Origin of the sequence: Sphingopyxis sp. 113P3 (assembly GCF_001278035.1) — a bacterium.
GTDB lineage: Bacteria > Pseudomonadota > Alphaproteobacteria > Sphingomonadales > Sphingomonadaceae > Sphingopyxis.
On sequence record NZ_CP009452.1, the window covers coordinates 1,116,019 to 1,228,664 of the forward strand.

General features: G+C 64.5%; 109 protein-coding genes and 4 pseudogenes (2 of these 113 only partly in view). 62 read left to right on the top strand and 51 right to left on the bottom strand.

What is annotated here, in order from left to right:
* From LH20_RS05330 to LH20_RS05480, 32 genes and pseudogenes are all read right to left on the bottom strand, one after another.
* Nucleotides 1-975, bottom strand: the beginning of a protein-coding gene (locus LH20_RS05330; protein WP_053556109.1) for a conjugal transfer protein TraG. Its footprint begins 1,017 nt before the window's first position; only the first 975 of its 1,992 coding nucleotides appear in the window; it begins with the start codon at nt 973-975; its stop codon lies off the left edge, out of view.
* A gap of 178 nt (nt 976-1,153) precedes the next feature.
* Nucleotides 1,154-3,190: a relaxase/mobilization nuclease domain-containing protein gene (locus LH20_RS05335; protein ID WP_053553329.1), complete on the bottom strand. Its 2,037-nt coding sequence runs from the start codon at nt 3,188-3,190 to the stop codon at nt 1,154-1,156.
* Between the two features lie 292 nt (nt 3,191-3,482).
* A complete protein-coding gene (locus LH20_RS05340; RefSeq protein ID WP_053553330.1) occupies nt 3,483-4,199 on the bottom strand; it encodes a lytic transglycosylase domain-containing protein in 717 nt (238 codons plus the stop codon).
* Nucleotides 4,200-4,203: 4 nt separating this feature from the next.
* Nucleotides 4,204-4,539 (bottom strand): DUF736 domain-containing protein, encoded by a 336-nt coding sequence (locus LH20_RS05345; protein ID WP_053553331.1) that lies wholly within the window; start codon nt 4,537-4,539, stop codon nt 4,204-4,206.
* A gap of 66 nt (nt 4,540-4,605) precedes the next feature.
* Nucleotides 4,606-5,151, bottom strand: a complete 546-nt coding sequence (locus LH20_RS05350; protein WP_053553332.1) for a S26 family signal peptidase — start codon at nt 5,149-5,151, stop codon at nt 4,606-4,608.
* Nucleotides 5,148-5,669 carry a DUF2840 domain-containing protein gene (locus tag LH20_RS05355; protein ID WP_053553333.1) on the bottom strand — a complete coding sequence of 174 codons (522 nt, stop codon included), beginning with the start codon at nt 5,667-5,669 and terminating at the stop codon, nt 5,148-5,150. The genes LH20_RS05350 and LH20_RS05355 overlap by 4 nt, the downstream gene beginning before the upstream one ends.
* Nucleotides 5,666-5,920, bottom strand: coding sequence for a hypothetical protein (locus LH20_RS05360; RefSeq protein ID WP_053553334.1), 255 nt, complete (start codon nt 5,918-5,920; stop codon nt 5,666-5,668). The genes LH20_RS05355 and LH20_RS05360 overlap by 4 nt, the downstream gene beginning before the upstream one ends.
* Nucleotides 5,917-6,570 (bottom strand): ParA family partition ATPase, encoded by a 654-nt coding sequence (gene parA, locus LH20_RS05365; RefSeq protein ID WP_053553335.1) that lies wholly within the window; start codon nt 6,568-6,570, stop codon nt 5,917-5,919. Before parA ends, LH20_RS05360 begins: the two co-directional genes overlap by 4 nt.
* A 305-nt stretch (nt 6,571-6,875) precedes the next feature.
* Nucleotides 6,876-7,697, bottom strand: a pseudogene (locus LH20_RS05370) (replication initiator protein A); the annotation flags it as partial.
* 18 nt (nt 7,698-7,715) lie between these two features.
* On the bottom strand, nt 7,716-7,997 hold the full coding sequence (locus tag LH20_RS05375; protein WP_053553337.1) for a helix-turn-helix transcriptional regulator: 282 nt from the start codon (nt 7,995-7,997) through the stop codon (nt 7,716-7,718).
* 139 nt (nt 7,998-8,136) lie between these two features.
* Nucleotides 8,137-8,712 (bottom strand): DUF2285 domain-containing protein, encoded by a 576-nt coding sequence (locus LH20_RS05380; protein ID WP_235527124.1) that lies wholly within the window; start codon nt 8,710-8,712, stop codon nt 8,137-8,139.
* Nucleotides 8,687-8,911, bottom strand: coding sequence for a transcriptional regulator domain-containing protein (locus LH20_RS05385; protein ID WP_053553338.1), 225 nt, complete (start codon nt 8,909-8,911; stop codon nt 8,687-8,689). Before LH20_RS05385 ends, LH20_RS05380 begins: the two co-directional genes overlap by 26 nt.
* A gap of 114 nt (nt 8,912-9,025) precedes the next feature.
* The gene (locus LH20_RS05390) at nt 9,026-9,313 is read right to left on the bottom strand and encodes a DNA -binding domain-containing protein (RefSeq protein ID WP_442800450.1); all 288 of its coding nucleotides are present in this window, start codon (nt 9,311-9,313) and stop codon (nt 9,026-9,028) included.
* A gap of 61 nt (nt 9,314-9,374) precedes the next feature.
* Entirely contained in the window at nt 9,375-9,629 is a 255-nt protein-coding gene (locus LH20_RS05395) for an XRE family transcriptional regulator (RefSeq protein WP_053553339.1), read from the bottom strand.
* 183 nt (nt 9,630-9,812) lie between these two features.
* Nucleotides 9,813-10,133 carry a DUF736 domain-containing protein gene (locus LH20_RS05400; RefSeq protein WP_053553340.1) on the bottom strand — a complete coding sequence of 107 codons (321 nt, stop codon included), beginning with the start codon at nt 10,131-10,133 and terminating at the stop codon, nt 9,813-9,815.
* A 573-nt stretch (nt 10,134-10,706) separates the two neighbouring features.
* On the bottom strand, nt 10,707-11,147 hold the full coding sequence (locus tag LH20_RS05405; RefSeq protein WP_053553341.1) for a hypothetical protein: 441 nt from the start codon (nt 11,145-11,147) through the stop codon (nt 10,707-10,709).
* A 142-nt stretch (nt 11,148-11,289) separates the two neighbouring features.
* The gene (locus LH20_RS23710; RefSeq protein WP_165608585.1) at nt 11,290-11,457 is read right to left on the bottom strand and encodes a hypothetical protein; all 168 of its coding nucleotides are present in this window, start codon (nt 11,455-11,457) and stop codon (nt 11,290-11,292) included.
* Nucleotides 11,458-11,691: 234 nt separating this feature from the next.
* On the bottom strand, nt 11,692-12,618 hold the full coding sequence (locus LH20_RS05410) for a DUF2493 domain-containing protein (protein ID WP_053556112.1): 927 nt from the start codon (nt 12,616-12,618) through the stop codon (nt 11,692-11,694).
* 297 nt (nt 12,619-12,915) lie between these two features.
* Entirely contained in the window at nt 12,916-13,956 is a 1,041-nt protein-coding gene (locus LH20_RS05415; RefSeq protein ID WP_053553342.1) for a DUF7146 domain-containing protein, read from the bottom strand.
* Entirely contained in the window at nt 13,956-18,302 is a 4,347-nt protein-coding gene (locus tag LH20_RS05420; protein WP_053553343.1) for a strawberry notch family protein, read from the bottom strand. Before LH20_RS05420 ends, LH20_RS05415 begins: the two co-directional genes overlap by 1 nt.
* Before the next feature lie 153 nt (nt 18,303-18,455).
* On the bottom strand, nt 18,456-18,752 hold the full coding sequence (locus LH20_RS05425; protein WP_053553344.1) for a hypothetical protein: 297 nt from the start codon (nt 18,750-18,752) through the stop codon (nt 18,456-18,458).
* Nucleotides 18,749-19,012 carry a DUF6117 family protein gene (locus tag LH20_RS05430; protein ID WP_053553345.1) on the bottom strand — a complete coding sequence of 88 codons (264 nt, stop codon included), beginning with the start codon at nt 19,010-19,012 and terminating at the stop codon, nt 18,749-18,751. The genes LH20_RS05425 and LH20_RS05430 overlap by 4 nt, the downstream gene beginning before the upstream one ends.
* Nucleotides 19,009-19,425 carry a hypothetical protein gene (locus LH20_RS05435; protein ID WP_053553346.1) on the bottom strand — a complete coding sequence of 139 codons (417 nt, stop codon included), beginning with the start codon at nt 19,423-19,425 and terminating at the stop codon, nt 19,009-19,011. Before LH20_RS05435 ends, LH20_RS05430 begins: the two co-directional genes overlap by 4 nt.
* Nucleotides 19,426-19,491: 66 nt before the next feature.
* Nucleotides 19,492-19,713, bottom strand: coding sequence for a hypothetical protein (locus LH20_RS05440; protein WP_053553347.1), 222 nt, complete (start codon nt 19,711-19,713; stop codon nt 19,492-19,494).
* Nucleotides 19,714-19,772: 59 nt separating this feature from the next.
* A complete protein-coding gene (locus LH20_RS05445; RefSeq protein ID WP_053553348.1) occupies nt 19,773-21,911 on the bottom strand; it encodes a ParB/RepB/Spo0J family partition protein in 2,139 nt (712 codons plus the stop codon).
* 160 nt (nt 21,912-22,071) lie between these two features.
* Nucleotides 22,072-23,019, bottom strand: coding sequence for a hypothetical protein (locus tag LH20_RS05450; protein ID WP_053553349.1), 948 nt, complete (start codon nt 23,017-23,019; stop codon nt 22,072-22,074).
* Nucleotides 23,019-23,237, bottom strand: a pseudogene (locus LH20_RS05455) (zincin-like metallopeptidase domain-containing protein); the annotation flags it as partial. The pseudogene LH20_RS05455 and the gene LH20_RS05450, both read right to left, overlap by 1 nt.
* 375 nt (nt 23,238-23,612) lie before the next feature.
* Nucleotides 23,613-24,476, bottom strand: a complete 864-nt coding sequence (locus LH20_RS05460) for an ArdC family protein (protein WP_030538909.1) — start codon at nt 24,474-24,476, stop codon at nt 23,613-23,615.
* Nucleotides 24,477-24,645: 169 nt separating this feature from the next.
* Entirely contained in the window at nt 24,646-26,808 is a 2,163-nt protein-coding gene (locus tag LH20_RS05465; RefSeq protein ID WP_053553351.1) for an integrase, read from the bottom strand.
* The gene (locus LH20_RS05470) at nt 26,805-28,592 is read right to left on the bottom strand and encodes a hypothetical protein (protein WP_053553352.1); all 1,788 of its coding nucleotides are present in this window, start codon (nt 28,590-28,592) and stop codon (nt 26,805-26,807) included. Before LH20_RS05470 ends, LH20_RS05465 begins: the two co-directional genes overlap by 4 nt.
* Nucleotides 28,589-29,938: a tyrosine-type recombinase/integrase gene (locus LH20_RS05475; protein WP_053553353.1), complete on the bottom strand. Its 1,350-nt coding sequence runs from the start codon at nt 29,936-29,938 to the stop codon at nt 28,589-28,591. The genes LH20_RS05470 and LH20_RS05475 overlap by 4 nt, the downstream gene beginning before the upstream one ends.
* A gap of 157 nt (nt 29,939-30,095) precedes the next feature.
* Complete coding sequence (locus LH20_RS05480; protein ID WP_083455315.1) at nt 30,096-30,872, bottom strand: ArdC family protein; 777 nt, start codon at nt 30,870-30,872, stop codon at nt 30,096-30,098.
* 219 nt (nt 30,873-31,091) lie between these two features.
* Here LH20_RS05480 and LH20_RS05485 point away from each other — a divergent pair, with 219 nt between their 5' ends.
* The 5 genes from LH20_RS05485 to LH20_RS05505 are packed head-to-tail and all read left to right on the top strand — an operon-like array spanning nt 31,092 to nt 36,965.
* Nucleotides 31,092-31,685: a DUF6088 family protein gene (locus LH20_RS05485; protein ID WP_041575670.1), complete on the top strand. Its 594-nt coding sequence runs from the start codon at nt 31,092-31,094 to the stop codon at nt 31,683-31,685.
* A complete protein-coding gene (locus tag LH20_RS05490; protein ID WP_053553354.1) occupies nt 31,678-32,694 on the top strand; it encodes a nucleotidyl transferase AbiEii/AbiGii toxin family protein in 1,017 nt (338 codons plus the stop codon). Before LH20_RS05485 ends, LH20_RS05490 begins: the two co-directional genes overlap by 8 nt.
* Nucleotides 32,652-34,040 (top strand): SIR2 family protein, encoded by a 1,389-nt coding sequence (locus LH20_RS05495; RefSeq protein ID WP_235527125.1) that lies wholly within the window; start codon nt 32,652-32,654, stop codon nt 34,038-34,040. Before LH20_RS05490 ends, LH20_RS05495 begins: the two co-directional genes overlap by 43 nt.
* Nucleotides 34,037-36,085, top strand: a complete 2,049-nt coding sequence (locus LH20_RS05500; RefSeq protein ID WP_053553356.1) for an ATP-binding protein — start codon at nt 34,037-34,039, stop codon at nt 36,083-36,085. The genes LH20_RS05495 and LH20_RS05500 overlap by 4 nt, the downstream gene beginning before the upstream one ends.
* Nucleotides 36,072-36,965, top strand: coding sequence for a 3'-5' exonuclease (locus LH20_RS05505; RefSeq protein WP_053553357.1), 894 nt, complete (start codon nt 36,072-36,074; stop codon nt 36,963-36,965). The genes LH20_RS05500 and LH20_RS05505 overlap by 14 nt, the downstream gene beginning before the upstream one ends.
* An 18-nt stretch (nt 36,966-36,983) precedes the next feature.
* Here the strand turns inward: LH20_RS05505 and LH20_RS05510 are convergent, their stop codons facing one another.
* The 6 genes from LH20_RS05510 to LH20_RS05535 all read right to left on the bottom strand — a co-directional run bounded on the left by LH20_RS05510 (nt 36,984) and on the right by LH20_RS05535 (nt 40,703).
* Nucleotides 36,984-37,421 carry a thermonuclease family protein gene (locus LH20_RS05510; protein ID WP_053553358.1) on the bottom strand — a complete coding sequence of 146 codons (438 nt, stop codon included), beginning with the start codon at nt 37,419-37,421 and terminating at the stop codon, nt 36,984-36,986.
* A gap of 40 nt (nt 37,422-37,461) precedes the next feature.
* Nucleotides 37,462-38,703, bottom strand: coding sequence for a tyrosine-type recombinase/integrase (locus tag LH20_RS05515; protein WP_053553359.1), 1,242 nt, complete (start codon nt 38,701-38,703; stop codon nt 37,462-37,464).
* 188 nt (nt 38,704-38,891) lie between these two features.
* A complete protein-coding gene (locus LH20_RS23465) occupies nt 38,892-39,329 on the bottom strand; it encodes a JAB domain-containing protein (RefSeq protein ID WP_053553360.1) in 438 nt (145 codons plus the stop codon).
* Nucleotides 39,275-39,763, bottom strand: a complete 489-nt coding sequence (locus LH20_RS23470; RefSeq protein ID WP_158501106.1) for a hypothetical protein — start codon at nt 39,761-39,763, stop codon at nt 39,275-39,277. Before LH20_RS23470 ends, LH20_RS23465 begins: the two co-directional genes overlap by 55 nt.
* Before the next feature lie 32 nt (nt 39,764-39,795).
* Nucleotides 39,796-40,125 (bottom strand): hypothetical protein, encoded by a 330-nt coding sequence (locus tag LH20_RS05530; RefSeq protein WP_235527126.1) that lies wholly within the window; start codon nt 40,123-40,125, stop codon nt 39,796-39,798.
* A 59-nt stretch (nt 40,126-40,184) separates the two neighbouring features.
* Nucleotides 40,185-40,703, bottom strand: a complete 519-nt coding sequence (locus LH20_RS05535) for a helix-turn-helix domain-containing protein (protein ID WP_053553362.1) — start codon at nt 40,701-40,703, stop codon at nt 40,185-40,187.
* Between the two features lie 416 nt (nt 40,704-41,119).
* Between LH20_RS05535 and trbB the strand changes: the two genes are divergently transcribed.
* From trbB to LH20_RS05620, 16 genes are all read left to right on the top strand, one after another.
* On the top strand, nt 41,120-42,106 hold the full coding sequence (gene trbB / locus LH20_RS05540; protein ID WP_053553363.1) for a P-type conjugative transfer ATPase TrbB: 987 nt from the start codon (nt 41,120-41,122) through the stop codon (nt 42,104-42,106).
* Complete coding sequence (locus tag LH20_RS05545) at nt 42,103-42,450, top strand: TrbC/VirB2 family protein (RefSeq protein ID WP_235527127.1); 348 nt, start codon at nt 42,103-42,105, stop codon at nt 42,448-42,450. The genes trbB and LH20_RS05545 overlap by 4 nt, the downstream gene beginning before the upstream one ends.
* The gene (locus LH20_RS05550; RefSeq protein WP_053553364.1) at nt 42,450-42,719 is read left to right on the top strand and encodes a VirB3 family type IV secretion system protein; all 270 of its coding nucleotides are present in this window, start codon (nt 42,450-42,452) and stop codon (nt 42,717-42,719) included. Before LH20_RS05545 ends, LH20_RS05550 begins: the two co-directional genes overlap by 1 nt.
* Nucleotides 42,716-45,163: a conjugal transfer protein TrbE gene (gene trbE, locus LH20_RS05555; RefSeq protein WP_053553365.1), complete on the top strand. Its 2,448-nt coding sequence runs from the start codon at nt 42,716-42,718 to the stop codon at nt 45,161-45,163. The genes LH20_RS05550 and trbE overlap by 4 nt, the downstream gene beginning before the upstream one ends.
* An 8-nt stretch (nt 45,164-45,171) precedes the next feature.
* On the top strand, nt 45,172-45,870 hold the full coding sequence (trbJ, locus tag LH20_RS05560) for a P-type conjugative transfer protein TrbJ (RefSeq protein ID WP_083455560.1): 699 nt from the start codon (nt 45,172-45,174) through the stop codon (nt 45,868-45,870).
* Nucleotides 45,871-46,053: 183 nt separating this feature from the next.
* Nucleotides 46,054-47,340 (top strand): P-type conjugative transfer protein TrbL, encoded by a 1,287-nt coding sequence (trbL, locus tag LH20_RS05570; protein ID WP_053553368.1) that lies wholly within the window; start codon nt 46,054-46,056, stop codon nt 47,338-47,340.
* Nucleotides 47,341-47,343: 3 nt separating this feature from the next.
* The gene (gene trbF / locus LH20_RS05575) at nt 47,344-48,027 is read left to right on the top strand and encodes a conjugal transfer protein TrbF (RefSeq protein WP_053553369.1); all 684 of its coding nucleotides are present in this window, start codon (nt 47,344-47,346) and stop codon (nt 48,025-48,027) included.
* Entirely contained in the window at nt 48,024-48,863 is an 840-nt protein-coding gene (gene trbG / locus LH20_RS05580) for a P-type conjugative transfer protein TrbG (RefSeq protein WP_235527128.1), read from the top strand. The genes trbF and trbG overlap by 4 nt, the downstream gene beginning before the upstream one ends.
* A gap of 107 nt (nt 48,864-48,970) precedes the next feature.
* Nucleotides 48,971-50,065: a TrbI/VirB10 family protein gene (locus tag LH20_RS05585; RefSeq protein ID WP_083455317.1), complete on the top strand. Its 1,095-nt coding sequence runs from the start codon at nt 48,971-48,973 to the stop codon at nt 50,063-50,065.
* Nucleotides 50,066-50,420: 355 nt separating this feature from the next.
* Nucleotides 50,421-51,557, top strand: a complete 1,137-nt coding sequence (locus tag LH20_RS05590; protein WP_053553370.1) for an ISAs1 family transposase — start codon at nt 50,421-50,423, stop codon at nt 51,555-51,557.
* 90 nt (nt 51,558-51,647) lie between these two features.
* Nucleotides 51,648-52,781: a PAS domain S-box protein gene (locus LH20_RS05595; RefSeq protein ID WP_235527129.1), complete on the top strand. Its 1,134-nt coding sequence runs from the start codon at nt 51,648-51,650 to the stop codon at nt 52,779-52,781.
* Between the two features lie 171 nt (nt 52,782-52,952).
* Nucleotides 52,953-54,257 carry an IS701 family transposase gene (locus LH20_RS05600; RefSeq protein WP_053552719.1) on the top strand — a complete coding sequence of 435 codons (1,305 nt, stop codon included), beginning with the start codon at nt 52,953-52,955 and terminating at the stop codon, nt 54,255-54,257.
* A gap of 130 nt (nt 54,258-54,387) precedes the next feature.
* Complete coding sequence (locus LH20_RS05605; RefSeq protein ID WP_053553371.1) at nt 54,388-55,269, top strand: hypothetical protein; 882 nt, start codon at nt 54,388-54,390, stop codon at nt 55,267-55,269.
* 368 nt (nt 55,270-55,637) lie between these two features.
* Complete coding sequence (locus tag LH20_RS05610) at nt 55,638-57,905, top strand: TonB-dependent receptor (protein ID WP_053553372.1); 2,268 nt, start codon at nt 55,638-55,640, stop codon at nt 57,903-57,905.
* An 80-nt stretch (nt 57,906-57,985) separates the two neighbouring features.
* Nucleotides 57,986-59,686 carry a sulfatase-like hydrolase/transferase gene (locus tag LH20_RS05615; protein WP_053553373.1) on the top strand — a complete coding sequence of 567 codons (1,701 nt, stop codon included), beginning with the start codon at nt 57,986-57,988 and terminating at the stop codon, nt 59,684-59,686.
* Between the two features lie 156 nt (nt 59,687-59,842).
* The gene (locus tag LH20_RS05620; protein WP_053553374.1) at nt 59,843-60,442 is read left to right on the top strand and encodes an alpha-ketoglutarate-dependent dioxygenase AlkB; all 600 of its coding nucleotides are present in this window, start codon (nt 59,843-59,845) and stop codon (nt 60,440-60,442) included.
* A gap of 337 nt (nt 60,443-60,779) precedes the next feature.
* On the opposite strand, the gene LH20_RS05625 is transcribed toward LH20_RS05620, so the two are convergent.
* Entirely contained in the window at nt 60,780-61,235 is a 456-nt protein-coding gene (locus LH20_RS05625; RefSeq protein WP_053553375.1) for a PA2169 family four-helix-bundle protein, read from the bottom strand.
* Between LH20_RS05625 and LH20_RS23260 the strand changes: the two genes are divergently transcribed.
* From LH20_RS23260 to LH20_RS05650, 6 genes and pseudogenes are all read left to right on the top strand, one after another.
* Nucleotides 61,236-61,895 (top strand): hypothetical protein, encoded by a 660-nt coding sequence (locus tag LH20_RS23260; RefSeq protein WP_144423529.1) that lies wholly within the window; start codon nt 61,236-61,238, stop codon nt 61,893-61,895. It begins immediately after the preceding gene.
* Nucleotides 61,864-63,564, top strand: coding sequence for a hypothetical protein (locus LH20_RS05635; RefSeq protein WP_235527130.1), 1,701 nt, complete (start codon nt 61,864-61,866; stop codon nt 63,562-63,564). Before LH20_RS23260 ends, LH20_RS05635 begins: the two co-directional genes overlap by 32 nt.
* On the top strand, nt 63,513-64,100 hold the full coding sequence (locus tag LH20_RS23920; RefSeq protein WP_235527131.1) for a hypothetical protein: 588 nt from the start codon (nt 63,513-63,515) through the stop codon (nt 64,098-64,100). The genes LH20_RS05635 and LH20_RS23920 overlap by 52 nt, the downstream gene beginning before the upstream one ends.
* A gap of 124 nt (nt 64,101-64,224) precedes the next feature.
* Complete coding sequence (locus tag LH20_RS05640) at nt 64,225-64,476, top strand: hypothetical protein (protein ID WP_053553377.1); 252 nt, start codon at nt 64,225-64,227, stop codon at nt 64,474-64,476.
* Between the two features lie 137 nt (nt 64,477-64,613).
* Nucleotides 64,614-65,247: pseudogene (locus LH20_RS05645) on the top strand (DUF72 domain-containing protein).
* Nucleotides 65,244-65,630, top strand: a complete 387-nt coding sequence (locus tag LH20_RS05650) for a GFA family protein (RefSeq protein WP_053553378.1) — start codon at nt 65,244-65,246, stop codon at nt 65,628-65,630. The pseudogene LH20_RS05645 and the gene LH20_RS05650 overlap by 4 nt, the downstream one beginning before the upstream one ends.
* A gap of 173 nt (nt 65,631-65,803) precedes the next feature.
* Here LH20_RS05650 and LH20_RS05655 read toward each other — a convergent pair whose 3' ends face one another.
* The gene (locus LH20_RS05655) at nt 65,804-66,427 is read right to left on the bottom strand and encodes a helix-turn-helix domain-containing protein (RefSeq protein WP_053556117.1); all 624 of its coding nucleotides are present in this window, start codon (nt 66,425-66,427) and stop codon (nt 65,804-65,806) included.
* 143 nt (nt 66,428-66,570) lie between these two features.
* Between LH20_RS05655 and LH20_RS05660 the strand changes: the two genes are divergently transcribed.
* From LH20_RS05660 to LH20_RS05690, 7 genes are all read left to right on the top strand, one after another.
* Entirely contained in the window at nt 66,571-68,547 is a 1,977-nt protein-coding gene (locus tag LH20_RS05660; RefSeq protein ID WP_053553379.1) for a serine hydrolase domain-containing protein, read from the top strand.
* On the top strand, nt 68,547-69,551 hold the full coding sequence (locus LH20_RS05665) for a dipeptide epimerase (RefSeq protein WP_053553380.1): 1,005 nt from the start codon (nt 68,547-68,549) through the stop codon (nt 69,549-69,551). Before LH20_RS05660 ends, LH20_RS05665 begins: the two co-directional genes overlap by 1 nt.
* A 225-nt stretch (nt 69,552-69,776) precedes the next feature.
* Nucleotides 69,777-71,978: a TonB-dependent receptor gene (locus tag LH20_RS05670; protein WP_053553381.1), complete on the top strand. Its 2,202-nt coding sequence runs from the start codon at nt 69,777-69,779 to the stop codon at nt 71,976-71,978.
* A gap of 23 nt (nt 71,979-72,001) precedes the next feature.
* Complete coding sequence (locus LH20_RS05675) at nt 72,002-73,057, top strand: DUF1611 domain-containing protein (protein WP_053553382.1); 1,056 nt, start codon at nt 72,002-72,004, stop codon at nt 73,055-73,057.
* Nucleotides 73,054-74,187: a YkvI family membrane protein gene (locus LH20_RS05680; RefSeq protein ID WP_442800451.1), complete on the top strand. Its 1,134-nt coding sequence runs from the start codon at nt 73,054-73,056 to the stop codon at nt 74,185-74,187. Before LH20_RS05675 ends, LH20_RS05680 begins: the two co-directional genes overlap by 4 nt.
* Nucleotides 74,184-75,761, top strand: coding sequence for a serine hydrolase (locus LH20_RS05685; RefSeq protein ID WP_053553383.1), 1,578 nt, complete (start codon nt 74,184-74,186; stop codon nt 75,759-75,761). The genes LH20_RS05680 and LH20_RS05685 overlap by 4 nt, the downstream gene beginning before the upstream one ends.
* Nucleotides 75,758-76,939, top strand: coding sequence for a dipeptidase (locus LH20_RS05690; RefSeq protein ID WP_053553384.1), 1,182 nt, complete (start codon nt 75,758-75,760; stop codon nt 76,937-76,939). The genes LH20_RS05685 and LH20_RS05690 overlap by 4 nt, the downstream gene beginning before the upstream one ends.
* A 31-nt stretch (nt 76,940-76,970) precedes the next feature.
* Here LH20_RS05690 and LH20_RS05695 read toward each other — a convergent pair whose 3' ends face one another.
* Complete coding sequence (locus tag LH20_RS05695; protein ID WP_053553385.1) at nt 76,971-78,044, bottom strand: AraC family transcriptional regulator; 1,074 nt, start codon at nt 78,042-78,044, stop codon at nt 76,971-76,973.
* 148 nt (nt 78,045-78,192) lie between these two features.
* Here LH20_RS05695 and LH20_RS05700 point away from each other — a divergent pair, with 148 nt between their 5' ends.
* The 4 genes from LH20_RS05700 (at nt 78,193) to LH20_RS05715 (ending at nt 85,966) form a co-directional block, all read left to right on the top strand.
* Nucleotides 78,193-80,841 carry a TonB-dependent receptor plug domain-containing protein gene (locus LH20_RS05700; RefSeq protein ID WP_053553386.1) on the top strand — a complete coding sequence of 883 codons (2,649 nt, stop codon included), beginning with the start codon at nt 78,193-78,195 and terminating at the stop codon, nt 80,839-80,841.
* An 84-nt stretch (nt 80,842-80,925) separates the two neighbouring features.
* Entirely contained in the window at nt 80,926-82,992 is a 2,067-nt protein-coding gene (locus LH20_RS05705; protein WP_053553387.1) for an acetoacetate--CoA ligase, read from the top strand.
* Nucleotides 82,989-84,335: a spinster family MFS transporter gene (locus LH20_RS05710; protein WP_235527132.1), complete on the top strand. Its 1,347-nt coding sequence runs from the start codon at nt 82,989-82,991 to the stop codon at nt 84,333-84,335. Before LH20_RS05705 ends, LH20_RS05710 begins: the two co-directional genes overlap by 4 nt.
* Nucleotides 84,332-85,966, top strand: coding sequence for a tannase/feruloyl esterase family alpha/beta hydrolase (locus LH20_RS05715; RefSeq protein WP_053553389.1), 1,635 nt, complete (start codon nt 84,332-84,334; stop codon nt 85,964-85,966). The genes LH20_RS05710 and LH20_RS05715 overlap by 4 nt, the downstream gene beginning before the upstream one ends.
* 331 nt (nt 85,967-86,297) lie before the next feature.
* Here LH20_RS05715 and LH20_RS05720 read toward each other — a convergent pair whose 3' ends face one another.
* From LH20_RS05720 to LH20_RS05740, 6 genes are all read right to left on the bottom strand, one after another.
* A complete protein-coding gene (locus LH20_RS05720; protein WP_083455319.1) occupies nt 86,298-86,876 on the bottom strand; it encodes an RES family NAD+ phosphorylase in 579 nt (192 codons plus the stop codon).
* Entirely contained in the window at nt 86,873-87,577 is a 705-nt protein-coding gene (locus LH20_RS05725) for an antitoxin Xre/MbcA/ParS-like domain-containing protein (RefSeq protein ID WP_053553390.1), read from the bottom strand. The genes LH20_RS05720 and LH20_RS05725 overlap by 4 nt, the downstream gene beginning before the upstream one ends.
* Before the next feature lie 75 nt (nt 87,578-87,652).
* Nucleotides 87,653-87,829 (bottom strand): hypothetical protein, encoded by a 177-nt coding sequence (locus LH20_RS23925; RefSeq protein ID WP_235527133.1) that lies wholly within the window; start codon nt 87,827-87,829, stop codon nt 87,653-87,655.
* A gap of 109 nt (nt 87,830-87,938) precedes the next feature.
* The gene (locus tag LH20_RS05730) at nt 87,939-88,265 is read right to left on the bottom strand and encodes a helix-turn-helix domain-containing protein (RefSeq protein WP_053553391.1); all 327 of its coding nucleotides are present in this window, start codon (nt 88,263-88,265) and stop codon (nt 87,939-87,941) included.
* 223 nt (nt 88,266-88,488) lie between these two features.
* Nucleotides 88,489-88,815, bottom strand: coding sequence for a type II toxin-antitoxin system RelE/ParE family toxin (locus tag LH20_RS05735; RefSeq protein WP_053553392.1), 327 nt, complete (start codon nt 88,813-88,815; stop codon nt 88,489-88,491).
* Nucleotides 88,812-89,042 (bottom strand): ribbon-helix-helix domain-containing protein, encoded by a 231-nt coding sequence (locus tag LH20_RS05740; protein ID WP_442800452.1) that lies wholly within the window; start codon nt 89,040-89,042, stop codon nt 88,812-88,814. Before LH20_RS05740 ends, LH20_RS05735 begins: the two co-directional genes overlap by 4 nt.
* Nucleotides 89,043-89,168: 126 nt before the next feature.
* On the opposite strand from LH20_RS05740, the gene LH20_RS05745 reads away from it, so the two are divergent.
* A complete protein-coding gene (locus LH20_RS05745) occupies nt 89,169-89,801 on the top strand; it encodes a tyrosine-type recombinase/integrase (RefSeq protein WP_053553394.1) in 633 nt (210 codons plus the stop codon).
* An 827-nt stretch (nt 89,802-90,628) separates the two neighbouring features.
* Here LH20_RS05745 and LH20_RS05750 read toward each other — a convergent pair.
* Complete coding sequence (locus LH20_RS05750) at nt 90,629-93,355, bottom strand: protein kinase domain-containing protein (protein ID WP_053553395.1); 2,727 nt, start codon at nt 93,353-93,355, stop codon at nt 90,629-90,631.
* Between the two features lie 107 nt (nt 93,356-93,462).
* On the opposite strand from LH20_RS05750, the gene LH20_RS05755 reads away from it, so the two are divergent.
* The 4 genes from LH20_RS05755 (at nt 93,463) to LH20_RS05770 (ending at nt 97,927) form a co-directional block, all read left to right on the top strand.
* Nucleotides 93,463-94,245 (top strand): hypothetical protein, encoded by a 783-nt coding sequence (locus LH20_RS05755; protein WP_053553396.1) that lies wholly within the window; start codon nt 93,463-93,465, stop codon nt 94,243-94,245.
* A gap of 137 nt (nt 94,246-94,382) precedes the next feature.
* Nucleotides 94,383-95,084: a hypothetical protein gene (locus LH20_RS23930; RefSeq protein ID WP_235527134.1), complete on the top strand. Its 702-nt coding sequence runs from the start codon at nt 94,383-94,385 to the stop codon at nt 95,082-95,084.
* 102 nt (nt 95,085-95,186) lie between these two features.
* Nucleotides 95,187-96,038, top strand: coding sequence for a winged helix-turn-helix domain-containing protein (locus tag LH20_RS05765; protein WP_083455320.1), 852 nt, complete (start codon nt 95,187-95,189; stop codon nt 96,036-96,038).
* 50 nt (nt 96,039-96,088) lie between these two features.
* Nucleotides 96,089-97,927: a tetratricopeptide repeat protein gene (locus LH20_RS05770; protein ID WP_053553399.1), complete on the top strand. Its 1,839-nt coding sequence runs from the start codon at nt 96,089-96,091 to the stop codon at nt 97,925-97,927.
* 27 nt (nt 97,928-97,954) lie between these two features.
* Here LH20_RS05770 and LH20_RS05775 read toward each other — a convergent pair whose 3' ends face one another.
* Nucleotides 97,955-98,134: a hypothetical protein gene (locus LH20_RS05775; RefSeq protein ID WP_053553400.1), complete on the bottom strand. Its 180-nt coding sequence runs from the start codon at nt 98,132-98,134 to the stop codon at nt 97,955-97,957.
* Nucleotides 98,135-98,461: 327 nt separating this feature from the next.
* On the opposite strand from LH20_RS05775, the gene LH20_RS05780 reads away from it, so the two are divergent.
* The 17 genes and pseudogenes from LH20_RS05780 to LH20_RS22795 form a co-directional block, all read left to right on the top strand.
* Nucleotides 98,462-98,758: a hypothetical protein gene (locus LH20_RS05780; RefSeq protein ID WP_053553401.1), complete on the top strand. Its 297-nt coding sequence runs from the start codon at nt 98,462-98,464 to the stop codon at nt 98,756-98,758.
* A 15-nt stretch (nt 98,759-98,773) separates the two neighbouring features.
* Nucleotides 98,774-99,070, top strand: coding sequence for a hypothetical protein (locus LH20_RS05785; protein ID WP_053553402.1), 297 nt, complete (start codon nt 98,774-98,776; stop codon nt 99,068-99,070).
* 32 nt (nt 99,071-99,102) lie between these two features.
* Entirely contained in the window at nt 99,103-99,495 is a 393-nt protein-coding gene (locus tag LH20_RS05790) for a hypothetical protein (protein ID WP_235527135.1), read from the top strand.
* Between the two features lie 11 nt (nt 99,496-99,506).
* Nucleotides 99,507-99,923 (top strand): hypothetical protein, encoded by a 417-nt coding sequence (locus LH20_RS05795; RefSeq protein WP_158501108.1) that lies wholly within the window; start codon nt 99,507-99,509, stop codon nt 99,921-99,923.
* 27 nt (nt 99,924-99,950) lie between these two features.
* Nucleotides 99,951-101,168 carry a hypothetical protein gene (locus tag LH20_RS05800; RefSeq protein WP_053553405.1) on the top strand — a complete coding sequence of 406 codons (1,218 nt, stop codon included), beginning with the start codon at nt 99,951-99,953 and terminating at the stop codon, nt 101,166-101,168.
* 22 nt (nt 101,169-101,190) lie between these two features.
* Nucleotides 101,191-102,261 (top strand): hypothetical protein, encoded by a 1,071-nt coding sequence (locus tag LH20_RS05805; RefSeq protein WP_053553406.1) that lies wholly within the window; start codon nt 101,191-101,193, stop codon nt 102,259-102,261.
* On the top strand, nt 102,242-104,014 hold the full coding sequence (locus LH20_RS05810; RefSeq protein ID WP_053553407.1) for a hypothetical protein: 1,773 nt from the start codon (nt 102,242-102,244) through the stop codon (nt 104,012-104,014). The genes LH20_RS05805 and LH20_RS05810 overlap by 20 nt, the downstream gene beginning before the upstream one ends.
* Nucleotides 104,015-104,023: 9 nt before the next feature.
* Nucleotides 104,024-104,734, top strand: a complete 711-nt coding sequence (locus LH20_RS05815; protein WP_053553408.1) for a hypothetical protein — start codon at nt 104,024-104,026, stop codon at nt 104,732-104,734.
* Nucleotides 104,731-105,540 (top strand): hypothetical protein, encoded by an 810-nt coding sequence (locus LH20_RS05820; RefSeq protein ID WP_053553409.1) that lies wholly within the window; start codon nt 104,731-104,733, stop codon nt 105,538-105,540. The genes LH20_RS05815 and LH20_RS05820 overlap by 4 nt, the downstream gene beginning before the upstream one ends.
* Entirely contained in the window at nt 105,537-106,211 is a 675-nt protein-coding gene (locus tag LH20_RS05825; protein WP_144423532.1) for a hypothetical protein, read from the top strand. The genes LH20_RS05820 and LH20_RS05825 overlap by 4 nt, the downstream gene beginning before the upstream one ends.
* Nucleotides 106,212-106,293: 82 nt before the next feature.
* Entirely contained in the window at nt 106,294-106,941 is a 648-nt protein-coding gene (locus LH20_RS05830; RefSeq protein ID WP_144423533.1) for a hypothetical protein, read from the top strand.
* Nucleotides 106,938-107,309, top strand: coding sequence for a hypothetical protein (locus tag LH20_RS05835; RefSeq protein ID WP_053553412.1), 372 nt, complete (start codon nt 106,938-106,940; stop codon nt 107,307-107,309). Before LH20_RS05830 ends, LH20_RS05835 begins: the two co-directional genes overlap by 4 nt.
* Nucleotides 107,303-108,094, top strand: coding sequence for a DUF5984 family protein (locus tag LH20_RS05840; RefSeq protein ID WP_053553413.1), 792 nt, complete (start codon nt 107,303-107,305; stop codon nt 108,092-108,094). The genes LH20_RS05835 and LH20_RS05840 overlap by 7 nt, the downstream gene beginning before the upstream one ends.
* A gap of 1,039 nt (nt 108,095-109,133) precedes the next feature.
* Complete coding sequence (locus LH20_RS05845; protein ID WP_053553414.1) at nt 109,134-109,406, top strand: hypothetical protein; 273 nt, start codon at nt 109,134-109,136, stop codon at nt 109,404-109,406.
* Entirely contained in the window at nt 109,403-109,813 is a 411-nt protein-coding gene (locus LH20_RS05850; protein ID WP_053553415.1) for a type II toxin-antitoxin system VapC family toxin, read from the top strand. The genes LH20_RS05845 and LH20_RS05850 overlap by 4 nt, the downstream gene beginning before the upstream one ends.
* A 20-nt stretch (nt 109,814-109,833) precedes the next feature.
* Nucleotides 109,834-110,502 carry a secretin and TonB N-terminal domain-containing protein gene (locus tag LH20_RS05855; protein ID WP_053553416.1) on the top strand — a complete coding sequence of 223 codons (669 nt, stop codon included), beginning with the start codon at nt 109,834-109,836 and terminating at the stop codon, nt 110,500-110,502.
* A 361-nt stretch (nt 110,503-110,863) separates the two neighbouring features.
* Nucleotides 110,864-111,061, top strand: a pseudogene (locus tag LH20_RS22795) (type II toxin-antitoxin system YhaV family toxin); the annotation flags it as partial.
* A gap of 38 nt (nt 111,062-111,099) precedes the next feature.
* Here LH20_RS22795 and LH20_RS05860 read toward each other — a convergent pair.
* The gene (locus tag LH20_RS05860) at nt 111,100-111,456 is read right to left on the bottom strand and encodes a DUF2958 domain-containing protein (protein ID WP_235527136.1); all 357 of its coding nucleotides are present in this window, start codon (nt 111,454-111,456) and stop codon (nt 111,100-111,102) included.
* Nucleotides 111,457-111,929: 473 nt separating this feature from the next.
* Here LH20_RS05860 and LH20_RS05865 point away from each other — a divergent pair, with 473 nt between their 5' ends.
* The gene (locus LH20_RS05865) at nt 111,930-112,157 is read left to right on the top strand and encodes a hypothetical protein (protein ID WP_053553417.1); all 228 of its coding nucleotides are present in this window, start codon (nt 111,930-111,932) and stop codon (nt 112,155-112,157) included.
* Nucleotides 112,158-112,175: 18 nt separating this feature from the next.
* Nucleotides 112,176-112,559 carry a recombinase family protein gene (locus LH20_RS05870; RefSeq protein ID WP_053553418.1) on the top strand — a complete coding sequence of 128 codons (384 nt, stop codon included), beginning with the start codon at nt 112,176-112,178 and terminating at the stop codon, nt 112,557-112,559.
* Here the strand turns inward: LH20_RS05870 and LH20_RS05875 are convergent.
* On the bottom strand, nt 112,531-112,646 hold the end of the coding sequence (locus LH20_RS05875) for a recombinase family protein (protein WP_053553419.1). The gene runs 1,522 nt beyond the window's last position; the window shows 116 of its 1,638 coding nt (coding positions 1,523-1,638); the start codon falls outside the window, past its right edge — the gene reads right to left on this strand; its stop codon occupies nt 112,531-112,533. The two genes, LH20_RS05870 and LH20_RS05875, sit on opposite strands and share 29 nt — an antisense overlap.

The following is a 112,646-nucleotide window of genomic DNA, read 5'->3' on the forward strand; positions in this document are numbered from 1 at the left end:
GGAGAGCACGCCCGAGCGTTCGTTGTCGCTCTTGTTCAGCAGTTCGCGGGCCGACGAGGCAATCACGGGATGGACGCCGGCTTCGCCCAGGTGCGGCGTGTTCATCATGGCGCGCAGCGTCGCCTCGACGGGGCGTTTGGGGTCGGAGAGGAAGTTGGCGACGCCGGCGAGGGTCTTGTCGGCTTCCGCGTAGAGGACATGCAGGATCGCGCCGACGAGGAGCGAGTGGCTGGTCTTTTCCCAATGATTGCGCTTCTCGAGCGCGCCTTCGGGGTCGACGAGAATATCGGCGATGTTCTGGACGTCGCGGACTTCCTTGTCGCCGCGCCGCACCTCGAGCAGGGGGTTGTAGGCCGACGAGGCCGGGTCGGTCGGATCGAACAACAACACGCGGCCATGGCGGGAGCGGAAGCCGGCGGTCAGGCCCCAATTCTCGCCCTTGATGTCGTGGATGATCGTGCTGCCGGGCCAGGTCAGCAAGGTCGGCACGACGAGACCTACACCCTTGCCCGATCGGGTCGGCGCGAAGCACAAGACATGCTCCGGGCCGTCGTGCCGGAGATAGTCACGCTCGTAGCGGCCGAGGACCACGCCGTCGGCGCCGAGCAATCCGGCAGCCCTGATCTCGCCGGGCGCGGCCCAGCGCGCCGAGCCATAGGTGATGACGTTCTTGGCCTCCCGCGCGCGGATCACCGAGAGGGTGATGGCGACGATGATCGAGATGAAACCGCCCGAGACCGCGACAGTGGCGCCTTCGAGGAAGACTTGGGGCGCATAGGCGTCGTAGCAATACCACCACCAGAAGAAGAGCGGCGGGTAATATACCGGCCAGCCCGCGACCGCGAACCAGGGCTGGCCGAGCTGCGCCTGAAAGCCCAGACGCCACGCCGTCCACTCCGTCGCACACCAGATGGCGGTGAGCACGATCGACAGAACCAGGGCGACTTGTCCCCAGAGGATGCGGCTTCCAGACATAAGGCTCCGATCGGCAAACGAGATGGAGCCGATCAGAGAATATCCGCTTTGCCGAGACGCAACATAAAAACCCGCGCGTCGAGCTTTCGGATGCCATGGCTGACAAAACGGAGGGGCACGTCGCGTCGAGCCGGTCGTCATCTGGCCGACGCGCAGCATCGTCACCGCAAAGCTGGCGTCACATCGCCAACCCTCTTTGCCGGCCTACCTGCCATGAGACCGAACCGCCTTGCACGACGCCGATGACTTCGCGGCCGAGCTGGCGGTCGATGACCGGCCGCCAGGGCACCAGGGTGAACTCGTGGGACTTCTCGACGATGGCGAATTTGCCGCTCGCCAGCTGCGTGGTGCCGGTGAAGGCGCCGGTGACGGTCTCGCCATCGGTCGCCATGCGGAACGGCAGCGCCTTCCTCGTCGCCAGCTCTTCTCCGGCGCGGGCGACGTCCCGGTCGCGCAGGGCGGCGATCAGGTTGCGCCGGTAAGCGATGCGGCCGTCCGGCTGGCGGGCGGCGTCGCCGTGGTCGAGATGATGATCGCGGCGTCGCTCCATGGCCTCGCGCACCTGGTCGCCGAAGCCCGCGGGCGACAGGTCGGCGGCGCGCGCGCCGACCAGACGCCGGTCCAGCCAGGTCGCGCCATCCGAGCCGATCTGGCGTTCGAGATCGAAGGTCGAGAGGATGCGGACATTGGCGCGGGCGTTGCGCCCCGCGTCATGAGCGGCGGCTCTCGCCTCGAAGTCGGTCGGGATACGCCATTGATCGGCGTCGATGCGCTCGACGATCCCGGCGCGGCGCAACGCCTCCAATCTTCGGACATGGGCGTCGATGAAGCCTTCATGGTCGCCGTTTGGCACACGCCCGTCGAACCGGGCCTGTTCGAGATGGCGGCTCGGCCGGTAGATGCCGTTCGCGGTCATGCCGGCGATCGCGCGGTCGGATGGGCGTGGGGCGGCGTCGGGCGCCCCTATCTCGACGATGCTGCCGATGCCGGCGTCTTCGACGCGAGCCGGGTCGATCCCGGAGACATGGTGCGTGCGTCCATCGATGCCATCGACGACCAGCGTCAGGGTCTCGCCGAGTTCGTCCGAGAGGCCCTTGTCGATGAGGCGGCCGACGATCGGCGAGGCCGGCGCCGCGTCATGGATCTGGAAGCTCATCGGGTCGCGCTCGGCGCCCTCGGCCCGCAGCGCCCGTTGCATGGTGCGGATGATGTCGCCGCGCTCGCCCATCTCGCGCAAGGTCGGCTCGAGCCGGTCGCTCAATTCCCAGACGCCGGGCGCATGTTCGGTCGCAAGGCCCATGTCGCCGAGCTTGCCCAGGCGGCGCAGGCGCAGCGTTCGGTCGGACTGGCCGCGAAGGTCGCCCGGCTCCTGACGCAGGTCGATGAGCCGGTCCTCGGCTTCGGCGATCAAGGCCCGGTCGATCCGGGTCAGCCGATCCTGATCGAGTTCGGCGAGGAGCTTGCGGCGCTGCTCGATCTCGGTGACGGGACCGAGTTCGAGCGTCGCCCGTTCGCTCGCCCGCTCGCGGATGCCGCCGGCGAGATAGTCGCCATTGATGACGAGATCCTCGCCCAGGTCATCGCGGCCATTGACGATGACATGGACATGCGGATGGCCGGTGTTGTGGTGGTTCACCGCGACCCAATCGAGCTGCGTGCCGAGATCGGTTTCGAGCCGGGCCATCAGATCGCGGGTATAGCCGGTGAGGTCGGCCAGCTCGGCGGCGTCTTCCGGCGAGACGATGAACCGGAACTGGTGGCGATCGTCCTGGCCGCGATCGAGAAAGGCTCGCGGATCGGCCCGGTCCTCCGTCGCCGAGTAGAGGCGGCCGCGTTCGCCGTCGCGGGCCGTGCCGTCGCGCTGTATGTAGCGCAGGTGGGCGGCGGCTTTGCCGCTGCGGCCAGCGAGACGTACCGAGCGGGATTTGACGATGACGCGCCGGCTTCCGGGCTGGCGATGACTCCAACCGTTCATCAGATTGCGGCCGCGCACGAAGGATGCCCCGCGCCCGCGCTGCACGCCGCGGCCGGAGGCGACGAGCTTCGCTGACCGACCGGCGCCCCCCTTCGCGGTCCGGCTCCGGCCGTGGCCTGACTGCTGCTGCCGGACGATCTTGCGGACCTTGCTGAGGAAGCTCTTCGCCTGGCCCGTCTTGGCGCCGCCGGAGCGGATGCGGCCGGGCCGGGGCCGAAAGCGATTGTCGTCCTCGCTCATGGCCGTCGATTCCGCCGAGGCCGCCGATATTGGGCAAGAGTGCCGTGAGATTCTCGGAAATTGCGGGCGTTATCGCTGGGCGCGGCACTGCGCCCTTTCCGCGGCAGTGCCGCCCCAAACAGTGTGCAGACAAGGGCTTGGCCCCCGGATGGACCCCATGGGGTGCCGTCCGCTTTAATCTTGCCCTCCCGCCTTCCTGCCTGTTTCGCCCCTTCTGCCGGGGCATGAGACCGTCGCCAGCCCCAACCCCTGCACACCGGAACCTCCCGCCAAGCGGACACGATTGCGAGCCTCATGGCTGCCGTTCCGTGTCCGCCCGTGCGACGAACAGACCGCCGGACTGCGGCGCGATGGCGGAAACATCGCGCACGCCCGGCGTCGTATCAGCGTCATTGGAGGTGCGTTCGGCCGGCGAAGGACCGGCCGCCGTTGCGTGCGCCGACGGTGCGACGAACAGCGGCGCGCGGGTCCAGGCCAGCGGGTCGGCGGTGGCGATCAGGATCGGTGCGGATGCGTCGCCATCGCCGAGTGACGGCGCGACGGTGGCGACATAGGCGCGTGTTTCGGCCGGCAGAGGACGGCCCTTCAGCCAGTCCTCGTAACGTCCAGGACCGGCGTTATAGGCCGCGATCCAGCCGGGCGAGCCATAGCGGTCATGCAGCTCGCGGATATAGGCCGCACCCGCGATGATGTTGTCGCGCAGATCGTAAGGATCAGCGCCAAGGCGGTAGCGATCACGCAAGCCCGCCCATGTCGCCGGCATGATCTGCATCAGACCCATCGCGCCCTTGGGCGAGACCGCGCGGGGATCGCCGTTGCTCTCGGCCTTCATCACCGCGCGTATCCATGCCGCGGGAAGCGCGAAGCGCTGCGCCGCCTCTGCGATGAGTTCGCCGAAAGGATCGCGGGCGGGCGAAGCGGCGATGCTCGACGGCTGCGCCAGGACCGGGACCGCGAGCCCGCAACCGCACGTCAGGCCGACAAGGAGAAGGAGTGAGGTCCGCCGCATCGCGTCAGTCCTTCCCGTCACGCTTCTGCGGACGGCTCCAGTGCAGCGACCAGGCGCTGCCCGCGTCGTCGTCGCGGAACAGATTGGCGCGGATCGGCTGCGGCAAGGCCGGATCGTCGATCAGGAAAGCGATGTATTCGCCGGCGCGTTCGCCGGTGCGCTTCCAGCCCGCGCCGATCTCCGGGCCATCGTCATTGCCTTGATGAAGGCGATAGTCCGGGGCGTTCTCCGTATCCGAGGACTCGGCGGGGACAACAGTGACTTCGCAGTAGAGCGTGAGGGTGTGGACGCGCCCGACAAAGCCGGACTGCTGACGGGTGAAGGTGCCGATCTGCGACATGATGGTCTCCATGGCGGTGGTGTTGGAAAGCCGTCGGCGGGCACCGCTCCCGACGACGGGAAGCGGTCAGCGCGTCGTCGCGCGCCAGACGAAGCGGCCATCGCCGTCCTCGTCGGTGTAGAGTGGGCTCGCCTTGCCGATGACGGTGCGCGCCGGAAGCGGGCCGAAATAACGGCCGTCCAGGCTGTCGCGGACATCGGGGTTCATCAGGAAAACCTGCCCATCGCCGATGCGCCGGCAGCCTTGCCAGACCGGCAGCGGACGGCCGAGTCGGTCGCGGTCGAGCGCCCGTCCAAGCGGCACGGCGTCGACGGTCACGACGTCCCCGGTGCGGCAGACCTGCTGGCCGGGAAGGCCCATGACGCGCTTCATCAGCGGCACGTTGCGGCCGATATAGCCGCGACCGACGATGAAGTCGGAGAGCGGCTTGTCCGGGAGGGCGGCGACCAGATCGCCAACCGTCAGAGGGTGCGGCGGGGCGAGGTCATAGAGGCCGATCGGCGCGCTGGCCGAGGCGTTCCAGACGAGGCGCGGTGCGATCGGGACGAAGGCGGCGATGGCGACGCCCATCGTCACGACATAGGTCGTCATGACATAGCCGAAGCGGGTCATAGCCCGATCTCCCGCCGCCGGAGCCATGCCGCGTGGCGCTCCAGCGTGTAGGCGCGCGGCTCATGGCCCGCGCCGATCCGGTTGCCGACATGACGCCAGTGATCGGGAGCCACGTCGCAGGCGTCGATGCCGAGGGCTTCCACAGCGTCGATGTGGCGAAGCACCTGTTCGACCTTGGGCCAGCCCTCGATCTTCAGCAGGATGTCGCCGCCGGGGCGCACGAAGGGCAGCGTCTGGTAGGCTTCGCCTGGCGCGACGGCGCGCGCGATGTCGATGCGCGAGATGATCGTGCCGAAGTCGTTGGCGGCCCAACGCACGAAGGCGAAGAGGCTGCCCGGCCGGAAGGAGAAGACGCGGCGGCGGCGATCTAGCACCTGTTCATGGGCTTCGTGGCCGAACCTGATCCAGTTCTCGATCCGCTTCTCGACATGTGTCAGCTCGACATGGGTGAGACTGTCGGCGCGATGCGCGCGCGGCATGGGGCCGCCCTGCGCGCGGGAAACCGCGGCGTCGGTCATGATGGGTCTCCTTCAGCGGTCGGGGGAAATTCGCGCGCGAGCAGCTCGCGCAGCATGTCGGCGACTGTGACGCCGCGAGCGAACGCGGCGATCTTGATCCGGCCGCGCAGCGCCGGCGTCACGTCGATGGTCAGCCGGGCGGTGTAGCCGCCGGCGCCGGCATCGCGCGGCGGGTTGTCGGCCGCCCTGACCCAGCGCTCGGGATCGGCGGGCCGGGAGGCGAAGCCATTGCGGGACGAGCGCCCGTTCATCGCGCCGCCCTCCCGATGCTCAAGCACTCGATCGCATCCGCCAGCGCCGCGATCTCGCGCGCGGCGGGCGTGGCGTCGTCCAGTTCGGAGACGAGTTGGCCGGACTGCGCGGCGGCCGCGAAGGCGACGCGCTGGCCGATGGTGGCGGCGAGGACGGGAGGATCGTGATCGGCCAGGGTCGCGGCCGTCTCGCGGGCGAGCACGGTGCGCGCGCCGCAACGATTGAGCACGAAGCGCGCGACCAGCTCCGGCCGGTAGATGCGCGCCTCGCCGATGAGCGCCAGCATCTCGGCGGAGGCCCAGCCGTCGAGGGGCGATGGCTGCACCGGGATCAGCACCAGGTCGGCGGCGAGCAGCGCCGAACGCATCAGGCTGGCGACGCGGGGCGGCCCGTCGATCACGATCATGTCGGCGTCACGGGCCAGTTCCGGCGCTTCCCGGTGCAGCGTATCGTGGGCGAGGCCGACGACGCCGAAGGCGCGAGCCAAGCCCTCACGGCTGCGTTGCTGCGACCAGTCCAGCGCCGAGCCTTGCGGGTCCGCGTCAATCAGGGTGACGCGCTTGCCCTGGCTCGCCCAAACGCCCGCGAGGTTCAGCGCCAGCGTCGTCTTGCCGACGCCGCCCTTCTGGTTGAGGAGCGCGACGATCATCGCCGTCCTCCCGGAACGGGAGTGAAAGGGAGCTGCGGGAGGGGATGCGTGTCGGCGGCTTCGGGTCGCTGTTTGCCGGCGACGCTGAGGGCCTTCGTCGCCTGCCGCACGAGGTTTTCCACCTCGCGGGCGCGCTCTTCAAAGTTAGAGTCTCTGTTAGACTCTAAGTTAAGGGCGCGATTTTCGCTTTTCGTGCCGTGGGTTAGGGCCGGTTTTGGTTCCCGTTGGCACGAGGGTCCGGTTCCTGATGGCACGCGCCCTCGGGTTCCCGATGGCACGACGCCATCCACAGCTTTTCCACAGGCGGGCTGTGGCTCGAAGGCTAGCAGCGTGCGGCCGCTGCCCTCGATCTCGAGGAACAGCTTGTAGCCGGGGAGCGGCTGGCGCCGGATGATGTCGCGCAGCTCGAAGGCGAAGCGCTTGAAGGCGGAGAGCGCGCCTGATTTCTGGTGGAGGTGGCGGAAGTCGAAACGCCAGCCGTTGCGCTGACGTCCGCCGTGCTTGCGGACAATTCGATAGAGCCAGCGGTCGAGACCGCCCGTCAGGCCGAAATAGGCGCGGTCGATCGTCAGCACGAGCGCGTCGTCGAGGACGGCCTGGTAGAACCAGTCGGGCAGGATCAACTCGATCCCGTCGGGCTTGCCGTCCCGGTCGGTGCGCTCCTTCCACTCGTTGATCCAGGAGAAGCGATGCCGCCGGCCCTCGGCGGGTTGACGGATCGAGGTGCAGATCGTCGTCGATTGCAGCCGGTCGAGCGCGGCCTTGAGACGCTGATAGTCGCGCAAGGACGTGCCGCGGCCGATGAATCTGAGAATTTCATAGGGGGTGGCGACCAGCAGGCGCGAGGTGCGCAGGCCCGCGTCGCGTGCCTCGACGATCTGGCTCGCCGCCCAGATCAGGAGGTCGGCGTCCCAGATGGTCGCCATGCCATGATCGGGCACGGCCTCGACGCGGATCGACACGCCCCCGGCGCAGAAGTCGATCGGCGCGGTGCGATGGGACTTGGAGAGGGAGAAGAAGGGATAGGCCATGAGATCCTGCGCATCTCGGGCAGCGAACTCGCCAGGAAGCGCCCGAAACAGGTCGAGCTGTTCGCGCTCCGATCGGGATTGCCGCCGCGCCGCCATTCGGGGGTTCGTCGGCGATCAGCGTGGGCGCCGGGCGGCTTGGGCCAGCGGCGCCGGCGTGTGACGCTTCGCGGGAAGGATCGAACCGCGCGGATCAGAGGTCGAGGTGACGGCGCCGCGCGCGGCCCAGGCTTCGAGATCGTCGACGGCATAGACGACGCGGCCGCCGAGCTTGCGATAGGCGGGGCCGGTGCCGTAGGTCCGATGCTTTTCGAGGGTGCGGGCGGACAGGCTGAGAAACTCGGCGGCTTCCTTGGTGCGCAGGAAGCGCGGCGGGAGAACGGCGAGATCGGGTCGCATGGATGGGGCCTCCGTGAGCTTCGTGAAGGCCGCTGGAGATCAGCGGCGAGCGAAGGCCACGATGGCGAAGCAGGACCGGCGCGATGCAGGGCGAAGTTGGGGGGCCTAAAATCGCCCACCGGCTATCGCGTCGGCGTGATCAGTCCGACCGGCGGTGTCGCAGCAAGGCGCGATAGCCGCCGGCGATCATGGCGCGCGCGTCCCGCAGCAGGGTTTTGATGGCGTGGCGGGCGGAGGCGTCCTGCCACGCCTGGCGGTCGAGCCGGGCGATGTGGAAGATGACCTGCGCGATTTCCCGCTGGGTCGCGCCGTTGCGATAGCCGTCGAAGCATTGCAGCATCCGGCGCAATCGCAGGCGGTGTTGCGCCGTCAGCCGGGTATCCGGCGGGATGGCCCGGCCGTGAAGGGTGGCCAGCAGACGGCAAAGGGATCGGACACGATCGAATCCATCCCGACCCAGAGGAATGATGGCGGCAAGGGGTCGGTCGACCGGCGTGGCCGTCTCGATGACGAGCTGGACACTTTGGCCGTCACCGAGATCGTAGAGAAGGATGTCTTCGTCATGGTCTCCGATGCGGTAGGCAGCATCGAAGGTCGGTTGCGGATCGGTGTCCTCCGCGAGACCCGCAGGGGCCGGCCCCAGAAAGACGGCGCTCGTATCGTTCGCGGGCAGCCAGACGATGCGGGCTTCAGATGACGGGGCCTGCGGGTCCACGGGGAAATCGCAACCCCCATCGGCGACGGATCTTGTCGGTCAGCGTCTGGATGTCGGTCTTTCCCTCGCTCAGCTCCCGGTAGTCTTCAACATAGGCGTCGTTGCGCCGGAGCCACTCCCAGGCGAGATCGGACGGGCTCATCTCGGCGATGTGCTCATAGGCGGCGGAGGAGCGCCAGCCTGCTGCATTGGGTGTCATCGCGATCCTCCCTTTGCGTAAGTGATTGTGGGGGAAGAAAGGATTCCCGACAGGGCCGCCCGATGGAAGCTCGGCGGTGGGCAAAGCGCGATGCCAAGTCGGCATCGCGGCGGGTCAGTGCCGAGGGCGGGTCAACTCGCGGTAGCCCTGTTCCGTCATCCAGCGCGCCCGCGCCAGGTGCGAGTCGTGAACATGGCGGCAACGCTCGGGGTCGTGCGCGGGATCGAGGCCGAAGATGGCCTGGACGGCTTCCTGCCAGGCGGCGCCGTCGCGGGCGGAGTCGATCAGACGCATGTAGAGAGCCATGTGCTCACGGTCGTAGGCCGTGAGCGACTGGCTGACCGGCGGCTCGTCGAGGAATGAGGGCGTTGGCTGTCCCATAGAGCGACTATAATCGCTCATCCGAGGTTCGTTAACAGCATCGCGGGAAATTCTGTGCGCCGCCTGAACAAATGGCGGGCGCTTAACGGCTCGGCGGCAAGTCTTTGCGGTCGTGAAGCAGCAGCACGCCTTCGCCCTTGTCGGTCGAGAGCAGGACGATTCCCGCGGCCTCCAGCGCCCGGCGAACGAGATCGCGTGTCGACTCATACACCTCGAGGTCGTTCTCGGACTCGAGACGCTTGAGCGCGGTCAGCGATGTCCGGGCCTCGTCAGCGAGCGTCTCCTGTGTCCATCCCAGCAACGCGCGTGCGGCCCGTGATTGTCGGGCGGTGATCATGAATGACCACCTCCCACCGGCCAATAACTACTTGCCAGAACTACGACTATTTTAGTCGTTCTTGGCGTCGCGGGGGCTGCCGGAAACCTGGCCGCCCGTCTCCTCCGGTCTTCGGCGGCGTCACCGATTCGCGCGCGGGCAAGGCAAAGGCCCCGGCCTGTCGGCCGGGGCCTTGCTGGTGGGTCAGTCCGCCCGGCGGTTCGGGCGGGACCAGATCAGCGAGTAGCCGTCGCCGTCCTCGTCGTCGAAGAGGTTGGCGTAGATGGGGGCGTTGAAGCTCGGATCGTCGAGCTTGAGGCCCAGATAGTCGCGGCCCTCGTTGGAGCGCTTGGACCAGGCGGCGCCGATCTCGACGCGGCCGACCAGAACTCGGTGGCTGGGGGCGTTTTCGCCGGTGGCGCGCTGGTCGGGGACGATGCGCACGCCCTTGGCCTGGACGCTGAGGGTGACGATTTCGCCGGTGAACTCGTTGCCGGTCTTCTTGAAGGTGCCGATGGTCGCCATTTCAAATCTCCGTTTCCGTTATCGAGCCCGCACCATTGCGGCCTCGATGGCGATCGACAGGCCGGAGGCGATCGACGGCGCACCCCACAGGGGCCTGACAGCAAAGGAGGAGCTTTCTTGTCTCGCGAGGAATGACGGCGAAGCCGGCAGGGGAAGAAAGTTGTGACGCCGCTGTTGCGCCATAGGCGATCGAGGCGCAGCCGGCCTTCGGCCAGATCAAGCCATTGACGAGGCCGTTTGGAGCGGGCTGGTGACGGGAAGAAGCGGAGAGGATGGCGGCCCTCTCGAAACCGGCGCCAAGACCTGCCGGGTGTTCGCCGACGCATCGCCCCTCCTGCCGGCGGGCTTTGCGGTCGTGCGTTGTCCGGGCCTGCCGTGGGCGGAAACCCTCCGCCTTTCCGTGTTGGTCCGCTGCGCCGCGACCGGCGTTCGGTTCGGGCGCTTCCGATGGGATGATCGCGCTGCGGCTCTCAGCGTGACCCGGGGTCCATCGCCCGCATCGCCACCCCATCAAGCCGACGCGGATGGCGTGGTGTCGCCTTCATTGTCCCGCCGATGCCCGCTGCGGAATTGTCAGGCACCGGCGGGGCTCCGGCCGACCGGGCCAGCGGCCGCCATGCCCGTAACGCGCGCGAACGCGGTGACGCCGACCGCGACCGCACCGATGACGGAAAACACCAACTGCCAGGTTTCCGAAGGCATGGTGTGCTTCACGATGCCGTGCGTGGCGTGGTAGCCGGCGAGTGCGGCGGGTGCGACAAACGCGAGCGCGATCAGCAGCCGAGCCCAGAGCGGGCGAACAATCCCGAGCAGGAGTTGGCCGAGGCCGAGCGTCAGCCCGGCCGCGACCACGCCGATCAGGATCGCGCCCATCCAGCCCGCGCCCGTGTGATAGGCCCAACCGCCGGTGGTGAGGCCAGCGAAGAAGGGCAGCGCGAAGACGGCGAGCGTGAACAGAAGCCAGCAGAAGAAGCCGACGGCCGCGATGGAAAGGATGATGCCGAGAAAGATCATGGCGGTGTCTCCGAAAGAACGATTCTGACGGTCGCGCCTTCCACCACCACCACGGCGCGTCGGGGATCATAGCAAAATATCGACGCGGACGGGAGCCGAAACCGATAAGGTTTCAGCCCCGTGGGTGATGATCTTCGCCCCTTCATGGAGCGAAGGGGTCGATTTCGCGGACGATCTGCGAGAGGTCGCCGTCATATTCGCTGGCGGGTGTGACCGAGAGCGTGCCGTCGCCGGCGCGGAAGATAACGATGACCGCCATCAGGCTGGTGGCGAGGCTGAAGGCGAAGGCGTGGGCGTCGTTGAAGGACATCGATCCGGCTCCTGTTTCGAGCGGAGGACCACCCCCCGCTGACAGGCGCCCGACGTGTCGGACTGAGAGCTGCAATCACCGCGGAGGCGGTGCCGGAGCGGCGGCACGCAAGGCGTAGCCGACCCTTCACGGGTTGATGGCGTCAGGCGATCAGTCTGACCAAGGATCAGCGCAAAGAAGCGGGGGTGGTGCTCTGCGGCAGGAGCCGGTGTCCTGCCGTGGAGACGGCGGCGCTCACGCGCCGCCGGTTGCGAACCGATAGACCGGGATGCCGAGCTTGCGGGCCTTGTCGGCGAGATTGTCCTGGATTCCGGTGCCGGGGAAGATGAGGATGCCGATCGGCATGACCGCCAGCATGGCGTCGTTGCGCTTGAACGGTGCGGCCTTGGCGTGCTTCGTCCAGTCGGGTCTGAAGGCGACCTGCGGCACCTTGCGGGTTTCCGCCCAACGTGCGGCGATCTTCTCGGCACCTTTCGGGGAGCCGCCGTGCATCAGCACCATGTCGGGGTGCTTGGCGTGGACCTGGTCGAGCTTGGCCCAGATCGGCTTGTGATCGGTGGTGTCGCCGCCGGAGAAGGCGATCTTCGGGCCTGCGGGCACGAGCACTTCGGTTTCGTTGCGGCGCTTGGCGGCAAGGAAGTCGCGGCTGTCGATCATCGCGGCGGTGAGGCGGCGATGGTTGACGCGCGAGCCGGTGCGCTGAGACCAGGGTGAGCCGGTGGCGCGAAGATATTGGTCGGCGGCGCTGTCGCGGAAGATTTCCAGGCTGTCGCGCCGTTCGATCAGCGATTGCCCAAGGTCGATCAGGCGTTCGAGCTGGACGGATTTGACCTCCGAGCCATCCTGTTCGCGCTGGAGGCGCTTTTGCGCCTGCTCGTTGTCGTCGAGTTTGCGGTCGGCCCGCTCGACGGCGCGGTGGAACGTATTGACGGTGGACCAGAGGAGATCGTCGAGGTCGGGATCGAGGCTCGTATCGGCCACGGTGGAGATCAGGGCGTCGAAGATGTCGGCGACGGCGCCTTCGATGATGCGGTCTTCCGGCACGGGCCTGGGATCGGCTTCGTCTTCGGAGGGCCGGTAGCCGTAGAGCTGAAGCTCCTGCGCAATCTGGTCGGTCGGCGATGCGGCGTGTTCGGGTTCGTAGTCGTCGTGCTCGCTCATGGGATGCTCCGTCGGTTGGACCGCGACCGTCGCGGCCTTCATGGCGACGAAGCCCACGGGCGGGGCGGGCTGGCAGTCCGAGCGAAGCGAGGGCCTTGATGGCCAAGGCCGGCTATTTTGTCTCGCGATGGAAAGCGGCTCGTAGGGCCGCGCCGGAAAATAGTCGGCCGCCGCCATTGCCGGCCTGGCCCGTTTGTGGGCCGATCGCCCTCTCGAAGGCCGAGGCGCGGTCCTCTCCGATGGTTGACGCATGCCGGCGGGCATGATGACGGCAGCCGTGACGTCCGTCGCGGGCGGCTAAGCCGCCTGAGCCATGAAGCGGGCGACGTCCTGCGGCGCGAGCTGCACCCGCAGGCTGGCGCGGAGCGCATCGAGCCCGAGGCGCCGGAGATCTTCGTTGAAGTCCTCAAGCACCGGCGAGAGCACGATGGCCTCGATTCCGGCCGCGTTCGCCCGTTCGACCAGGTTGTCCCGCGCGCCGTCGCCTGCCGGGTCGTTGTCGCGCAGTATATAGAGTCGGCGCAGCGTCTGGGGGAACAGGATGGCGGCCAGATGGGCTGCGGACAGCGCCGCAGCCATCGCCATGTGCGGTATCGTCTGACGCGCCGACAGGACGCTTTCGATGCCTTCGCCCGCCGCCATCGCCTCGCCGGCGATCCCGAAGCGAACGGCATGGCCGAGCAAGTCGCCCATCGCCTTGCGCTGCGTTTCGATCGGCGCCTTGTCGGAGCCGTCAGGGGCGAGCCAGGTGCGATGCGCGCCGGTGATCGCGCCCCTGAGATCGGTGACGGCGGCGATCATCGCCGGCCAGGTTTCGGTCGGGCCGTGGTCGTCGGGCCGATAATAGCAGCGTGGATGGAAGCGAAGGTTTCCGGTTCCGTGCAAAGCCGTAATGCCGCGATGGCGAAGATATGTCTCTACGGGGGTGCCGCTGATCGGCTGCGACATGGCGAACAATCGCCTTGCCGCTTCGGCCGAACCCGACGGGGCAGGCGTGCCCGGTCGCTTCTTCGTCGCCGGCGCGGGTTTCGGACGCGGCAGCCTGAGAAAGCTGCGGGCTTCCTCGACGACATCGGCGAAGTCGGTGAGGCCACAGCTTTCCCGGATCACGTCGAGCAGATCGCCATGCTCGCCGGTGGCGGCGTCGGTCCATTTGCCCGCCGGCCCCTTCGCCGTCTCCTTGAGCCGGACGAACATCGAGCGGCCGGGCGTGTTGCGCGCATCGCCGACCTGCCAGTAATTGCCCTGACGATGGCCGGCGTCGAGATAGTGGCGGCACACCGCCTCGGCCTCCCGGCCGAGACGCTGCGCCAGATCGGAAGCGTCGAGACGGGTCATCACGCCGCCTCGCGTTCGCCGATGCGCTGGACCGGATAGCGGCCCAGCACGCGCTCCAGCACTGCGGGACCGGCGCTATCGGTCGGCACGAACATCCTGAGCTTCCAGGAGATGATCTCGTGGAACAGTCCGTAGGCGGTGAGCCGCTCGCGCATCGTGTCGGTGAAGCCCGACAGTTCGATGCGGTTGGCGCCCATCACACGGACGCGGCGAAGCTGAAGCCCCTCGGCGAGGTCGAGGATGGTGCGGCCATCCATCAGCGCCATGAAGGCGTCGGCGGGCGCGAGCGTGGCTGCGCCGCTCGTGGTCGCATTGGCCGCCCAGGCGGGCGAGACCTTGCGGCCGACGATCCGCTCACCCTCGTCGGTCTGGAGCCGATAGACTCGGGTGGACTCGTTCGGCAGCCGCTTCCAGATCGGCAGCAACAGGCCGGCGACGATGTGGATCGTGCTGTCGGAGAAAGCCGGCACGTCTGCGACCTCGGCGCTCCAGGCTGTGGCGAAGTCGTTCCGTTCCGCCGCGGTCCAATGGGTCTCGCCCATCATCTTCACCGGAATGGTGTGCGATTCCATCGGCCGGATCAGCCGGACGCGGCGTTCGATCTCGCCATCGTCGAGCATGATCGAGGTGGCGGGGATCTGCACCGCGGCGCGGCCCGACCGTTCGTTGACCAGCAGCCTGGCGCCGGATTCGCCGAGATGGGCGAGCGCGTCGTCCAGCGTGACCGGGCGGTTTCGGGTCCGCTGCGCGATGGTGAGGAGCCGGGTTTCCGCGCCCGTGCCCGGATGGGTGTAGATCGTCTGGCGGTCGGTGACGGTGAAGCCTTCCGCTGTCAGCGTTTCCAGCCCGACATCGTAGATGCCGGCGGCGATGGCGCCCTCGATCTTGGCGGTGAGAAGCTGCTCGAAGGCAGCGAACAGCACGCCCTGAAGCTCGATGGTCAGCGCCAGCAGCCGATTGAGGAAGGTGGTGATCGGGGGCAGTTCGTCCTTGATGCCGTTCGCGTCCATCAGCTTCAGGCCGGTGGCGGACTCGAAGCGTTCGAGCGAGCAGCCTTCGACCTTGCCGCGCACCAGCAGGAGATAGAGCTGGCGGAGCGCATCGCGGGCGTAGGGGCTTTCCAGATTGTCCTCGGGGCGGAACAGGCCCTGGCCGCCGGTCTGGCGCTGGCCGCGGGTGATGGCGCCCAGCGTGTCGAGCCGCCGGGCGATGGTGGAAAGGAAGCGCTTCTCCGCCTTGACGTCCGTGGCGATGGGCCGGAACAGTGGCGGCTGCGCCTGGTTGGTCCGGTGCGTGCGGCCGAGGCCCTGGATGGCGGCGTCCGCTTTCCAGCCGGGTTCGAGCAGATAGTGGACGCGCAACCGGGTGTTCCGCGCCGAAAGCTCGGCGTGATAGCTGCGGCCGGTGCCGCCGGCGTCCGAGAAGATCAGGATGCGCTTGCTGTCATCCATGAACGCCTGGGTTTCGGCGAGATTGGCGGCTGCGGCGCGGTTCTCGACGACGAGGCGGTCGCCGCCCGAAGGCGTGCTCTTGCGGACGATGCGCCGCGAGCGGCCCGTCACCTCGGCCACCAGATCCGTGCCGAAATGCTGGACGATCTGGTCGAGCGCGCCGGGCACGGGCGGCAGCGAGGCGAGCTGCGCGATCAGTTCGTCGCGGCGCGCGACGGCTTCGCGGCTTTCGACGGGCTGGCCGTCGCGATAGACCGGCCGCGACGAGAGGTTGCCCTCGCTGTCGGTGAAGGGCTGGTAGAGCTGCACCGGGAAGGAATGGGCGAGGTAGTCGAGAACATATTCCCTCGGCGTGATGTCGACGCGAACGTCGTTCCATTCCTCGGTCGGCAGGTCGGCCAGGCGGCGTTCCATCAGCGCCTCGCCAGTCGAGACGATCTGGATGACAGCGGCATGGCCGGCTTCCAGGTCGTCGCTGATCGACCGGATCAGGGTCGGCGTCTTCATGCTGGTGAGCAGATGGCCGAAGAAGCGCTGCTTGGCGCTCTCGAAGGCCGAGCGGGCGGCGGACTTGGCCTGCCGGTTCAGCGTGCCGGACGTGCCGGTGATGTTGGCGGCCTCCATCGCCGCATCCAGATTATTATGGATGACGGCGAAGGCCCCAGCATAGGCATCGTAGATGCGGGTCTGCTCAGGGCTGAGCGCGTGTTCGACCAGCTCGTATTCCACGCCGTCGAAGGAGAGCGAACGGGCGGTGTAGAGGCCGAGGGCGCGCAGGTCGCGGGCCAGCACCTCCATCGCCGCGACGCCGCCGGCCTCGATCGCCTCGATGAACTCGGCCCTCGTCGAGAACGGAAAATCCTCGCCGCCCCACAAGCCGAGCCGCTGGGCGTAGGCGAGGTTGTGGACCGTGGTGGCGCCGGTCGCGGAGACATAGACGACGCGGGCGTTCGGCAGCGCGTGCTGGAGGCGCAAGCCGGCGCGGCCCTGCTGCGAGGCGGCGACGTCGCCTCGTTCTCCCTTGCCGCCACCGGCGTTCTGCATCGCGTGCGCCTCGTCGAAAATGAGGACTCCATCGAAGTCGGAGCCCAACCATTCGACGATCTGCCGGACGCGCGAAACCTTCTCGCCGCTGTCGTCGGAGCGTAGCGTGGCATAGGTCGTAAACAGGACGCCTTCCGGCAGCGTGATCGGCCGCCCCTGCGGGAAGCGCGACAGGGGCGTGACCAGCAGGCGTTCCATGCCGAGCGCCGACCAGTCGCGCTGCGCGTCCTCGATCAGCTTGTCGGACTTGCTGATCCACACCGCCTTGCGGCGGCCCTGGAGCCAGTTGTCGAGAATGATCGCGGCGGACTGACGGCCTTTGCCGACGCCTGTGCCGTCGCCGATCATGAAGCCTCGCCGAAAGCGGGTGGCGTTCTCCGCATCCTCGCGTGCGGCGGTGACGATGTCGAAGGTGGCGTCCACCGTCCACGACCCGGCGAGATGGTCCGCGTGCGCTTCGCCCGCATAGATCACGGTCTCAAGCTGGGCGTCCGACAAAAGCTCGTGGATGTTGGGCGGCAGGCTTGGCCGATAGCTCGGCTTGGGCGGAGCGACCGAAGCCATTGCGGCCGACTGCACCAGCCGGGTCGGATGGGCCTGGGCGCCGGCGATACGGATCGCCTGCAATCCGTATTCCTCGTAGATGCTCTCGGACAGACGGCCGCCTTCGCCGGCGAGCCAGTCCTGGGTCTCGTAGGCGAGCGGCAGGCCCTCCGGTTCGGCCATCGGCGCAGTCGCCGGGACGGTCTTGGCGGCGCGGTTAATATAGCCACGCACGCTGCGAGGGATGGCAGGCGCGATGGCCGGGACCACGACGGAGGGATCGACGGCGAGGCGTTCCGGCGCCTGCTCGTCGATCCAGCCCAGCAGCGTGGCGACATCCGGCGCGACGCCGGGCGCTGCCGGAAACACGGCGGGATAGTCGGCCGGCCGCTTGTCGATGACAGTCAGGCGCGTCTCGATGGTGGTGCCGTGTTTGGCATAGACGGAGCCGTCGATGACGACGGAGAAGACGACGCGCCCGCGCGCCTGCAACCGGACGAAGGCGTCCCGCCAGGCCGGATTGTCGGGTGCGAAGCTGGCGCCGGTGATCGCCACGAGCCGGCCGCCGGGGGCCAGACGCGCCAGGGCCGAGGCGACATGGCGGTAAGCGGCGTCCGCCATGCGGCCCTCGACATTGGCCATGACCGAGAAGGGCGGATTCATCAGCACGACGCTGGGCATCACGGCGGGATCGAGATGATCGTCGATCTGCGCTGCGTCGAAACGGGTGACGGAAATGGCCGGGAAGAGCAGTGACAGCAGATTGGCGCGGGTGTCGGCCAACTCGTTGAGAACGAGCGCGCCGCCCGCGATCTCGGCGAGGATGGCGAGCAGGCCGGTGCCCGCCGACGGCTCGAGCACCCGGTCGGCCGGAGTGATGGCGGCGGCGTGGGCGGCGACCAGGCCGAGCGGGATCGGCGTCGAGAATTGCTGGAAGGTCTGGCTCTCCGCCGAACGCCGCGTATGCGTCGGCAGCAGGTTGGCGATTTTCGACAGCGCGGAAAGGCGAGCCGCCGGAGACCCGGCTTTGCGGAAAAGCGCACGTCCGTATTTGCGGAGGAACAGGACGGTCGCCGCCTCGCAGGCGTCATAGGCCGTCTTCCAGTCCCAGGCGCCGGTGGCGTCCGATGCGCCGAAGGCGGTCTCCATCGCCGCACGCAGGGCGGCGGCGTCGACGCGCTCGCCGCGTTCGAGATGAGTCAGGAGCTGGCCGGCGGCCGCGAGGATGGCGGCGGCGGGTTCGGGATTGGAGCCGAGCGGAAGCGGCGCGGCGACGGTCGCCGCCGCGGATGCGGAAATCATGGTCATGGTGGGAACCCTAAGGAGAGCGGAAAAGGGCGAGCCCGCGCGGCGCTCTCTCTCGACCGCACCGGCTCAAACCCGTCCCGGCGGCCCTCTCACTCTCAAGGCGCCCGCACGGAAAAAGCGCCCGACCGTGAGGTGGGGCGCTTTTTGAGGGGATCAGTGCCAGAGCCCATCCGCGATCTCGGAGGCGACGAGCGTGCGGGCCTTGCGGATCAGATCATCGCCGCAGGTATCGACATGGCCGAAGAACCGCGCGCGAGCGCCGTTCGCGGTCCAGTCGGCATAGGCGCAATATTCCCGAGCATCGGATCGAAACGCCCGCATGTCGCCGGCCCAGTGAGGCTTGGGCTCGACGACGACGGTGAGGCCGCCTCTGGTCTCCGGCCAGGGCAGAGACCGCTCATGCGGCGGATGCTGGCGATCCGCCGCGAAGATGGCGTCGATGTCGGTCATGGCGCCTCTCCCGTCTCGGGCCGCACGAAGCCCTCGGGATCGTCGGGATCGGGCGGCAGATAGGCGTCGTAGGGATTGCCGTCGGCGAGATGGCCGAAGGGCGTGAAGACATAGTCGCCGTTGTCCCGCCCGACAGCGCAGATGACGTAGCGCGGGCTGCCCGTCACCGCGTCGAGGCACTCCATGAGGGCGAGATTGCCGTCGCCCGCCGCGCGCAGCAGGGTCTGGAAATTGCTCCGGGCATGGGAGGGGATGCTCATAGCGGACCTCCCTCGTCGGAGAGGGTCTGGGCAAGCCAGCCATCGGTGTAGATCCAGTCCACGGTCTCGCCGGTGGCGAGGTCGAGGACATGGGCGCCGCCGCCGAACCCATCGAGACGAGGCCGCGAGCAGGTGTTGGCGTATTGGAAGCCCCATCTGCCGGTGAGGCCGAACTCGGCGGCGCAACGCTTCACGAACTGGATGAGGCGCTCGGGATCGCCGGTCACGTCGTCGCGCATCCAGAGTTCGGTGCCGCCGTATTGCGGCTCGATCGACAGAAGGAAGCCCTCGGAGGGTGGTTCCTCCGACGCGCCTTCCGCGGACAGCGTGTTGTAGAGGTCGAGCGCGCGGGCGGCGTTCTCGGGCGTGCCGACGTCGAGCAGGCACGAGAAATGGGTGAAATAGTTGGCCATGACAGGCTCCTGAAACGAGAACGCCCGGCGCGATGGCCGGGCTCGGTTGAGGGATGATCGAAAGGGTCAGTAGCCAAACCGCCAGGATGGCCAGGGCTGGCCATCGTCGGCGGCGGCGACGGCTTCCGGCAGATAGCCGGCCTCGCCTTCGACCAGGGTTGGATCGCGCACCGGCGTTTCGTCGATGACGGTGACGCAAACGACGAGACCGTCTTCGACTTCGACGTGGACGGGCACGAGATACTGAAAGACGACGCGGCGCGTGGCGGACGGGTCGGGTTCAATCATGGAAGGTCTCCTTGCGAAGATGCGGGGAAGCGACCTCTCGCCGCTCCCCGTCGTGAGGGTCATTCGGCCGCGATCGTCAGGGCGTCCTCGTCCTCGATCTCTTCGGCATCCTCGTCGCCGTCCTCGCTGAGGAAGGCCGGCAAGGCGGCCTCGTCGTCGGCGTCGGCCTCCGCGCCCGGTTCGATGGTCTCCTCGTCATGGGGATCGATCAGGCGCAGCGGCTCGGGCAGCCAGGCGGTGTCGGCCAGCAGGCGCTCGGCCTCCTTGGCCATGTCGCCCTTCTTCAGATGGTCGATGAGCTGGGCGGCCCGTTCGCCGGCGCCCTCCCGGACGGCTTCGAGGATGCGGGGCTTGGTGACGCGACCGAGATAGTTGCCGACCGTCGGCCGCCAGCCCGCCGCCACCATGTCGAGGCCGGTGGCGCGCGCCAGCCGGTCGGCCTGGGCGAGGCGGACATCCAGCCCATGCTGGCTGACGCCCGATCCGTAGGGGTTCGGCCGCTCGAACAGCGCGTTCACGCCGAAGCTGACGCAATGGGCGAGCAGATCGAGGCGCGTGCCCGGATCGAGATCGATGAGCCAGTCCCACAGCGCCTGGTCGTCGGCGGGAACATGATCGCCCCAGCGCCCGTGCCGCTCGGCGATCTCGTGCGCCGCGCCGCTGTCCTTCAGCTCCTCCGGTTGGGCGGAGAAGAAGACGTGGCGGACGCTGGCCTCGAGGCAGCCCGTCGGCGCGGGTCGCCGGAAGGTATCGCTGACCAGCTTGTGCAGCAGCATGGTCATGGCGACGTCGGGATGCTCGGCGAGCGCGTTGCGCAGCGCCAGCGTGCGATGCGCGGTCAGCTCGATGACGAGGCGCTCGGGCAGCGGCTTGATGCCGTCCTCTTCGTCGTCTTCCGGCTCCGCGGCCTGGCCGCCGACGGTGACGACGGCGCGTTGAACGGCGGGCGTGGCCGAATGGCCGGTGTCGCCGTCCGCCTCCGTTGTATCGTCTCCTTCGGGGGCGACCGGGCGCTCGTCCTCGGGGCGGACATAGCCACGGTCCACCGACAGCGAGCCGTCGGCGTTGAGGCTGACGAAGACGCCGGCGATGGCGATGTCGGCCGGATCGTAGATCGCCGGGCGCTGCTCGAAGGCGTCGAGCGCCTGCTCGATCTCTCCGAGACGCGCGTCGATCTCGTCGGGCAGCTCGTCGGCTTCGGCATATTCGGCTTCGAGCCGGTCATACTCGTCACGCAGCGCCTCGCGAGTGGCGCGCTCCTCGTCGGTCAGGTCGACCGCCGTTCCGACAAGCTCCCGAAGCCCGTGCTCGTGGCCGTAGGGAAAGCTCAGGGCGGCCTCGACCCACTTCCAGCCTTCGCCCGCGATCTCGTCGGCGGCGGTCTTGAGCTTCTCGGCCACCAGGCGGTCGAGCAGGGCCGGGTCTTGCAGCCAGCCGCCGTCGTCGGACTGGAAGAGGTCGCGCAACACGATGCCGCCGGCCGCTTCATAGGCTTCGACGCCCACGAAGACGGCCCGCCTGTCGGAAGCCCGCACCGTGGTCTCGGTCAGCATCCGGCGGATGTGATAGGGCTCTTTCTGCCAGCCATCCTTGATCGCGTCCCAGACCTGCTCCTGGCGGGCATGGTCGGAACTGACGGTGAAGGCCATGAGCTGCTCGAGCGTCATGCCGTCGTCGGCGTAGATCTCGAGCAATACCGGCGAGACGGAAGCGAGGCGCAGGCGCTGCTTCACGATATTGACGCCGACGAAGAAGGCGGCGGCGATGGCTTCCTCGGTCATGCCCTTCTCGCGCATGGCCTGGAAGGCGCGGAACTGATCGAGCGGATGCAGCGGCGCGCGTTCGATGTTCTCGACCAGCGAGACCTCATCGACCAGGATGCCGCTGTTGGCGTCGCCGACGACGCAGGGCACGGGCGCGGTCTTGGCCAGACGCTTCTGCTTCACCAGCAATTCGAGCGCGCGAAAGCGGCGACCGCCGGCGGGCACCTCGAAGATCCCAGTCTCGGCGCCATCGGCGTCGAGGACGGGACGGACATGCAGGCTCTGGATCAGGCCGCGCCGGGCGATGGACTGGGCCAGCTCCTCGATCGAGACGCCGGCCTTGACGCGCCGGACGTTGGACTGGCTCAGCACCAGCTTGTTGAAGGGGATGTCGCGCGCCGACGACAGGGTGATCTTCTGAATGGCAGTGGCCATGATCGTTACTCCGCGACGGGCGGCCGAGAGCCTCTCTCTCGACCTCCGACCCGTCACGAAGCGAAGCGCAGCCCTCTCACTCTCAGGAGGGCCGCGCCGGGCGGGCGGAAAAGCGTGAAGCCGGAAGCCCGCCTCTCCGCCTTTCCGGTTTTAAGGATCATCACACGCCGCACAGGCCCTCGCACTCGTTGGGCCAGAGATCGAGCTGGCCGCGATCGGCATCGGTCGACAGGTCGACCTGGTCGAGCGGCACCGCGGAACGGTGGAGATAGACGTCACCACGAATCCCCCGGAATCCGGTGCGAATGGCGGCGTCGACCGATACGGCGTCGGCCCAAGCCTCGGGATCGTGGTCGCGCATCCGCCGCCAATGATCGTCGGAATGGAACGGGCAACCGATGCAGGCGCTCTTGGGTGGCAGGGGGTAGTCGTGCCGATCCAGCCAGCGCAGGCAATCCAGACGGGTCATGCCTTGCTCGATGAGCGGCCAGCGGTTGATCTGCCACGGCTCGAACGAAGGCTTCATGCGTAGCACCTCGTCGAGCGAGATCCCGATCCACTGTTCGGCGATGGGCGCCTTTGGCGAGCGCCGACCGGCGATGCCGAGCAGCTCGCGGACCTTCCGGCGGATTGGCGCGATCTTGTAGTCGCCGGTGCATTGGCGGCGGATCATGCCGACTCCGACCCGTTCGGTCGGCACGATGCGGGAGCCGATGGTGACGAGATCACCGTTCTCGTTCTCGTCATAGACGGGCAGCTCCGCGCCTGCCGGCGTCACGGTGCGGGTGAAGGCCGGGATCGAGGCCCATCGCTCGCCGCGCGCGCCGGCAAGAAGGTCGGCGCGCAGGTCTCCGGCCGAGACGATATGGACGGGGAAGGGCAGGACGTTGGGCGATCGCAGCCAGGCGAGATGCTCATAGACGGCCCTCGGCTCCCAGCCGGTATCGGCGAAGATCGCGCAATCCGGCATGGGGCCGATTTCGCCATGCGCGGCCATCAGGGCGAGCGTGGTGGACTGGACGCCGGCGCCCAGGCTGAGAACACGCAGGCGGATGGACGCCTGCTGTTCGGGGGATGGCGCCAGTGCGGGGAAGACGGGGGCGTTCATCACGCCGCCTCCCGTTCGTCGTCGGCCATGCCGATGTCGGCGTCCGGCAGGAAGCCAAGCAGCCAGTCGGCCGCCTTGCTGGCCTGGGACGCGGCGCGCACGATGGCGCGATTGTCCTCGCGCAGCACCTCCAGCCAGGAGCCGATGTAGTCGGCATGGCGGACTGTGGGCGTGATGCCGAGCGAAGCGCAGCAGAAAGCAGCGTTGATCTCGGCGACATATCCTGACAGTCCAGCGAAAAATGGCGGTTGGAAGGTGAAAACCATCGGTGCCTCCAGCACTGCCCAAAAACCCCATGGCTCCCCCGAGGCGGGGGTGGGCGGCGAGAACGACCGGAGAGGCCCGCGCAAGCGGGGGGCCGCACCCGGAGGGGCGAAATGAAATGGAGCAGCTCGGCGAAGCCGGGCTTGCGGCGCGCCGTGGCGGGCCTAGCAGGGAGCGCCGACCAGACCCGCATCGAGGGAGGCACGAAAAATAAGCGCCGCCGCGCCAGCGGCGTCCGCTGGTGAGCGGGCGAAGCCCGCGCATCGCCGTGCGCGACGAAGCGGCCGAGCCCGCGAGGGATCGACCGCTCGGCTTTGGTCGCTGCTGGATCATGGCTGACGGGCGTGCATCCAGTCGGCCGCTGCCTGCGCCTTGCTCGCCGCGGTGAAGATCGCCCGCGGCTCGTCCTTGAGCAGTTGCAGCCAAGAGGCGATATAGGCCGCGTGATCGGGTCGCGGTTCGTGCGCGATCCCAAGATCGGCGAGCAGGAACGATGCGGTCAGTTCGGCGGTCGCTTCCTCCATGGCGAGCGCGTGCCTGGTCCACTTGGCGCTGAAATCCCGGTCAAGCCGATGGGCTGCGCCACTGGCATGAGCTGCCTCGTGAATATGGGTGGCGTAGAAGCCGTGGGCATCGTGGAAGGCGCTGAAATCCGGCATGTGAATGCGGTCTTCGGCGATATGATAATAGGCGCTGGCCGAGCCGTAGACAGTATCGATGCCGAGCGCGGCGATGAAGGCTTCGGCGGCGGCGAGGCGTTCGCTCTCAGGCAGGTCCGGCGCCGGTTCGGGCGCGTAGCCATCGACCTGATCGGCGTTGAACAGGCTGAACGCCTTGGCGAAAAGCCGTCGATGGTCGTCATCGCCGCCGGCGTCGTCACCCTTCGCGCGAAACTCCTTCCAGAGGACGCCGAGGCTGGCGTGCTCGCCCTTGCGGACCTGCGCGCCGAGCGCCTGCCACTGGCGATAGGTGCCCCAGACCCCGCTCGCGTAGCCGCTGCCATAGGCGGCCGCCCAGAGCGAGATCGTATTTATGCCGCGATAGGGCTTGCCGCTGGCGACGTTGGTCGGGCGGGTGACGTCGGCGCCAAAATGATGCCACGGCATGCGCCAGGTGCCGGTGCCGGCTTCGATGGCGTCGACGATCGCTTGCGTGACGCGAGCGTAGACGTCTGAGCGTGGTGAGGCTGACATGATATGTTCTCCGTTCTCGCGCCGGGGACCATCCCCGGCGGCGGAGGCCCGTTCGCGCCGGGCACAGGGGGGCTCGCGCACCCGTCAGGGCCGCAGCGAAGCGAAGGACGGCGAAGCCGTTGCGCGGGCGCGCCGACCGGCGCAGGACTCCGCCAACAGCCGGGGTGGTCTACGGCGCGGGAGGGTCGATCCCGGCAATCACCGCGGTCAGGCGATCAAGCTCGCGCTGGAGCGCCTGACGCTGGAGGTCGGAGATGCGCCGTTCGCGTAAGTGCGCCCGGGCATCGGCCGCCGCACGTTCCCAGGCCGGTCTGTGGCGGGCGGTGATGCAGGCGTTGGGACAGCGGGTCGGTTCGCACAGGGCGGTAAGCGGCTGCGCGGGATCGGGGGTCGTCACGCGCTTGAGGCAGAGCGCGGTCGCGGGATCGAAGAAGCAATCCGCGAGCGGGCCGACATGGAAGGTGCGCGCGACGCTGGCGAGCATGACGCGCAGGCGGGCGCGATCGGCGATCATGGCGGGCAATGGCCCGAGCGTGACGGCGGCATCGTCGAGCGTCCGCGCGATGCGCGGACCCGCCGGACCGCCGAGCGATGCGCCGCCCTGCCGCCGGTCGAAATAGTCCAGCAGATCGTCAATCTGACCGAGCCGACGCTGCGCCTCGACCTCGGCGCGAAACCCCGATGCGCTGGTCCCGGCATAGCCTTCGAACGCGGCGACCGAGGCGTGCTTGTACTGGATCATGCCGGCGATGGTGCCGAACGGACGGTTGGCGATGTGCCACGCGATGGTGCGCCGGAACTGCCTCGTCGTGATGCGCCATGGGTTGCCATCGGGACCGGGCGGGATGACCGGCTCATCGGAGCTGCCGAAGGCGGTGTTGAGGTGATCGCGGAAGGTGTTGAGCTGGCGCACCACCTCACTCGACAGATGCGTCTTGCTGACAGCGCGGGGACGAAGCACCGGCCAGAGCGTATCGCTGCCGCTGGCGCGCGCCGCTCCTGCCGACAGACGTTCGAGCACCGCGATCGCGTCTGCGACCGGTTCGATCGTCACCCAGCTCGCCGCCTCGCCCGCGGCGGCGCGGCGCTTGTAGATGGTCGATCGGATGCGATGCCGTTCGATCAGGCCGTCCTCGCTGCGCGCGATCGAGAGACATCCGCGCCGCATCGCCTGCACCTCGCAGTCGCGCATGCCGGTCAGATAGGCGCACACGATATAGGCGGCGGCCTGGAGCATCCGTTCCTCGTGTGCGAGAGTCTTCGCGTCGAAGCGCTCGCGCCATGGCCGACCGCTATCGGGATCGATCGAGATCGGCGTGTCCATGCCGCCGACCTCCACCCCCAGCTCGGCCGCCACTGCATCGATCAACCTCGCTTCGCCGCCGGTCAGCATGAGATGCGCTCCGGGCTCGGCCTGCGCGTCGATCCCGGCATGGAGATGCAGGAGATGGGCGTTGATCGGTGGGGTCACGGTGCCGGTGCCCGGATCGACGCGCAGCTTGCCGTTATGAGCGGTGGCCCAGATCGGTGCGCCGCGCCCCTCGCGGCGTCGGCGATCGAAATAGGCCTTCAGGCGGGTGCGGCGACGTTGCCGGCGATCAGCGTCCGAAAGGCCGGCGTCGGCGGTGACAAGGCGGTCCCGGCGCGCTTCGAGCCGATCAAGCTCGCGGCGGGCGGCGAGAATATCGTCAGCGAACATGGTGACGTAGCGCAACGACCAGGCGAGCAGCGCGGCGATGACCTCTTCCGGGAAGCGCGGCGTGCGGTTCTCCCGGACATGGCGGTAGCCCGCAACGCGGGCGGGCGCCTGTCCGGCCCAGGGCTCGAATGCAAGGCCTGCGCCAGCGAGGTGGTCACGATAGTAATAGAGATCGGAGACCACTTCGAGGAGGTGACCGACGATGACGGGTCGTCGGGCAGGATCGTCACGAAGATGACGGGCATAGGCATCGACCAATGGCTGATCGATACAGGAAACGTCGAGCCGTCCGAGCCGCTCACGGGCGAAGGCGAAGAACCGGCGAGCACGGTTGAATACCTGGCGGATACAGGCGGGTGGTAACTTCGTTCGATAGCCGGGAAGATCGACGTTGAGGCGCGCGTAGAGATAGGCACGCATCGCTGCCTGGACATCGGCATGTTCAAGCACGTCGAAATGCACGGTGACGTGGCAGCGCCGGGCGTTCTCGCGGAAGACGGCGGGACCAAGATCCCAGCTTGGGTCGCCAACGCGCGATAGCTCCTCACGGATATGGCCTTCCTTGAGCGGCGCGCTCGCCAGCACGGGGCGATCGTCGAAGGCGGGCGCCTGGGCATGGGCGGGCATGGTCATGCGCGGACCTCCGGCGGCAGATAAAGCCGCTCGCTCTCCATCTGCCGGCGCGCATCGGCGATGACGGCATCGGTGAAGGCCGGCACGATCTGGGCTGTGATGCGAGCATGGACGCGGCCGAACTTGGCTGCCCAATCGGTCGCGGGCAGGCTCAGCCGCTGCTCTTCGACGAATGCGAGGAAGGCGAGGATCGCGGGGAGCTTGCGCACGGTTATGACGGCGTTGGGACAATCAAGGCAGCCCCAGAAGGGCTGCGCGCAGGGTGATCCGGCCTCGGCGAAGGGACTGTTGTGGAAGCCAGCGCAGGCGGCGAGCCAGACATCCTGTTCGCCGTCGAGCAACGGACTCACGGTATCGGGCGGCATCAGCGGCGCGGCCTGTTCGGGTGCTTCGCGCAGCGCCTGCTCGGCGGTGGGCGGAAGCACGGTCGGCATCGCGGCGGCGACCGCCGCGCGAAACGCATCGGCGACGGCCGTCTCGTGCAGGGGCCGGAGCGACGGCAGATCGGCATAGTGGCGCGCCGCCACCTCGCGCGAGTGGCCGACCGCGAAGCGCGTCATATGCCCCTCGGTCTTGGTGTACCACAGCGCCTTGTGGGTCTTGCGGAGCCGCGAAAGCAGCAGGTGGAGGGGCTTGCCGTCGTCATCGACAACATCGTGCCGAGCTACCCAGGCATCGATCCGTTCCGTCGGGTGGCGGATACCTGCCCGCAGGCCGCCAGCGTTGTGATAAACCCAAAGACGATCATCGTTCAGATGCTTGCGGGTAGTCGCCGTGACCTCGATCAGGCGGCGGATAAGACCGCCGGGCGTGCCGCTACCGCCATCGCGGACCCGCATGCCCTTGTGCTCGGCGCCGCGGGCGCGGCGCTTCAGATAGCGCAGCTCCACCGTGCCGGCATGCGGGTTGGCGAGACAATCTATGGTCAGGGCCTTCAAGCACTCGGGCTCGAGGCCGGTATCGAGCGTGAGCAGCACGAGCAGTGCCGGCAGGTCGCTCGCGAGCAGATGGTGCCGGCCATGCAGGTCATCGACCAGTGTGCTGATCGGCAGGCCGCGCCGCAAGCGCATGAAATAGAGGCTCTTCAGCGCCGGATGGTCTGCAACGATGAAGCCCTGCCGCGCGATGATCGCTTCGACATCGGCGCGCGCCCTGGCGATGACCGGGTCGCCTTCATCGGTGCGGTCGTCGGCGCCGAGACGGCGGAACATCGCTTCGACATCGGTCCTCGCGGCGTCGCGCAACGCGCGGGCGACGAAGGGGCTATAAGCATCGCGCGGGGTCGAGCGGCCCGCCGATGTGGCCAGCGTGTAGCGCAGCCGCTCATGCAGGTCGGGCGCGATCCGATCGGGCCGGTCTGCATCGATCGCGCGCAATGTGTTGACGATCTTGCCGACCGATATGTGCCGATGGATCGCGCCCATCCCGCGCTGTTCGAGCGCGGAGGCGAACCCATCGATATGGACTGCGCGCAGGTCGCTGACGCCGGTTACCTCCGGTGCACCATCGCCAAGCCAGGCGAAGAAGTGACGATAGACCTGCACATACTGCTTGATGACGCTGGCCACACCGATGGGGCCGCCGAGCGCTGCTGATCGACGCAGTGCGCCGGCGAAGGCGATAGCGAGCGGGCGAGGATCAAGCCCGGTCATATCGATCAGGACCGTTCCGCCATGCCGCGCCTCGATGGTGAACTTGAGGCCGAGCACGGGATCGGGCTGCACGGGCTCCGGCGTGATAGGCGAGAAGGCAACGGGCCTGCCCTTGCGGGGACGCCCGCTCATATGCCCTGCGGTCCCGGCAACAGCGCGAGCAGCTCCTCGACCGCCGCATCCACCGTATCGGCGCGGGTCGCGATATGATCGAGATAGATATAGGTGGTGGTGAGGCTCGCATGGCCGAGCAGGCGTTGCACCTGTTGCAGCGGGTCGCCAAGGATCAGCCGGTAGCTCTCCACCGGCCCCGCCGGCAATGCGGCTTCGCGCAGCCGCTGCTGGATCAGCAAGGCGAGCATATGGACCGCGAATGTGTGGCGAAGCTGGTGCGGGCTGATCGACAGCGGGAAGCCGTTCTCCTCGCACCGCTTGCAGGCGCGGGTGAAGATCACCTCCCACGAGTTGGGGCGGACAGGCTGCCCGACCTCGGTCAGCCACAGCGCCGCCGGCTCGCGGGGCGGTCCATCCTCGTCGTACAGGATAAGGCGGCATCGTTCCTCCGGAGTGCAGACATCGCGCATGCGGTCGAGACCGGCGCGGGTGACAGGGATCGGTCGCTCGAAACTGGCCGCGCCATCGCGCGCGGCGAACTTGGCCACGCCCGCTGCGCGCTCGACGGCGACATAGGCGGCGATCTGACGAAGCAGCCGGCGTGGGACCAGAACGCTGCGTCCCCGGTCGCCCTTGGTGAGCGGCGGCGGGAGAGGCAGCCAAAGTTGTTGGGCATCACCGTCCGCGCGGTCGATCGCCGCGAGCTCGACGGTGAGCAAGCCCGACGCCTCTTCGAGGCGCAGGCCGGTGGTGACGAGAAGATCCGCGAACAGCGCGTTGCGCAGCCCATTACGGTCGCGAGCGCCGGGGCGCTCCGTGCCGTCAGGGGTGAGCCCGCGCAGGCCGACCTCGCGGAAAATGCGGTAGTCGTCCATCGTGACGAACCGGACATCCGATCGCCTGGCGACACGTTCATAGGCATCGTTGCGCGCCGCGATCATGCCGCGACGGCCACCTTGCGCCGGTCGCCACACGGCGCGGCGGCTGAACGGCGCGTCGGCGATCAACCCTTGCTGCTCGCCCCAACGGTAAAGGCGATCGAGGCTGGCGACGGCGCGGTTCCAGCTTGCCGCCGTTATCCGGTGATCGGCATCGTCGCGGCGTCGCTCACGATGATAGGCGTCGACATCGTCGCGGGTCGCAGCCCACACGGTCTTGCCGCAGGCATCGAGAAAACGAAGCCAGACTACGACATCATAGGCGTAGGCGCGAAGCGAGTGCCGCGAGCGGACGCCCGACAGCGGCAGGTCGAGAAAGAAGCGATCCAGATCGGGATCGTAGAGCGCGTCGTCGCGCTGGATCAGCGGCACATGCGCATCGAGGCCCCTGGCCTCGCGACGCTCGCAAACAGTAATGATCGACACCGGCGCGAAGCCCTCCCCCCGGACCCCCCACCCGGAAGCTGACCTTCACACCGATGCGCGCTATGGCCCGGCAGCAATCAGGCTGGCCTCCGCCAGCTCTTGGGTCAGCGCTACGGCCAGCCTGATTACTGCCTACCGTGGGCGTCCATCGCCGACCTTACTGCAATGTTGCGGACGGCGCAGACTGTCCAGATAAGGCAATCAGCTCCTCGAAGGCGTATTTCTTCGAGCCGAAGCCGCCGGTGAGGTCACGGCCGAGCCGGGAGGCATGGCCGGTCGCGTGCCCCAACTCGTGCAGGGCCGTGCGGTGCCAGTTGATCGGCTCGAAATACGCTTGGGGCGGCGGCACCTGCACAAAGTCGTGCGCCGGCATATAGAAGGCGCGGTCGCCGCCGATGCGGAAGTCGATGCCGGTCGCCCGGATCAGGGTCTCCACCCGCGGTTCGATGAGGCCGGGCGGAGGCGGTGGAGCCACAATGGCGACATCTTCTGGCAGCCCGTCGCATTGCGCCGCGTTGAACACCGTGAAGCGCTTGAGGAACGGGATCGCGGCGGCTTCCTCGCCAGTCTCGCGGGCGCGGCGCTTCTCGTCCTCCGGCGTGAAACGATCGGCATAGACGACGGTGGCGCCGTGCTCGCCGCGGCGGACATTGCCGCCAAGCGACAGGGCCTGGCGGAAGGTGAGCCAGCTCTGGCCGGGAAAGCCGTGCTGGATCACCGCGCCCCAGAGGATCAGCACGTTGATCCCCGAATAGTGCCGGCCGGTCGCGGCGTTTCTCGGCATGGCGAGGGGCGCCTTGACCGAGGCCGATCCCCAGGGCTGGACCCAGGGGAAGCGGCCCGCCTCCAGCTCGGCGATGATCTTGCTGGTGATGTCGTCGTAAAGGTTCGTCCGGCCGGAGCCGGCACGCCCGTTGCGGTCGTTCCTGAACATCGCGGTTCTCCGCGACGGGCGCCGGAGACCTCTTCTCCAGCCCTCAACCCGTCACGGAAACCCCGTCCGCACTCTCACTCTCCAGGGGGCGTTGCGGGGTTCTCCCCGCAGAAGGGGTCGGCCGAGACCCTGGCTCGGCCGCAGGGGAAGGCTTTCCCCTATCCGGGCTTCCTTGAAAACTGTCAGAAACTCGCGTATATTTCCGACAGGAGAAAGACGATGACACGGCTGACCGAACAGATTCTGGCCCATGCGACGGGACTGCCCGAAGGCGTCCCCGTGTCCGCCAAGGGCCTGCTCCACCTCGGAAACCGGGCGGCCGTGGATCAGGCATTGTCGCGCCTGTCGGAGCGTGGGCAGCTCATCCGCGCCGGTCGTGGCGTCTATCTGCGTCCCATCGCCAGCCGGTTCGGCACGCGCGCACCTTCGGTCGAGCAGGCTGTCGAGGCCCTTGCGACCCAAAAGGGGGAGATCATCGTCTCGAACGGCGCCGCCGCGGCGAACGCCCTTGGCTTGACGACGCAGGTGCCTGTCCGCTCGGTCTATCTGACCTCGGGGCGCAGCCGAAAGATGCACCTTGGCAAGCAGGTCGTGGAATTGCGGCACGCGCCGCGCTGGCAACTGGCCCTGGCCAACCGCCCGGCGGGGGAGGCCGTGCGGGCGCTGGCCTGGCTCGGCCCCGAAAGGGCGGAGGCCGCGCTCACGACATTGAAGCGGAAGATGCCGCCCGGCGTGTTCGGCGAACTGGTCGCCGCCGCGCCGCAGCTTCCGACGTGGCTCGCGCAGAGCGTGGGAAGGGTGGCGTATGGCTGACGTCTTCCTCCAGCTTTCGGCCGAGGATCGGCGCGATGCGTTGGGCGTCGCCGCCGACCGCTCGGGCCGTCCGACCCATCTTCTCGAGAAGGACGTGTGGGTGGTGTGGGCGCTGGCGACCCTCTACGCCGCGCCGCTCGGTGAACATCTGGTGTTCAAGGGCGGCACGTCGCTGTCGAAAGCCTATCAGGTCATCCGCCGATTTTCGGAGGATGTGGATCTGACCTACGACATTCGGGCGATCGCGCCCGATCTGGTCGGGGACAATGGCGAGGGCCTGCCGAAAACCCGGAGCGAGGAAAAGCGCTGGTCCAGCGAGGTCCGCCGGCGATTGCCGGTCTGGGTCGCTGAGGCCGTGCAGCCGGTGATCGCGACCGCGCTGGCCGCCGAAGGTCTGGCGGCGGCCATTCGCGTCGAGGATGACAAGCTCTTTATCGACTATGAGGCGACCGCGGCCGGCTCCGGCTATGTCGCGCCCAGCGTCATGCTGGAGTTCGGCGCCCGCTCGACGGGCGAACCGGCGAGCCTGCGCGACGTTGTCTGCGATGCGGCCGGCCTGATCGGCGGGCTGATATTCCCGACGGCGCGACCGCGCGTCATGCACGCGGAGCGCACCTTCTGGGAGAAGGCGACCGCCATCCATGTCTTCTGCCTCCAGGAACGGCTGCGCGGCGACCGCTTCGCACGACACTGGCACGATGTCGTCCGGCTGGATGAAGCCGGCTTCGCGGAGGCCGCTTTCGCCGATCGCGAACTGGCCAACGCTGTCGCCCGCCACAAGTCGATGTTCTTCGCGGAGAAGGCCGCCGACCGCACGCCGATCGACTACGCAACGGTCGTCAACGGCGGCTTGCAGCTCGTGCCGGCCGGCGATGGCGCGAAGGCGTTGGAGGACGACTATGCCCGCATGGTCGAGGATGGGCTGCTCTTCGATGACGCGGAGCCGTTCGAGGCGCTCATGGCGCGGTGCGCCGATATAGCCGCGCGCGCGAACAACGCGGCCAAATAAGAAACTGGGGGGATTGGGGGTATATGAGCGAAGTCGGAGACAAGCGAAAATTCCAGTTTCTGCGGAACGGCGATGCTGATCCATCGGAACTCGACTGGAACAAGGGGATCGAGAGCGCCCGCCAGGCGATTTCCGAGGCCATGAACGCCAAGAATATCGCGTTTTTGCTCGGCGCTGGATGTTCCTCCCTGATGAGGGACGAAAAGGAACTCGGCATTGCGACCATGGCGCCCCTGGCCAAGGAGTTCTGCGAAGAAACCCTCGCGGCGCGGGCGGCGGGATTCTACGGTGATCCGCCAGTCGTCGGCGCTGCCCCGGCGCCGTGGCGGCTGACCAAGGGCGAACTCGACTATCTCGATGCGCTCGGGATCGACCTGGCGAAGGACTACAGCCGGAACCTGGAACGCTTGATGGAGGTGCTGTTCGCGCAGCGGTTCGTGCTGCGCCAGAGCGAGAATCCCGACCTTCACCCCTACCGCGCTGTTCTCGACGGCATCATCAAGAAGGTCCAGGACTTCCTATGGACCCGTGTCACGCAAGGGGCCTTCGCCACGGACGGCGACACCACCGTGCGCGACCTCTACGAGCGGTTCTACAAGAAGCTGGTCCTGCGAGATCGGTCCTTGCCCCGACCGTGGGTGTTCACGACCAACTACGATCATTTCAGCGAATTGGCGATGGATCGGCTGGGCATTCCCTATGCCAACGGCTTTTCCGGCGTCGTGGAACGTCGCTTCAACCCGGCGATCTTCCGCTATGCCCTGGCCGAGCAGCTCGACGTCGCCAGCCGCAAGTGGACCGCCGTCGACGCCTTCGTCTATCTCTGCAAATTGCATGGCTCGGTCACTTGGACCGAGGACGATCATGGCCTGTTCCCGATCAAGGAGGTCTGGCCGCCGGAATCCACGAACCAGATGCTGATCTATCCGACGCCGGCGAAGCAGAACTCTTCGCTCGGCTCGCCCTACGCGGACCTGTTCCGGGAATTTCAGTCCCGGATCGTGCGCGAGCAGAGCGTTCTCATCACGGCGGGCTACGCCTTCGGCGATGAGCACCTGAACAATATCATCTACCAGGCGCTGACGATCCCGACGTTCCGTCTGGTGATCTTCGCGGCGCCGGATACGGCCGGTGAGATCGCCAAGCTGCGGGCGCTGCGCGACCCGCGCATTTGGATCATTGGAGGCGTCGGTCCTGCGGAGGGAACGAGGGCGCACTACTTCGACATGATCGTCGAGCATTTCATGCCGCAGCGTCCCAGCGACAGGATCGATGACGCCGTTCGCAAGGTGTTGTCCGAACTGGCACCGAAAAGGGACGACGAGACGAAGGATGGCGAGGCATGAGCCACGACGATCGCAAACGCGCGATCGGCAAGGTGGTCTCGGTCGCGGCCGACCGCTTTGTCGTGGAGATGCACGTCGGCACCGACAACTTCACGGTCGTTGGCTTCGACGGCGTGCATTATGTGGCGCGGCTGGGATCGTTCCTGATGATCCCGTCGCAGTCGGAATATGTCGTGGTCGAGGTTGTCGGCCTGCGTGAGCGCGACGCGAGCACTCCATCCGAGCGAGGCGACTTCGATCGGGCTGGCTCCTCAAAATATCTGGACGTGGTGCCGGTCGGCATGTTGCCGATGCGTGGCGGCGCGTTCCGTTTCGGTGTGTCCGTTTTCCCGTCTCTGTATGCGGACGCACTCTATGCACTGGACGGCGAACTCGATCGCATCTTCGAGACCGAGGCGGCCGTCGAGCCGTCAGTCGGCCCGGATGGTGGCGCCTGCGAACCCGAAGGGGCCACGCGCTATCGGGTTCTGCCCATCGGCAAGTCGGTGGTGTTCGAGAACTACGACATCAAGGTCCGGCTGAACGAGTTCTTCGGCGGTCATGTCGCCGTCCTGGGCAATACCGGCAGCGGCAAGTCCTGCACGGTCGCCTCGGTCTTGCAGTCCCTTTTCAGCAAGCCGGAGGAGCATCACGCCCGTGGCGCGACCTTCGTCGTCTTCGACGTCAATGGCGAGTATCACGCCGCTCTGGCCGCTTCCGCGAAGGAGGGAGCCATCGGGGTCGAGCGCGTCGTCCTCGACGGCACGGCGGCTGGCTTCCGTATGCCGCATTGGTTCCTGGAGATGGCAGAATGGGAACTGCTCTTGCAGGCAAGCGAGCGAACACAACTGCCGGTCCTTCGGACGGCGTTAGGACTGACAAGTCTCTTTCATGCCAATACGCCAGAAGCTCTGGCGCTGCGCGAGCACTTTGTCGCCACCTGCATCATAGAGTGTTTTCGAGGGGCAGATGGCGACTCCCCCGTATCGAAATTTCAGCGCGTCGTCTCCCTTCTCCAGAAGTATCCGACAAACGACCTGAATATGGCGCTTCTGAACCGCTTTAATCCCAATTTTCAGTATGGAAACTTTTCGGGGAACAACCAATCGGCGTTTCTGGACGAAGTGAGAAAAAAGCTCCGGGAGGACGCGCCCTTACCAGCCTATAATCGGACACCATTCTCTTTTGATGAGCTGCACGAGTGTCTCGATTTCGCGATCCTCTACGAGGAGGCTCACGGCAATCGCCAAATCCGAGACTACTGCTCGTCCATGGTCACGCGGCTCAGATCCCTCCAGGAGAGAACAGAATATGCCTTTCTGCGTCACGAAGGAACTGACGTTGACGCGGCCGTAAGCGATCTGGAGTTTTTGACCAACATCGTCGGTCTGCAAAGGGCGGCCGGAGAATCGTTCACCAAACGCAACCAGGTTATTATTATTGATCTCAATTCCGTCGAAGATGAAATCGTTGAGCTGGTCAGTGCGGTCATCGCACGCATGCTTTTTCGGTTTCTTCGCCATGCGGAACCGAGAAACCGCTTTCCGATACACCTACTGCTCGAAGAGGCTCATAGATATGTCGCCTCTACGCCGTCCCGCTTTTCCATCGACGCCACCAAGATTTTCGAGCGCATCGCCAAGGAAGGACGCAAATACGGCATGTTCGTGCTGCTGGCGTCTCAGCGCCCGAGCGAGCTGTCCAAGACGGTTCTCAGCCAGTGCTCCAACTTCCTGGTTCACCGAATCCAGAATCCCGACGATCTCTCCCAGATTCGCCAGATGACGCCGTTCATCTCAGAGTCGGTCCTGAAGCGGTTGCCGTCATTGCCTCGGCAGCACGCGCTGGTGTTTGGAACGTCGGTCAATCTGCCGACGACCTTCAAGGTCAGGGAGGCATTCCCGCGGCCGCGGAGCGACGATACCGCCGTCGTCGATCTGTGGTTCCACGAAGAAGGTCGAGCCGCTGACATTCGCCTCGCGCCCCGTCCGGCCGACGCCGCTGCTGCGCCGGTTGGAGGGGAGCCGATGGCGGTAAACGAAGCGCCGGACAATGACATCTTCTGACCATCTGGAGACCCTGGCGCAGACACTGGAGGCCACGGGGGATTACCGGGTGATCCGGCGTCTCAAGCCACACCCTCGCACCGTTCCGCCTCCCGGCACCCCGCTGCGCCTTGGCCTGGTGGTCGATGTGGAGACCACGGGGCTCGACCCTCAGCGCGACGAGATCATCGAACTCGCCATGACGCCATTCAACTACGGCTTGGATGGCACCGTTTTCAGCGTGGGCGACAGCTTCCAAGGGCTGCGTCAGCCGAGCGAGCCTATCGCACCGGAAATCACCGCGATCACGGGCATCACCAACGAGATGGTGGCCGGCCAGATTATTGATCCCGCAGCGGTAGCCACATTCGCGGCGCCGGCTTCGCTCGTCATCGCGCACAACGCGGCGTTCGACCGCCGCTTTCTTGAACGATTCAGCGACGTGTTCTCGACGAAGCCGTGGGCTTGCTCGTTCAGCCAGATCGATTGGGCTGCGGAGGGGTTCGAGGGCTCGAAACTCGCCTATCTCGCTCAGGCCGCAGGCTTCTTCTATGACCGTCACCGCGCGATGCACGACTGTCTTGCTACGGTCGAGTTGCTGGCAATGCGGCTGCCCCGATCTGGCGTTACGGGTCTCAGCCGACTCCTGGACGGCGCTCGTGCCGTTTCTTGGCGCATCTGGGCGGAGAACTCGCCCTTCGACCTCAAGGATGTCCTCAAAGCGCGGGGATACCGTTGGAACGGCGACCCCGGCCCGCAGCCGCGCGCATGGTATATCGACGTTCCCGAAGCTCAGCGCGAGGCAGAGCTGCGGTTCTTGAGAACGGAAATCTATCGGTATGAGGTCGATCCCCCGGTTCGGCGGATCGATGCGTATGATCGGTTTTCAGACCGGATCTGAACGCCGTCGAGGGCCGGGCTATTGCTTGCCCTGGCCGTATCCATTGCCGCCCTCGATGTTCCCGGCGGCCTTCAGCAAGTCCCCGATGGAGCGCCCGCCGATCCGGCAGGTGGCCACCACGCGGTCGTAGGACTGGCGGTTGGCGACGCACTCCGCATTCCGACCCATTGCGATCTTCTCCAGCGCGGCCTTGGCTGCGGGGCCGGTGGGGGAGTGAAGTTCGGGAGCGTAGAAATCCTCCAGCCGGATTTCCACCCAGTTGGCCGGCCCTTGACCGACGGCCACGCACAAGGAGTCGCCGTCACCGACATAGACCACGGGACCGGAGAAGTGCGCGCCCCGATGGAGATAGGACGGCATCGGGCCGCGGTCGGGAATGGCCTTGCAGGGATCGGCCTTGGCCGCCGTCGCCGTGGTCAGTGCGGCCAGCACGGCCAGCCCCATTACGATACGCATAGTCGTTTTTCGCTTCCGCCTTTTATGGTGCGCCGGAGGCTTATGCCGCCGCTTTCAGGCGCTTCTTGGCGAGCATGGCGCGGACGAACTTGTCCCATTTCGCCATGCCCGCGCGCTTTTCCACCATGTAGTGCCAGCGGTCATAGTGCTTGGAGCTGACGTCCTGCAACGCATGGTTCTGGAGGCGGTCGCGGATTTCCTTCGAGATCCCCGCCTTGCCGGTCAGCGTCTTGAAGGTCCGGCGCAGGTCGCGGTTCGTCACATAGGGGATCACGCCGCGGTCCCGCTGGCGCCACATGAACGAGTAAAGCGTGCCGTGGCTGACAGGCTTGGATGGGTCTGTGGCCGACGGGAAGAACCAGCCATATTCGTTGACGTTGATGGACGCGAGTAGCTCTGCGGCCAGCTCAGGCACCGGAACGGCATGGGGCTGATTGTTCTTGGTCTTGGACCAGTCGATGATCTTTTCCTTGGCGTCCCACTGGTCGATGTGAAGGCTCGCGATCTCCTGGACGCGCTGGCCGGTCAGCATGATGATCCTGACGGCGCGGGTATAGGGCGGATGAACCGGCGTGTCGGGGCATTCCAGCCAACGATAGAGCTGCACGAACTCGTCTTCGTCGAGCCAGCGGGTGCCTTTGACTTTGGGTTCGGTCGGAATACCAGTCGCCGGATTGAAGGGGATGCGAAAGCGGCGAGACGATTGCTGCCGATAGTCGTTGTCGGACTTCATGCCCCAGCCAAAAGCCGCGTGCATGTAGGAACGCACATGGTCGGCCATCGACTTGGCGCCGCGCTCATAGATCGGTCGGATCAGCTCGACGATTTCCTCGGCCTCGATCTCGCGCGCCAGGCGATTGCGCCCAAGGGTGTTGGCGATCTTGTTCAGGCCCTTCTCCGTCTCCTTCCAGGACGGCTTGCCGGCGGCTTTGAGTGAAGCGACGTAGCCCTCGAAGAGGTCAGCGACGGTGCCCGGGCGGGTGTCGGATGCGATCTTGATGCTCCGGCCCTTCTGGATGACGTCAGCATAGTCGCGTTTGAAAATCTCGCGAGCCTGCGCGAGCGACATCGAGGGGTAGGCGCCGATCTTCTTCTTGGTGCGTTTGCCGTCACGCCATTGCTGCGCCATCCAGTCGGCGGTGACGCGCTTCGGCATTGGCTTGATGACGAGGACGAGTCGGCCGGTGCCGCGCCCCTCGCCATCGGCAAGGTTCTCTTGCTTGCGGCTGATCTCGACGCGCTTCAGCGCATGTCGGATCGTGGTGTCGGTCAGGGCTGGCATGCGTTCCTCCTTGTCCGCAACTGGGATCGGTCGAGGAGAAACGGGGATCGTTTGCTGGGAGCGGAAAGCCGTTTTCTATCCCTTCAACCGCCCCCAATTTGCCAAAACCGTCCCCACTACGCAATGCCAAAAATTGGTGATTTCTCTAGTATTTCAACGGGATTGAGCGTGATCCTGCGGGATCGAAATCAATGAGTGGGGTGGTTGTGAACGAGGATGATGCCGCCGGCGTTGAGCTCAAGCGCGCGGCGAAAGATCGTGCGTGGATAAAGCGCGAGACGGGTGAGCGTTCCATGCTGCAATTGCTCATCGGCAATGAGATGTCCCCCCGCATCCAGAAAGAGAACGCGCAGCCGCTCGTCGGCGAGCGATCCCATCCCGAGGATGAGATAGTCGCGCAGGGCCGCGCAGCAGGGGTCGATTTTTATCCCCTGCAGGCCCGACGAGAGGGCCTCGAGCGCGAGCTTTCGCGAACGAAGGAGGAGCTTTGTTACCTCGGACCCTGCACCTGTAATCCGGTCAATGTCCTGGGGCGTGCGCGACCAGATCCGGCCGATGGTCTGGAATTCGGCTAGAAGGCTTGCTGCGATCCGTTCGGCGTCCGCTGGGGCGATGAGCGCGACCATCTCCGCCAGGACGGATAACTGCCGGTCCGGCGCAGTCTTTTCTGGTGGCGCCATGTTGCGGCGAGGAGCAGAGGCGGGACCAACCATGAAGCAGTGACCTGCATTGTGAGATAGACGACGGGGTTCACCGCGACATCGACTGCGCGCGCGAAATGGGCGAGGAGCGGCAGCGTGTGGAGAACCGCAGCGAGGAGCGGCCAGAAACGGTTTGCAAAGAGCGCCAGGACGAGAGTCGCCGCGGCGCCGAACAGATCTTGAGCAAGATAGCCGACGTCGACGCTCTGGTAGGTCACCGCGCCCAGCAGGACGAGCAGCCGGTCCCAGAGAAGGATGATGAGCGCGATCCCGACCATGACCCGCTCGGGGCCGCCGCCTTTCCTCGCAGCGTAGACGAGGGCGGCTAGCAACAAGGTGGCGAAAACGGCCATTCGCATGTCCGCCACTATCCGGGCGGGCCGCGCCCCGGTCAACCGGCCTTGGCGATGGACGATATCTCGGCAAGCGCGGACGGCGGGCACTCGCGCAGATCATAACCGGCTGTTTCCTTGCCAATCTCGGCGAGCTCGCCATGCGCGCGCAGGAGTTCACCGCCAACCTCGACCAGCGAGAGCTGGGCCTTCGCAAGGCGCAGAATAGTGCGCTGGCCGGTCTTCGCGGGAACGCCAGTCGCCCGGCGCGCGGTCACGACGCTGGTCATAAGCGATGATAGCGCGATCAGGCTGTCGTCGACGCGGTTTTCCGCGTTCGGGATCTCGCGCTGAAGCCGCGCGGCCATGGCAGCAAATGTATCGGACATGACTTCTCCTTCGCCGGAAGCACAGCGCTCCGGCCAATTGGGCAAGTTGACGAAGGGATCTACGGGGAGAGCAATTGCTCGAGGCCCTGGGCAATCCCGAGGCCGCCGAGCAGGATCAGGATCGTCATCGCAAGAAGTCCGAGATAAATCCCGATACGCGCCGCGACGCCATGGTCGTGCCTCCCTAGATCCCTGAACAGGGAACCCGGCCTTGACCCGATGTCCGGAAGCGCGGTGCCATCCTGAAGCTCGGCAAGGTTGGGCGGGTCCCCGTCCGAAAAGCGGGATCGCACCCATTGCGGCTGGAGGGGAAGCGCCGCTGCATCGTATACGATTTGATCGTATATTCCTTTGAGCTGGCCATAGAGAACCGCGGTCTCGGCGCGGTTGCGCGTCCCCAGTGCGTCACGGGCAGATTTCAGTCTCTGATCGACGGTATCCTTCGAAATGTCGAGAATCCGTGCGATCTCCTTTGAGGTCTTATGCTCGAGGAGGAGGTCGAGACAGTCGCGCTGCTTCGCGGTAAGCCTGGTCCAGAGTTTGGCGGTGTCGTCAATCGGGTCGGTCGGGGATGTCATTTCGTCCCTTCGCGTTGCGGGGTTAGGCCGGTCGCTGCCTGGTCCTGATCGGTTAATCTTAGACTTGGGTTTCCGATTGGCATCCTTACCTTTCTCCCATCCTTCGGTCGAGAAGCCGCTTGGGCCTTGGTCCATCGAAGTCCCATGCAGCGTCGAAGCTGTGAACGCCCCTGAGCCCAAGCCCGACCGGGACCGCTTTTCGTCCCTTCACGGCACCAGCGAATCGGGATGCTGAGTCGCGCGATTCGCGATTGCGTTTCCCGTTCGTTTCCCGTTCGCTGCCTACGCTAAACTTTCTTTTTTTAGCCGATTCTACGACGCGCGCTTTTTCCTGTTGAAGCGCGAGCTTTTCTGCGTCTCTTGATTCGCCCCGTTGAGCCGGCGCTTCCGCCCGGCGCAAGCGAACGGGGTGATCCATGGCCAGTGAGGCGAGCAGATCGGAAGCGCAAAGTCGCAGCGCGCGCATGCTCAGGACCGCGCTCGGGGCGGCGATCACCCAGTGGCTCGCCGACCCCGCGGTGATCGAGATCATGCTCAACCCCGACGGGCGGCTCTGGGTCGACCGGGCAGGGGAAGGGATCAGCGATAGCGGCTGTCGGATGGGTGCCGCGGACGGCGAGCGCATCGTCCGCCTCGTTGCTCATCATGTGGGCGAGGAAGTTCACAGCGATCGGCCCCGCGTGTCCGCGGAGCTGCCCGAAGGCGGGGAGCGGTTCGAAGGTTTGCTCCCTCCGGTTGTGGCGGCACCGGTCTTCGCGATCCGCAAGCCCGCTGTCGCGGTCTTTTGCCTTGATGACTATGTCGGCGCGGGGATCCTCTCGGAGGGCGACGCCGAACTTCTCCGGTGCGCGGTCGCTGCGCGCGCAAATATCCTCGTCGCCGGCGGAACCGGGACCGGCAAGACAACGCTCGCAAACGCGCTGCTCGCCGAAATGGCGAAGAGTGCCGATCGCATCGTGCTGATCGAGGATATGCGCGAGCTCCAATGCGCGGCGCCCAATCTGGTCGCCATGCGCACGAAGGACGGCGTTGCCTCGCTCAGAGATCTTGTGCGCTCGTCGCTGCGCCTGCGCCCCGACCGCATCCCGATCGGCGAGGTGCGCGGCGCCGAGGCGCTCGATCTCTTGAAGGCCTGGGGCACCGGACATCCAGGCGGGGTCGGCACGATCCACGCGGGAAGCGCGCTCGGTGCGCTGCGCCGGATGGAGCAACTCATCCAGGAGGCGGTGGTGGCCGTTCCGCGCGCGCTGCTTGCCGACACCATCGATCTTGTCGCCGTGCTCGTCCGCGTCGGCTGTTCACGCCGCCTCTCCGAGCTCGCGCGCGTCGACGGGTTCGACCCTTTGACGGGTGAATACCGCCTTACCCCACTCTCCACCCCTTGCGAAGGAATTCTCCAATGACAAAGTCGGTGACGCGCCGCCGGGTCGGGCGCTGGGCGTGCGGCCCGCTTTATCGCACATCCATCCTCGCTGCTTGGCTCTTCTACGCGGCACCTGCCTATGCCGGCGGTTCGTCGATGCCCTGGGAAGCGCCGCTCCAGTCGATTCTCGAAAGCATCGAGGGGCCTGTCGCAAAAATCATCGCGGTGATCATCATCATCGTCACCGGGCTCAGTCTCGCTTTTGGCGACACCTCGGGCGGCTTCAGGCGCCTGATCCAGATCGTCTTCGGCCTCTCCATCGCCTTTGCCGCCTCGAGCTTCTTCCTCACCTTCTTTTCCTTTGGCGGCGGGGCGCTCGTTTGATGGACCGCAACGAGAATGTCCCGGGCTTTTTCGCCCCGGTGCGCCGCTCGCTCGCCGAGCCCATCCTGCTCGGCGGTGCGCCGCGCAGCCTCGCGATCGTCAACGCCACGCTCGCCGGCGCGATCGGACTGGGTCTTCGGCTCTGGGTCGCCGGGATCGCGCTCTGGGCGATCGGCCACGCGCTCGCCGTGTGGGCAGCCCGGCGCGATCCCGCCTTCGTCGACGTCGCGCGGCGTCACCTCAAATATCCTGGATGGATGCGCCCATGATGAATTTCTCCGAATATCGATCGAAATCCGCCTGCCTTGCAGACTTTCTCCCTTGGGCCTGCCTGGTGGCGGAGGGCGTGGTGCTGAACAAGGACGGGTCGTTCCAGCGATCCGCGCGCTTTCGCGGCCCGGACCTTGACAGCGCCACGCCTGCTGAAATGGTCGCGGTCACCGCGCGCCTCAATAGCGCGCTGCGGCGCCTCGGATCGGGCTGGGCGGTTTTCGTGGAAGCCCGGCGGCTCGCCGCGCAAAGCTATCCGATCTCGGACTTTCCCGATCCCGTCTCGCGCCTCGTCGATATCGAGCGTCGCGAGCAGTTTCGCGAGGAAGGCGCGCATTTCGAGAGTAGCTACTATCTGACCCTCGTCTGGCTGCCGCCCGCCGAGGAGCGTGCGCGCGCCGAAGCCTGGCTTTTTGAAGGCGGCGTGAAGAAGGGGGTCGACCCCTGGCAATGGCTCGTCGGCTTCATCGATCGCACCGAGCGGCTCCTGCATCTCGTCGAAGGGTTCATGCCCGAGGCGCGCTGGCTCGATGACGGGGAAACGCTGAGCTATCTCCACAGTACGGTCTCAACGAAGGTGCAGCGCGTTCGCGTCCCCGAGACGCCCGCCTATCTTGATGCGCTTCTCGCAGACGAGCCGCTCGTCGGCGGGCTCGAACCGCGTCTTGGCGAGCATCATTTGCGTACGCTGACGATCACGGGCTTTCCGAGCGAAACCTTTCCCGGCCTGCTCGACGAGCTCAACCGGCTCGCCTTTGCCTATCGCTGGTCAAGCCGCGCGATCATGCTCGACAAGACCGACGCGGCGCGGGTGCTCACTAAAATCCGCCGGCAGTGGTTCGCAAAACGCAAGTCCGTTGCCGCGATCCTCAAGGAGGTCATGACCAACGAGGCGTCGGTTCTCGTCGACAGCGATGCGGCAAACAAGGCGGCCGATGCGGACCTCGCGCTGCAGGAACTCGGCGCCGACAGCGCCGGCATCGCCTATGTCTCGGTGAGCGTGACGGTATGGGACCGGGATTCGGCACGGGCGGCGGAGAAGCTGCGCCTTGCCGAGAAGACCATCCAGGCCCGCGATTTCACCTGCACGATTGAAGGCGTGAATGCGCTCGAGGCCTGGCTCGGGAGCCTGCCGGGACATGTTTATGCCAATGTCCGCCAGCCTCCCCTCTCGACCTTGAACCTTGCTCATCTGATCCCGCTTTCAGCGGTTTGGGCGGGTGCCGACCGCGACGAGCATCTTGGGGATGCACCCTTGCTATACGGCAAGACCGAAGGCTCGACGCCGTTCCGCTTCTCGCTGCACGTCGGCGACGTTGGCCATTGCCTCATCGTTGGTCCAACCGGATCGGGAAAATCGGTGCTGCTTGGCATCATGGCGCTGCAGTTCCGCCGGTACCGCGCGAGCCAGATCTTTGTCTTCGATTTCGGAGGCTCGATCCGCGCGGCCGCCCTGGCGATGGGCGGTGACTGGCAGGATCTCGGCGGCTCGCTCTTCAACGCCGAAGGCAGCGTTGCGCTGCAACCGCTTGCGCGCATCGACGAGGCGGCCGAGCGCGCCTGGGCAGCCGAATGGCTCGCCGCGCTACTCGCGGGCGAGGGGGTTTCCATCGACCTTGCGGCAAAGGAGCATCTCTGGTCGGCGCTTTGCTCGCTCGCCACCGCGCCGAGGCCCGAGCGGACGCTGACGGGGCTTGCAGTGCTCCTTCAGTCGCAAATGCTCAAGCAGGCGCTCGCGCCCTATCTCGTCGGCGGTCCCTGGGGGCGACTGCTCGATGCCGAGGAAGAACGGCTCGGCGACGCGCGGGTCGAGGCGCTCGAGACCGAGGGGCTTGTCGGCACATCCTCCGCAGCCGCCGTGCTTTCCTATCTTTTTCACCGGATCGAGGGGCGTCTCGACGGCTCCCCGACGCTCATCATCATCGACGAGGGCTGGCTCGTCCTCGATAGCCCGGCCTTCACCTCGCAGCTTCGCGCATGGCTGAAGACCCTGCGAAAGAAAAATGCGAGCGTGGTCTTTGCCACGCAGAGTCTCGCCGATATCGAAGGCTCGCATATTGCGCCGGCGATTGTCGAAAGCTGCCCGACGCGGATTTTCCTGCCAAATGATCGCGCGGCCGAACCGCAGATCGCACGCATCTATGAGCGCTTTGGTCTCAGCGACCGCCAGATCGAGATATTGAGCCGGGCGACACCGAAGCGCGACTATTACTGCCAGTCGCGCCGCGGCAACCGTCTTTTCGAATTGGGTCTCGGCGATATCGCGCTCGCCTTTGCCGCCGCTTCGTCCAAGGCCGATCAACTTCAGATCACCGAGCTGATCGAGGCCCACGGCCGCGCGCACTTTGCCGCGGCCTGGCTTCGCCACCGCCGCCTCGACTGGGCAGCCGAGCTCTTCTCTTCCGCTGGAACCGAAACGCCAATCGAAGGAGAAAGTCCGTGAAAAGAAAGATTTCAGGTGCCTTGTTCGCGTCATTTGTCGCAGGATCGGCGATCGCTCTCTTCCCGCACCCGGCATCGGCGCAGATCGGCGGCATCGTTCACGATCCCCGCAACTATGCGCAGAATATCCTGACTGCCGCCCGCACGCTCGAGCAGGTCAACAACCAGATCCGCATGCTGCAGAACCAGACGGTCTCGCTCCTTAACGAGGCGAAGAATCTCGCTTCGCTCCCGACCTCGACCTTGGCGGAGCTTGAGGGGCAGGTCGACCGGACGCGCGGGCTCCTCGGCGAGGCCGAGCGGATCGCTTATGACGTGAAGAATATCGAGACAGCTTTCGAGGGCCGGTACAAGAACTCGGCATTTGCCGCGCCGAACGCCGCGCTGGTCGCCAACGCCGAGGCGCGCTGGAAGGATAGCGTCGCCGCGTTCGAGGACGCGATGAAAGTGCAGGCGGGGATCGTCGGCAATCTCGGGGGAACCCGCGCGTCCCTTTCCGCGCTGGTCACCGCCAGCCAGTCGGCGAGCGGCGCGCTGCAGGCCGCGCAGGCTGGAAACCAGCTCCTCGCGCTTCAGTCCCAGCAGCTTGGCGATCTTGCCGCGGCGATTGCCGCTCAGGGCCGGGCGCAGGCGCTCGAGGCCGCGCGCAGTGCTGCTATCGAGGCCGAAGCCCGCGAACGATTTCGGCGCTTCCGCGGCAGGAATTGACATGCAGCGGCTGGAAGGGATCGGCGTGACCGTGCCCTGCAGTCGCGCCGGGCGCGTCGCCCCGGTCATCCGCGCTTGCGCATTCTTCAACACAACGCGGGCTTTGCCTGCAGGCGCAAGCCGTCCTCCGATGCCGCGGCGGGGAGGGGGTCTTCGCCTCCTGGACAGCGAGGATGAGGCACGATGAACGACACCGGCGTCATCGATCAGTTCTTGAGCGTCTTTTCGACCTATATCGACAGCGGCTTCGGTCTCGTCGGGGGCGAGGTCGGCTTCCTCTCCTCGACGCTCATCGCGATCGACGTCACGCTCGCGGCGCTCTTCTGGGCGTGGGGTGCCGACGAGGACATCTTGCAGCGCCTCATCAAGAAGACACTCTATATCGGTGTTTTTGCCTATATTATCGGGAATTTCTCTGCGCTGTCGTCGATCCTGCTCGACAGCTTTGCAGGACTTGGGCTGAAGGCGAGCGGCGGGGCACTTGCTCTTGGCGACTTCATGCGGCCCGGCATGATCGCAGCGACCGGTCTCGATGCCGGAGCGCCACTCCTCGATGCGACCGAGAATCTGATGGGGCCGGTCGGCTTCTTTTCCAATTTTGCCCAGATCGCCATCCTGCTCGTCGCATGGGTGATCGTCGTGCTCGCCTTCTTCATTCTCGCGGTGCAGATCTTCGTCACGATCCTCGAGTTCAAGCTGGTGACGCTTGCCGGGTTCGTGCTGCTGCCCTTCGCCTTTTTTTCTCGCACGGCCTTCATGGCCGAACGCGTGCTGGGGCACGTCGTCTCCTCGGGCATCAAGCTCCTCGTGCTTGCGGTCATCACCGGCATCGGAACCACGCTTTTTCATCACTTCCTCGAGGCAGGGATCGGCGCTGAACCCGATATCGAGCAGGCGATGGCGATCGCGCTCGCGGCGCTCACTTTGCTCGGCCTTGGCATTTTCGGTCCGGGAATCGCAAACGGCATCGTTGCAGGCGGTCCGCAGCTTGGTGCCGGCGCGGCGGCGGGAACGGCGGTGGCTGCGGGCGCTACGCTTGCCGCCGGCGCGGCCGGAGCGACACTGGTCGGGGGAGCGGCGGCGACCGCCCTCGGCCGCACGGCGCTTGGCGGCGCGCGCATGGCGGGCAGCGCCCGTGCGGCCTATGCACGCGGCGCCGCCGGGCGTGAAGGCGCAGCCGCGGTGAGCGGCGGCGCTGCCGGTGTGGCAGCTGCCGCTGCGCGCGGGACCGTAGCGCCGGTCCGCAAGGGCGCCGATCGGGTCCGGGCCAGCTATCAGGACGGACGCACAGGACGCGAAAGGGGCAGCTCCGCTTCGCCGGGCACGTCGCCGGAAGAGCAGCCCGCCTGGGCGAAGGCGCTCCGCCGCCGTCAGGCCGTGATGCAAGGCACGGCTGCCCTTGCTCACAGCATCCGGTCGGGCGACGCCCATGGCGCCGGCGCCGCCCCCGATACCAGCGAAAAGGAGTGACGCATGTTTCGACGACCTTCGGTCCGCTATGGACGCTCGCCCTTTCCCGTCACGCCCTACCAGCGCGCGGCGCAGGTCTGGGATGACAGGATCGGTTCCGCCCGCGTCCAGGCGAAGAACTGGCGTCTCGCCTTTTTCGGCTGTCTTGCCCTTGCGGGCGGCCTCGGCGCCGCACTCGTGTGGCAGTCGGCGCGCGGTACGATCACGCCCTGGGTTGTCGAGGTCGACAAGTTCGGCGAGGCGAGGGCGGTCGCGCCGGCCGAGGACGATTGGAACCCCTCCGATCCCCAGATCGCCTTTCACCTTGCGCGCTTCATCGAGCATGTGCGCTCGATCCCGGCCGATCCGGTGGTTCTGCGCAACGACTGGCTCGCTGCCTATGACTTTGCGCGTGATGGGGGCGCGCGGGCGCTCAATGATTATGCGCGGGATAGCGATCCCTTCGCCGAGATCGGGAAGGCCCAGGTCGCCGTCGATGTCTCGAGTGTCATTCGCGCATCGCGCGACAGCTTCCGCATCGCCTGGACAGAGCGGCGATATCAGGACGGCAGCCTCATCGAGCGTTCGCGCTGGTCCGCCATCCTCACCGTCCGCATCGAGCCGCCGCGCACGCCCGACGCGCTCCGCAAGAACCCGCTCGGGCTCTTCGTCACCGCTCTTTCATGGTCAAGGGAGCTCAGCCAATGACGACGCCTATTATCCTGATTGCCGCTGCAACGATGCTGCTCGCGCCCGTAGCTTCTGCCGAACCTGGCGACCCGCGCGCGCGCGTCGGCAAGGCCAATGCCGAGGCGAGGGTCGAGCCCGACGCGCACGCCTATCGCAACGCGATCCAACAATATGCCTGGTCCGAGGGCGCGCTCTACCAGGTTTATGCAGCCCCGGGTCAGGTGACCGATATTGTCCTTGAAGCCGGGGAAGCGCTCGTGGGTCCAGGACCGGTTGCCGCCGGCGACACGGTGCGGTGGATCATCGGCGATACGGTGAGCGGCGCGGGTGCCTCGCGCCGCGTCCATCTCTTGGTAAAACCCACGCGATCCGACATTTCCACCAATCTCGTCATCAACACCGACCGCCGGACCTATCATCTCGAATTGCGCGCGGCGCCAGCGACTTACATGGCGTCGGTGTCATGGACCTATCCGGCGGACGAGCTGATCGCGCTCCACGCCGCGGCGTCCGAGAAAGAAAGGCAAGAACCGGTCGCGGCGGGCATTGACCCCGCCCGTCTCGATTTTCGCTACCGGATTTCGGGCGACAAAGTGCCCTGGAGACCGCTGCGCGTCTTCGATGATGGCCGGCAGACATTCGTGGAATTTGCAGGCGGGATTGCGTCCCACGAAATGCCGCCGATCTTCCTCCTCAATGAAGGCGGCGAGGCCGAGCTCGTGAACTACCGCGTCAGCGGCCGCTATCTTGTCGTCGACCGGCTGTTCGATCGCGCGGTGCTTCGCCTCGGCGTGGGGAAAGCCGCCCGCGAGGTTCGCATTCGCCGCGAAAAGCCGCGTCGAGGTGGGCAGTGATCCCGCCTGAGGCACGGGCTTCTGCCGCGAGCGAGGTTGGAGCCCCTCCGCCTGGCCCGCCCCCGAACCGGGACAGCCTCCGGCTCAGCGCGGACCTTCCGAAAACGATGCGGCTCTCGCGAAAGGCGCTCGCGGTGCTCGGCGGGGCGACGGGACTCCTGATCGGCGGCGCGCTGATCTATGCCCTCGAGCCTGCGACCCCAACGCGCCGCGAAAATGTCTATCACGCCCAGACGCCGGGGCGGCCGGGGCCGCTCGCGGGAAGCCCCGCCGACTATGGCGCTTTGGGGGGCCTTGGTCCGCCGCGGCCCGCCGATCTTGGAAGTGCAGCGCTGCCCCTGGACGCCGATGGCAGGGCGGGATCCGAAGAGCAGGCTGCCCATCCAGCCCCGCCGCGCGAAACAGCGGCAGAAGACGAAGCGCGCGTGCGCGCCAGGAAGGAGCGCGAGGCGGCGCGCGCGAGCCGGCTGTTCCTTGAGGGGCGGTCAGCGTCCGCCGAGCTTGGCGTTTCGGAGCCGCGCCCAATGGACGAGGAGGAAGCCTCACGCCGCGATAGCAATGAGAGCGGATCGCGCGGCGCCTTCCTGGCGGAGCGGGCGGTCACGGCCGAGAGCCGTCATCGGCTCCATGATCCGAGCTCAGCCAGGGTTCTCCAGGCAGGAAGTATCATTCCCGCAGCCCTGATTACCGCGGTCCACTCAGACCTTCCCGGCCAGGTGACCGCGCAGGTGACGGAGAATGTCTACGACAGTCCGACCGGCGCGCTGCTTCTGATCCCGCAAGGCGCGCGGCTCATCGGCGAATATGCAAGCGAAGTGGCGGCGGGGCAAAGCCGCGTCTTGCTGGCGTGGGACCGATTGATCCTTCCCGGCGGGCGGTCACTCGAACTCGGGCGGCTTCCTGGGAGCGATGCAAGCGGCAAGGCAGGGATTGGCGACCGGACAGATTATCACTGGGGAGCGATGACGGGCGCCGCGCTCGTGTCGTCGCTGCTCGGGATCGGGGCCGAGCTTGGAAGCGATAGCGATGACCGGCTGCTGCGGGCGCTGCGCGAGGCCGGCCAGGATACGGTCCATCAAACGGGGCGGCGGCTTGTGGAAAGGCAGATATCCCGGCCCCCGACGGTGACCGTGCGTCCGGGGGCGGCGCTGCGTGTGCTCGTCACGCGCGATCTCATCTTTGAAACCGGTGCGGGGTCGTGAGAGCGCCCGGCGCTTGGCGCCGCGCCGGCCATGATGGCGCGGCCGGGGGAGAAGGAAGAAGCAGAGACGCGGCGCAGGGAGATCCGAACCGTTTGTCTAACGCCTTGCACGTCTCGTCAGGCGCGCGTTTTTGCGCGGTCCTTCGTCACCCCATTCAGGAAGTGATGATTTTTCATGCTGTTATGGGGGCGCGTCACTAACCCCGGTCCGCAGCAATCCCCCTTCCTTTCGCAAAAATTCTGGGCAAGGCCCTGCCGGGCAGAGCGCCAGGGCAATCGCTTCAGGTTAACGATTGGGGGTGGCGATTGAAGAGCTGAGCTGATTCAGGGGTGCTCCACCCAGGAGGGGGCATTTGATGGCCGGCACTGTATCGCTACTGGATCATTTTTCGGCGCTGAAGGATCCGCGCCAGCAATGGCGGGTGATCTATCCACTTCGAGAGATCCTGTTTCTGGTTCTGTCCGCGACGCTGAGCGGAATGGAAGATTTTGTCGAGATCAGGCTGTGGGGACAGCAGCGTCTGGACTTCCTGCGCCGCTTTCTGCCCTTTGAGCGCGGGATACCGGCGCACGACACTTTGAACGACGTGATCAATGCGATCGACGAGGAGCTGTTCAAATCCTGCTTTGCAAGCTGGGTAGAGACGCTTCGCGAGCAGGAGCCGGACATTATCGCGATCGACGGCAAGACCTCGCGCCGGTCGCATGACCGCGGCCGCGGCCGTGATCCGCTGCACATGGTATCAGCCTGGGCGACGCGCCAGCGTCTGGTTCTGGGACAGGAGGCGATCGAGCATAAATCGAACGAGATCGTCGCCATTCCGCGCCTGCTCGAGCGACTGGAACTCAAGGGCGCGCTGGTGACGATCGACGCCATGGGCACCCAGAGCGAGATCGCCGAGAAGATCGTGGCGAAGGGGGGTGATTATTTGCTGGCGCTCAAAGCCAACCGGCCTGCTACCTATAGGGATGTGGTCCGCTTCTTCGCCGAGCCGCCTGCCGATCAGCTCTCCGAGCCCTTCGAAACGGTCGAAAAGGATCACGGCCGCCTCGAGAGCAGGCGTCATGTCGTATGCCACGAGGTGGATTGGCTGTTCTCCGACCGGCGCTATCCCGACGAACCACGATTCCCGCATCTCGCCATGATCGCGATGGTCGAAACCCAAGTCGAACGACAGGGGCGCCTCGAGCAGGAGCGACGTTATTATCTCTCCTCTGCTAAGCTCGATGCCAAAAGCTTCGCCGCTGCCGTACGCGCCCATTGGGGCATCGAAAACCGGCTTCACTGGGTCCTCGATGTCGTCTTCCATGACGACCTCGCCCGCCTCAGAACCGGTTCCGGCCCCCAAAATATGGCCGTCGTCAAACACATGGCCATGAACCTCGTGCGCGCTCAGGACGATAAGCACAGCCTCAAGATCCGGCGAAAACTCGCCAACCTCAATCCCGACTACCTCCAGAAACTCCTCACCCAAGCCCCCGCGTTAACCTGAAGCGATTCCCCTGGGCAGAGCGCCGACATAGCTTGTCATACTCATGGCGAGCGCCCATGCTCAGGCCCCTTAAGGGCAATAGGAGCGTAAATGGCGGATCTTAACGGCAGTATCTCCGCGGAGCCGAGCAGCGGGCGCCCCGCCGGGCCCATGAGCGGGCGCGCGCCCTTTGGCGCGCGCGACGCCGGATCGCTACCGCCCCCGGGGAGGCAGGCCGCCGTCAATGCCGCCTTGGACGGTGTTCCGGACCCGCGGGACTGGCTGGCCGCGATTATCGAGGGGTCGAACGACGCGATCATCAGCAAGGACCTCCATGGCATCATCCAAAGCTGGAACGAGGGAGCGACGCGCCTTTTCGGCTACGCGCCCGAGGAGGTCATCGGAAAATCGGTGACGATCCTGATCCCGCCGGCCCGACTGGATGAAGAACCCCGCATTCTTGCAGAGATTCAGCAGGGCCGCCGTATCCTGCCGTTCGAGACGCAACGATTGCGCAAGAATGGTGAGCTGGTCGACATCTCGCTCACCATTTCGCCGATCCACGACGCGCATGGGACCATCGTCGGCGCCTCGAAAATTGCCCGCGACATCACCGAGCGGCGGATCGCCCAGGAGCAGCAGAAGCTTCTCATGGGCGAAATGCACCACCGCGTGAAGAATCTCTTTGCGCTCGCCAATGCGATTGTCGCGATCAGTTCGCGATCCGGCGGAACGCTCGACGATATAATCGGCATGATCCAGGACCGCCTGCAGGCGCTGGCGCGCGCGCATGAGCTCACGATGGAGGGGGTCGACGAGGCGAACCCGTCGCCTCCGCAGACAGAACTTCTGGCATTGATCCACGCGATCCTCGCACCCTATGTGGCGGAAAGCCGGATCGTCGTTGACGGAGATGAATGTCTTGTGGGCGGACAGGCGGTCACGAACATTGCCCTTCTGCTCCACGAACTTGCGACAAACGCGGCCAAATATGGGTCGCTTTCCGTGCCTGAAGGCCAGCTCCTCGTTCGCGTCGAGGGGAGCGGCCGCGATATCCGCCTTCGCTGGGAGGAAAGGGGCGGCCCGCCACCCGCGCAAGGAGAAGTCGAGCGGGCAGGCGGGGGTTTTGGAACGCGTCTCGAAAAAGGCATTGCCACGACGCTCAAGGCATCGATCGACCGCGACTGGAAGCCCGGCGGACTGTTCGTCTCGATACTCGTTCCGCGCGAAGCGCTGGGGGCCTGAATCTGCGGGGGGAGCCGTGGCCAACCGGGCGGGGCGCTTGAGGGAGAGGCCCCCGCGAGACGGCGCGTCGATTCAGCAAGTTAGCACTACTTTGGCAGAAATGTGATTTTTGGGATTCCCAAAAGGAGATTTCCCTGATTCATGGGGAGCCAGCTTTTATGGAGGCTGGCGATGTCAGAGGATTGGCGCAATGATCTTGAGGTTTGGCTGACGCCATTTTTGTCGGCGTTGCGGCACAAGGCGCGGAAGCGTGTGTGCCCGGCCTATATCGCGGGATTGATCGGCCCCGGTGACCGCAAGAGCGTGCAGCCGATGGCGGCTCGTGATGGTGAGTTTGGCTACGACCAACTGCATCATTTCGTCGCGGACGGGGTGTGGGATAGTGCGCCGCTCGAGGCTGTTCTTCTGAAGGAAGCCGATCGTCTGGTTGGAGACGAAGCGGGATATCTGGTCATTGACGATACTGCCTTGCCGAAGAAGGGCCGTCATTCGGTCGGCGTGGCTGCGCAATACGCCTCCTCCCTTGGCAAGACCTCGAACTGCCAATCCCTCGTTTCGGTGACGCTAGCGTCCGGGGAGGTTCCGGTGATGGTGGGCCTGCGGCTCTTTTTGCCTGAAAGCTGGACGGACGACGCCCCCCGCATGGAGCGCGCCCGTGTCCCCCAGGAGCGACAAGTCGCTCGCACAAAGCCGGAGATCGCTATCGAGGAGATCGATCGGGTCATTGCCTCGGGCACTCGGTTCGGCTGCGTTCTAGCCGACGCCGGCTACGGGGCGAGCGGCCCCTTCCGCCAGGCTCTGAGCGAGCGTGGTTTGCGGTGGGCGGTGGGCATGTCACGGCGTCAGAATGTCTATCCGGCAGACACCGGGCTGATCTTTCCCGAGGCAGCAACAGGCAGGCGCCGCAAATATCACGTCCCCGACCGCACCGCCGTTTCTGCCGAAAAGATGCTGGGAGAAGAAAAATGGAAGAAAATCAGCTGGCGACGCGGGACCAAAGGCAAGCTGACCTGTAAATTTGCGGCATGCCGCGTCCGGGTGGCCGATGGCCACAGGCACCGCATGAGTGACGGGCGGGTCCAGGCCATGCCCAGCGAGGAGGAAGTCTGGCTGGTGGGGGAACGGCGCGAAAGCGGAGAGCAAAAATACTATCTCTCGAACTTGCCAGCCGACACGCCGATCAAGGCGCTCGCCGGTGCCATCAAGGCGCGGTGGATCTGCGAGCAGGCGCATCAGCAGCTGAAGGAGGAACTCGGTCTCGACCACTTTGAGGGCCGATCATGGACCGGACTACACCGACACGCGCTGATGACGATGATCGCCTATGCCTTTCTTCAGTCCCGCCGTCTAAGCGCAGCGGGGCGGAAAAAAAAGAAACTCGGGACCGCCGCCGCAACCGACCATGCCTGCCGTCAGGCAGGCGATAATCAACCTCTTCGCAAGACCGCCACCGACGATCTGCCCTCACTGCAATAAACTGGTTACAGCGACCGATCCGAATAATCTGCCAAAGTAGTGTTAGGACCAGAATCCCAATATAATTTGGGGTTGGCCCCCTTGTCCTGCCTTCATAACGGGCAGGATGACCAGTAAGGGAGGGCTAATTGTGACGAAAACGGCGACGATTTCGACGGCACTGAGCCTGGGGCTCGCCCTCGCGGCCACCCCCGCGGCAGCGCAGGACTGGCGCTATTGCCTCACTATTCTCAAGGATGGTCGCGGTGTTGAAAGCGCGCTGCTCGTCGGCCCGGTGCTCGAAGTGGCCGCGGTCCCCGATATGAAGCAGGCCTGGACCCAATTCACCAGAGCGACCGCCGAGGCGGCGATGCGGCAGCATGGCCAGAGCGGAAGCGTGACCGTCAACTGTTCCATCGGTGAATCGCTGGCCGCCACCCAGAGTCACCGCCGGCGGATGCTGAGCATCGCGCAGCAGCGCGGTCTTCCCTACCGGGAAATAGCCTGGAATCCCACGCCTTCTTCCGTCAGAAACGAGCCTCGCACGCTTGGCGACGAGGGCGCGCAAGCGAATGATCAACGCGAGGCAAAGCCCTCATCCGGTCCTGGTGGCGCTATCCCTTCGAACGCCGAAGCAAAGCAGCTTGAGCCGCCGAGGTGGATCGGAGCGCCCGACACTCCGCCCCCCACGGGCTATAGCGACTGGCAGACCTATGCCCGCGGCTGGGTATATCAGGGCCACAGCGTCCCGGTTCGTGTCGATTATGCATACCGAATCTTTGATAATGAGATCCGCGTCGTTTGGCGGTGCACCAACGAAAGCAGCCTCGATCTTGCCTGTTCGGTCGGCGGCGGCAAGCCCAAGGAATATGGCTGCAAACGAACGGGCGTCGACGTTGGTACGACCAGGAGTCTCGGCGAGCGCGCCAGCGTTCGTGCTGGGAGTGCGTATGCCTTCCCGAGCGACTTTGCCTGCCGGGGATTGAATGCCAATGGCGTGAGCCCGCACGCTGACATTCGTTGGGAGGGCTGAGAGGCCCCCTGCCAACCAATATCGGCAGCAGCAGTCAGCGTCGGTCCGGGCGAACCGAGACCGAACCGGCTGTTCTTGTGTCCTTTTCTCACCGTGCGAGCCGGATTTTGGGGGCGGGTCACCAGACCCAGACGAAAATATACTTAGTACTTGAAGTATTTTTTCAGGCTGGTAATCAGGCGGTGGGACGGATGGAAAACCGTCGGCACGCACTGAGAATCAAAAGATATCCCGCGCCGACGACAAAGAGGCTTCGCCAAAGACACCCCGTTCCAAAAACAAGGGTCGGATGCGCAATGCCCGCATTTCCGCCGCGCTGACGCGTGCGGGAAGAGCTGGCGCGCGCGGATCAGTTTTGGAGGACAGAAATGAAAACGGGACTTTACTTGATTTCGACCGCGATTGCCGCGCTTGCGGCCGCGCCGGTCCAGGCGCAGTCCGACACGGCCCCGCCGGTCGACGACAGCGCCGCGGCCAGTGAGGAAAATTATAGCGGCGATATCGTCGTCACGGCGCAGCGCCGATCGGAAAGCGTCCAGGACGTGCCGATCGCGATTTCCGCCTTCAACGCCGAGATGGTCGAGGCGAGCGGCAGCACCAACATCACCAGCCTCAACGGCCTTGCGCCCAACGTCGTCCTGCAAACGCAAGGTCTGGTTGCGAATGTCCCGATGATCTCGATCCGCGGCATGAGCACTGCCGACCCCGATCCCAACGCCGACCCCAAGGTCAGCACGATCATCGACGGCGTCTATATCCCCTTCGTGTCGAGCACGATGCTCGACCTGTTCGACGTCGAGCGCATCGAAGTGCTGAAGGGACCGCAGGGCGTCCTGTTCGGCAAGAACAATCTTGCCGGCACGATCAACGTCATTACCGCGCGGCCGACCGATGACTTCGGCGGCGAGGTCCGGCTTACGGCGGGTTCATATGGGCTCAAGCAGTTCCGCGGCAAGATCAACACCGGGCGCTTCGCGGGCGACGCGCTCGCCGCCAAGATCGCGGTCAATTTCCGCGACTATGACGGCTACAGCCGCAATGTCGTGACGGGCAATCGCCTCAATGGTGCCAACGTCAAGTCGGTGCGCGGCGCACTCAATTTCGATCAGGGCGGCGCTTTCAATTCGACGCTGGTGGTTGACTGGCTGAAGCAGAAGACGACCGGCCCCGCGCCGCACGTTCTCGACAATGGGGACCCCAATTGGGATCTCTTGCCCGACATCGTGAAGACCGACGTGCGCAAGGCGGCGGTGCCCTTCGATCCTTATGCCAACACCGAAAGCTACGGCGGGTCGTGGACGTCGAACCTCGACGTCGGATATGGATCGATCACCGCGGTGCTCGGCTATCGCCATCTTGACTATGTGACCCGCGGCGACTTCGATGGTCTGATCACGCCCGCGCCGCAGCTCGATGTGTTGCGTGATTTTTCGGGCAATTCGAAGAGCGCGGAACTGCGTTATGTCTCGCCCGCCGACGAGCCGGTCGATTTTGTCGTGGGCGCCTATTACCAGGCCGACAAGTGGCACCAGTACAACATGGTGCTCGCCAACCCCACCACGACCACCCTCGCGCAGCTTTACCAGGATACCGAAAGCTACGCCCTGTTCGCGCTTGTCAACGCGCATCCGACCGAGCGGCTGACGCTGTCGATCGGCGGCCGCTACAGTCACGACCGCAAGAAATATGACATCGCCTCGCAGGCGCTGGTGAACGGCAACCAGATCTCCTCCTTCGACAGCAGCCTCAAGGCGAGCTGGGCCGAATTCACGCCGCGCCTCACGGTCGAGTATAAGCTTGCCCCCGCAGCGATGGTCTACGCCAATTATTCGCAAGGCTATAAGGCCGGCGGCTATAATTCGCGCGGAACCATCCCTGAAAATGTGGGCCCCTATAACCCCGAGCGCGTCAATGCCTTCGAGGTTGGCGCCAAGACCGATCTTTTCGACCGTTTGCTGCGCTTCAACGTCGCAGGCTTCCTCAACAAGTATCGCGATCTTCAAAGCGCGGTAACGAAGATGGGGTCGGTCCGGGCGGAGAATATCACCACGAACGTGGCGGCGGCCGAAATCTATGGTTTCGAGGTTGAGACGCTGCTGCGGCCTTCGCACAACTTCACCTTGGGCGCGAACATCGCCTATCTGCACGCGCGCTACACCGATTTCTGCGCGGACACCGACGGCGTGTTCACCAACGGCGCGCCCGAGCCCGGGCAGTGCGGCCCCGCGGTGCCGGTGCTCCTCAACGGCGTTCCCAATGGCACCTTCGCCGTCCCGACCGACTCGACCGGTCTGGAACTTGCCAATGCGCCCAAATGGAGCGGCAGCCTGTCGGCCGACTATGTGATCCCGATGGGGTTCGGCGAGATCAAGCTGCACAGCGATGCGCGCTACTCGGCCCGCTTCAACACCTGGGGGCGCGACAACAATCCGGGCTACTACCGCAAGGAAGTCGTGCTGGTGAACGCGAGCATCGGAATCGCCGGCGAGGACGACAGGTGGAAGGTCACGCTCTATGGCTCGAACCTCACCAACCAGAAGGTGATTTCGGGTGCGATCTCGGCGGGCGCGACGCCGATCCAGCAATTCTACCAGCCGCCGCGCGAATTCGGCGTCGACGTGGCGTTCAAATTCTAATCTGGAGCTGAGCTGGTACGCCCGCGGCGCAGCCAGGCGGCGCCGCGGGCGGAGCACATGGGGACAAAAGGAGATTGACGATGAGTTGGGACGTGAATCGGCGGACGTTTGTCGGCGGTATGGGAGCGCTGGCGGCGGCCGGCCTTGCGATGCCGGCCTTTGCGAAGAACGGCAAGAAACTCAACGTCCTGATGATCGTCACCGACCAGGAGCAGAGCATCGCGAGCTATCCCAAGGGATTGCTTGAAAAGCTCCCGGCACACCGCGAACTGCTCGAACGCGGGCTGCTCGTTGAAAATTACAACGTCCACACCACGCCCTGTACGCCCTCGCGCTCGACAATCTTCCAGGGACATCACACCCAGCAGACGGGGCTGTTCCTCAACAGCGACAATGCCCCCCATCCCGTTGCAGCCGAGGACATGCCGACGCTCGGCCACATGATGCAGGCGGCAGGCTATTACACCTCCTACAAGGGCAAGTGGCACCTCAGCCGCATCAACCATGAGCGCAACTGGACGCGCATTCCGGGCGGGATCTACCCGACCACCGAGCGCGCCATGGAGAAATACGGCTTCCACGACTATGGCTTCGACGGCGAAGAGGTGGGGCTGACATGGGACGGGTACAAGTCCGACATGTTCGTCGCGGGCGACGCCGCGCGCGCGATCTTCGACTATGCGCGAAGTGACAAGGCCGGCGGCAAGCCCTGGTTTCAGGTCGTCGGGCTCGTCAACCCGCACGACATCATGTTCTACGACGCGACGGGCAAGCAGGCGGAAAGCCGGCCCGACCCGAATATCCTGGGGCCGCTTCGCCGCGAGCCCGGCGACCCTCTCTACGAAGTCGACAATAAATTCGATCTCCCGGAAAGCTTCTACAAGGACGATCTTAGCACCAAGCCCGAGGCGCACCGGGCGATCGTCCGCCTCAACGACCTCTTCTATGGCGTCATGCGCCACGACGACGAGGAGAGCTGGCACCGCTTCATCAACTATTATTATAATTGCCTGCGCGACGTCGACCGGCGCCTCGGCCAATTGCTCTGGGCGCTCAAGGAGAGCGGCCAGATCGACAACACGATCATCATCTACACGAGCGACCATGGCGAGCGCGCGGGCGCGCACGGGATGCGCCAGAAGGGCGCGACCATGTACCGCGAAGAGGTGAATATCCCGATGATCATCGCGCATCCCGATGTCGCGGGCGGACGCACGACCAAGGGCCTCATGGGTGCGATCGACATCGCCCCCACCTTGATGGGCCTTGCCGGGGTTTCGGGGGGCGAACAGGCCGAGCGCTTCCCCGGCCTTCCCGGCGTCGACGTGTCGAGCCTGCTCACTTCGCCGGCATCACCGACCGAGCGCGATCGGCGGGGGCATCTCTTCAACTATGCGGTCGCCCATTATTGGGAGCCGACCGAGAACCGGACCGCAACGCTCCCCTCGGGCGAGCCCGATTACAGCAAGCGCTTCGACCTTTCGAAGCGGCGCCTGCACCGCGGCGTCCATGACGGGCGTTACAAGTTCGCGCGCTATTTTGCGCCGGCTGAGCATCATACACCGAAGGACTGGAAGACGCTCACGGCGCTTAACGACCTTGAGCTTTACGATACGCACGCTGACCCCGGCGAAATGGTCAACCTGGCAAACGACCCCAAGCACAAGGCGACGGTGCTCCGCCTCAACAAGATGGTGAATGCGCTCGTGGCGCGCGAAGTCGGGCCTGACGACGGCAGCGAATATCCAGGGCCGACCGAAATGTACAACCAGCGCGGGTGAGGGGAAGCCGGGGCGCTGCTCTTGCAACTGAAGATGTTCTGATTATGTTCCAGGGATGGCGATCCCTCCGGCAGCCCCTGACCGGGCCGATTTCATAAGCGGGCTCAGCCCGGGCCATCTTGCGGCGATCGTAGATCGCTGCGGGAGGCAGCGGTCATGACCGTCGGGAATGACGCCTCCTCATTCGGGGCGGGCGGGGCGCTCGAGGCTGATCTTTTCGGGTCCGTGAGCCTTCCCGGCCTTGCCTATGCTGAAAATATCATCAGCGAAGCCGAAGAGCGCGCCCTCATTGCCCGGATTTGCGATGCCCGCCTCACGCCATTTCGCTTTCAGCAGTGGGAGGGGAAAAGACTGACCCGCTCTTTCGGCTGGACGTATGATTTCGAGACCAATAGATTTGCACCGGGCGATCCGATCCCTCGCTGGATCGAGCCCATTCGGGCCCGCGCTGCGCGCTTTGCAGGCCTTGAGGTCGACGCGCTCGCACAGCTTCTGCTCATCGAATATGGCGTCGGAGCGGGCATTGGCTGGCACCGGGATCGCCCTGTCTTCGATCATGTGGTTGGAATTTCGCTCGGCGCGCGCGCCGTGATGCGTTTCCGTCGGCGCAAGGGCACAAGGTTTGAGCGCGCGAAGGCCGCGCTGGCTCCGCGCTCGGCCTATCATCTTTCCGGGGAGGTCCGAAACGCGTGGGAGCATAGCATCGCCGCGATGGACGAGCCGCGCTGGTCGATCACGTTCCGTAGCCTCAGCTGACCTGGCCTGGGCGCCGCTCCAAGCGCGCAGGGGCGCGCGCCTGGATGGTCAGATCCCGAGCCGTTCCCAGAACTCCGAAGCGTCCAGCGCTTTCTTTTCAGTCTTCTTTTGCAAGGGTTCACCCGCTTGCCAGCTCGGATGGGGGAGCGGGGGCACAGCGTGACGGATCGCGCGCGAAGGCGAGGGGGGTTCATTCTTCATCGTGAATAGCGTTCCTGCCCGGGCAATGCGGGCGAGATGGGGATAAGCCCGCGCGCCGCACGGACTTTGTAGGCTAAAGGGCGGCGGCAGCCGGGCAGGAGCCCGGCCGCCGCCGAGGGAGGACGTGCGCGGGGGGTTAGCGGGCGCCCATCGAGTGCTTCAGAGTCGAAATCTGGTCATGACCCTCGCGAACCGAGGCGTAGCCAGCCTCGACGAGATGGCGAACCGTGGGGTCAAGATCCGTGTCTTCAAGCGCGCTTTCGAACTTCGACTTGATATGATCCTCGCCGCGTTCGACCTCCGCGATTACCGCATCGTCGTCGCGCGGCCCGGTGAGCTTGTCGCGCAGCCCCAGGAAGGCTCTGTGCGCTGACGCGAGGACCGTACCGTCATCTTCGGGATTGCCGCCAAATTCGCGAACCTTCGCCTGAAAGGCGGTGACGACTTCGGCGCGCTCGTTCGCGCGGCTGAGGAAGATTTCCCGAAACTGGCCGGCATTCTCCTCTTCGGCCGCCTTGCGATAGCCATCGACGCTGTCGAGGGTCGTGGCGATGAGCGAATTCAGGGTCGAGACATTCTTGTTGTCGAGCATTTGCGAAACCTTTCAAAACTTTGTGGGGAGCTGGAGCCGAGCTCAGCGGTCGCGGCCAAAATCCGCTTCCGCGCGGTCTTCATCCTCGGCACCGCGATTTGCATCCTGCTGTTCCTGCTGGCGGTTGCGGTCTGCACCGCCCTGCTGAGCGCCGCCCTGGCCGCCGCCTTGCTGGCTCTGCTGACCTTGGCCCGACATGCCGCCCTGCTGCCCGCCTTGCTGGCCCTGGTTCGGCTGACCCTGGTTCTGCTGACCCTGGTTCTGCTGGCCGGGATTGAGATCCTGCTTCTGCTGGCCGCGGTCCTGCTGAATTTCCCCGGCGTTGGTATTGCCCTGCTGACCCTGCTGGGCCTGGCCGCGTTCCTGGTCGCTGCTGCCGGGCTGCGCCTGACGATTTTCGTTGTCGTTTGTCATGGTCGTTCTCCTGTGCTGGATGGCAGGAGAGACGCGCCCCGCTTCGGCGTTGTTCCGCCGCAGCGGGGCCGAGAGGCGACAAATTTTCATTGTCTTAACGTAAATTATGATCCCGCCTGGCAGCGATGCGGCGGCTGGGCAACCTGTCGCGCGGCGGCACGTTCGGCCAGTATCCCGCTCTTGCGCTTCTCCTTCAGTCGAAGATTTTCAAGCCATGGCTGCTGCTGCGCCGATCTCCCGGAATGATCTTGAAACCCCGATCCTGACGCCGAGCCTCCTGGCAGCCCGCGCGGCCTTGCTGGAGGCGAAAGGGAGCGCAATCGCGACCTTTGCGATCGACGGTTACGAGGCCGAAGTCCGCCGGGCGGGCGAGGCGTTGTGGCTGATCGTGCGCCGCGAAGGACAGGGCGGCCTTGCGCTGCGCGCTGCGCCACTGGCGGCTGGCGACAAGACCGAGACAGTCAAGGCGCGTGGGAAGGAGCGCGTTCATATCCGCACCTCGGGCGCCCTTGGCCGGTTCGAGGTGCAGATCATCGTGAGTGATGCGGCCCCGAGCGCGATCCGGACTGTCATGCGCTTCACCCCGGCCGGGCCGGCACTTATCCCGCATCTGCCGCGCGACCTCTTTCCGCTCGGCAAGGACGGCGATCCCTTGAGTGCGGTGGGGCGCGTCGAGGCTGTACAGCGCGGACTGAACGGCGGCCTTCTTTATTTTCAGCTCGAACGCGCCGATTTCGGCAATGTCCTATATTTTCAGAATCTCACCGCGCTCGGCGATTATTTCGAGGCGACCGGGACGACCCCCGATGGCATCGTCGGAGGCGCCTGGCCCGAACTTGGTCTCGCGCTTCCTGCGCCGCCGCCGGGCGCCATACGCGACGTGGAGCCCCTCGCGGGGGGCAAGCCTATCACGCTTTCGGATGCGATCCTCGTCCTTCGCCCCGATCGTCCCGAACACGAGCGCGACAGCGCGCGCCAGTTTCTGCAGATGCTGGGGACGGCCTACCGTGAGCTCGATCCGCCAACGACCGATTTTCGCGATTGGATAGGGCGAGCAGAGGCCACGCTCATCGACCTCGACGAGGCACCTGAGGCGACGATACGCCATTATGGCCACCGTTATATCCACCCTTATACGGCCGCCGAATATCCCGACGCGATGGTGCAGATGTCGATCGCCCAGGCCTTGCACGAGTGGGGACGCTGGCAGGGCGAGGCGCACCCACTGGAAGCCGAGTTTCTTTCAGGCATGGGGAAATTCCACGACGCCAAGCGCGGCGTGATCCGCCGCTATTTGCCCAATGTAGGGGGCGACAAGGACAGCGAGGCGGTCGACAGCTGGTATCTTTATCACCCGCTCCTCAATCTCGGACGCCTCGCCCTCGACGGCGACCGAAGCGCGAAGCGGCTCTTCCTTTCCTCGCTCGATTTCGGCATCAAGGCGGCGCACCATTTCGATTACAGATGGCCGATCGAGTACAAGATGACCGATTTTTCGGTGATCACCGAAACCGCAGGCGCTGACGGACGCGGGCAGACCGATGTCGGCGGCATCTATGCCTGGGTGATGCTGCAGGCGTTCGAGCTCACCGACGACAAACGCTTCCTCGACGAGGCGCGCGCCGCGATCGATGCCGCGATCGGACTTCGCTTCAACATCAACTACCAGGCCAATCTGACTGCCTGGGGGGCCGCAGCCTGCATGCGGCTGTGGCGGATCACCGACCGCGCGGTCTATCTTGAGCAGAGCTATGTCTATCTTGCGAGCTTCTTCCACAATTGCGAATTTTGGGAGAGCGAGATCGGGCTCGCGAACATTATCGCAATTTTCTGGGCGTCACCTGCCTTCAGGATGCGCCCTATATGGCGATCTACGAATGTTTCGACAGCTATGCAGCCTTCGATCAATATCTAGCCGATAGCGGCCCCGACCTCGATCCCGCTGCGCGCATGCTGGTTTCGGAGTATTGCCGCTACGCGCTCGACCGGGCCTGGTACTATTACCCTGACGCGCTGCCTCCTGAAGCGATTGCCGAAAAGCAGCGCGAGAATAATGGCCACGTCGACCGAAGCCTCTCCTTCCCGCTTGAAGATCTTTACGCCGATGGGCAGCCAGCAGGGCAGGTTGGACAGGAAATCTATGGCGCCGGCGCGGCGTTCATATTCGCAACGCGCGCGTTCCACCGCGTCGAGGAGGCGCCCTTCCTTCTTTACTGCGACCAGTTCGTGCGCGCGAGTGAGCGGATCGGGACGCACACGCTTTCGTTATTGCTCGACGGCGGCGAGACGTGCCGCGCCCGCCTCGCCTTCTTGCGTCTGAAGCGCCGCAAGCTTCCCGAGCTCCGGGTGACGGGGGTCGAGGGCGGTGAACTGGCTGTGGACACCAGGAGCCGCGATCGTATCGAATACCGCGTGCCCGCATCGGGGCGCCTCATCATTTCCTGGGAGTAGGCGAGGCGAATTTTGATCTGCGATAAGAAAGAGCGATTTTTCAAGGGCCGCATGGGCGGCGAGCGCAACGAGCGGCAATGCTGCTTCGTTATGATCCGGAAACCCAGCAAAGAGGACCCTTGAGATGACCCTAGCTCGTCTTGCAAAATTAGCCGTCGTAGCAGGAGCTGGCGCTGCGGTCTGGCGCGCCGCGCGGCGACCAAATGGCGACGCGCATGCGGCGGCCTTTTCGGACGGCGAGACCGAACCTGAGAATTTCGACCAGACGCGCTCGGCAGGCCCCGATGGAATGCGCGACGAGCCGGCGCGCGAGTGGGACCGGGTAGACCAGGCTGCGGACGAATCCTTCCCCGCGAGCGACCCGCCGCCCAATTGAGACGAAGAGCTCCTGCGCGCGCGGCCGTCCGCATCGGATGTTCGGGATGGAATTACCGCCATTGGCGGGGGGCCTTCTATCCTGAGGACCTGCCCCTCAAGCGTTGGTTCTCCTACTATGCCGATCACTTCGGCGCGGTGGAAATCAACAATAGTTTCTACCGGTTGCCCGCCCCCGATCTGTTCGGTGTGGCGCGAACGGGCACCCGAGGATTTTCGCTACGCGGTGAAAGCCAATCGCTTCATCACCCAGGCGAAGAAACTCAAGGACTGCGAAGAACCGCTGGCGCGCATGCTCAGCGCAGCGCGGTATCTTGGACCCACTCTCGGCCCGCTTCTCTATCAGCTTCCGCTAAGCCTGCGCCTCGATCTTGAGAGACTCGAGGCCTTCTTGAAGCTCCTTCCTTCCGACCTTACGCATGTGTTCGAATTCCGCGACACGAGTTGGTATATTGAGGAAACGCGCGCGCTCCTCGATCGGTTCGGCGCTGGCTTCGTGGTCCATGACTTCCCCGGCAAGGCCTCGCCGCGCTGGACCGCGGGCGATCTTGTCTACGTCCGGTTTCACGGTGGCGCCGGCAAATATGTCGGTCGCTACAGCGAGAGCGCGCTTCGCGGCTGCAGCGATTGGCTCATCAAACAGGCGCAGGCAGGGCGCCCGATATGGGCCTTTTTCAACAATGACAGCGACGCTGCCGCCGTCAGCGACGCGTTGGCACTCGAGGCAATGATCGGCGAGAGTTCGGCCGCAAGGCAGGAGGTGAAGCAATGACCCCAGGACGGACGAGCGCGCCGCAATTTGGGGGCTGTGCCTGCGGCGCTGTTCGCTATCGGATCGACGAGGAACCCTATGACGCGGGTTGGTGCCACTGCCGGATTTGCCAGCAGGTTTCGGGGTCGGGGGGGATGGTATTCGCGACTGTCCGACGCGCTTGCTACCATATCGAGCGCGGCGCGGACCGAATCGGCCGCTTCGCCTCGACCCCCTTCGGCGAACGCAGCTATTGCCGCGACTGCGCCGCGCCGCTCACGATTCATGTGCGTCATCAACCAGGCGAAATCGATATTGCCGTAGCCTCGCTCGATGATCCCGATGCTATCTCCCCGGGATTTCACCTCTACGCGGCGATGGCTCGCCTGGGCGCTCGCTATTGACGGGCTCCCCCGTTTCGATGCGCTTCGTCCGACCACGCGCGGTCTTCCGCGTGGCCAAACCGAAGCGCATACCGATTGTTCGTCCTGAGCCGTGGTTGGGCCTGTTCGCCCGTCCGCTCCGGTCGGCGGAAAACAGGCGATGGGCGCGGCGCGCGCGGCCCGGTGGCCCCCCTCTACCCGTGGAGGCTCATCAACGAATCCATCAGGCCATCGTCGGCGCTTGAGCAGACGCCGAGGACCAGTGCCTCTTCAAATCCGTCGGCGACGACATAGGCATGACCCATCGATGAATCGAGATAGATGCCCTGGCCGACGTCGAGCGTAACGGGGTCATAAAATTCGCTGTGCACCTCGATCCGGCCTTCGAGGACATAGATGAATTCCTCGCCTTGGTGGCGGACGAGCTCGCCGAACTCACTGGCGCTATGCGCGCGAATCCGGGTCAGGATGGGGATCATCCTTTTCTGCCGCAGGTCCGTGCAAAGATAATGATAGTCGTAATTGTCGGTCGTGACGCGCGCGGCCCGCTCGACGGTTCCGATGCTGCGGCGGCCGGTGACCCGCGGCGAACTTTCTTCCTCGTCTTCGGCAAACAGATCCGACATCCGGATCTTGAGGCGCTGGCTCACTTGCTGAAGCTTGTCATAGCTCAGCGTCAGCCGGTCATGCTCGACCTTTGACAAGGTCGAGACGGGGATTCCGGACTTGGCGCTCATCTCCTTCAGCGTCCATCCGTTTCGCGACCGGATGCCGCGCATCACGGCGCCGAGCGTCGGCGGGCTCGAGCGGTCTGTCATCAGTTCTGCCATTCCCTATTTGACAATTTTCCAATCAGGATCATTATGTCCCTATTGGGCCAAGAAGTTTCAACCCCTTGGTAAGGGGTCGCGCGGCTTGCCGCAAGGGTCAGCAGGCCCGGATGAAAAAGAGGGGAAAAAGGATGCGTATACTCCACAAAGCCCTGATCGGGCTCGCCGCAATCGCGGCGGTGCCGCTTGCGGCGCAGGGCCCGGTTCCCGCTCCTGCGGCAAAGACCAGCGAGGCGCCGCCTCTGCCCGCGACGAAATCCACTGAGGCGCCGGCGCTCACTGCGACCGATCTTGAAGCCTTTCTCGATGGCTTCATGCCTTATGCGCTCGAGCGCGCGCGGATTCCCGGCGCGGTCGTGGTCGTCGTGCGCGGGGACGGGGTCGTCCTCGAAAAGGGCTATGGCTATGCTGACGTTGCGGCGCGCAAGCCCGTGTCACCCGAAACCACGCTGTTCCGGCCAGGCTCGGTATCGAAGCTTTTCACCTGGACGGCGGTGATGCAGCAGGTCGAGGCGGGCAAGCTCGACCTCGACAAGGATGTGAACGCCTATCTCGACTTCAGGATTCCGCCTTTCGAAGGCAAGCCGATCACGCTGCGCCACATCATGACCCATACCGCGGGGTTCGAGGAATCGATCCGCTATCTGATCAGCAATGATCCCAAGGCCGCGATGCCGCTCAAGAAGCAGATGCCGCTCGCGCTGCCCGAGCGCGTCTTCGCCCCGGGAACGACGCCCGCCTACTCCAATTACGCCACGGCGCTCGCGGGCTATATTGTCGAGCGTGTCAGCGGCGAGGATTTCGACAGCTACGTCGAAAATCATATCTTCAAGCCGCTCGGCATGGATCACGCAACCTTCCGCCAGCCGCTTCCCAAGGCGCTCGCGGCGGACATGGCCGGGGGATATCCCGATATCACGCAAAAGGCGCGGCCCTTCGAGATGGTGATCCCGGCGCCCGCAGGCAGCCTCTCGGCGAGCGGCACCGACATGGGCAAGTTCATGATGGCGCACCTCAAGGATGGTGCCGGCCTGCTGCGGCCCGAAACCACAAAGATGATGCACGATTACCGGGCGCCCGGCGTCGGCCCGCTCAACAGCATGGCGCTCGGCTTCTACGAACAATGGGTCAATGGCCACCGCGCGATCGCGCACGGCGGCGACACCGTCTGGTTCCACTCCTACCTCTGGCTCTTTCCCGATGCTGACGTCGGGGTCTATGTCTCGATGAACAGCCCGGGCAAGGAAGGCGGCGCGGGCGCGGTGCGCAGTGCGCTCTTCCACGGCTTTGCCGACCGTTATCTGCCCGGGACCCGGCCGACGAGCCGGGTCGATGCGAAAACCGCAAAGCAGCACGCCGAAATGATGGTCGGCCATTATGAGGTCAGCCGCGGGTCGTTTACGAACTTCATGAGCCTCTTTGGCCTCATCGGCCAGGCGGCCATAACCCTGACCGAGGACGGCAAGATCCATGTGCCGGGTCTCGATGGTCTTAGCGCCGGCGCGCGCGACTGGGTGGAGGTCGAGCCCTTCGTCTGGCAGGATAGCGGGACGGGCGAACGCCTCGCGGCCGAGGTCAACGATGGCAAGGTCGTGCGCTGGAGCCTCGATGCGGCATCGCCCTTCATGGTCTTCTGGCCGGCGGCCGCCGGCAAGAACGCGGCGTGGCTCGTGCCCGCGCTGATCGCGGCGCTTGGCATCGCGCTCCTCGCCGCGCTCGCCTGGCCGGTCCGCGCGCTGGTCCGGCGCAGCTTCTCCGCGCCTTTCGCGCTCGAGGGCAAGCCGCTGCGCGCCTATCGCCTCTCGCGCGTCTTTGCATGGCTCGTGCTAGTCGCACTCGCCGGCTGGTTTGGACTGATCGCGGCCTTCTCGGCCGATATCGGCAGCATCGGCGGGCCGCTCGACTGGCTCATTCACCTGCTTCGGATTCTGACGCCTATCGCCTCCTTCGGGCTCGCCGCGACGGCGGCCTGGCACCTCTGGCTCACCGTCCAGGGTCGGCGCAAGTGGACGATGAAACTGGGCGCGGTGCTCCTTCTTCTGGCGGGACTGGTCCTCGCCTGGGTGACGCTCGCCTACCATCTCTACGGTTTTGGAATGGTCTATTGATGGCGGGGCAGATCCGCCGCGGCTTGACGCTCGACCTTCGGGTCGAGCGCTTTGCCTACCATCAGCCGTTCCGCATCTCGGGCCATGTCTTCACCGAGACGGCGCTGCTTGTCGCGACTCTCTCCGATGGCGAACATAGAGGGCGCGGCGAGGGGGCGGGGGTCTATTATCTCGGCGACGATATCGCCCATATGGTCGCCGAAGCCGAGCAGGTGAGGGGCGCGATCGAGCACGGGGCGACGCGCAAGGAGCTCCAGAGCTTGCTGCCCCCGGGCGGCGCGCGCAACGCGCTCGACTGTGCGCTCTGGGATCTTGAGGCGAAGCAGCAGGGGCGGCCTGTCTGGGAGCTCGCAGGCCTCGAGACGCCAAGGCCGCTGCGCTCGACGCTGACCCTTGGCGCCGACAGCGCGGACAATATGGCGAAGGCCGCGCTCGCGATCGACCCCGAGGCACCGGTCAAGGTCAAGCTCACCGGCGATCTTGAAGAGGATGCGGCGCGCGTTGCCGCGATCCGCGCCGCGCGCCCCGATGCCTGGATCGGCGTCGATGCGAACCAGGGCTATGACATAGCGACGCTTGCTCGCCTGTTGCCGGTGCTCATCGAGGCGAAGATCGCGCAGCTGGAACAGCCGCTAAAGCGTGGGCGCGAGGCCGATCTCGATGGCGTTGCGCGCCCGCTTCCCTTCGTCGCCGATGAAAGCGCGCTGTCGCTTTGCGATACCGCCTCGCTCGTCGGGCGCTTCGACGTCGTCAATATCAAGCTCGACAAATGCGGAGGACTGACCGAGGGCCTCGCGATCGCGCGGCAGGCGAGGGCGCTCGGGCTCGACGTGATGGTCGGCAACATGGTGGGCACCAGCCTCTCGATGGCGCCTTCCTATCTCGTCGGGCAGCTGTGCGACATCGTCGATCTCGATGGACCGACCTTTCTCGCACGCGATCGCGACCCCGGGGTCTTCTACCGCAGCGGCATGATCCATTGCCCGCCCGAGGTCTGGGGCTAAACCCTTTGCGTGTCCTAAATGGGTTGACAATTTTCTAATTAGGACAATAGTTGAGGAAACGAAATATAGATCGAAGGACGGGATGATCGGGTTATTCCCCAGGGCGCGCCGCGCGGGCTTTCGCGGGGCGGGCGAAGGCGGCTCCTGGCTCATCGGCGATCCGGCGCATTTTCACGGGCCCCGCGGCGCATATTCGCCTCGCGGGACAGGTCTGGGGTTAGGACGATGAAGAAGAAATTGCTGATGGCGGGCAGCCTTGCGGCGCTGGCGATGACCATGCCGGCGCACGCGGACGAAGCGGCCGATAGCGAGCAGACGATTGTCGTCACCGCGCAAAAGCGCGAGCAGCGGCTGATCGACGTGCCGCAGTCGGTGAGCGTTGTCTCGGGCGATGCGCTCGAAAACGTCCAGGCTACGAATTTTGCGGACTATCTGAAGCTCGTCCCGGGGCTCCAGCTCAACCAGACGACCCCGGGCTTCGGCCGCCTCGTGCTGCGCGGCGTCAACACCGGCGGCGTCGCATCGACGGTGGCGGTCTACCAGGACGAGACGACCTTCGGCTCGAGCAGCGGTCTTGCGAACGGCGCAATCCTCGCGGGCGATTTCGACACGTTCGACATCGAGCGGGTCGAGGTCCTGCGCGGCCCGCAGGGCACGATCTACGGCGCAAGCTCGATGGGCGGCGTCCTCAAATATGTGACGCGCAAACCCGATACCAGCGCGCTCGAAGTGCGTGCACGCGCCAGTATCGAGACCGTCAAGGGCGGCGATGAATCCTATCTTGGCAGCGCTGTTGTCAATCTGCCGCTCGGCCAGACGGTCGCCTTTCGTGCGTCGGGCTTCTACCGCGACTTTGGCGGTTTCATCGATTCGATCGGTACTGCAGGTTCGGATATCGAAAAGGACATCAACAGCTCGAAAAGCTATGGCGGGCGCGCCTCGGTGCTGTTCAAGCCGTCCGAAAATTTCTCGGTTCAGCTCAGCGCCTATCTCCAGAATCTGAAGACCGACGCATCAAACAGCGTCGACAGCGATCCGGCGACCGGGCGGACGCTTTACGGACGGCTTTCGCAATCGCAGTTCGTCCCCGAATTCACCGACGTGCGCTACCGCGTCTACAGCGCTGTCGTCGATGCCGATCTTGGCTTTGCCAACCTCGTGTCGGCAACGAGCTACAGCAGCTTGTCGCAGTCGTTCCGCGGGGATCTTACGACCCAATATGGCGGGCTCATCGAGCTCTTTTTCGGGGTTCCCAACGATTTCTATCAAGGTCAGCTCACCCGCGTCCGGCGCTTCTCGCAGGAAATTCGCCTTCAATCCCCCGAGAATGAGCGGTTTGAGTGGCTCCTTGGCGCCTATTACACGCGCGAGAAGGGGATCATCGATCAGACCTTCCATGCGGTCGAGCCGGGGACGCTCACCCCCATCGATGGCCTCCCGCTGCTCGGCGTCGCCGCGATCAACTCGCGCTACCGCGAGCTTGCGGGCTTTGCCAATGCGACAATCCATTTCGGCGAGCGCTTCGATCTGACCTTTGGCGGCCGCTACAGTGGAAACAGGCAAAGGGCTGACCAGATTTCGGACGGCGTCCTTGCCGGCGGGCTCATCGAGCTTCCCGAGGCGCGCTCGTCGGAGAATGTTTTCACCTTCTCGCTCGCGCCGCAGTTCGAGATCAGCGATCAGGCCACCCTCTATGCCCGCGTCGCCAAGGGCTTCCGCCCCGGCGGGCCCAATGTGCTTGCGCCAGGGGCCCCGGCAGAGCTTGCAACCTATGGCTCGGACTCGCTCATCAGCTATGAAGTCGGCCTCAAGGCGGAAACCCTCGACCGCAGCTTTGCCATCGATGTCGCGGCCTTCCATATCGACTGGAAGGACATTCAGGTCTTCGGCCAGGTCAATGATTTCGGGGTCAACTTCAACGGCGGCAAGGCGAAGAGCGAGGGCGCCGAGTTCACGGCCACCCTGCGCCCGACGCGCGGGCTCACCCTCTCGGTCAACGGCGCTTACACCAATGCCCGGCTGAAGGATGACACGCCCCCGCTCGTCGGCGGCTTCGCGGGCGACCGTCTGCCCTATACGCCCAAGTTCAGCATCGGCGCCAACGCCGATTATGAGTGGGCGCTCGGCGGCGACACCAAGGCCTATGTCGGCGCTTCGGTGCGCAGTCTCTCGAAACAGCCTGCGGGTTTCGATTTCGAGTTCCGCACGCTGAACGGCCGTCAGCGCTATCTTCCCTCCTACGAGGTTGTCGATTTGCGCGCCGGCGTCGATTTCGGTCCATATTCGCTCGAGCTCTACGCGAAGAATCTGACCGACAGCGAAGGCAAGACGTCGCTCGAGGCACCGGCGAATGTGCCCCTGGGCGCCGCGGGGACCGCGGTGATCCGGCCGCGAACCTTTGGCGTAACGCTGACCGCCGGCTTCTGACGGCCGAGAGGAGAGACGATATCATGGCTACTGTGCTGCAACAGCGCGTGGACGCCGATCGGGCGGGCGTTCCCACCCTGCCGCAGCCTTATCTCCTCTTTTTGGGCGATACGGTCGAGCCCGGCTACGCCAAGACGGCCTTCGGGCTCGCCGACTGGGCGGCGGACCGCTGCGTTGGCGAATGGTCGGTTGAGGGATGCACGGTCACTACCGGCCTGCCGCCGATGGCGCCGCCGGAAGCACGCGCCGCAGGCGCCCGGTCGCTGGTCATCGGCGTGGCGAACCAGGGCGGCGTCATCGGCGAAAGCTGGGTCGGCGCGCTCATCGAGGCGATGGAGGCAGGGCTCGACATCGTGAGCGGGCTCCACGCGCGGCTCGCTAGCGTGCCCGCCCTCGCCGAGGCGGCGCGGCGCACCGGACGGCGGCTGATCGACGTTCGAACCCCGCCGCCCGACATTCCCGTCGGCAATGGGCGAAAGCGCAGCGGCAAGCGGTTGCTGACGGTCGGCACCGACTGTGCGCTCGGCAAGAAATATACCGCGCTCGCGCTCCACCGGGCTTTCCTGGAACGCGGGATCGACGCCGATTTCAGGGCCACTGGCCAGACCGGGATCATGATTGCGGGCGGGGGCATGCCGATGGACGCCGTCGTCTCGGACTTCGAGGCGGGCGCGGCAGAGATGCTGAGCCCCGACGCGGCGCCCGACCACTGGGACCTCATCGAGGGGCAGGGCTCGCTCTTCAATCCCGCCTATGCTGCGGTGTCGCTTGGGCTCCTCCATGGCAGCCAACCCGACGTCTTCGTCGTCTGCCACGATCCCGCGCGCAAGGTGATCCTCGGGATGGAGAATTTTGCGCTTCCTGCGATCGAGGAGGTGATCGACCTCACCGTTCGTCTTGGAAGTCGCACCAATCCGGCCATCCGCTGCGCGGGCGTCAGCCTCAATACCGCAAGCCTCGATGCCGAAGCCGCCGAGACGCTGATGACGGCAGAGCGCGCGCGCCTCGGCCTGCCTGTTGCCGATCCGATCCGCGGCGGCGCGGCGTTCGACGCGCTCGTGAATTCCATCCTTGCATGATGCGAGGCGCGCAGAACCCGAGCTGGTTCCAGCGCTTTCTGCTCCCGGGTCTGGCGCTCAAGGCGGTGATCATCGGCGGAGGCTATGCGACGGGGCGCGAACTTGCCGAATATTTCGTGCCCTCGGGGCCGTGGGGTGGGCTTGCGGCCATGCTGCTTGCCACGCTCGTCTGGAGCATCGTGGCCGCGCTGACCTTCGCGCTCGCGCGGCGGATGAACGCCTATGATTATCGCAGCTTCTTCGAAGGGCTGCTCGGTCCGGCCTGGATTGCGTTCGAGCTTGCCTATCTGATCTTCGTCATATTGATCCTCGCCGTGTTCGGTGCCGCGGCGGGCGCGATCGGGGCGGCGACCTTCGGCTGGCCCCTCCTTGCAGGATCGGTTCTCCTTGCGCTTGCAATCCTCGCCGTCACAGCCTTTGGAACGGCGCTCGTCGAGACCTTGTTCAAATATGCCTCGATGCTGATCTACGCCGTCTACGCGCTCTTCCTCGTCTTCGCGCTCAGTTCCTTCGGCGGATCGATCGCGCGCGGCTTTGCGGATGCTCCGCCCCCTTCGGGCGGCTGGATGGCGGGCGGGATCACCTATGCAAGCTATAATATCGTGGGCGCAGTCGTCATCCTCCCGATCCTTCGCCACCTCACAAGCGGGCGCGACGCCGTTGTCGCGGGATTGATCGCGGGGCCGCTGACAATGCTTCCCGCCATTCTCTTCTTCGTCGCCATGATGGCCTTTTATCCCGCAATCGGCGGCGAGACGCTGCCTTCCGATTTCCTGCTGCGCGAGATGGCGGTGCCGGGCTTTCACATCCTCTTCCAGCTGATGATCTTTGCCGCGCTTCTCGAAAGCGGGGTCGGCGCGGTCCACGCGATCAACGAGCGTGTCTCGGGCGCGATCGCAGCGCGCGGGCGGCCGCCGCTCGGGGCCGGCGCGCGCGCTCTCATCGCAGGCACCGTGCTCGCCGGCTGCATGTTCGTGGCAGCGCGCGTCGGTCTCGTCGATCTCATCGCCCGCGGATACCGGCTCCTTGCCTGGCTCTTCCTCGCAAGCTTTGTCGCGCCGCTCTTCACGATCGGCGTCTGGCGCCTTTTGCGCGCTTCGTCTGCCCACCCAACGGAGGCTTTGCCATGAAACCGCTTCGCTTGCTGGCCCTGCCGCTGCTCCTCTCTATCGCCGCGCCCGCATGGGCGGACCCGCCCGCCGATATCGCTGAAAGCGTCGAGGCGGCCCGCCAGAAGGTCGGCGCGGTCGGTGTGTCGATCGCGATCGTCGAGGATGGCAAGACCACGCTCGCGCGCGGCTGGGGCGTGCGCAAGCTTGGCGAGAACGCGCCGGTCGACAGCCAGACGATCTTCCAGACCGGCTCGACCGGAAAGGCGATGACCGCCGCGGCGCTCGCGGTGCTCGTCGATGAAGGAAAGATCGCGTGGGACGATCCCGTCATCAAGCATATGCCATGGTTTCGCATGTACGACCCCTGGGTCACGCGCGAGATCACGATCCGCGATCTCCTCGTCCACCGGAGCGGGTTGGGGCTCGGGCAGGGGGACCTCATGTTTGTGCCGCGAACCCATTTGACGCGCAAGGAGACGGTCGAGCGCGTCGCCTATCTTAAGCCGAGGACGAGTTTCCGCTCGGCCTATGCCTATGACAATATCCTCTACGCTGTCGCAGGTCAGCTGATCGAGGAAGTCACGGGCGAGAGCTGGGAGGATTTCATTCGCGCGCGCGTCCTGCGCGCGGGCGGGATGAAGAATGCAACCAGCGACAGCGCGGACCGCTTCCGTACGAAGAATCGCTCATGGCCCCACGCGCGCCTTTCGGGGCCCTTGCGCGGTCTTGGTCCGCAAGAAGTGCTCGACGAGCGGGATGAACTTGGCCGCAACGGCGCGCCGGCGGGCGGGCTGGCGCTGAGCGCGGAGGATATGGCGGCGTGGCTGAAGATCCAGCTTGCGCATGGCGCGCTCGGTGATGGCAGGCGCTTGTTCAGCGAGAAGCAGGCAGCCGAGATGTGGACGCCTGTGACCCCGATGCCGATCACCCCGCTTCCTGCAGAGCTCAAACCCGCGCAGCCGACCCAGCAGGCCTATGCGCTGGGGTGGCAGGTGCAGGATTATCGCGGCCACCGCCTCATCCAGCATAGCGGCGGCGTCTTCGGGTCGATCACGCGCGTCGTGATGATCCCCGACAAGAATGTCGGCTTTGCGATCATGATGAACAGCGAGGACAGCGGCATGATTCTCGGTCTCACCTATGATCTGCTCGATCATTATCTCGATCAGCCGGACTATGGGTGGGTCGAGAAATGGGAGAATTGGTTTCAGGCCCGGCTCGCGGGCGGCGCCGAATATCTCAAACAGGCGAAAGCGTCCCCTGCAAGGAGCGGTCCTTCGCTCGCGCTGGCGGGCTATGCGGGGCGCTACCGCGATCCCTGGTATGGCGATGTCGTGATCGGTTCGGATGCAAACGGGCTGACGATCGATTTCACCTCGACCCCGCGGATGGCCGGGAGGCTCGAGCATTGGCAATATGACAGCTTCGTCACCAGGTTCGAGGATCCCGCGATCGAGCCCGCCTATGTCACCTTCGCGCTCGATGCCGACGGCAAGGTGACGGGGGTGACGATGAAAGCGGTGAGCCCGATCGCCGATTTCAGCTGGGATTATCACGATCTCGACCTCAAACCCGTGGAGGCAAAACCATGAACCGCCTGGCGATCCTCTTCACGGCCACCGCGCTATCGGCATGCTCATCACCCGGCGGCCCGCCGAAGGCGGCGGCAGACGCATCGCTCCACAGCCGGATGCTCGTGCTCGACACGCACCTCGACACCCCGCTTCATTTCGATCGGCAGGGCTGGAATTTCGCTGACCGTCACGCGCTTGCGACCGATTTGTCGCAGCTCGACATCCCCCGGATGAAGGATGGCAATCTCGATGGCGGCTTCTTTGCAATCTACACCGACCAGGGGCCGCTCACGGCTGAGGGCTATGCGGCGGCGCTCGCCCACGCCCGCAAAAGATCAGATGCCATCGACAGGATGATTGCTGATAATGGCAGCGTCATCGGCGCAGCGCGCACGGCCGAGGACGCACGCCGCCTCACCAGGGAGGGCAGGCTGATCGCCTTCAAGTCGATCGAGAACAGCTATCCTCTGGGCGAGGATCTGAGCCTCCTTCAGGAGTTCTACGACAAGGGCGTACGGCTTGCAGGGCCAGTGCACGGGGCGAACAACCAGTTCGCCGACAGTGCCACCGACAAGCCGCGCTGGAACGGGCTCAGTCCGCTCGGAAAGCAATGGGTCGCCGAGATGAACCGGCTTGGCATCGTCATCGACGCAAGCCATGCCTCGGACGCGGCCTTCGACCAGCTCATCGCACTGTCGAAATACCCGATACTGCTTTCGCATTCGAGCTTGCGTTCAGCTTATGATCACCCCCGCAATCTCGATGAAGACCGGCTGAAAGCACTGGCCGCGAAAGGCGGTGCGATGTGCATCTCGACCATCTACATGTCGCAGATGAGCATGTCCCCGGCGCGGGCAAAGCTGTTTGCCGATTATGAGCGCATTGGCGAAATGAGCCCGGAAGCGCAGGCCGAACTCACCCGCCAATGGCGCGAGCTCGACAAGACCGAGACGTTGTGGGCGGCCGATTTCGAGGATTATATGACGATGGTGCTGCGCGCGATCGAGGTCGGCGGAGTGGATCATATCTGCTTCGGCGCCGACTGGGACGGCGGCGGCGGCCTTACGGGCATCGAGGATATTTCCGCGCTCCCCAAGGTCACCGAACGGCTGAAGGCGGCGGGCTATTCAGACGCGGATATCGAGAAAATGTGGAGCGGGAACATCCTGCGCGTTCTCGCGGCGCAAGGGGGCTGACCAAAGCGGGGTCCGGCGGGGCGCATTTCGTCTATTTTCGCGCGCGGACCTCGCTGATGGTCTTGCCCGTCCATCGCCTCACCGCGCGCCTCAGATTGGCGCTGTCACTGAAACCCACTTTCCAGGCGACGTCGTCCACGCTCATTCGCGTGGTCTCAAGATATTCGATCGCAAGCTTGCGGCGGACATCGTCGACGATCTCCCCGTAGCTTGTGTCTTCTGCCGCGAGCCGGCGGCGAAGGGTGCGCTCCTGAAGGCCCAGCTGCTCTGCAATCGATGTCATCGAGGTCGATTGATTGGGAGCCCGCAGAAGAAGCTGATAGACTTCGCCCGAAAGGCCCGATGCGATCCGTGACTGACCGATCAGCCGCTCGCATGTCTCCTCGAGCATCGCCCTCGTCAGCCGATTGCCAAGCTCGGGGGTCTGGTCGAGAATTCCGACCGGATAATGAAGCTCATTGACCTCGTCGCCATAAAGGCAGGGGCAGGAGAGCTCGCGCTCATCTTCCCTTGACTGCCCGTCTTCAGGAAGCGCGAACACGGCGCGAACCGGCAGATTGTCTCGACCCGCCGTGTCGCGAATATGGGTGAAGGTCATCTTCATCTGCTGGCGGATGAGGAAGGTGCGGACCTCGTTGCTCATCACGTCGCGGTAGATTTCCTGAAAGCGCCAGATCGCCAGCGCGCCTTCGGTGCGCCACCCAAGCCGCACCGTGGGCGTTGCGAGCGGCTGGTATCGAACCGCGAAATCAAAGAAATCGCGCATCGTCGGCGAGCACATGAGCGCGTAGCCGTACATGCCATAGGCTGAGAGGTGCAGGCGCGAGCCGATCGCGAACGCGTCGGCGAAGCCGGCGCCGGCTGCGACGATATTCTCGCATGCGGTCAGATACTGGCCGATCGAGGTGAGCGTGTTGGGATTGCGCACCTCGGCGAGCGTCAGGCCCGTACGCGCGAGCACAGCCTCGGGCGCGATGCCGCGGCCCGCTACAGCGTCGATGACCGTTGCGAGCTTGAAGGGCGCAAAGATGCGCTGGTTGAGCGAGGGGAAGCCGGCGCGGGCGTTGCCACCGGCAGCGCCGCCGTCCGAATCACCATTGGCCATCGTCACTTTCCCATTCTGCCTGTCCGCCAAAGACACACTGATGTCCGCCAGGGCACTTACAAACCCGTCTGGCAGACCATAAGCAGGGCATCAAGTCGGCAAAGCCCGGCCGCGGCACTTGCCGCTCCAAAGGAGGGAGAGGAACATCATGTCGATCGATATCATTCTTGCGGCCCGCCGCGCCTGTTTTCTGTCGGGCTCCGCGATCGCCGCCGCAGCCTGTTTCACGCCAGTCGGAGCCCAGGCTCAAACGTCGGACGATCGCGCGGAGGCGGCAAATGCCTCCAGCGAGACCGATAGCGAGATCGTCGTGACGGGTACCAGCATTCGCGGCATCCCCCCGACGGGATCGGGCCTCATCGGCGTATCGCGCGAAGATGCAAAGCTGATTGGCGCTGCAAGCACGCCCGAACTCCTCGCCACCGTGCCGCAGCTCAACAGCTTCAATACCGCGCCGCGTACCAGCAACGGCGGTCTCGGCTCCTTCGCGCCGGGCCTGCGCGGCCTACCGCCCGCCGCGACCTTGCCGCTGATGAACGGACATCGTCTGATTTCGGGCAGCACGCAGCAGACCAACCCCGATTACCCCTTTCTTCCCGAACTCGCGATCGAGCGCGTCGAGATCGTCGCGGACGGCGCCTCGGCGATCTACGGCTCGGACGCTGTTGCGGGCGTGGTCAACTTCATCACGCGCAAGCGCGTCTCGGGCATTGAGGCAAATGTCCGCTATGGCTTTGCTGACGATTATCACGCCTTCAATGCGGGCACGATCTTCGGCCACGACTGGGCAGGCGGCTCGCTTGTGGCTGCCTATCAATATTCAAGGAACAGCAATATCACGGGGGCCGACCGGCGGTATCGTTCGCTCGATTTCCGCGATGCAGGCGGAGTGGATACGCGCTCGGCCGTCTGTCCGGACGCCAACGTCAATTTGTTCACAGGAACGATCTACGCCGCGCCGAGCCTCGCGCCCGGGCTCAATACCTGCGACCCGCGCGGGCCCGTCGATCTCGTGCCCGAGAACCGGACGCACAGCGCCTTTCTGTCGGCGCGCCAGGACCTCTCGTCGAGCGTGACCTTATGGGGTGACCTCCTCTACTCGGACCGCAAGGACGTGGTGCAGGCCGCGCTCCCGGGCCAGACTTTCGTGCTCATCACCGCGGCCAATCCCTTCTTCCAGGCACCGCCCGGCACTGGCGCCCTCTTCGAATTCGTCGATTTCAGGCCCGACAATCTGGTGGGCGCGGATCATTTCGACCAGACGTTCCGCGTGCGCACCGGTAACGCGACCGCGGGGATCGACATCAAGCTTCCGCGCGATTTCCAGGCCAGCCTCTATGGCACGTTCAACTGGTCGCGAAACGACACCTTCCAGCCGGGCATCGACACGGTCGCGCTGACGGCGGCGGCTGCCGGGACAACGCTCGATACCGCGCTCGATCCGTTCGGAACGCGCACCAATCCTGCCGTCGTCGCTGCCATCCTCGACAATCCCACCGATTTTACGAACCGTCAGCGCACGCGCATCGGGGCGGCAAAGATCGACGGGCCATTGGCTCATCTTCCCGGCGGGGATCTCAAGATTGCGCTCGGCGCCGAATATCGCCGCGAGACCTACATGCAGCGCGGGTCGAGCGGCGGGGTGGGGTTTCCAGAAGACCTCGGACGCAAGGTCACCTCGGTCTACGGCGAATTGTTCGTGCCGATCTTCGGGGCCGACAATGCCGCGCCGATGTTCCAGAGCCTCGCGCTGTCGCTGTCGGGGCGCTATGACCATTACAGTGACTTTGGCTCCACCACCAATCCCAAGGTGGGCCTTACCTGGGAGCCCGTCGACGGCCTCAACCTGCGCGGCAGCTACGGGCGATCGTTCCGCGCGCCCGGCCTTCGCGATCTTGGATCGACCGTCGGGTCCTATTATGCCGCGGCGGCGCTTGTCGACGCCTTTGGAGCGCGCGACCCGCTTCGCGGGGCGGCGCAGGTGGGCACCATGCTGCTCTTCGGCGGCAATGCCAACCTCATGCCCGAAAAGGCGCGAACCTTCTCGCTCGGCGCCGACGTGAGGCCGAGCTTTGCGCCGGGGCTGACGGCGAGCGCCACCTTCTACGACATCAAATATCGCGATGTGATCGGTACGCCCTCGGGCCTCGGCGCGCTCGTCTTCACCGACCCCACCTTTGCTGCGCTCGTTCTTCGCGATCCAACCGATGAGCAGGTCTCGGCTGCGATCAGCGATACCGTGCCCTTCTTCTACACTTTCTCCGCAGTGCCGGAGATTGGCAACATATTGGACCTGCGCCAGGGCAATTTCGGAATACGCAGGACGAATGGCATCGATTTTGACGTGCGCTACCGGCGCGATGCGGGCTTCGGGGCGGTTTTCGGCGGGATCGCCGGCAACTATATTCTCAAGTATCGCACGCAATTGTCGCCGACCTCGCTCGTCAGCAACTCGCTCGATGCCGGGATCCCGCGCACGACCCTGCGCACGACGCTCGGTTTGACGGCGGGGCCGGTAACACTCGTCAATTTCGTCAATCATCGAAGCGGGGTTACCGCGTCCTTTGCGACCCCGACCGGCTCGAGCCTCTATCATGCGAAGAGCTACACGACGGTGGATCTGCGCCTTTCGCTGAAGCTCCCGGATACAGGCTTCATGAAGGGAACGGAGATCGGTCTTCAAATCAACGACCTCTTCGACAAGAGGCCGCCCTATTTCCCGGGGACCGACGGCATCGGGGGCAGCTATAATGCAATCGGCCGCTACGCCGCGATGAGCCTCAGGACCGCTTTCTGATGCCTTGAGGCGGGACCCCTTGAGGGGCGCCCGCCTCCTCCCTTTCCATTGAACCCCTCCCTTGAGCAAGGTCCCCCTGTGCCGATGACGTCCCCCAGCGACAGTGCAGCTCTCCTCGCACCGGTTCCGCAGATGCGCCTCTACTGCGAATGGCTGAAAGCGAAGCACGGCCTTGCGTTTGCGACTTACGAAGATTTGCGGCGCTGGTCGGTCGACGATCTCGGCGCATTCTGGCGCAGTATCTGGGACTGGGACGAGATGGAATCTCCGACGTCCTTCACCTCGGTGCTGAGCGCGGATGCGATGCCGCGAACGCGCTGGTTCGAGGGTGCACATGTCAATTATGCGCGGCACCTGTTCCGCCACGTCGACGCCGCCGAGGCTGCCGGCCAGCCGGCGATCATCGCGGTGAACGAGACGGGCGAGCGCGAAATATTGGGGTGGGCCGAGCTACGGCGGCAGGCGGCGTCGCTGGCGCTCGAACTGCGCAGCCGCGGAATCGAGAAGGGGGACCGCGTTGCGGCATATCTTCCCAACATCTCTGCGGCGGTGGTGGGACTTCTCGCCTGCGCAAGTCTCGGCGCAGTCTGGACCCTCTGCTCGCCCGACATGGGAACGAGCGCGGTGCTCGATCGGCTGCGGCAAACAAGGCCCAAGGCGCTGATCGCGGTCGACGGGGTCCTTTATGGAGGCAAGGCGATGGACCGAAGCGCCGCGGTTGCCGAAATCCGCGCGGAGCTGCCTTGTGCCGAGACCCTCTTCATCTTGCGCAGCGGCTATGGTGCCGCCGACGTGCCGGACGCGCACGATCTGAAAGCCGCCCTTGGCCGCGATGACAGCGCCGTTGCCGCTTTCGAGCCCGAGTGGCTGCCCTTCGACCACCCGCTTTGGATCTTATATTCGAGCGGGACGACCGGATTGCCCAAGCCCATCGTGCACGGCCACGGCGGCGTTCTTATCGCGACCGCCGCGGGCCGCCTCCATTTCGATCTCGGCCCAAGCTATTCGCGCAACAATTTCGGCGAGCGCTTTCACTGGTACAGCGCAACCGGCTGGGTGATGTGGAATATCCAGGTCGGGGGGCTCCTCAGCGGCACCACCATCTGTCTCTTCGACGGTTCGCCGAGCGGCACCAAGCTCGCTCCCGACTGGAGTCGCCTGTGGACCTTCGCGGTGAGCGCGGGTGTGACCTGGTTCGGCGCAGGCGCCGCCTTTTTTTCGAGCGCCCGCAAGGCGGGTCTCAAGCTTGCTGATATTCCTGGCATCAAGGCCATTCGTGCGCTCGGCAGTACAGGTTCACCGCTGCCTCCAGACGTCCAGCGCTGGGGTTCGGCAGAGTTCAAGGCCGCGGGGAGGGACGATATCTGGTGGTGCAACGTCTCGGGCGGCACCGAGATTGCGGCTGCTTTCCTCGCTGGAAACCCCGAGCTTGCCGATACCCCGGGGCGCTTGCAGTGCCGCCATCTCGGTGCCGCCATCGAGGCGTGGGACGAGAAGGGCGAGCCGGTGATCGGCGAGGTGGGCGAGCTGGTCTGCACCCGGCCTTTTCCCAGCATGCCGCTTTACTTCTGGGGGGATGAGGATGGCGCTCGCTACCGCGAGGCCTATTTCTCCCACTGGCCCGGTGTTTGGCGCCACGGCGACTGGCTCACGATCGGTGCCGACGGAGGGTGCACGATCTCGGGGCGTAGCGACGCGACGATCAACCGGCATGGCCTGCGCATGGGCACCGCCGAGATTTACGCGGCCGTGGAAGGCTTGCCCGCCGTCGATGATGCGATGATCATCGACGTCGAAGATGACGATGGTGACAGCAAGCTCATCATGTTCGTGGTTCCAGCTGAAGGACACGGCCTCGACCCCGCGCTGGAGGCGGGAATCGCATCGGCGATCCGTACCAGCCTCTCGCCGCGCTTTGTTCCCGATTGCCTGATTGCCGCGCCGGCGGTTCCAATGACGTTGTCGGGGAAAAAGCAGGAACTTCCGATCAAGCGGCTCTTTGCCGGCTGGCCGGCCGCCAAGGTGATCAATGCCGATGCGACCGCGACGCCCGAAGTTCTGCCCTGGTATATCGACCAGGCCCGGCAGTGGCGCGAAAGCAAGGCTCGGGCAACGCCGCGCGGATCGGCTAAGGAGGCGGATCGGGCATGAGAACAATCGATGGTGGAGGAGCGCCCATGGGCACCGAAGGAATAGGGGAGAGACCGGCCGGTAACCCGGGCCGGTCGCTGGTGCTCGCGATGCTCTGCTTCGTTTACGTGCTCAATTTTCTCGATCGGCAGCTTATCTCGATCCTCGCCAAGCCGATCCAGGACAGTCTTGAGATCAGCGACAGCCAGCTTGGCCGGATCACGGGTTTCTATTTCGCGCTCTTCTACTGCTTTATCGCGATCCCCGTGGGCTGGCTTGCCGATCGCACCAACCGGGTGAAAGTTCTCTCCATCGCGTGCGGACTGTGGAGCGCCGCGACCGCGGCCTGCGGGATGGCCGCCAATTACGGCCAGCTTGTTGCGGCGCGCATGGCAGTCGGGATCGGCGAGGCGGGGGGCGTGCCGCCCTCCTATGCCATTATTTCCGATACATTCCCGCGTGAGGCGCGGGGGACTGCCATGGGCATCTTCAATCTCGGGCCGCCGATCGGTTCGGCGCTCGGGGTGGCTTTTGGCGCGTCCCTTGCTGCGGCCTATGACTGGCGCATACCCTTTTACGTCGTCGGCGCGATCGGCGTGCTCACCGCCCTCATTGTGTATTGGCTCATTCCCGAGCCCGAGCGCGGTCAATTCGACCCCGCGCCGACCGCTGAGGCGGCCCCCACGCAAGGCTTTGTGTCGGCCATCCGCACGTTTTTCGGCAATCCGATATTGGCGCTTGCGGCGCTCGCAAGCGGTGCAGCCAATTTCATCACCTACGGTCTCAGCAATTTTGCAACGCTGTTCCTGATGCGCGAGAAGGGGATGGCGCTCGAGGAGGTGGCGGTCTGGTATGCACTGGCGGTGGGGCTTGGGATGGGCGCCGGCATTTTCGCCGCGGGCCGGCTCATCGATCGCTTCGCGGTCAAGTCCAAGGCCGCCTATGCCAGCATCCCCGCGCTCTCGCTCCTTCTTGCCCTTCCGTTCTTTCTCGGCTTCGCCGCGGCCGATCGCTGGGAAGTTGCGCTCGCCTTGCTGTTCGTACCGCTGTTTCTCAATTCCTTCTTTCTTCCCGCGACCGTCACCTTCGTCCAGGGCGAGGTCGATCCCGGCGCGCGGGTGATTTCGGGCGCCTTGTTGCTGCTCGTCATGAACCTCATTGGCCTCGGACTCGGCCCGACCTTTGTCGGCATGGCGAGCGATTTCTTCCGGCCCGATTATGGCGACCATGCTTTGCGGATGGCCTTTTACGCCCTGGCGCCAATGTATCTCGTCGCCGCTCTGCTCTTTGCCTGGCTGGCACGGATGATCAAACAATCTCTGAGCAACACCGCGGCGCCAGCAGACTACAGGAGAGCGACATGAAGCAGACACTTGCAATCGCCATTCTGACGGCAGTCGGTGCGGGCTCGGCGATCCCGTCCGCCGAGGCGGCTGAGGCCCCTCCAAGCGCCCCGGCCGCGGCGCCCGCGCGCTGCGGTGAGCTTACCGGCCTGCAGCTTGCCGGTACCAGCATCGAAAGCGCGGCGCTTGTGCCCGCGAAGCCGGCCGAAACCTCAATCGCCGGCGAGGCGCCCGGCTATCGCAGTTTCTGCCGCGTCGTCGCCCGCGTACGCGCCGCGCCCGGTTCCGATATCGGCGTTGAAGTCTGGCTGCCTCTGGAGGGTTGGACGGGCGTGTTCCACGGCAACGGGAACGGGGGCTTTGGAGGCATCCTCGCGGGCGGATATTCAGGAATGGCAGACGGGCTGCGCCGCGGCTTCGCGACGGCGACGAGTGACACCGGTACGGCGCCCGCGACGCCGCTTGAGGGCGATGCCCTTATCGGCGAGGAGCGCAAATGGCGCGACTGGGGCCGGCTGTCGACGCATGTGATGACGACGACGGGAAAGGCGATCACCGAGGCCTTTTACGGCAAGAGGCCGCATCGCTCCTATTACACCGGCTGCTCGACCGGAGGCCAGCAGGGGCTGATCGAAGCGCTCTACTATCCCGAGGACTATGACGGGATCCTCGTCGGCGCTCCGGTCATGAACCGGACCTGGGGGCATGCGGCCGTCCTGTGGGACTATGCCGCCGCCCACCGCACGCCGGGGAGCCTGCTGAGCGATGCGAAATTGAAGCTGCTCAACAGGGCCGCGGTTGCGACCTGCTGGAAACAAGGGCACGGCCTTGCGGGCGACCGCTTCATTTCGGATCCGATGCGCTGCACCTTCGATCCTGGCGTTCTTGCGTGCAGGGGCGGTGCATCCAATGCCTGTCTGACCGCCGACGAAGTCGAGACGGCGCGCGCGTTCTATTCAGGCCCGCAAGACGCGAAGGGCAAGGCGACCTATTTCGGCTGGCTACCCGGGAGCGAGATGCCAGATACGTTCGGCTGGGCGTTCCTCCAGAAACCGATCAACGATCAACCGCCGTTCAGCGCTCTGTTCAAATGGGTGTTCGGCGCCGACTGGAACTGGAACGCTTTCAACTTTGATCGGGATATGCCGCTGGTCGATGATCGCCTCGGCGCAATTGTGAACGATGCGACGCGCGGAAGTTTGAAAGCCTTTGCCGCGCGCGGCGGCAAGCTGATCGTCTATCATGGGCTTGCCGATACGCTTGTCGCGCCCGGCCAGTCGGTTGCATTTTACGAGCGCCATGCGAAGGAATTCGGCGGCATCGACAAACTTGCGGACAATGCGCGATTGTTCCTGGCGCCCGGCATGATGCATTGCGGTGGCGGCGCTGGTCCTGACGCGTTCAATGGCACGCTCGGCATTCCGCCGCAGCCGCCGGCATATGACGGAAAGCACGATATCTTCACCGCCCTCATCGACTGGGCCGATGGCGGGGCCGCGCCCCAGACAATCATAGCGACGAAGTTTGCGAACGAGGACGCCGGACGGATTGAAATGCAGCGTCCGCTCTGCCCCTATCCTCAAAAAGCCGTTTACCGCGGCTGGGGTTCGACGGCCTCGGCGGGCAATTTTGTCTGTACCGCGCCGGATTGAAGGGGGCGGCGCGCCACAGCCGCCTTCCGTTCGAAGGGTGTCCAGTCTCAATAAGGATGGCGCATCTCTTCGCGCCTCCGGATCATTTGCAGCGGGGGCTGCGCGACCGCTTCGACTTTACTGATGGCCGGGGCTTCCATTCCCACGCAAACCATCGTTACGGGCCGGATACGCGCAAGTATAGCGAGGATTCCGGCGCGGGCGTTTCTATTTCTCTCGCTAGATCGGCGATAGACCGTGCTCGATCTCATGACTCCGAGACACTCAAATGGCGCCTCGGCGTCCGCTCGCGCAACCATTCCGCTCCAGAGCCCCCTGCCATCGATAGCGATCAATCGTGCAATTCGACGCTGAGCGCTGTCAGCGCCGGAATAGGGCCGGCGAGTAGGGTCACGTCTTGGACCGGGCAGGCAGGATCGAGCTTAATGCTGGCGGCGCGATCATAGATGGCGCCGCACTCGGTATTAGTAAGTGACATATAGACGATGCCGTCGAAGTTGGTCGTGTCGTAAAGTTGCTGGCTAAACCTGCGCCCTGCCTGCTGCGCCCGGCTGCGCACCGCATCGGTCGGAACGCCCAGCCGGCTTGCGCCGCTGGTGCGAAGATCGAGCAGCTTGAGCGGCTTCGATGCAACGAGGTTCGCAGCGACCATTTCATCGAAATCGGCCCGAAGCAGCACGCGCTTCTTCCTGCCTTGAAACCGATCGCGAATAATCTTCTCGGCGAGCGCGGTGGGCAGATCCTGCGCTGCGTAGAGAATGGTGAATGTGCCGACAGGACTTGAGAAGCGCGTCTCGCCGTGTCCCGTGCCCGTCGGCGTAGCGCGATGGCGCGCTTCCATGATCCGCAGATGGCCGGTCACGTCGATGCCGACCGCCAGGTCTTCCAATATTGCGAGATCGAAGCTCACGGATATTCGAAGACGGTTCGGGCCGCTTCCACGACCTCATCCTTGCGCTCCCGCTTGAGCAGGTCGATCGGTCGCATGTTCCCGAGAAGCGGGCTTTGCTGGACCAGCCAGAGCCAAGCGCGGCGCGGGTTGCCGACGATCTTGAGGATGTCGGCGATACCCTCGACGGGCCGGCCGTCCACGAACTGTTCGAGCGGAAAGGCGTGCTTGCGCGCGCCCACGAGCAGGGCGACGACTTGATCACGCCTCTGCCAGTCGTGGAGCGTCGAGCGGGCAATGCCGCGATCGCGGAGCGCGCTCGATCCAGCGACCGGCCCGGCCCATTCCTCGAGCGGACCCTTGATCGAATAGGCGGAGAGCCGGCGGCGGCCTTCCTCAATATCGATCAGCTCGCCAAAGCCGCTGCCCTTACGCGGCTCGACCTCGGCGGGTTCGGGAATGGCGATGCGTTCGGCCCGCGTATCATCGCGTGCAAATGCCGCAATCAGGTCGGCGACATCGGCGCTCTTGCTCTTCAACCGCCTCTGCTGCGCCGGCGGCAGCGCGATCACCGCGGCGGCGATAGCGGCGACGATCTGCGCGGTATTGGCCGCGGTGGTCTTGGCAAGGCCGGGCTGTCGGGTCAGCGCTTCGCTGACCTCGCTTGCCACCAACCGGCGTAGGCCAGCGCGGGCCTCGGCACTTTGCAATTGGGTCGCCATGTTCATCGCTCCTTTGTATGGAGTTATAGCGACAAACATGAATTTTGTCCAGTATGTCCAGTATGTCCGGTATGTCTAGCTTTTGCCTAAGGGCTCCATGTCGGGTGGGTAGAGCATAGGCTGAGCGGATATCCGGGCCTCGCCCGGCTTCCCCTGAATATCGAAGCAGCGCAGCCGGTGGGCGAGCTGCCGCGCCATTTCGCCGACCGCCGCCTGACGCCGCCGGCAATCGGCGTCTGCAAGGTCGTTCAACAATGAAGGCGAGGCCGTGGCAAGTCCGACTTCTAGGTGCAGCGAAAGTAGTGAGGTCTCTGCGAGAAGCGTCCTGTCGTGTCTCGAACGTACCTCACCATAATGCTGCCTACCTCTTCTTAGGAGGTGCGCGAAACGCCAGCATGGCTTCCGTGAACTGCGCCTCCGACAGCTTATTCAGGCGAACGTCAGCAGGAAATCTCCCTGCGAGATAATAGAGCCAATCGGTCTTGATGTTCAGAACGTCGGCGAATTGCTGGACCATCCTGTCGGATGAAGGACTCCGGCGGTCATGTTCGATGTCGTTCAGATATTGAGGAGAAATCGGTTCGTCATCCTCGCGAAGAATTCTAGATGCAAGTTCCTTCTGGCTCATCCCGAGAGCCTTGCGCGCCTGGCTGATGGCGCGGCCAAAAGTTTGATCTGCTTCTGTCATGGCATCCTTGAAAATACGCTCATTCGCTAATTAGCGTACTCGCGAGCCCGACGCAGGTCAAGATTTTTGGTAGATTGCTGGCGTTGCCTTCCGCCCGCGCTCTAGCGCGCGATGCTTTCCGAGCCGACGTTCCATCTATCGGCCTTAACCCCAGCGACCTGCCTGAACGAATGGCAGCTTTCGTAATGACGTGATTGCCTCGGTAACGACTGCAAAGTTGGCGTTAATCATCTACATCGGCCAACCACGCCGGCATGTCTCGTTTGGCATGAAGCACGCGCCAGACATCCACATAGGTCTCGAATTCAAGATAGAAAACGATCCAAGGGAAGCCTTTCAGCCGTATGGTCCTCAACCCCGGTAAGTTCAGCTCATGAGACCACCTTGGAGATCCTGCCGCTGGCATTTCCCCGATGAAGGTATAGGCCTGTTCAAGAGCATCAATGAAGCCGAAGGCCACATCCGCGCCAGCTTCGTGCGTGTAATGCTCGACCGCAAGGTCGACATCCTCCCGCGCTTTGGTACGCGGTATGACCAGTTTGGCAATCACGCCCCCGCGCGGTGATTCACACGGTTACGAAGGCCTTGGAAATATCCGGCATCGATTGGCGCGGTGGCTGCGGAACTAGCGCCCTCCAGGAGCATTTCGCGGAGGCGCTGAATGTCCTGATCCTTGCGGATCAGCTCCCGCACATACTCGCTGCTCGTGCCGTAACCACGCACGTTGACCTGCTGGTCTACAAACGCTTTGAGCGCGTCCGGAAGCGAGATGTTCATCGTTGACATGGGCTATGATATAGCGGCTTGGCAAAATTTGGCAAGATGTCCCGAGGCTCGAATCGCCGAACACAGCGACGTTCCGATATCTTCCGGTCGGCCAATTTTGGTCATCGGAGAACTATCATGGGACATTCAGACCTCGACCCAGCCATACATGATCGGCGCCCTTGGAATGCAGGGCAGAATGTTGGGCCAAAGCGCCCACTCAAGCCACGCGATATCTGGGCAATCCGTTTCTATCTCGACGAACACAGACGCCTGCGCGACCGGGCTCTGTTCGATCTTGCGATCGACAGCAAATTGCGTGGCTGCGATCTGGTCAAGATCAGAATCGGCGACCTGATGAGTGCAGGATCATTTCGCGATCGCGCGACTGTCGTCCAGCAAAAGACTGGCCGTCCGGTGCAATTCGAGATCATGTCCGAGGCACGCAAGAGCCTGAAGGCATGGCTTGATCGGCGCGGCGGGACGATCCGCGACTTCGTATTCCCAAGCAGGATCGATTACCTCGGTCATTTGAGCACACGGCAATATGCGCGCCTCGTCGACGAATGGGTCTCGACGGTCCGCCTCGACAGGCGGGAGTATGGCACACACTCGATGCGAAGAACGAAGGCTTCGCTGATCTACAAAGCCACAGGTAACCTTCGGGCAGTGCAAATCCTGCTCGGCCATACCAACATCGAGAATACCGTCAGGTATCTCGGCGTAGATAACGATGATGCTTTGACGCTGTCTGAACGTACCGAAATCTGAAAATGCCGGCTTCCTGACGTCCTTGGGAAGCCGGTTAATTCATATGAACGATGGGCAGGTGTCAACGAGTGCCTGCGGCCACGCGAACGTCAGCTTTGTTAGCGATGGCTGACATGCCAAAATGGAGAGGGGCCGACAGCTATAGCCGGTACCTCGCCGAAACCTGCCTGACCGCAACCGGCCAAAAGCCGTGGCTAGGCGCAGATTTCCAAAAAGGGAATTCGATAGGGGGGAATGTGGGGACAGTATGGCGATGAAGATTAGTCGCCTAAAATCATATGGATAGATAGAAAAATGGCTCGCCGGTGCCAAGCTGAATCCTCACTGGGAGTTGGAAGTTCCACTGCGCTATCGTCTTCAGAAGCACGCTAAATTGCTCAATCGTTCGCTGCGGAACGCTGAGCCACTACGCCCAACCAAGGAGAAGCCGCCAACCTTAAAGGATCAAGCGATCGATCTGGCCAAACGAAAAGGTATCGTCGCTGCGGACGAGTTCAAAGCGATCGGAATCTCACGCCATTATTTGAGTCGAATGTGCGCGCTTGGCTTCCTGGAGCGGTATGGTCCCTGCCAATATGGACTGCCCAAAAGAGACGCCGCTTAAGGGCAATAGCAACCAAGCTGTCGGGGAATGCGAGTTTCAGGGATTCAGGAAAAATCGCACTGGTGGGGCGAACTCTTCCCGCGACTTCGTATGGTCAGGATCATATTCGAGTGTACCGTTGGTCTGGTGAACGCGGGACAAGTTCCTTCAATCGCCTGATGACGATGCGTATTCCGCCGCTGAAAATCGAACACTGCCGCTTGAAAGCCGTGTACGGCGAAACTCAGTGGCGGCTCCCGGTGTCGAGCGTTTTCCAGACGCGCGTCTGATATGGGTCGGTTGCCGAATGCTCGAAGGCTGGTCGGGCAAGTTCGAGCTGCCGTCGCGTCTCCCCCGTGTCGCCGCGCGCATGAGCCAGTTGCGCGCGCGCTAGTGCGACATTGCCGCCCCAGTGCGGATCGGCGGTCAATTCCGCTACCTTCCGCGTATCGATCCGATCGAGCAGCGGGTCGGCTTCGCCATGGCGCCCGGCAAGGATCAGGCAATGGGCGCGCACGAAAGCGACACCCTGCGTAAGCCCGGCATCTGGACCGAAAGCCGTAAGAGCATTGCTATGCGCAAGCGCCGCGCTGGAAAGCCCTTCGGTCGTCCGTTCGGATCGGCATTGCGCCAGGGCGCGATCTGCCAGCGAGACGACCGCGAAGAAGGAGCCTTCGCCAAGCATTGCGGTTGCCCGCCGATTTAGGTTCGTCGTGTCACGGATGGCATCGTCCCACCGCTCAAGTGAGCCATAAGACTGGCCGCGCGTCGCCAGCAGTTGCAGAGCCAACTCATTGTCCGACCCGAGCACCCGAACGAGATCGGGTTCCAGAGCGTCTGCCTGTGTGATCGCCTCGGTGAATTTGCCCTGTCCCATCAAGGTCTGCGCCAGGTTGAGCCGGAGCCGCAGGACGGCAGGATCATTCGCCGCGCCGATTGCGCGATAGTCGGTAACAAGCTGGCGGAACAGGTTTTCCGCCTCTTGGGAGCGGCCGAGCCGGAACAGCGCGAAGGCGCGGCGCTGCCTGAGCGTGAGCAGTTCGGCGGGATCGAAACCGTCGATGGTTTCGGCGATCCTCTGCGCCTCACCGAAATGCGCCTCGGCTCCGGCCGCGTCATTGTCGATCAACGCCACCATGCCCTTCGCCGAGGCCAGCCACATGGCGAGTTCGGGATCAGGCCCGCCTCGTGCGGAAATCGCCTCTTCCTGCGCGGCGAGGATCGTCTTCGCCGCTTCCAGGGTGCCGGCCTGATAGGAGCGCGCCTCCATCATCGCCCGTTGCAGATGCGTGCGAATGGCGCTGTGCGATCCGGGACCTTCGGCCTTTTCCCATAGGGCGGCGGCGCGCTCATAGGCATCTCTGCTGCCCGTCCAGTCGTTACGGCTGTCCAGCGCGCGGGCGATGGTCTGGTGAAGACGCGCCGCGATGGCGGGCGAATCCCCGAACCGCGCATCAATCTGCGCGGCCGAGGCCTTGATCGCGCCGATCAGGCTCTCGTCCGGCTGGCCGCTGACATAGGGGCTGGAGCGGGCGAGCAGATCTGAGCTGAGGAACCGGTTCATCGCTTCGAGATCGGCGGCATGGCGCTCGGCAGCCGCGCGCTGGTCGGTCGCAACGAAGGCGAAAGTCAGGCTGGCGGCCAGGCCCAGAAGCGACGCGGCACCCGCCGCGATCACCCACGGACGGCGCGCGCGCGATCGCGCCAGCTTGTCCTCTGCCTCGCGGGCGCGCCGCTCAGCTTCCAGCGCAAGGCGATGGTCGCGCCGGCGCGCCTCGATCTCGCGCAACCGCCGCGCGAAGGCCGCCGCGCTGTCGAGACGCTGGGCGGGGTCGCCGGCGGCCGCCTCGGCGATATCGGTTCGCAGCAACGGATCACCGATCCCGGCCTCCCATCCAGGCGAGAGTGGCTTGCGAAGATCGCCGACCGTCATCTGGTAGAGCATGACGCCGAGCGCATAGATATCGGATCGGGCGCTTGCCGGGGCGCCGGCGAGCAGTTCCGGCGCCATCCACAACGCCGTGCCGCTCAGCGTTTCTCTGTCGCCGTCAAACGCCGTCGCTGTGATGCCAGCCCTTGCGAGCCGGTCGGGTTCGTCCAGTGCGGCGCTCCCGAAATCGATGACCCTGGCTTGCCATGCGCCGGTGCGATCGACGGCGGCAAGAATATTGGCGGGCTTCAGATCCTGGTGTAGCACGCCGCAGTTGTGCGCGGCGGCGATGGTCTCGGCGACGGTCGCCAGTACCGCGAGCCGCGTCTCGAGGGGAATGGCGGCAAGTCCGCCCTGATCCTCGGCCCAGCGCGTCAGGTCCGGCCCGCCATATGCGCTTTCCACGAACCAGGGCCGTGCGTCGAAATTCCATTCGAGCACGGGCACCAGATCGGGTCGCTCGCCAAGAACATCCCTCAGCAGGCGCGATATCGCCACTTCGCGCTTCAGCCGCCGGAGCCCATCGCCGTCGTCCGCGAACTTGAAGACCCGCAGTTCGCCGGTCTTCTCGTGCCGCGCCCGCCAGACAGGACACGCCCCGCTGGAAGACAGGCGCAGGTCCAGACGCCATGCGCTGCGCCCCGGCACGGCATCGCCCTGTTCCAGGCGCAGCGGCGCGGGCGAAGGCCGGGGCGCCGCCGCAACCGACACGGCAAGACCGAAGCGATAGCCCACCCGAGGCACGGTGACGACGATCGCGCCCTCCCGGTCGTCCAGCGCCTTGCGGAGCTTGGAGACGGCTGTGGTCAGCGAGCCCTCGATGACATGCAAGCCGGGCCACACCCGGTCGAGCAACTCCGCCTTGGTGACGATCTGGCCGGACTGGCGCAGAAGCTCCAGCAGGATGTCGAGCGGCTTGCCTTCCAGCGCAATCGGCCGTCCGTCCTTGCTCAGCGCCCACCGGCTTTCGTCGAAGGCGAAGTCGCCGAAACGCCAGATGCGATGCTCCGACGCGGAACTATGCGGCAAATCCTCTGCCATCGTCCTGGCCGCTTACGATCCTTGAGAAAAAGTTGAGCCCCTCTTGAGGACAATTTCTAGGCCGGACGCCATGCATTTCGCAAGCAATGGCGAAAGGAAGGTGGGTAATGAAAGGACAGATACTGGACTATGACCCGGCGGGTGGCACGGGCGTCATTTCCGGCGAAGACGGCAAGCGGTACGGCTTCAGTCGCGCCGAATGGAAAGGCGCAGGCGATCCCAGGCCGGGCACGGCGATCGATTTCGAGGCGCGGGCGTCGGAAGCCGTCGGCATCTATGCCGTGAAACCCGCAGTGACGCTGTCTGCGATCGACACGGACGCGCTGCGTTTCACCGACGCGGTCCAGCGGGCCGGCGCTCTGCTGCGCGAGGGGCTTGAAGCCCCGCTGGCGCTGTTCATTCTGCTCGCCTGCTTCCTCACCTTCCTGTCGGTGGAACCCTCGGTGATGGGCATGGCCGCCGGCGAGGCCGCGACACGCAGCTACTCGCTATTCGGCGCAGGCAGCGATCTGCTGAAAACAATCGACAGCTATCTGATATCGATGGCACGCTCCAGCGAAAGCGATCTGGCCATGGCGACTATCCTGCTTCAGCCGCGCTGGCTGGCGCCCATCACGGCCGTGATCCTCCTTTATGCCTGCTGGCGCGGAAGGCCCTCGAAGATTCTCACGATGATTGCTGGTGCCGGCGCGATCGTCGCCTTCCTCAATGCGGCAATCTTCGCATCCATGATCGAGGGGATGGCGAACGGGAGCGGCGGCATGACGAGCGTTACGATCAATAGCGGCACCGGTGCGTGGCTTCTGCTCCTGTGCGGCATCGGCCTGATCCTCGCCGCGACAGGCCGGATCGCCAATCCGCTCGCATCCGGGTCGAAGCCCGGTGGCTGATCTTGCATCCCGGACGACCGCTCGCACCCCGTGCAGTCGGTCCACAGGGAGATCATGGAAGCAACCGTCAAATAAAGGCTGTTGCGCCTCGTAAGAGGCAGGACTGAACATAGTGAGTGTGGTGCGGAGGCGTGTAGATGAGAAAATTCTTCGAACGAAAATCGGGCTCCCTGGCGGTTGCTTTGGCGTTGGCTGCCTGTGGTGGCCAATCAAACCAGGGTGCAGCGAGTGAGGAAACTGCGAGTGCTGGCGGGAGTGAAGTGAGTGGCGCGCCGGAAAGGGTTGCGCTGACCAATCCGGTCTCGTCCGCCGAGGCGAAGTCCACTCCAACAATCAGTGATGTGGCCATGTCGGCAAGCACCGAATCTTCTTCTCCTGGCGCTTTGCCAGAATCTGATGTTCCCACTGAACCCGGCAGCGGAGAGGACCGCAGCATCTTCCAGGCCGCGGGCTTCACCTATGTACAGAAGCGCAGCCAATGGGAAAGTGGTGCGTGCGGCGACCCACCGGCAGGCGCCTCCTATGAGCCCGGTGCAATAGGGAAGATCGAGGACATCAATGGTGACGGCAGACCCGAGGTGATCGTCACGGAGGGCGGCGCGATCTGCTTCGGCATGTCAGGGCTGAGCTTTCAATTGCTGTCCCGGCAAGCGAATGGCCAATGGAAGGTAATGACCGGCGGTATCGGTATTCCCGAGTTCCTTGCGACACGAGGCACTGACAATTTCCCCGACATTCAGGTCGGCGGACCGGGCTTCTGTTTTCCGGTGATCCGCTGGAACGGCAGTGAATACAAGCTGCAAAGGCACGAATATGAAGGGAAACCCTGCTCGCGATAATAGAGACTAATACGCTTGCCGCGCGCAACACGCAGTTGTTTTGCGTTCCGCAGTGCAGACAGTCTCGGAAAACATGTCATTGCTTGGACTCAATTTGCGGTTATGCAATCTCCCATGCGGGGTGAGCGCGACGATTGCCGTCTCTGGCGTTTCGGAAACATTGAATATGATGAGGCCATTGGCGAACTGATAGTCGCTGGGCAGGTCGTGGAACTCGACCGGTCAAGCCGGGTGGTTCTTGCCAGGCTCCTTGCGGGTGACGGCACGTCTGTTGACAAGGAGGAGCTTCTCAAGGCTGGCTGGCCAGGGCGCAAGGTTCATGAAAATTCGCTGACCAAGGCAATCGGCCGGCTTCGCCAGGCACTGGGTGATGACGGTTGGCGTATCGAGGCGGTCTACGGGCATGGCTACCGCTTCGTGTCCGATGCCGCGGACGTGGCATACCCCCGGCCTGATCCGCCGCCGCTGCGGCGTCGCCGGCATTTCACGATCGCGTTGGCTGTGATTGCCGGGGCCTGTGCGTTCGCCAGCATCTATGCTCACCGGACTGCCCCCACGGAACAGCCTCTCAAGATTGGCGAAGCGCCCGATGTCATTGGCCGCATATTGTGGGTCGACGATCATCCCGAAAACAATGTGGAAGAGAAGCGCTTTCTCGAAGGACAGCGGATGGCCGTCTACAATGTCACATCGAGCGACGATGCACTCAAACTGCTCGCCATGTATCGCTATGACGCGGTGATTTCCGACATGGGGCGGAATGGCAATCCACTCGCCGGACTTGATTTGGTCAAGGCGATGCGCGCGCGCGGCGATCATACGCCCTTCTATCTCTACACGATTCTGCCTTCGCGGGCGCAGCGCGATCTGCTGGCGCAGCATGGTGGACAGGGCGTCGCGGTGACATCGGAAGGGCTTTATAGCTTCCTCCTTCCGGCGGGAGCCGATCGCTAGTCGAGGTAGCGTTTCATTGTGCGTTGCCGAATTACGGTTATGAAAAGCGCATGGGGGCGGAAGACATCCAATACAGCAAGTGGCGCTTTGGCCACGTCCTGTTCGACGAAACTGGCGGAAAGCTGGCGATCAATGGACAGGCGGTCGAAATTGACCGCAATTGCGCCGCCCTGCTTGCCGCTCTGCTGCGCCGCGCGGGCGAACCGCTGGGCAAGGATGAATTGCTCGAAATCGGCTGGCCGGGGCGCATTGTCCACGAGAACTCGCTCGCCAAAGCAATCAGCCGGCTACGCCAGGCGCTCGGCGAGGATGGCGCGCGCGTCGAGGCGGTCTATGGTAGCGGCTATCGGCTGACAGGGCCGGTCAAGCGCCTCGAAGCCCTGCCTCCAGAGGCGCTGGAAACCAGCGGGGTGGTCCGGCGTTTTCGCGCGCACCTGTTCGGCGACCGTCGGCGGGCGATGATGACGTGCGCCATCACTATTGCCAGCCTCAGTCTTCTCGTCGCCGGGCTGGCCACATGGTGGGCGATGACTGCGCGGGCGCAGCTTGCCGAACAGGAGCGCGAGGTCGAAGTACTCCTGACCTTTTTATCGTCTGACGTGCTCGCGGCAGCCGACCCTTATGCGGTGGGCTATCAGAATCAATCGCTACGCCAGGCCGTCGAGCGGACGGCCGCGACGATGGATAACCGGCTGCGCGATGACCCCGAGACGCGCGTCATGCTTCACCGCACCATTGCGCAGGCCTTTTCGGGCTGGGGCGAATATGAAAAGGCGGTCAACCATTTCGATCGCGCGCAAATGCTCAGCGTGCGACTTCATGGCGTTTACGCGCGCCAGAACGTCCCGATAGATATCGGGCTGTGCCAGAATTTGCGCCTCGCCGGCGAAACGCGGCGCGCGGAACGCATCTGCCGGCGTGCCGAACAGGTGGCACGCGACACGCGATCGCCGCTGCTCGGCGCCGCGCAGACGGTGCGCGCCAAACTCCAGTTCGAGATCGGCGAATATGATCGCGCCGCCACGGCATTGGCCGGTGTACTGCAAAAGTCGCAAGGACTGTCATCGGCCGAACGCGCCGATGCGGAGTGGTTCTACGCTCTTTCGTTGCGCAAGCTTGCTCGCTTCGACCTGGCTGATGGAGCGTTCCGGCGCCATCTGACCATCCGCCAGACGACAATGGGCGCATCGCATCCGCTCACCGCCTGGGCGCATGCCGATTACGGCGACTTTCTGGTGGCGGCTGGCGATTTCGCTAAGGCCGAACAGCATCTTGCTGCGGCGCAGAAGGTCTTCGACGCTGCGCTCGGACCCGACCATCCCGAATCGCTCTCGCCCGCCTACAGCCGCGCGGTCGCCGCGCTGTGGCGCCGCGACTGGACGGGCGCGCGCTCGATCCTGCACCCGTTGCTCGCGCGCTATCGCGAAACGCTGGGTTCGGACCATTTCTGGACGCTTTACGTGATGAGTGAATTGGCGCTGGCTGAGGCGCAGATAGGTGAATCGGGGGATGCCGAGGCCCTGCTGCGCGAGGCGCGGCAGACCGGTGCGCGGGTGCTCTACGGCCGCGAAGGCAAGGCGGCGCATTTCCATATGCGCTGGGCGCGCGCGCTGATCGCACTTGGCAAGGCCGACGAGGCCGAGGATGAACGCCGCCGCGCGCTTGAGGCAATGGACCGTGCTGGCTTCATGCCCGATCATCCCTGGCGCGCCCGGCTGCATTGCCTGTCGGCACGGATCGCGCTGGTGCGCGGCGAAGAGGCGGCCGTATTACCCGCAGGGCGCGCTTGCCTGTCGGCCCTTGGCGCTGCCGACCGCCTTCCCTCCACCTATCCGGCGTTGGCAGAAGCGAAAGTGCTTGCTGGTGTGGATCTGAGCGCGATGCAGTGATGCCACATTAAGCATCTGAAAAATCGTTCAATTCATAATTTTCAGAATCTCCGGGAAAGAAATTTCAGCCTTTTTCAACGGCGGGGCAAAGATTTTCAGAGCGGCGGACATGATCCTTCCCTTCGTGGCGTAGAAAGCGCTGAATGGGAGATGTCCGGTGAATTCAACAAAGAAGATGATTGCAGCCGCAGGCTTGGCGGCCGCCATTGCGGTCGGCGCCGGCGTGGCATCAGCGCAATCCGACCCGTTGGTCCCGATTTCAGGGTCGCAAATATCCTATTGGGCGGTCAGCGAGCGGGAAGCGTGCCTCGTCGCGACACGCAATCCGTCGCCCGCTGGACTGCGCTCATTCGAGGCAGGAAGCTGCTCCTGCACTTCGAGACCGAGGCCTGGCGGTAGTGGCCGCATGAAGGAATATCAGTGCCGGGCGTCCTTCAATGGCATGGTCCGGCAGTCCAGACATGATGGGCTGATGCGCGCCATCGAGCAGGCCAAGGCCGCGCGACGCGACGGCAGGGGGACATCTTCGCGCTGATGGTTATGCGCATTGCCTTTGTCATGGTCGCCTCGGCCCCACTCGCACTGTGGTTTGGTCCCGCCGCTGCGCAGGATGCGCGCTGGGCGGTGCGGACGGCCGATGCCCAAGGGCGCAGCGAGGGGGGCGGCTGCGCCGCGGCACGGACACGGGCGATGGACGAGGCGCGCAAATATCTGGGGCTGAACATCCGGGGCTGCACCTGTGCCCCGATCGCATCGAAGGGCGACGGGCCCTCGGCGGTCTATCGCTGCCGGGTGACCTACGAGGTTCTGGTTCGGACGAGTTCAAACTGAAGGAGGGAAACTGTTATGAGACAGACATTTATCGCCACGGCCGCTCTGGGTGTTCTCGCATTTTCCGGCACCGTTATGGCTCAGGGCGGCAGCGACAATTATATTCACGCTGGAGCTGTCGGCGTATCCCCAGGCGATGCGTGTGAAAAAGCCAAGGATAATGCGCGCAAGCGGCTGCTAGACACCGAGCTTCGGGGATTTAGTTCTTGCGATTGTGGTCCGTCGGGCTGGAGCAAGAACTCGAAATATCAACATCGCTGCAAAGTCACCGCCTATTACCGACCCATCGATCAGGGCGGCGTGCAGCGGTGATTGCCATGAAGCAACCGCGCCTTGTCTTGGCGGTGACCTGTAGCATCGCAGCGCTAGCGGTTATCGCTGCGATGCCCGCATCCGCCCAATCGCTGTCCGATGGCGACTACGAACAATGCTCGGTCTATCGCGACGGGCGTTTCATCGGGCACGACAGCGTGTGTCTGGAGCGCAAGCGCGCAGCGATCCGGCGGTTGGAGGAGGATGACGGCTATCGCCCCCGCTATCGGCGCGGGGGTTACGACAGCCGTTACTCCAGTGCCTATCGCTGTCCGCACTGGGCCAACGGCGGACGCGGTTACAATGCCACCTGGTATTCGGATGGACGCTCGCCGTCACTCACGGGCATCTACACCTATGACGCGACGCTCGACGGCCGCCCCTGCATTCCGCACCCGACCTACCATGGTTCGGGTTATCCATGAGGAAATCCATGATGATGCGCTTTGCCAAGCAATACCTCGCGGCGGCGGTTGCCGTCGTCCTGCTTCCCGTGCCCGCGCAGGCGGAAACGGCGGCCGAGATCGACGCTCTCCTGAAGGATATCCACGAAAAGGACATTGAATCGTTCAACTACTGCGCGCTCGACAATGACAATGAAGTGTCGAAACTCTGCGGCCAGAATGCTGGGGCTGTCGTGTGCGACCTTCATGCCATCATGATCATCGCCGACGGGAGCGGTCTGGCAAGGCGATACGCGTCCGATGTTGCCGATTTGACAAGGATCGTCGGCAGGAATGCTGACTATCTCAACGAACTGATCGACCACGGATATATGGAAGACACCGGCAAGATGTCCAATCGGACGTTACGCCAATATTGCCAGCGTATTCAGGCTGTCGCCATTCCCTAGACGCGTTGAGTTTCTGGGGAGCGTCCGATGCTATCGAACCCTATCATACGGGCCTTCATGCTGGCTGCAATCGGGCTCGGCATTACCGGCGGTGCGGACGCGCATGCTCAGCCCGCCATGTCCCTCATTCCCTCTCCCTGGAGCGGCGGCATGTCCGCCGCCGACCAGGCGGCGTCGGCGGCGAAGCGACCCGCGCTTGCCGACGCCAACTGGAATCACGAAGTCTGCGTTGTCGCCTATTCCTTCGAAGGCGTACCTGAAGAGGTCGCTCGACGCAGGGCGGTGTTGCAACGCACGCACAAAGAGAACGCAGCGCAGGCCGAACAACGCCGCCAGCTGGCCGCTCTGGAGCATCAGGCAGCCGAGCACTTGCCCAATATCCCCAAGTGCAAAGGGCAGTTCTTTCGCCCGGCGCTGGAAAGCCTGTGCGACTTTCAGGTCGGCGACAACCGCTTCTGCGCGCAGCTTGCAGGTCCCGCGCTCCCCGGTGTCGAACTGGTTGAGGATCGGGCAGAGTTCGTTCGCGGTCTTGCCTGGAACAAGGTCGGCAATCTGTTCTCCAAACGCGTCGCCTTTGAGCCGGCGCCATGGGCCACATCGGACGACCGCGGCGTTGATCTGTCAAAGCAGGCGGAAAGTGGCATCGCCTATATCGCCGCGACCAACAAGGCGGTGAAGCACGCCGACGGGAGCCCGATCGGGCAAGGCCTCGGGCAATGGGCGTTCAGCATCGAAATGCTCCGCCTGCCTTGGCGTGAGCTGGAACCGGATCGGATCGTGTTCGCCGGGGACGTCGCTGTCAGGACCGGGATGACCGCCGCCATCGGGCGCTACACCCAGTTTCCGCGCCTGCACTTCCAGGCCCATATGTTCGATGTGCTGCTGGAGAGTGAATCCGCTACGCTCGGTGTCGAGATGCTGGACGGGACGCATCGCGAACTCGGCGCGCCGGCCTGGTTCGAGCCGATTGCCGACGGAGCCCCCGCCTTCTATTCGAGTTTCGCCAGCTATCGCATCCACGCCGTCGCACTGCCGTCGGCGGAGGAGATGCAAATGATCCTCGACCCGCAAGCCGCCTTTCTCACTGCCAGCTTCGCGATGCGACTGGAGGACGGACGGATCGACACGGTGACGCTGCGCACTCCGCTGACCGGCATCGCCGAAGCGTGGAAAGCAATGAACGCTGCCAATCTGAAGGCGCACCGGCGAATCCGGCGGGCAGAGCGGGCGGCGGAAGGCGGGTAACAATGAGAGTTGGGGGAAAGGCATGATCGCTCTTTGGAAAAACAGGCGACGCTGCGCCATACTGGCCGCGCTTGTGTTGCTTTCGGTTGCGGCATGCTCGGATGACGGGGCGGAGGGAGCTGCCAGTGGAGCGCTGACCGCACCGCAGCAAGTGGCGGATGCAAAGGGCGGCGATGGGGCCAACACCGAGACAGCCGATCACGCCCGTTCGGTGCGTATCGGCGCCGCACGCTCCGATTTCGGACGATGCGAGCCGATCGGACGGGTCGGCAACCTGCCAGGCGGTGACGATAATTTCCTGGCTGTGCGCGCGGGACCGAGCAGCAAAGCACAGGAGCTTGCGCGGCTCCGCGATGGTGCGCGCATTTATCTTTGCGACCGGAACGAAAATGGCCGGTGGCTTGGCGTGGTCTATCGGTCGAACGGACAGCTCCCCAAAGGCGATAGCTGCAATCTTCGCGAGTCCGGGGGGGCGCTTGCCGCCGTTGGTGAATGCCGTCTGGGATGGGTTTCCGCGCGATATGTGATGACCGAACGGCATGTCGATGAGGGCGGCCAGCCGCTTGCGACACGCGCTTTGCCGGTGCGCGAGACGGAAGCGAATAGTGGCGAACGGCCTGATGCGGCGGAGACGGTCGCTTACATCGGGGACCAATGTATTGGTCAGTTGTTCTATGATTGGGATGATGAAATAAAGGACCAGTGGCGAGATCGTATCGCGAAGAAAATCGAGTACGATAGCGACCGTAGGTACATATCCATCATGCAAACAGACATTAGATCGGATGATATAGATGATCCGAATTATTTCGGTATCATTAAATTTGACGCAAGGAAGGCATTTTTCAACATAGCTGAAGGAGATGATGTCAGCTCTATGAAACTCGCTCATGCCAAATACGTCAAAATATCATGTATTTCCGGTGACTGCATGGCATGGAGCAGAACCGATGGCGACAGCGGAAAAACCTATGAGGGAAGGCAAGGCTCCAACACACTTGCTTGCAAGAACCCGGAGCGAGTCGTTCGCGCTCTCGAGCATTTGCAGTCCCTTGCTGGAGGGGGCATGCAGCATGATCCGTTCGCCGATTAACCGTCCGCCACGCCGGGGCACTTTTGCCGCGACTGGCGCGATGCTCGCTCTCCTGCTCGCCGCGCCAGTGCATTCGAGTGAGTCCGGCAATGACGTTCCGGCAGATGGTTGGGGCTATCTCCATGCCCAGTGCATGCAGGAACGGGTCGCCGAGCCGCGCAATATCTGCGAGGTCGAGCTGAACGACGAACCCGTACTGGCGATCATCGTCAGCAATATCGTGCGTCTGGATGAAAAGTCTTTCGATCCCTACGCTCGCTTCACCGCAGAACTGAAGCGGCTCCACGGTTTGGATATGGAACCGCGCGAAGCGGGGCCGATAGCGAACTGGGAATTTGCGGAAGCGGCGCAAGTTGAAGCCATGCGCATCACCCGCCGGGTTGAAAAGGGCAAGGTCGCCTTCCTCGCGCTGTCACTAGAACCCGAGCGGCTGGCCGATGAGCCGAACGCCGAGGAGATGGAGCGAATGCCTCCGCCGCTTCCCAGCGTGGCGGCGGCGTGGCAGGACGAGACGCTGACCGTCTGGCGCACCGATACGGCTTGCGGACTGCGCGACAAGGACGGAAACGAGACTCTGCCACCGCTGGTGATCGATCCCTTTGGCGAGGCGGGAGAAGGCTGCCCGTTCCAGGTCGCGTCGGGCCATGGCCTCTACGCCTTTCATGTCGAGCGCAGCGGCACGATCTGCGGCGAGAAAGGCGTCTGCACGGAAATTTACGGCCCTGACGCGAATCAGATGCTTGTCGCCGATTATTCACCGAACCTGCTGACCGTCCACCGCGGCCTTCACAATCTTGGCCTACTGGTGACCGGCGATCGCGTCCAGCGGCTTTGGTCCTTTCCCGAGCGCCGTTACATCTCGGGTGCGCTGCCCTTTTTTGACCTGGGGCCGGACGAGCGCGTGCTCGTCGGCGACACCACGATCCGCCACAACCGCGTGGCGGTGCCGTTCGAGCGCCACCGCTCGCCCGCCACGGAGCCCTTTGCGGATACCGCCGACGAATATGCGCTGTTCTTCCTCGATACACGGCGGTTCGAGGATGTGGTCTTGGCCGATCCGCTTGCTCTTGCCACGCCCGCCGAGCCGCCAGCCTTCACCCGATACGAGGCGGAGGCGATCGAACCCTGCGCCCATGAATCGGCCTGGCTGCTGAGTGCGGACCGGCGCGCCGAGCAATATCTAAAGAACAGCTATTACGAGTTCGACAAGCATTTCCGTGCTTTTACCGGATCGCTCGCGCGCGATATCGACGTGGCGAAGGCCGATCCCGCACGAGCTACTCGCATCGCGGAGCGGCTCGATGCGCTGATGCCGCGTCTCGCGCGCCTCTTGACCGGCGTGGCTGCCCCGGCGGACAGCCTTGCGGTGGCGCGGATTTCGGGGTCGTTCGAGTTCCAGTCACCCGAAGGCGTGCAGCCCGGCGACGGACACACCGCATGGCTGCGCGCCGCGCTGGCCGAGGAAATGGTGCTGGGCGAAGACCGTGCCGCCGCGGATGAGGCCGGCGAGCGCATCGATGCCTTCCTGACCTCGCTGGGCAAGCTGCGCTACGGACTGCGCCGGCTCGAAGCGCGGACGGATGGGCGTGATCGCGACGCGGATCTCGCCGCGTTGCACGGCGATGCACAGGCGCTGGTGCGCAATTGGCGCGACGGCTTCGACCCGGCTCTCAAGCAGGCGCTGTTCGACGCGGAACCGAGCTTGGCCGAGCGGCTCCACCGGCGTATCCGCGCCATGTGTCCGGAAAGCTAGGCCGTGGCCATGCGCCCGATACTGCTGGCACTGGCCGCCCTGTTTAGCAGCGGTGTGCATGCTGAGGAGCCCGTACCTTGGCCGCCGCCGGAAATCTGCGCCCGTAATGCGGACTGGGCCGACGATGCTCCTGACGAAACCGCGCGCGAGTTCGAAGAGGCGTTCCGCGAGTTCGACTGGCGCTTCGCCGGTTTTTCCGAACGGTTCGCGCGGGCTTTCCACACCGAAGGACAAGTGCCGGACGCGAGCGAGATGGCGGTCCTGAGCGCGAGCATGGAGGACGTCTATCGCGCCCTCGCGCGCCTGCTCCCGCTGCGCGAGGCAGGCAATGAGGCATGGCCGATGAAGTTCGTGCTGGAAGAGATTCCGGGCGGTGTCTCGCTACCCGACTTCGACCCGCCCGACCGCGAAGAGGTACTGCGCGCCGCATTCCTGCGCGAACTCGTCACCGTGCCGCTGCCCGGGCCGGAACGGTCGAGGGTCCGCTTCCTCGCGCGTCTGGAGATGACCGGTTGGCTGGAGGACATCAAAGACGACAGCGGCATCAGCGAGGGCACTATCGGCGCTTTGCATATCTTGGCGAGTGGCGCGCTCGACGAAGCCTATGAGGCCGATTTCCGGCGGCCCGCGCTACGGGTGCTGGACCATGGCTGGCACACCAGCCTCGCCAACCGGCTGCGGTCGCAGGTGCAACGCATGTGCGAGGAAGCGGAACAATGAACTTGAATCCCTTTAAGGCCGGAGTGCTTGCATCCGCCGCTTTTGCGCTCGTCGCCTGCGGCGAGGTCGACCTGGCAGCTTATGAGCGCGAGGAGTTTCCGGCCTGCTACGTCGATAACGGCGCCTGGGCGGGAGAGGACCGCGCCGCACGCTATGTCGTAGGAAGCTTCGACGATTTCGAAATCCACTTCGCGCAGTTCCTCGACAAGCTGGATCGCGCGGCGGGCAAGGCTGTTTCCGAGCCGCCCCAAAGCTGGCCGGCGCTATTCGCCCCCCTGCACGACGAGGCACAGGCGAATATCGTCCGCCTCGGCCGTCTGTTGCCGCGCATGAACCGGCCGCTCGATCTCGCGCCGATGACGGGGCAGTTCGAGGAAGGCACGATCTGGTGGCCGCGCGGCGATCATCACACCGAATATCTCGCCGTTGCGCTCGCAGAGGAATTTGCCGGGCACCAGAATCTGGCCGAACATATGGCGGCCTTCCTGTCGCGGTTCGAACAGGCCGAGGCGCTGCTGCTCGATCTTAAATTTTCCGAAACGGGCGCCGACACAATGTCGAGCGCGCAGGACGTCACCCGCGCCGCCCAGCAGTTACGCGATGGTTGGGAGGCGGTCGAGCCCGGAATGCGGCGCGTCATTTTTGATCGGCCCGACATGCCCATCGGCGAAAGCCTGTCCGAACGGTTGCAAACCCGCGTTACGGCAATCTGCAAGAATTACAGCGAATGCGGCGATGGGGAGAGTTGCGGCGGAGGCGCCACCAGCGACGGCCTCACCGGCGAGCCGATGGAGGCTGGATCATGAGAGGAGAATATTTTCCGTTACACCCTTTACGCATCCCGTCAGGCTGGACGTTGCGACACAATAATTTTGTCGATGCGCCGCTCGGGCATTTCTACGGATACTATGACGGCCTCCTGCTACTCGCCTATCACGCCGAATGGGATCTGCTGACCGATCTTTCTTGGTTGCCCGGACCGCCGGGGAAAGACCCTGCGGAGGCGGGCAGCTTTCTGCTGCGCGTGATGAGCGACGAGAGGACCGGACACGAATTGCATCGCATCGAGTCTCGCGATCAGGCCGTCATTGTGACGGAACTGGAGCGATTGTTTGCGGAACTGCCCGTCCGCCACGCGCCACGCGTCCGCTATGCCAACTATTCGTGCGAGGAAGTCGACATGCTGATGGGGCTCTACAAGGCGATGCTCAAGCTGAGATCCGAAGACCCCGCTTTCGATGCAAGCTGCCAAACCGGCGATCTGGGGATCGAGAGCAAACTTCAGGCAATCGCGCCGATGGCTCGGCGTTACTGGGAAGGGATCGACCCGGAGACGCGGGATAGCGACTCCCGTTGGACGGAACGGATCTTCTACCCGAATGTGCTGCAGCTGTGCGACTGGTCCCATGCGCGCCGGGAAAAGGAGAACGACTTGTTCGCTCGCTGGGACATGTACTTCAGGGGAGCAAAGGGATGAACGGCAGCATGTGGCCGGGCGTTACGGGGCGTCGATTATGGGGGGCAGCCTCGCATCGGGCAGCGGGCGGGGAAGGAAAGCCGTGAGCGAGCCGCTGCGTCTGCTGCCGATGCGAATTCCTGCGGGCTGGGCGGTGCGGCATAATCGATTGGTCGATGCGCCTGCCGATCACCCGCTGTGGGACCATTTCGGCACTTTGTTGCTGGCCTGTCACGCAGATTCCGACCTTCTGCTTGAACTCGCCTGGAATCCGAAGATCGGGGGGACCGGCCGCTTCCTCCTGCGGATATTCGAAGAGTCGCAGTGCGGAGAGAGCCTGCATCGCTTCGACGCCGGCGACGTGGCAGCAATCGTCGCGGAGGCCGAGCGCCTTATGGATGGTTTGGCTATGCGTGGCCCCGCCTCTGAGGGAGAGCGCAGGTACACGCAGGACGATATGGCGACCCTGTTCCACCTTTGCGGAGCGTTGACGGCGCACTTGGGTCAGAAGGAAGATGTTAGCCGGACGAATTTGGACGGGTCGATGGCCGCCAAGGCGGTGGCGCTCGCCCCTTTGCTTGAACGCTTCTACAATTCTTTGCCCGGTACCGACCTGGAGCGCATTGGCGAGTTCGATGAGGACTTCATTCCGCAAGCGGTCGGCCTTTTCGACTGGACCAGCCCGGACAGCGAAAGTGAAGCAATCTTGCTCGCGAGGCTGAACGCGAAGTTTCGAGGTTCCCCGACGTGACGGGCGATAGGGAGGTTGAGGGTTACCCGCTCCATTCGCTCCGCATCCCCGCCGGATGGCTGGTGGAATACAACCAGTTCTACGACATGCCTTTCGACCATCCCATGGCCTGGTCGGTCGTGTGCAAGGACACGCTGCTCATGCTCAGGCATATGCGGCGCGACGTGCTGATCGATCTGAGCTGGACGCCCGCCGAAGACCCGGGCGGCGGGTATTTGCTGCGCGCTTTCGAAGGTGACCATTGCGGGCAGGAGCTTCATTCCTTCGAAAACCGCGACCACGCGTCGATGATCGGGGAGATCGAACGACTGCTCGAGGAGATCGGCGGATTTCGCTTTCCACCGCTGGGAGATCAGGCCGCATGCTGATCGATTTTGAGCTAACGCCGATAAAAGAAGTCGTGCCCTGGGGCACCCCTGGCAATCATAGCCTCACCTGGTTTGGTTTAACGGAGGGTCGATATTGGATAAACGCGGGAGTGGCTACGCTGTTCGAATATAGCGACCGTGTCCGCCACAGTGACGGAAGCAGATATTGCGATTACTACGTCGCTAGAATCTTCGAAGATGTGATGAACATGCTGCCCACTATCCTGGAGGCTGTCCCCCAAGATCTCAGGGCATATGTTTCTGGAAACTCCGGACGTGAATGGATCAAGGCATGTGAATCTTGGTCCGAGAAAAATCTCGACGAAGGCGCCGAAGATGAAACTTGGGATACGTGGGAGCGTGCCAATTTATTGCTCCGTGATCGGTTTCTGGAAACGGGTTATCTCTCCCCGTCGACATCGATAGTGATGTGGTCGGATGAGACTGACGTGCACATTGAGTGGGGCAATCGCGACAAATTTATCGACGGGGGGTTGGCGTGGTCCGCGGTAAGCGGCAGCTTTCATCTGCCTCGCGAGAAATTCGTGATGGAAGTCGAGGCATTTCATGCCAGGCTGTTCGAGCGGATGACGTCTCGGATCGAGCAGGTTGCAGCGGGAGCGCTTCACCCGGACGTTCAAATCGATTTGCCCGGCCTCATTGCCGAGAATGAGCGACGTCAAGGTATGTTCGCTCAGGCTCTTGGACAGAAAGGTGCCACGCCCTGGGACGAAATCAGGTCGGCCGTTTTCGAGATTTCTGCTGATGCGGCGTCAAACGATTAGCTGACCAATCGAACATTTTCTCGCTGCGATTGGCGGTTTTCGCTTCGCACTACTGGAGAACGAGACCGGACGAGCTACCGGCATTCCGATGACATGATCGGTCCAGTCAATGACGTGCGGGCGCTGCCGATCGCCCTCTCGATGGACTTGCCGCAGGGCGTCGATGCTGAGCGCATCTGCCTTGACCTTGCTTTCTACTAGAATGCCAGGGTTAGCGGCAATTTCATCGATCCCACGGCGCTCCGGGTTAAGGCCATTCGAATGAGATTGTGCGGTCCGGCGAAACACGACAAGCCCTTACCAGCGGTGCCAGTTCATTCAGCACAGATGTCAAGGCTGCATCCGTAACCAATGTACTGACAAAATCCAGTTCTCCCAGAAGACCGTCAGCCTGGACTGAATTCAGGGCCGTGTCTTGCTCAAGTAATGGCAAGAGATGGAGTTCATATGCGCTGCCTATCAACACGAGTCGACGAAACAAGCGCTCGGATAGCCATATTTCACGACCCGAACATTGGATGCGAACCAGTTCGTCGTCCGCATAGTCTTCGGGTCTCAGAGAATTCACGCTCTTCCTCTTTCCTGAACACAACCTGATGGCGTGCACGACCCCGCACAAGCGTAGCTGTGCGATGATGCGGCCGTTGTAGGTCCACGTCTAGTAATACAGTTGTCTATGCGGCAGTTTGGTGCCCTGTTGGAGGAGGCGCATGAGAAGGCGCCGCTCTATCTTCGTGACACGCCTCGAAGAGCCCCTGATCGGCAAGGGCGGGTCCCTGGCAGCGCAGCTATCGCGGCTCGACCTGATAGCCGACGAGCTTGGATAAGTTCGCAATGCGCCAGCGTTCCCATGCGCGTCAGTTCGCCCATGAAATGCGCGTCTGAAAATCGGTGACTGGCGAGAACATCGGTTTGCAACGCCAACGCTGTTGCGGGTGACCGACGCCCCGCTACAGCGCTCTCGATTCGCGGCGTGCTTGCGCGTAGCAGCACGAAGACCTACATTGGGTACGTTCACGTCAGAAATGCGAGGTAATCGATGCCAACCCAGCCCCGTCGCCAGCAGAGAGCGATCACGATCCGCTCCGAGCACGCGCTTGCCCGGCTCGCCATTCTGACGCGGGACGGGCGCAGCCAGGCCCAGGTTATCGAGGAGGCGTTGGACCGGATGCCGGTGCCGCCCCAGGCACGATCCGCCGAGGAAGTCATGGCGCGCGTCCGGGCGATAACGGCCCGCGGCAGGAACCTCCCTCGCATAAGCATGGCCGAGTTCGACGAGCAGGAATATGATGAACGCGGTATGCCGCGATGATCGTGGACACGTCAGCACTGGTCGCCATCCTTTATGAAGAAGATGGCGCTGACGATCTGCTCGCAGCGCTTGTGAGCGAACCTGCCCTTATGCCCGCACCGGCGGTGTTGGAGTTTCTGCGGGTCGCTGAGATGCGATCGCCCGAACTCGGTAAGATCGGTCGCGATCTGCTGAAGGAACTCTGCGGAAACGGGCTAGAGATTCTGGCCTTTGACGAACGCCAGGCGCAGATCGCGGGGGATGCCAATGCGCGGTATGGCAAGGGAATGAAGAATGGCGGCGTGCTGAACTTGCTTGATCTCATGGTCTATGCTGCCGCGAAGGACCGGGACGAGCCTGTGCTTTGCACGGGACGGGATTACGCCTCCACCGATGTGAGCATGCACCCCGCGAGCCGCTCTTGGTAGGCAGATCGCAGACCAGGAAGTTGCTGCGCAAATTGGCCGTCAGTTTTGCGGCCCTGTCGTTCTTGCTGTGCGGATATCCGGTGACGCCGGCTGATGCTCAAGCGGATCGTTCATCGGCGTCGGTCTATACGTTCGATATTCCCGCGCAGCGCCTGGACCTCGCCTTGGCTCGGTTGTCATCGGTGAGCGGCGTGCAGATGCTCTATGATAGCCGTTTGGCGGTGGGTCGTCGCTCCCGTCCCGTGGTTGGCCGCTATACGTTGCAGGAAGCGCTCGTGACGATGCTGGATGGAACGGGGCTGCGCGCACGTTTCACGCAGGGCGGCTCGGTGGTCATCACGGCGTCCGCCACCCCGGACATGACGCTCGATATGCTGACGGTGCGCGCAACACCGCTGATCGGGCAATCCGAACCCGATGCGCGAGCACTGGCCTATGTCAGCCTCGTGCAGCGCGAGATCGTTGCGGCGATGAAATCGGACGCGGCCCTCTCGGGCGGCGACTATCGGATAAGCGTCAGGATGTGGGTCGATGGCGAAGGACGGGTGGAGCGATCGAATCTGATCCGGTCGTCGGGCGATGCCTCGCGGGATCGGACCTTCGGCGCATTCCTGCGCGACCTGCGGATCAGCGAGCCGCCCCCTGAAGGTTTGCCGCAGCCGATGCGCATCGAGTTCCAGGTCCGATGATGGCACAGGATGCATGAATGTCATCTAACCGTAACAGTTCAGCCCTTATTGGGCGCTAGTGTCCTGGACCTGAGGGATCGGGACTCTGCCGGACTTGCGCATATCCGATGACCAGGAATGAGATAGTCGGCGGGGTCATTTCCTGCGCCTTGCACGCCGCATTGTTCGCGGCGCTTTTTTTTGTGTCCGCTCCGCAGTCAACCTCTGACGATCGCGGCGATGCGAGGCAGACAGTCCAGATTACGCTCGTTCCAAGTGATGCGTTTCGGCGGGAGGCGAAGGTTGGGGAAGATGCGCCGGCCCCGGCGCAAGCCGCACCAAGCCCGGAACAAACTACGGTTTCGGAGGCGCCTTCGCGAAAACGAGGATCATCATTTTCGCGTGGGTGAACGACGAAACAACCTTGTGCACTTATGGCTCGAAATCCGACGCCTATGCGGTGTTCCGCAAGATGCTCGACAAGGGCAATCCACCTGATGATTGGGCAGCGCTGCTCACGGCGGCGTCCAGCCCCGAGACGCTATCCCGGCTAGCCTCGGCCTCGCCCGAGGCACCATGAAGCGCTCCGCCGAAAATGGCGGAGCGCTTCGACCGCCGTCAGGCGGTGATGGCGCCAGCCTTGATCGCGAGATGCGCGTAATGGCTCAGCGGATATCCGGCCTCGAAATACAGATCGCGTTCAACCGGCAAACCGAGCGGCCCGCGCAATGCTTCCAACTCGGTGAGACTGACCGATCCCAGCTCGGGTTCCCCAACGCCCAGGTCGCAAAGGCCGTAGAGGTAATCCGGCCGTTGCGGGTCGCATTCGGAGATGAGCCAGGTGGCACCGGCATCCGGCGTGAACAGCTTGACGACCGGATGTGGATCGAAGGCGGGATTGTCGCGGCTCTCGCGTCCGTTGGTGATGAGCTGGTCGCGGATCGTGTCGGTAATGAGTTGCATGATGGCCTCCATTCGAGATGCCCTCCGATCGAGGGCGTGGAGGTGTTCGGCCGGCGCAAGCGAGCGGCCGGGGTCAGGCCCAACACGGTCCGGTGCGGGCCGGGCTTGACCCCGCCGCGGCGCCGGTCAGGCGACCGGAACCGCCTTGTCGGAGGACAGAGAGGAAGGAGAGATCGCTCTCGATTTCCTGCATCCGTGCCGGAATATCACGTTGGGCGCGCAGTACCCGCCCAAGTCCCAGGCGGCGCGGTTGGCACTACTGCGGCGCGCGCGCTCTCGAGTCGGAAAGAGAACAGAAGGCGGCAGGCGTATGCTCTTGCCAGCATTGGCTTGGCGGACGGTGCCACCACGAACGCTTATTTGCGCTACGCCATGCTGCGCTCCGGCATTCGATGGAACGCTATTCTACGCTGGGCTTTGCAACGTCCTGCTGCAGCAATCGGTTGTCTCCTTGCGTATCAGGTTCATTTCCCCAGAATTGCCCTATGGGCGCGCATAAGCAGTCAGATCGCGAAAGCGCGGAGATCGTCGATCTCTATGATTACATGCCGCAACCCCGGATTCGGCGTGGCGGGGCCGTGCGCGAACCACGCAGGCGGCCAAAGATCACCGATGACCTGCCGAAGAGCCTTCCCGTCACGAGCCGCGAGATTGAGCTTTACGAGCTTTATTTCGCCGATTTCTTCGATGCGCTCTTCGCCAAGAAGAATTGATTTTTCAGGAGGTGGACGATGAAGGACGACGATGAACTCGTCGCCTCGCCGATGGCGCGCGCTGCATTTTATCTGCGTGTCTCGACCGGCAGGCAGGCAGAGCATGATCTATCCATTCCCGACCAACGACGCCAGGCGCACAGCTTCTGCGAGGGCAAGGGCTGGACGGTTGTCGGCGAATATGTCGAGCCGGGAGCGTCGGCGACGGACGACCGACGCCCTGAATTCCAGCGGATGATGGATGCGGCTTCGTGTCGGCCCGCTGAGTTCGACGTCATCGTCGTCCATAGCTTCTCCCGCTTCTTCCGGGATCAGTTCCAGCTCGAATTCTATGTGCGGCGGTTAGCCAAGAATGGCGTTCGTCTGGTGTCGATCACTCACAAGATGCCACTGGCGGCATAAAACGAATGTTCTGCTTCGACTTATGGTCGGTGGCGAAGGCGAGGATGCCCATAAGCTCGCCGCGTAGCTCGGCATGGACCTCGCCGC

What these genes read in the sequence shown, in the direction of transcription:
- LH20_RS05335 (WP_053553329.1), bottom strand. Translation starts at nt 3,190, where the DNA reads ATGAGCGAGGACGACAATCGCTTTCGGCCCCGGCCCGGCCGCATCCGC.
- LH20_RS05340 (WP_053553330.1), bottom strand. Translation starts at nt 4,199, where the DNA reads ATGCGGCGGACCTCACTCCTTCTCCTTGTCGGCCTGACGTGCGGTTGC.
- LH20_RS05345 (WP_053553331.1), bottom strand. Translation starts at nt 4,539, where the DNA reads ATGTCGCAGATCGGCACCTTCACCCGTCAGCAGTCCGGCTTTGTCGGG.
- LH20_RS05350 (WP_053553332.1), bottom strand. Translation starts at nt 5,151, where the DNA reads ATGACCCGCTTCGGCTATGTCATGACGACCTATGTCGTGACGATGGGC.
- LH20_RS05355 (WP_053553333.1), bottom strand. Translation starts at nt 5,669, where the DNA reads ATGACCGACGCCGCGGTTTCCCGCGCGCAGGGCGGCCCCATGCCGCGC.
- LH20_RS05360 (WP_053553334.1), bottom strand. Translation starts at nt 5,920, where the DNA reads ATGAACGGGCGCTCGTCCCGCAATGGCTTCGCCTCCCGGCCCGCCGAT.
- parA (WP_053553335.1), bottom strand. Translation starts at nt 6,570, where the DNA reads ATGATCGTCGCGCTCCTCAACCAGAAGGGCGGCGTCGGCAAGACGACG.
- LH20_RS05375 (WP_053553337.1), bottom strand. Translation starts at nt 7,997, where the DNA reads ATGCGACCCGATCTCGCCGTTCTCCCGCCGCGCTTCCTGCGCACCAAG.
- LH20_RS05385 (WP_053553338.1), bottom strand. Translation starts at nt 8,911, where the DNA reads ATGACACCCAATGCAGCAGGCTGGCGCTCCTCCGCCGCCTATGAGCAC.
- LH20_RS05390 (WP_442800450.1), bottom strand. Translation starts at nt 9,313, where the DNA reads ATGAGCGATTATAGTCGCTCTATGGGACAGCCAACGCCCTCATTCCTC.
- LH20_RS05395 (WP_053553339.1), bottom strand. Translation starts at nt 9,629, where the DNA reads ATGATCACCGCCCGACAATCACGGGCCGCACGCGCGTTGCTGGGATGG.
- LH20_RS05400 (WP_053553340.1), bottom strand. Translation starts at nt 10,133, where the DNA reads ATGGCGACCATCGGCACCTTCAAGAAGACCGGCAACGAGTTCACCGGC.
- LH20_RS05405 (WP_053553341.1), bottom strand. Translation starts at nt 11,147, where the DNA reads ATGATCTTTCTCGGCATCATCCTTTCCATCGCGGCCGTCGGCTTCTTC.
- LH20_RS23710 (WP_165608585.1), bottom strand. Translation starts at nt 11,457, where the DNA reads ATGTCCTTCAACGACGCCCACGCCTTCGCCTTCAGCCTCGCCACCAGC.
- LH20_RS05410 (WP_053556112.1), bottom strand. Translation starts at nt 12,618, where the DNA reads ATGAGCGAGCACGACGACTACGAACCCGAACACGCCGCATCGCCGACC.
- LH20_RS05415 (WP_053553342.1), bottom strand. Translation starts at nt 13,956, where the DNA reads ATGACCCGTCTCGACGCTTCCGATCTGGCGCAGCGTCTCGGCCGGGAG.
- LH20_RS05420 (WP_053553343.1), bottom strand. Translation starts at nt 18,302, where the DNA reads ATGACCATGATTTCCGCATCCGCGGCGGCGACCGTCGCCGCGCCGCTT.
- LH20_RS05425 (WP_053553344.1), bottom strand. Translation starts at nt 18,752, where the DNA reads ATGACCGACATCGACGCCATCTTCGCGGCGGATCGCCAGCATCCGCCG.
- LH20_RS05430 (WP_053553345.1), bottom strand. Translation starts at nt 19,012, where the DNA reads ATGAGCATCCCCTCCCATGCCCGGAGCAATTTCCAGACCCTGCTGCGC.
- LH20_RS05435 (WP_053553346.1), bottom strand. Translation starts at nt 19,425, where the DNA reads ATGGCCAACTATTTCACCCATTTCTCGTGCCTGCTCGACGTCGGCACG.
- LH20_RS05440 (WP_053553347.1), bottom strand. Translation starts at nt 19,713, where the DNA reads ATGATTGAACCCGACCCGTCCGCCACGCGCCGCGTCGTCTTTCAGTAT.
- LH20_RS05445 (WP_053553348.1), bottom strand. Translation starts at nt 21,911, where the DNA reads ATGGCCACTGCCATTCAGAAGATCACCCTGTCGTCGGCGCGCGACATC.
- LH20_RS05450 (WP_053553349.1), bottom strand. Translation starts at nt 23,019, where the DNA reads ATGAACGCCCCCGTCTTCCCCGCACTGGCGCCATCCCCCGAACAGCAG.
- LH20_RS05460 (WP_030538909.1), bottom strand. Translation starts at nt 24,476, where the DNA reads ATGTCAGCCTCACCACGCTCAGACGTCTACGCTCGCGTCACGCAAGCG.
- LH20_RS05465 (WP_053553351.1), bottom strand. Translation starts at nt 26,808, where the DNA reads ATGACCATGCCCGCCCATGCCCAGGCGCCCGCCTTCGACGATCGCCCC.
- LH20_RS05470 (WP_053553352.1), bottom strand. Translation starts at nt 28,592, where the DNA reads ATGAGCGGGCGTCCCCGCAAGGGCAGGCCCGTTGCCTTCTCGCCTATC.
- LH20_RS05480 (WP_083455315.1), bottom strand. Translation starts at nt 30,872, where the DNA reads ATGTTCAGGAACGACCGCAACGGGCGTGCCGGCTCCGGCCGGACGAAC.
- LH20_RS05485 (WP_041575670.1), top strand. Translation starts at nt 31,092, where the DNA reads ATGACACGGCTGACCGAACAGATTCTGGCCCATGCGACGGGACTGCCC.
- LH20_RS05490 (WP_053553354.1), top strand. Translation starts at nt 31,678, where the DNA reads ATGGCTGACGTCTTCCTCCAGCTTTCGGCCGAGGATCGGCGCGATGCG.
- LH20_RS05500 (WP_053553356.1), top strand. Translation starts at nt 34,037, where the DNA reads ATGAGCCACGACGATCGCAAACGCGCGATCGGCAAGGTGGTCTCGGTC.
- LH20_RS05505 (WP_053553357.1), top strand. Translation starts at nt 36,072, where the DNA reads ATGACATCTTCTGACCATCTGGAGACCCTGGCGCAGACACTGGAGGCC.
- LH20_RS05510 (WP_053553358.1), bottom strand. Translation starts at nt 37,421, where the DNA reads ATGCGTATCGTAATGGGGCTGGCCGTGCTGGCCGCACTGACCACGGCG.
- LH20_RS05515 (WP_053553359.1), bottom strand. Translation starts at nt 38,703, where the DNA reads ATGCCAGCCCTGACCGACACCACGATCCGACATGCGCTGAAGCGCGTC.
- LH20_RS23465 (WP_053553360.1), bottom strand. Translation starts at nt 39,329, where the DNA reads ATGGTCGCGCTCATCGCCCCAGCGGACGCCGAACGGATCGCAGCAAGC.
- LH20_RS23470 (WP_158501106.1), bottom strand. Translation starts at nt 39,763, where the DNA reads ATGCGAATGGCCGTTTTCGCCACCTTGTTGCTAGCCGCCCTCGTCTAC.
- LH20_RS05530 (WP_235527126.1), bottom strand. Translation starts at nt 40,125, where the DNA reads ATGTCCGATACATTTGCTGCCATGGCCGCGCGGCTTCAGCGCGAGATC.
- LH20_RS05535 (WP_053553362.1), bottom strand. Translation starts at nt 40,703, where the DNA reads ATGACATCCCCGACCGACCCGATTGACGACACCGCCAAACTCTGGACC.
- trbB (WP_053553363.1), top strand. Translation starts at nt 41,120, where the DNA reads ATGGCCAGTGAGGCGAGCAGATCGGAAGCGCAAAGTCGCAGCGCGCGC.
- LH20_RS05545 (WP_235527127.1), top strand. Translation starts at nt 42,103, where the DNA reads ATGACAAAGTCGGTGACGCGCCGCCGGGTCGGGCGCTGGGCGTGCGGC.
- LH20_RS05550 (WP_053553364.1), top strand. Translation starts at nt 42,450, where the DNA reads ATGGACCGCAACGAGAATGTCCCGGGCTTTTTCGCCCCGGTGCGCCGC.
- trbE (WP_053553365.1), top strand. Translation starts at nt 42,716, where the DNA reads ATGATGAATTTCTCCGAATATCGATCGAAATCCGCCTGCCTTGCAGAC.
- trbL (WP_053553368.1), top strand. Translation starts at nt 46,054, where the DNA reads ATGAACGACACCGGCGTCATCGATCAGTTCTTGAGCGTCTTTTCGACC.
- trbF (WP_053553369.1), top strand. Translation starts at nt 47,344, where the DNA reads ATGTTTCGACGACCTTCGGTCCGCTATGGACGCTCGCCCTTTCCCGTC.
- trbG (WP_235527128.1), top strand. Translation starts at nt 48,024, where the DNA reads ATGACGACGCCTATTATCCTGATTGCCGCTGCAACGATGCTGCTCGCG.
- LH20_RS05585 (WP_083455317.1), top strand. Translation starts at nt 48,971, where the DNA reads ATGCGGCTCTCGCGAAAGGCGCTCGCGGTGCTCGGCGGGGCGACGGGA.
- LH20_RS05590 (WP_053553370.1), top strand. Translation starts at nt 50,421, where the DNA reads ATGGCCGGCACTGTATCGCTACTGGATCATTTTTCGGCGCTGAAGGAT.
- LH20_RS05595 (WP_235527129.1), top strand. Translation starts at nt 51,648, where the DNA reads ATGGCGGATCTTAACGGCAGTATCTCCGCGGAGCCGAGCAGCGGGCGC.
- LH20_RS05600 (WP_053552719.1), top strand. Translation starts at nt 52,953, where the DNA reads ATGTCAGAGGATTGGCGCAATGATCTTGAGGTTTGGCTGACGCCATTT.
- LH20_RS05610 (WP_053553372.1), top strand. Translation starts at nt 55,638, where the DNA reads ATGAAAACGGGACTTTACTTGATTTCGACCGCGATTGCCGCGCTTGCG.
- LH20_RS05615 (WP_053553373.1), top strand. Translation starts at nt 57,986, where the DNA reads ATGAGTTGGGACGTGAATCGGCGGACGTTTGTCGGCGGTATGGGAGCG.
- LH20_RS05620 (WP_053553374.1), top strand. Translation starts at nt 59,843, where the DNA reads ATGACCGTCGGGAATGACGCCTCCTCATTCGGGGCGGGCGGGGCGCTC.
- LH20_RS05625 (WP_053553375.1), bottom strand. Translation starts at nt 61,235, where the DNA reads ATGCTCGACAACAAGAATGTCTCGACCCTGAATTCGCTCATCGCCACG.
- LH20_RS05635 (WP_235527130.1), top strand. Translation starts at nt 61,864, where the DNA reads ATGGCTGCTGCTGCGCCGATCTCCCGGAATGATCTTGAAACCCCGATC.
- LH20_RS23920 (WP_235527131.1), top strand. Translation starts at nt 63,513, where the DNA reads ATGGCGATCTACGAATGTTTCGACAGCTATGCAGCCTTCGATCAATAT.
- LH20_RS05640 (WP_053553377.1), top strand. Translation starts at nt 64,225, where the DNA reads ATGACCCTAGCTCGTCTTGCAAAATTAGCCGTCGTAGCAGGAGCTGGC.
- LH20_RS05650 (WP_053553378.1), top strand. Translation starts at nt 65,244, where the DNA reads ATGACCCCAGGACGGACGAGCGCGCCGCAATTTGGGGGCTGTGCCTGC.
- LH20_RS05655 (WP_053556117.1), bottom strand. Translation starts at nt 66,427, where the DNA reads ATGACAGACCGCTCGAGCCCGCCGACGCTCGGCGCCGTGATGCGCGGC.
- LH20_RS05660 (WP_053553379.1), top strand. Translation starts at nt 66,571, where the DNA reads ATGCGTATACTCCACAAAGCCCTGATCGGGCTCGCCGCAATCGCGGCG.
- LH20_RS05665 (WP_053553380.1), top strand. Translation starts at nt 68,547, where the DNA reads ATGGCGGGGCAGATCCGCCGCGGCTTGACGCTCGACCTTCGGGTCGAG.
- LH20_RS05670 (WP_053553381.1), top strand. Translation starts at nt 69,777, where the DNA reads ATGAAGAAGAAATTGCTGATGGCGGGCAGCCTTGCGGCGCTGGCGATG.
- LH20_RS05675 (WP_053553382.1), top strand. Translation starts at nt 72,002, where the DNA reads ATGGCTACTGTGCTGCAACAGCGCGTGGACGCCGATCGGGCGGGCGTT.
- LH20_RS05680 (WP_442800451.1), top strand. Translation starts at nt 73,054, where the DNA reads ATGATGCGAGGCGCGCAGAACCCGAGCTGGTTCCAGCGCTTTCTGCTC.
- LH20_RS05685 (WP_053553383.1), top strand. Translation starts at nt 74,184, where the DNA reads ATGAAACCGCTTCGCTTGCTGGCCCTGCCGCTGCTCCTCTCTATCGCC.
- LH20_RS05690 (WP_053553384.1), top strand. Translation starts at nt 75,758, where the DNA reads ATGAACCGCCTGGCGATCCTCTTCACGGCCACCGCGCTATCGGCATGC.
- LH20_RS05695 (WP_053553385.1), bottom strand. Translation starts at nt 78,044, where the DNA reads ATGGCCAATGGTGATTCGGACGGCGGCGCTGCCGGTGGCAACGCCCGC.
- LH20_RS05700 (WP_053553386.1), top strand. Translation starts at nt 78,193, where the DNA reads ATGTCGATCGATATCATTCTTGCGGCCCGCCGCGCCTGTTTTCTGTCG.
- LH20_RS05705 (WP_053553387.1), top strand. Translation starts at nt 80,926, where the DNA reads ATGACGTCCCCCAGCGACAGTGCAGCTCTCCTCGCACCGGTTCCGCAG.
- LH20_RS05710 (WP_235527132.1), top strand. Translation starts at nt 82,989, where the DNA reads ATGAGAACAATCGATGGTGGAGGAGCGCCCATGGGCACCGAAGGAATA.
- LH20_RS05715 (WP_053553389.1), top strand. Translation starts at nt 84,332, where the DNA reads ATGAAGCAGACACTTGCAATCGCCATTCTGACGGCAGTCGGTGCGGGC.
- LH20_RS05725 (WP_053553390.1), bottom strand. Translation starts at nt 87,577, where the DNA reads ATGGCGACCCAATTGCAAAGTGCCGAGGCCCGCGCTGGCCTACGCCGG.
- LH20_RS05730 (WP_053553391.1), bottom strand. Translation starts at nt 88,265, where the DNA reads ATGACAGAAGCAGATCAAACTTTTGGCCGCGCCATCAGCCAGGCGCGC.
- LH20_RS05740 (WP_442800452.1), bottom strand. Translation starts at nt 89,042, where the DNA reads ATGAACATCTCGCTTCCGGACGCGCTCAAAGCGTTTGTAGACCAGCAG.
- LH20_RS05745 (WP_053553394.1), top strand. Translation starts at nt 89,169, where the DNA reads ATGGGACATTCAGACCTCGACCCAGCCATACATGATCGGCGCCCTTGG.
- LH20_RS05750 (WP_053553395.1), bottom strand. Translation starts at nt 93,355, where the DNA reads ATGGCAGAGGATTTGCCGCATAGTTCCGCGTCGGAGCATCGCATCTGG.
- LH20_RS05755 (WP_053553396.1), top strand. Translation starts at nt 93,463, where the DNA reads ATGAAAGGACAGATACTGGACTATGACCCGGCGGGTGGCACGGGCGTC.
- LH20_RS23930 (WP_235527134.1), top strand. Translation starts at nt 94,383, where the DNA reads ATGAGAAAATTCTTCGAACGAAAATCGGGCTCCCTGGCGGTTGCTTTG.
- LH20_RS05765 (WP_083455320.1), top strand. Translation starts at nt 95,187, where the DNA reads ATGCAATCTCCCATGCGGGGTGAGCGCGACGATTGCCGTCTCTGGCGT.
- LH20_RS05770 (WP_053553399.1), top strand. Translation starts at nt 96,089, where the DNA reads ATGGGGGCGGAAGACATCCAATACAGCAAGTGGCGCTTTGGCCACGTC.
- LH20_RS05775 (WP_053553400.1), bottom strand. Translation starts at nt 98,134, where the DNA reads ATGGCGGCCGCCAAGCCTGCGGCTGCAATCATCTTCTTTGTTGAATTC.
- LH20_RS05780 (WP_053553401.1), top strand. Translation starts at nt 98,462, where the DNA reads ATGGTTATGCGCATTGCCTTTGTCATGGTCGCCTCGGCCCCACTCGCA.
- LH20_RS05785 (WP_053553402.1), top strand. Translation starts at nt 98,774, where the DNA reads ATGAGACAGACATTTATCGCCACGGCCGCTCTGGGTGTTCTCGCATTT.
- LH20_RS05795 (WP_158501108.1), top strand. Translation starts at nt 99,507, where the DNA reads ATGATGCGCTTTGCCAAGCAATACCTCGCGGCGGCGGTTGCCGTCGTC.
- LH20_RS05800 (WP_053553405.1), top strand. Translation starts at nt 99,951, where the DNA reads ATGCTATCGAACCCTATCATACGGGCCTTCATGCTGGCTGCAATCGGG.
- LH20_RS05805 (WP_053553406.1), top strand. Translation starts at nt 101,191, where the DNA reads ATGATCGCTCTTTGGAAAAACAGGCGACGCTGCGCCATACTGGCCGCG.
- LH20_RS05810 (WP_053553407.1), top strand. Translation starts at nt 102,242, where the DNA reads ATGATCCGTTCGCCGATTAACCGTCCGCCACGCCGGGGCACTTTTGCC.
- LH20_RS05815 (WP_053553408.1), top strand. Translation starts at nt 104,024, where the DNA reads ATGCGCCCGATACTGCTGGCACTGGCCGCCCTGTTTAGCAGCGGTGTG.
- LH20_RS05820 (WP_053553409.1), top strand. Translation starts at nt 104,731, where the DNA reads ATGAACTTGAATCCCTTTAAGGCCGGAGTGCTTGCATCCGCCGCTTTT.
- LH20_RS05825 (WP_144423532.1), top strand. Translation starts at nt 105,537, where the DNA reads ATGAGAGGAGAATATTTTCCGTTACACCCTTTACGCATCCCGTCAGGC.
- LH20_RS05840 (WP_053553413.1), top strand. Translation starts at nt 107,303, where the DNA reads ATGCTGATCGATTTTGAGCTAACGCCGATAAAAGAAGTCGTGCCCTGG.
- LH20_RS05845 (WP_053553414.1), top strand. Translation starts at nt 109,134, where the DNA reads ATGCCAACCCAGCCCCGTCGCCAGCAGAGAGCGATCACGATCCGCTCC.
- LH20_RS05850 (WP_053553415.1), top strand. Translation starts at nt 109,403, where the DNA reads ATGATCGTGGACACGTCAGCACTGGTCGCCATCCTTTATGAAGAAGAT.
- LH20_RS05860 (WP_235527136.1), bottom strand. Translation starts at nt 111,456, where the DNA reads ATGGAGGCCATCATGCAACTCATTACCGACACGATCCGCGACCAGCTC.
- LH20_RS05865 (WP_053553417.1), top strand. Translation starts at nt 111,930, where the DNA reads ATGGGCGCGCATAAGCAGTCAGATCGCGAAAGCGCGGAGATCGTCGAT.
- LH20_RS05870 (WP_053553418.1), top strand. Translation starts at nt 112,176, where the DNA reads ATGAAGGACGACGATGAACTCGTCGCCTCGCCGATGGCGCGCGCTGCA.